Genomic DNA, 115,343 nt, shown 5'->3' on the forward strand with positions numbered 1-115,343 from the left:
CGCTCGACTACGCGACGAAGGCGAAGATCACGTTCGCCGTGGACGCCGTGACGAGCATGCTGCGCCTGGTCCAGGCGCTGAGGGGCGCCACGCGCCACCTCGGCACGATGAGCGGGGACGACTTCGACGAGCAGGCGTTCGAGGCCCGCCTCGAGAAGGAGAGCTTCCCGAGCGTGCGGCTCGTCTTTTATATCATGAAGACCGCGCAGCACCTCCTTGCGTGCAACGACGAGGGGGCGGCCCTTGCCGCGGAGGCGTCGGAGCGCAACATCGCGGGGGGTAGCGGGTCGCTGTTCGCGGCCGAGTGCCACTATTACTGTGCCCTCGCCCGGGCGGCCCGCTTCTCCGGGGCCCCGGCCGAGGAGCAGGCCAGGCTCCGGCGGTCGCTCGCCGGCCACGAGGAGCAGCTGCGCGTCTGGGCCGAGAGTTGCCCCGACAACTTCGCCGGCAAACACGCGCTCGTAGCGGCGGAGCGCGCGCGCGTCGACGGCAGGCACGACGAGGCCGCGGCGCTCTACGATAGGGCGATCGTGGCCTTCCGCGAGTCCCGGTTCATCCACCAGGAGGCGCTCGCGAGCGAGCTCGCCGCCCGGTTCTACCTGGATCGCGGCTACAGCGGCCTGCCGGGGCTCTACCTGCGGGAGGCGGTGGCGTCGTACTCGCGCTGGGGCGCGAGCGAGAAGGTGAGGCAGCTCGAGCAGCGGCATGCGCTCGTCCTGAACCAGGAGCAGCGCCGCGCGACGAGCCGCGGCGTCATGACGATGGCGGCGGAGGCCATCGACGCGCAGACCGCGGTGAAGGTCTCGCGGTCGCTCTCGAGCGACATGACGCCGAAGGAGATGATGGAGTCGCTCATGCGGCTCGTCGTCGAGCACGAGGGGGCGGAGCGGTGCTGTCTCCTGCTCACCGGGGACGGCCTGCGGCTCGCCGCCGAGGCCGTGGTGGACCGCGACGGCATCAGCATCCGCGTGTACGAGCGGAGCACGGCGCCGCTCGCGACCCGCGTCCCGGCGTCGATCGTCAACTATGTCGAGCGGACGCGGGAGCGGGTGGTGCTCAGCGACGTCGGGGCGAGCGGCGCCTTCGCCGGGGACGAGTACCTCGTGCGCGAGCGGCCGAAGTCGGTGCTGTGCATGCCGCTCATGAAGAACCCCGGCGAGGTGGGCGGCCTCCTCTACCTGGAGAACCGGCTGGTCCACGGCGCGTTCATCCTGCGCCGGCTGCCGCTCCTCGAGTTCCTGGCCGCGCTGTCGCTGCAGAACACCGTGCTCCGCGGCGAGCTGGAGCAGGAGGCGCTGAAGGTCCAGCGGACCGAGGAGGCGCTGCGCCGGAGCGAGAGGGCGCTCCGGGATCTGGCGGAGTCGAGCGACGTCCCCACGTGAGGCGCGGGCCGCGCCGCCGCACCGGCGTGGTGTGGCGGCGCGGCGTTCAGGCGCTCTCAGGCGCTCTCGAGCACGTGGCCCACGCTGTCGAGGAACGGCCTGTCCGACACGGAGAGGTGGAGCTGCACGAACCGCCAGTGATCCCCGTGGCGCTCCACCGTGCAGGTCAGTCGGAGCGCGGGCAGGTCGAAGCGCACGCCGCCCATGGTGGCGTGGATACCGAAGCCGGCCGTCCCGGCGCAGGCGGCCGCTCCCCCCGCCAGCAGACGCACCTGGACATCGCCGGTGATCCTGCACACGAGGTCCTTCAGGATCTCGCTCTGCCGCCGGAACGAGGCCTCGATCTCGGCCCAGCGCGTGAAGTGCAGCTTGTCGTGTGTGCCGTAGAAGATCAGGGCATCGTCACGTACGAACATGTCGCATAACGCGTCCACGTCGCCTCGCTCGAAGGCGCGCGCGAACTCGACGAGCATCTGGCGAACCGAATCTTCTGGACTTGCCGGCTTTCTCTCCGTGGACTCCATGCGCTCCGCTGCTCCCGTACCGATCCGAGCCTGATCTCGGCCGAGCATACAGCACCCACATGCGGAACGATGGAGCCATCGCTCATCTCGCGCTCCGGCGCGATCCTGTTGAAGCGGTCGGAACCGAACGTCCCTGAGCGTCAAAGGGTATGGCCGCCCCGCCTACCTGCGCAGGAGGCGCCCCTGCCGGGTCTTGCTCGTCAGCGCGCCGTCCTGCGCCACCACCTCGCCGGTGATCAAGACGGCGCGGATCCCCGTCGGCGGCGCGTCGGCCCGCCGCGGCGTCGTGTTGTCCGCCACCGTGGCCGGATCGAACACGACGAGATCCGCCCAGTGCCCGGGCAAGATGCGCCCCACGTCGCGGAGCCCGATCCGCTCGGCGGGCAGCGAGGTCATCCGGCGCACGGCCTCCTCGAGCCGGAACAGGCCGACGTCGCGGCTGTAGTGGCCGAGCACCCGCGGGAACGTGCCAAATGACGCCGGGTTGTGCTGGCCGCGCCGGGTGAGGATCGCGTCGGTCTCGAACGCGCAGAGCGGGTGCGAGAGCACGGCCCGGAGCGGCTCGTCGTGCGCATCGACGCCCGAGTACGTGTTCAGGAGGACGCGCGCCTTGCCGTCGCTCACGCGGGCGACATGCACGTAGGCGTCGAACTCGCTCCCGCCGAGGCGCCCCGCGATCGCCTCGAAATCGAGCCCCTCCAGCGCCGCGAGCTCCGGCGCTCCGCCCCAGAGCAGCCGGATGTCGGCATACGAGAGCCCGAGGAGCCGCCGGAACATCGCGAACTCCCGCCGGAGCCGGCGGAGGACGGCCGGGTCCCCGATGCGGGCCCGGAAGTCGTCGAGCACCCAGGCGGGGAAGAGGGCGTTCACCGTGGTGTTGCCGACCGTGTAGGGGAACGCGTCGAAGGCGGCGTCGACCCCTCTGTCCACGGCCCGCTCGATCGCGCGGAGCACCCAGGGCACCGTGGGCCACGTCCGCCGGCCGATGAAGATCTGGTGCGAGAGCTGGATCTTCGCGCCGCTCTCCTCGGCCAGGCCGAGCAGCTCGCGGACGGAGCGGAGGTTGTGCGGCGGGCCGAGGAGCAGCGGCCTGTAGAACGGCGATATCCACGTGTAGGCCCGGCCGTGGACCGTGAACACGCCCCCTTCGTCGGCCACCGCCCGGAGCAGCGTCAGGAGCTCGTGCCTTCGCGCGAAGACCCCGGGCGTGTAGGCGAGCCCGGCCGAGAGCCCGAACGCGCCCTCGCGGAGCGACGCGCGCGCCAGCGCGCAGAGCGCGTCCATCTGCTCCGGGCTCGGGGGAGCGGCGCTGTTGCCCATGACCGCCTGGCGGAGCGTGCCGTGGCCGACCAGGAGCGCCGCATTGACGAGCAGCCCGCCGGCCTCGAGGGCCGCCAGCAGCTCGCCCATCGAGCGCCACCGGTAGGCGAGCGCTCCGTCCTTCAGGATCTCCGCGGAGTGCTCCACCAGCGGAATCGACGCCTCGGTGACCGGGGCAGGGGAATGACCGCAATTGCCCGCCACCACGGTCGTGATGCCCTGGGCGACCATCGGCGCGAGGACATCCTCGTGGTCGGGCAGCGCGAGGAGCCAGTCGACGTGCGAGTGGATGTCGATGAAGCCGGGCGCGACGGCGAGCCCGCTGGCGTCGAGCGTCCGCCCTCCCGCGAGCGCGCCCGGCCCGGCGATCGCGGCGACCTTGCCCTTCTGGATCCCGAGGTCCGCCACGTAGCGAGGCTGGCCGCTGCCATCGAGGATCGTTCCCTGCGAGATGACGAGATCGAAGTCCATCTGCACGCCTCCTGGAGGAGCTCTGTCGCAAACCACGCGGAGCCGTGGGAAGCCCGGCGCGGGGCATGGCCGCGCTGCGGATCATGAGCTCCGTGCGGGCCGTGCGCTCTCCGATCCGGGCTCCGCGGATTTCGCGCCCCGGCGGACGCGCCCTTCGAGCCGCTGCCCTGCCAGCACGAGTCCGTCTGTTCGCCCCGCGCGCCCCGCATGAGCCCGCCGGTGTGCAGCCCGAGCCCAGCGATCTGCCCCGACCGGGCCCAGGCCGCGCCTCGCAGTGCAGTTCGCTCCGCTCGACCCCGCGAGATCGCCTGGCCCCGCGATTGTATCCGCCGCTGTCGCAGTCCTGCGGCGGGTCGACTCGACCCGCGAGGGACCGGGGGAGTCCATGGATCGAACAGCGAGCGCGCCTCGATGCGGGCGTCTCTCTCTGCGCCCGCTCGCCGAGCGGCCGCGGTGCAGCATCGTCATTCCCTGTTACAACGAGGAGCGCTACATCGAGGACGTCCTCCGCTGCGCCCTCGAGCAGCGTTATCCTCCAGAGCTCCTCGAGATCTTCGTTGTCGACGGCGGCTCGACCGACAGGACACGGGAGCTCGCCGGCCGCGTCGCGGCGGAGGATCCACGGGTGACGCTCCTCCACAACCCCGACCGGATCCAGGCCGCCGCGATGAACATCGGCATTCGCCGGGCGCGAGGTGAGGTGATCGTCCGGATGGACGCCCACGCCGACTACGCCGGCGACTACGTGGCTGCGTCGGTCGCGGCGCTCCGGAGGACCGGCGCCCTCAACGCGGGCGGCGCGGCGCGGCCGCGCCACCGGAACGGCTTTCAGCGGGCGCTCTGCATCGCGCTCTCGAGCCCCCTCGGCGTGGGCGGCTCGGCGTACCGGGACCCGTCGCGCGAGGGGTTCGTCGAGTCGGTGTTCAACGGGGCTTTCCGGCGCGAGGCGTTCGAGATCGCCGGCCTCTACGACCCGGCCGCCATCACCAACGAGGACGCCGAGCTGAACCAGCGCATCATCGAGGCTGGCGGCGCGGTCTACCTGTCCCGGGAGATCGTCGCCTATTACTACCCGCGGTCGTCGTTCGCCGCGCTCTTCCGGCAGTATTTCGCGTATGGCAAGGGGCGCGCGCGCACGCTGCTGTGCCGCCGCAGGTTCCTGTCGCTCCGGCCGGCGCTGCCGTTCTTCATGGTGACGGCCTTCGCGCTGCTCGCGCTCGCTTCTGCGCTCGCGCCGGCGGTCCTCCCGGCGCTGGCGCTCGCCTCGCTCGCCTATGCCGCGCTCGTGATCGCGGAGTCGCTCCGGCTCGCGCGGCGCGCCTCGCCGCGCGATTTCCCCCTGCTCTGCGCCATCTTCCCCGCGGTGCACGCCGCGCACGGGCTCGGGTTCTGGGCCGGCCTGCTCCGCGGCGCGCGGGACGGCGCTGGCCGGCGCGAGGCCGAGCGCCTTCCGGCGCCGTGAGCGCGAGCAGCGCTTGATCCCCGGGTTCAGCGGCTCGGACGCGCCTCGAACGGCGGCGCGGCGCGTTGATCGCCCGCGTTCGCTTTGGTATGTTTGCGCCGTGAGCGTACGCGGGACGTCGTTTGCCTCGTTCTCCTCGGTCGCGGCCGAGCTCATCGAGCTGTCCCGCTTTTGCCATGAGCGCGGCTGGACGCCGGCCACGAGCGGCAATTTCTCCGCCCGGCTCGGCGACGACACCCTCGCGATCACGGCGTCCGGGCGGCCCAAGGGCGCGCTCGGCGTGTCGGACATCGTCGTCGTGAATGCGGACGGCCGCCTGACCGGGCCCTCGCCGGCCCGCCCGTCGGCCGAGACGGCGCTGCACTGCCAGCTTTACCGGCACTCCAGCGAGATCGGCGCCGTCGCGCACACCCACTCGCGGGCGGCGACGGTGCTGTCGCGCCGGTGCGCGCAGGAGGGGTACGTGACCCTCTCGGGCTACGAGGTGGCGAAGGCGCTCTCCGGGATGACGACGCACTCCGCCACGGTGCTGCTCCCGGTCTTCGTCAACACGCAGGACATCCGGAAGCTGGCGGAGGACGTCGATGCGTTCATGTCGGCGCATCCGCCCGTGTATGGCTACCTCATCGCAGGTCACGGCCTGTACACATGGGGCTCGGACATCCCGAGCACCATCCGCCACATCGAGGCGATCGAGTTCATGCTGGACTGCGCGCTGCTGGAAGGAGGGCTATCATGAGCCGATTGCGGGTTTACCGGGAGAGCGACCCGACGAGGGCCGACGAATACACGACGCTCGAGGACATCACCCGCGTCGCCGCAGAGGCGCAGATCCGCTTCGAGCGCTGGTCCGCCGAGCGCCCGCTGCCGCCGGGCACGGCGCAGGAGCGGGTGCTCGAGGCGTACGCGGGGCCGGTGAAGCAGCTCTCCGAGGCGTGCGGGTTCGTGACGGCGGATGTCGTGTCGGTGTCGCCGGGCACCCCCAACCACGCCGAGCTCAGGCGGAAGTTCCTGGACGAGCACATTCACACCGAGGACGAGGCGCGCTTCTTCGTCGAGGGGCGAGGGCTGTTCTGCATTCATCACGGCGAGCGCGTGCTCTCGTTCCTCGTCGAGAAGGGCGATCTCATCAGCGTACCGGCCGGGACGCGGCACTGGTTCGACATGGGGCCTGAGCCCTCGTTCACCTGCATCCGGTGGTTCTCCGACCCGAGGGGGTGGGTCGCCGAGCACACCGGGTCGGACATCGCGTCGCGCTTCCCGCGGCTCGAGGCGTGAGCGTGGCGCCGCTCCCTGCCCGCGCGGTGCTCGTCGACATCGAGGGGACGACGACCGACGTGCGCTTCGTGCACGACACGCTGTTCTCCGTGGCGCGCCGGGATCTGGCCGCGTACGTCGCGGCGCACGCCGGGAGCCCGGAGGTCGAGGCCGCCCGGCGCGCGGTCGCGCGCGAGCGGGGCGAGAGCGAGCACGCCGTGGGCGACGGCGATCTCGCGGCGGCGCTGCTCGCGTGGATCGACCAGGATCGCAAGGAGACGACGCTGAAGGCGCTCCAGGGCAAGATCTGGCGCAGCGCCTACGAGTCGGGGGGGCTCCGGAGCCACATCTACGCAGACGTGGAGCCGGCGCTGCGGAGATGGCGAGACCTCGGGGTGACGCTCGCCGTGTTCAGCTCCGGGTCCGTCGAGGCGCAGCAGCTCCTCTTCCGGCACACGACGGCCGGCGATCTCACCGGCCTGTTCACGGCGTTCTTCGATACGACGACCGGGCCGAAGCGAGAGGCGGGCGCTTACCAGCGGATCGCGGAGGCGCTCGGGCTGCAGCCGGGAGAGGTGCTGTTCCTGTCCGACATCGTGGCCGAGCTCGACGCCGCGGCGGCCGCCGGCATGCGCACGGTGCAGCTGCTCAGGCCGGGGACGGCGCGGGACGCGGAGAGCCGCCACGCCGTCGCGGAGCGCTTCGACGACATCGCGCCGTAGCTCGCCAGGCGGCGGCTCGTTCCGCTTGGCGCGCGAGTGACCGCGCTGACATCCTTGGCGCGCATGCTTCACGGCAGACTGCTCGCCGGCCGGTTCGAGGTGGTCGAGCTCGCGGGAACGGGCGGGATGGGCGCTGTCTACCGGACCGTGGACCGCGCGAGCGGCGATGTCGTCGCCGTGAAGCTGCTCGGCGATCTCGACGCGCAGGCGGCGGCGCGCTTCGGTCACGAGGCGCGGGCGCTCGCCACGCTCGATCACCCGCACGTCGTGCGTTACGTGACGCACGGGGTGGCGCCCACCGGGGAGCCTTATCTGGCGATGGAGTGGCTCTCCGGGGAGAGCCTCTCGGCCCGGCTGTCGCGTCGACCGCTGGACGTGGAGGAGAGCGTCGCGCTCGTGCGCGCGGTGGCGGACGCGCTCGGCGCGGCGCACGCGCGCGGGATCGTCCACCGCGACATCAAGCCGAGCAACCTGTTCCTCCCGGGCGGGGCCGCCGACCGGGTGAAGGTGCTCGACTTCGGCATTGCCCAGCTCTCGGGCGCCTCGGCGCGGCTGACGCGGACAGGGGCCCTCGTGGGCACCATCGGCTACATGGCCCCCGAGCAGGCCAGCGGGGAGCGCGCGCAGCTCGACGCGCGCGCGGACGTCTTCTCGCTCGGGTGCGTGCTCTTCGAGTGCCTGACGGGTCGTCCGGCGTTTCACGGGCGGCACTTCATGACCATCCTGACCAAGCTCCTCCAGGAGGAGCCGCCGCGGGCGAGCGCGCTGCGGCCCGAGGTGCCGCAGGCGCTCGACGAGCTTCTTGCGCAGATGCTGGCCAAGCGCCCGGAGGGGCGCCCGGCCGACGGCGCGGCCGTGGTGCGCTGCCTCGACGCGCTCGGCGCCTCGACGGCGGGCGGCGCTCGCTCCAGCCTGGCCGCCGTCGAGCTCGTGACCGCCGCGGAGGTGTGGCTCTGCTCGGTCGTGGCCGTCGGGCCGGCGGACGTCAGCGCGCCGGCATCGACGGAGATCGTGCCCGCCGGTCGAGCGCAGCGGAGCGCGGTCGCCGCCGTCCGGCGCGAGACCTCGCCCCTCGGCGCGGTCGTGCAGGAGCTGGCCAGCGGCGCGGTCGTGGCGATCCTGGCGGCGGGGGCGGGCGCGGGCAGCGCCACCGACCAGGCGGCGCTCGCGGCCCGCTGCGCGCTGCGGATCGGCGCGTCGGTCCCCGGAGCCAGCGTCGTGCTGGTGACGGGGCGCGGCGAGTCGACGGGACGATCGCTGCTCGGCGAGGTCCTGGACAGGGCGGCCCTGCTGCTCGACGACGCGGCCGCCCGGGGCCGCCCGGGCCGCCTCCGCGTCGCTGTCGACGCCGTGACGCGGGCCCTGCTCGACGCGCGCTTCGAGGTCGCGGAGCAGGACGGGCTCTCCTGGGTGGAGGCGGAGCGCGAGGTCGCCGACGGCGCGCGCAGGCTGCTGGGCAAGCCGAGCCCCTATGTCGGTCGCGCTCGGGAGCTGCGCAGCCTGCTCGATCTCGTCGAGGAGAGCTTCACCGAGCCGCGCGCCGCGGTGGCGCTCGTGACCGCGGCCGCGGGGGTGGGCAAATCGCGCCTGCGTCACGAGCTGGTCCAGGCGCTGCGGCCGCGCCATCCCGAGCTCGTGCTGGGCGTCGGCAGCGGGGACTCCATCGGCGCGGGCTCCGCGTTCGCGATGCTCGCCGGGTCGCTCCGGGGCGCGCTCGGGATCGCGGCCGGCGAGGCCCCCGAGGCGCAGCGGGAGAAGCTCGCGCGGGCCGTGGGCCAGCTGTTCGCGGGGGAGCAGCAGCAGCGCGTGGCCTGCTTCCTCGGCGAGCTGCTCGGCGTTCCTCTCGCCGACGGCGGGCCGCTGCTGCGGGCCGCGCGGCAGGACCCGGCGCACATGGCCGACCGGATCCAGGAGGCCTACCTGGACTACGCGCGCGCCGTGACGAGCGCGCGGCCCATGCTCGTCGTCCTCGAGGATCTGCACTGGGGAGATGCGCCTTCGGTGAAAATCTTCGATCACGCGCTGCGGGCCCTCGGCGAGCGCCCCTATGTGGTGCTCGCGTTCGCGAGGCCCGAGGTCCACGAGCTCTTTCCCCGGCTCTGGATCGAGCGAGGGCTCACGCAGATCCGGCTGCGCGAGCTGTCCGCGCGGGCCGCCGAGCAGCTCGTGCGCGGCGCGCTGGGCGCGTCGGTCGCGCCAGGGACCGTGGCGGCGATCGTCGATCGGGCGGCGGGAAACGCCTTCTACCTGGAGGAGCTCGTCCGGGCCGTGGCCGAGGGGCGCGGCGGTGCGTTGCCGGAGACGGTGCTGGGCATGGTCGAGGCGCGCCTCGCGGCGCTCGATCCCGAGGTGCGGCGGCTGCTCCGGGCGGCGAGCGTCTTCGGGGATGTGTCGTGGATCGGCGGCGTGAGCGCGCTCGTCGGCGCGCGCACCCCGGCGTCGGGGGCGAGCGACGCGGACGCCTGGGCGGAGCTGTTCGATCGCGAGATCCTCGAGCGCCGCCCGAGCTCGCGCCTCGCGGGGCAGGAGGAGATCGCGTTCCGTCACGCGCTCCTGCGGGAGGGGGCTTACGCGATGCTCACCGAGCGCGACCGGGCGGTCGGGCACAGGCTCGCCGGGGAGTGGCTGCTCTCGGCCGGCGAGCAGGATCCGATGGTGCTGGCCGAGCACTTCGCGCGGGGCGGGGATGGGCCGCGCGCGGGGGGGTTCTACCTGCGCGCCGCCACGCTGGCGCTCCACGGGGCGGACGTGCAGGCGGCGCTCGCGCGGGTGGAGAAGGGGATCGCTTGCGGGGCCGAGGGCGAGCGGCTGGCCGAGCTCCACCTGCTCCGGATGAACGCCCTCATCTGGACCGACGACGCCGCGCGCGCCCACGCGAGCGCGCTCCAGGCGCTCGAGCTCGCCGCGCCCGGGAGCCTCGCCTCCTGGCGTGCCCTGAGCGGCGCGATGTACTGCGTCGCGCTCTGCGACGACCGGCGGGCCGTGGAGGTGCTGATCCCGCGCCTCCTGGCCGAGGAGCTCCCCGTCGACGTCCTGAGCCCGGAGCTCGCGACCCGGATCGTCTTCAGCCTGCTCTGGGACGGGAGGACGGCGCTGGCGGAGCGGATCGTGCGCCGGCTCGAGCACGTCATCGCGCCGGCCGTCGAGGGCGATCTCCATGCGGCCCTCTGGATCGAGCTCACCCGCGGCTTCTGGCGCTGCCATGCGGCGCGGGACCTGTGGGGAGCGCTCCAGGCGAACCTCGCCGCGGCGCGGCGCGCCGAGTCCCTCGGCAGCGGGCTGTTCGTCGCCTGGGCGTGGATGCTGGTGGCGATCGATTACACGAGGCTCGGCGACATGGCCGCCGCCGATGGGTGCCTCGATCGCGTGCTCGCGACCGAGGGCCTGCTCGACTACGTGTTCACGACCTCGGTGACGTGCCGGATCGTCTCGCTCCTCGAGCGGCGCAGGCTCACCGAGGCGGTGGAGATGTCCAGCAGCCTGCTCCAGCACATGCTCGCGCGCGGCCATCGCAGCCGGAGCGTGATCCCGCGGCAGCTCCTCGCCGAGGGGCGGCTGCTCCTCGGCGATCTCGCCCGGGCGGAGGAGGAGCTCTGCGCGGCGGGGGATCCGGCGGTGATGGCGCCCTTCGCCGGGGCCGTGCATCTCTCGTTGTTCGCCGAGATCCGGCTGCGGCAAGGGCGGACGGAGGAGGCCTGCGCGATGGCCGGCGAGGCGCTCGCGCTCCAGCGGCAGGCTGGCACGGTCTTCCTGCTGCGGCAGGAGGTGATCCCTGCGCTGTACGCCGAGGCGCTGCACGCGAAGGGCGACGCGGAGGCGGCGCGCGCGGTCGTCCGAGAGGAGCGCGGCGCGCTGCTCGCTCGCGCGGCCAGGATCGAGGAGCCTGCGTTCCGGAGGAGCTTTCTCGAGAACGTGTCCGCGAACGCGCGGACTCTGGCGCTCGCGCGGGTGTTGCTCGGGGAGTAAGGCTCGGACGGCTGCAGCGGAGCCAGCGGTGGAGGGCGTGCTGCGCGGGGGGGCGGCGGGGCTGTCCCACAAACTCGCGCCTTTTGGGGGGCTATTGCCTTGTGTGCGGGAGGCGAGATCGGGGGGCGAGCGGCTGCGCTGCGGGCCGGCGCTCGGGGTTTGTGGGGGCCTGCCCCGCCGCCCCCCCGCGCAGCACGCCCTCCACCGCTGGCTCTTTCCAGGGGGGCCGCCAGATCGAGGTGCTGTAGAGTGACGCGCGACTGGCCGCGTGAAGAGGGATCGGGTCATGAAGGAGCTGGAGAATTTGAGACCGCCTGCGGCGCTCGAGGAGATCGAGCGGACCACCGCGGAGATCGGGTTTGCCATGGCGAGTGACAGGCAGACGGGCTCGATGCTGCGTACGCTCGCCGCCGCCAAGTCGGGCGCTTTCCTCGAGCTCGGGACCGGCACGGGCATTTCTACGTGCTGGATCCTCGATGGCATGAATGCCAGCTCCACGCTCGTCTCCGTGGAGCACGACGAGAAGGTCCAGGACGTGGCGCGGCAGCACCTCGGAGGCGACCCCCGCCTCACGCTCAAGAACATGGATGGCGAAGCCTTCTTGCGGTCGGTCCGGGGGCAGCAATTCGAGCTCGTTTTTGCCGATACATGGCCGGGCAAGTACTACGCCCTCGACGAGGCGCTGAGCCTGATCAAGCCCGGCGGGCTCTACGTCATCGACGACATGCTCCCTCAGCCCAACTGGCCTGATGACCACGCTCCCAAGGTGGCAGAGCTGATCGCCGCTCTCGAGCGACGCCAGGATCTCGTGCTGACCAAGCTCTGCTGGTCGTCAGGGCTCATCATCGCGACCAAGATCGGTCGCGCCTAGAGAACGGCCGCGCCCGCATGGTCGAGGAGCTGCCGGCAGGTCCAGCGACGGCTGTCACAGCAATCCTGCGCCGGCCCAGAGCCCGGGCTCGTACGCCACGAGCGCGTCCACGTCGTCCGAGGCGAGCACGAGGAAGCTCAGCGGCGAGAAGCCGAGGAACAGGTGCGAGGTGATCGGGAACTGGATCCCCCACCCGAAGCGAGCGCCGAAGGCGCCCACGCTCTCGAAGTAGGGAGAGTCGAAGAAGATGCGGTGGTAGCCCGGCGTGATCCCGACCGACATCTCGACGTGCGACCCGACCCCCATCACGAGCCGGAGCGGCACGCCGACCGCGAGCTGGTTGACGTCGGTGGTCGAGACGGTCCGGAGCTCGACGCCGACCTCGAAGCGGCGCGCCTCGCTCAGACGGAGGCGCGCGAGGACGTCGAGATCCACGGACATCCCGTCCTTCACCGCGAAGCGCCCCGGCACGAAGTAGCCGGAGATCCCGAGCGAGAGCGCCATCCGCCGCGCGTTGGCCTCGGCCTGATGACCCGTCGCGGGCTGCTCCGCGGCGGGCTCCGGCGACGTATCCGGGGTGCGCCTCTGCGGCTGCGCGGCAGCCGCCGGCGAGGGAGGGGGGGCCGCGGGGTATCCGCCCGCCGGCGGCGGGTAGGGGTAGGCCGGGGGAGGGCTTCCCACGGGCGGCGGGTAAGGGTACGGCGCGGGGTATCCGCCCGCCGCGGGCGGCGGGTAGGGGTAGGGCACGGGGTACCCGCCCGCGGGCGGCGGGTAGGGGTAGGGCGCGGGGTATCCGCCCGCGGGCGGCGGGTAGGGGTAGGGCGCGGGGTATCCGCCCGCGGGCGGCGGGTAGGGGTAGGGCGCGGGATACCCGCCCGCGGGCGGCGGCGCGTACGGTTGGGCCGCGGCCTCGCCCGCGGCGAGGCTCAGGGAGGCGAGCGCCACCAGCGCGGGCGCCACAGCGGCGGCGCGCCGCGCGCCGCGAGCCCGGCGCGCGACGGCCGCCGCGAGCCCCAGCAGGAGCGCCAGCGAGACGAGCTGGCCGGTGCTGAGGCCCCCATACACGCCGCGCCCGGCGTCCCCGCGGAGGAGCTCGATGAAGAACCGGCCCGCCGCGTAGAGCGCGAGCCATGTCCCGAACGCGCGCCCGTCCCGGTGCCCCCGGACGAGCCAGAGGGCGGCGATCGCGCTCGCCATTGCCCCGAGCGCCGCCTCGTAGAGCTGCGTGGGGTGCACGGGCAGGCTCGGCGCGCCGAGGGGCACCCAGCCGGCCGCCGCGTGGTCCGCCGCCGCGGGGCTGCCGGCAGGGAACCGGACGCCCAGCGCGCCCCCGGTGACGCGGCCGTAGTCGCACCCCGCGAGGAAGCACCCGGTGCGCACGCAGGCGTAGGTGATCCCGAGCCCGGGCACGAGCCGGTCGAGGAACGGGAGCACCGCCGCGCCGCGGCGGTAGAGGACCAGGCCGGCCACGGCGACGCCCGCGATGAGGCCCCCGTAGGCGGCGCGGCCGGCGTGGAGCACCGGACCCCACGAGCCCCCCGCGAGCGCCTCGGGCGCGGCGCGCAGCGCCTCGAAGACGTAGCCGCCCAGGAGCGCCGCAACGTAGCCCGAGAGGAGCGCCCGGCCCTCCACGGCCACGTCGCCCCGATCCCTGCGCACGAGCCAGAAGAACGCCGCCGCCCCGAGGAGCCCCGCGACCGCGACCATCACGGTGTAGGTCGGCGCGAGCCACGGCGGCAGGCCGTGGCGCTCCAGCCAGAGCATCACCGTCCGGTTCACGGCCGCCTCCGGATGTGCAGCAGCATGTAACCCGCGGGCAGCAGCAGCCAGAACGCGGCGCCGAGCGGCACGGGCGCGCCCGGGCGGCCTCCTCCGGGATCGCGCCGGCCGGCGCTCAGCTTGCAGCTCGAGTTGCTGCCGGTGGATGGATCGCCGTCCTTGCAGTTCTGGTTGCAGTCGCGGCAGTTCTGGTTGCAATCGCTGCAGTTCTGGTTGCAATCGCTGCAGTTCTGGTTGCAACCCGAGACGTCCTCGTTGCAGCTGTCGCAGCCGCCGCCGCAGCTGCCGCAGTCGTCCCCGCCCGACGTGCCGCTCGGCGCGCTCGGGGTGACGGCCGGGGCCGTCGGGCTGCCGTACTGGAGGCAGCGGTCGAGCAGGGCCATGCAGCCCTCGTCCCCGGCGAACGCCAGCGCGCCGTCGCGCCCCGCGATCGGCAGCGCGGCGCACGCGCCGCTGCCCGCGGACAGGACGCACTCCTTGACCCCGTCGATGCTCAGCAGCGCGAGGACGCAGAGCGCCTCGGCGTTCAGCGCTCCGGCGTTGACCCAGGAGCACTCTGCCTGCGCGTCCGCGAACGTCGGGTCAGTGCGGTCGTGCTCGCACTGCCCGGCCACGGCGCAGGTGCACACGTCCCGCACCTCGGCGGCGCACTCCGCGACGGACGAGGGGAGGTGATAGGGGTTGAAGCGCACGGATCGCGGCTCGCTCCGGGGCCACGCGGGCATCGCGGCGCCGTCCGAGGGGGTGGGGAGCGCGGGCGCGTCCTTGGGCGAGAGGGCGCTCAGCGCGACGAGCCACGCGGCGTTGACGTACACCGTGCGATCCTGGGCGACGACGCCTGCGGGCAGGCCGGTGACGCGGACGAGGGCCTGCGCGTCCGCGCGCCGCGCGAGCTCCGCCAGGATCTCGCCCGCCCGGCCGCCGAGCGCCGCGTCCTCCAGCGGAGCGGTCTCCGGCGACGCCGGCGGGCCCGCGAGGGCCGGCGCGGATCGATCGAGCGGCGCCTCGGGGCCGCGCCCCCCCGCGACGGGCGTGACCGAGCGGAGCACGAACCCATCCTCGGACGGCTCGAGCGCGCCGAGGACGATCGCGTCCTTTCCCACCTCGCCCCGCGCCGCGTCCGCGTTGCGGACCAGCGCGGGGACGCTCGCGATCTCCGCGCCGTCGATCGCCGTCTCGTCCCCCTGCTCGCCGTGCGCCTCCTCCAGCCGCACCGCCACGTCGTGCAGGACCTCTTCCGGCAAGGCGGCGAGGACCTCCGGCGCGGCGCTCAGCGCGTCGCGCAGCGGCAGGTCGTCGTACGGCGGTGTCTCCGCGCCGCACGCGCCGAGCGCCGGGAGCGCCAGCAGCGCGACAGCACGGAAGTTCGCTCTCTCGATGAAGGCCTTGGTTCGCATGCCCCTCCCTCGAACCCCGTCAGGCGCGCGACGCCCGACACGGTGCGCCCTGCTCGATCGAGCGAGCCCGCATCAGGCAGGCGAGGCGCCTGCGACCACGGTACCAAAAGATCTCCCCGCGAAGATCGCCGTGATCCAGGGGTGACCGATGGAGCCTTGTGTGCGAGCCGGTGCTCGGCGTTCCCGCCATCGCGTCCGTCCCGCAAGAAGAGGGGCTCTCCGCGCTCGACCCGCCGACGCGACCGGCCGCGCTCGGCCCGCCGGTTCACTCACCTTGCCGGTGGCCGCAGCGGTCAACGACAACCTGGGGCAGGTCGCCTTTCCTGGACCGAACGCCGAGCCCGCCCTGGCGGTTCAAAAGACCCCACCTTCAGCCAAAGTACCCCACCACCGAGGTATCCGCTGGGCTGGATGCGGCCGGCGGCGTGTAGCCCACGGGCCAGCGGGTGGTGACACCGTGAATGGCACCGTCGAGCAACGCGCCTTCCAGCGCCGCCTGACTGAGGTCCGCCCCCGTCAGGCGCGCGCCTCGCAGGTCGGCGTTCGTGAGGCAGGCCCCCTCCAGCCGCGCGCCGGTGAGGTTCGCGGAGGTCAACGCCGCGCCGGTCAGGTCTGCGTGGAATAGATCCGCGCCGGTCAGGTCTGCGCCGGTCAGGTCCGCGTCGTTGAGCCGCACCCAGCAGAGCGCTGCGCGCCGCAGGTTGGCGCCGCGCAGGTTGCTGCGCCGCAGATAGGTGGTCCGCACGGAGTGGAGCTGCGGCGGACTCTCCGGATCTCGCGATGCGCCGTAGAGGAAAGCGGGTGTAATCACGACTAGCCCCACGAGCACCACGAGCGCCGACGACCCCGCGCTGCTGTCGTTCGTTGGGATATTGCTATCCACCATCAGTATTACATACGTCGGAATAGCCACGAACATCGCGACGAGGAGTCCATTCGAGAGCCGCTTTCTGAGCCCGCCCGCCGGTCCGTCGTACGCTTGAAGGTAGTCTATGGCTTTCGAGAGGAACGAGGTCAGACCCGCGATGGCGAGCCCCAGCACCACCAGGGGACCGTGGATGAGCAGATCTCGCGCAGTCCACGTGTGCCCGCGGACGAGGCGCTGCGCGACATACTCGACCAGGAAAATGACGGGCAAAAGAAGGACCAGGGCGGCGTGCGCGTAGAACGCGCCGCGGTGCTCGGCCTTGCGGCGCTGCTCGGCCGTGCACGCATCGAGGCGGAGGCCCCCCTGAACGGCAAGGCGCGCGAGCCGCCTCGCCGGGAGCACCAGCGCGATAGCGCTCTCCACGAGGAGCGGCCCCTCATAGTTGAAGGAAGCGCCGCCGCTCGCGCCACGCACGTATTCCGCCATCATACCCGACAGCCGGATAAAGAGGGCAGCGCCGAGGATTTCCAGGACCATCGCGCCAAGCGTTGCGCCCACGTCACGGGTGGACGGCCAGCGCCGGAGTTCCCTGCCCGAGAGGTCGGCGCCCTCCAGCCTCGCACCGCTCAGGGAAGCTCCGTCTAGCATCAGCCGCTCGAGACGCAAGCCGGACAGGTCGGCTCCGTCGAGTACATCGGCGAGCCGAGTCAGCCTCCCTCGGACGCTGTCCAGTGAGCGCGCGGCGGTCCGCCTGAAGATCCCTGCGGCGAGCCCATCCCACTCCCGTCGGAGCACCGCGCGCCCGGGATGGTAGTAGCGGACGAGGCGGAGAAAACACTCTTCCTGCCGAAAGTCGTAGGTGGTGAGACCGGCGGAGAGCGACGGTGAGATGCGCATCAGCAGCGGCGCGAGCGCCGGGATCTCCCACGTGGGCGGGATCCACCCGAAGTCCTCCCGGCCGTGCACCTCGCGCAGATAGTCCCGGAGCAGCCGGTGCATCCGGTACCGCGGGCTCGGCGTCTCGCCCTGCGACGAATCGCCGTGGACCCGCTCCAGGAGCCCGCGCGCGCAGAGCGCCTCGGCCAGCTCCAGAGCGCGCTCCGCGCTCGGCGCCCCCGAGGTGTACCGGGCAGCATTCAGCGAAAACGAGATGGGGGACTGGGAGGCGGCAGCGATGAGGAAGGGGCGGAGCGGGCCCCGTGGCAGCCGTTCGATGGAGAGTCGGAAGCAATCTTGCAAGGACGTCGGGATGTGCGAGAGGCGGAGCGTCGCCGCGCGCTTGCTCTTCGAGCGAGGCGTGGAGCGCAACACGCAGAGCGCCTCGTCCCCGGTGAGCGAAGGGCGCGCCCTCATCGACTCGGCGAGGAGCTTGATCGCGAGCGCGTGATCCTCGATGTAGTCGAGGATCGGGTCGATGCCGGCGAGCCTCGGATCGCCGGCTCCGAGCGTGAAGGCGAGCTGTTCCTTGCTCGCGCTCCGCGCGAGCCCCCTCAGATCGAGGAACGTCGCGCCCTCGCGTGCGGCAATGTCGATCGAACGGGTCGTGAAGAGGATCGGCACCGCCGGGAAGGCATCCAGGATGAGGCTCAGCACCTCTTCGGTGTCGAGGTTGTCGAGCACGAGCAAGCAGCGGCCGAGCGCCGCGGACCTGGCCGCGATCTGCCCGCGCAGCTCCCCGAGCAGCGGCTCGAGGGCGCTTTCCTCGGTCGAACGGGCGCAGAGCTCAGCGCGCCACTTGCCCAGCGTCATGCGCAGGACCTCGCGGGGCGCCATGTCCGTCGCGCGCTCCCCTGCGTCGCGGTTGGTCCCCACGTCGCCCCAGAGGACACCGCCCGGGAAAGCGATGGCATGCAGCTCGACGAACCGCATCGCGAGCGCCGTCTTGCCGGAGCCGCCGATCCCGCGAATTCCCAGGAGCGGCGCGCGCGCCACGGCCGTGGTCGGAGCCCCCGCGGGGAGCTTCGCGAGGAGGTCCGCAAGGCGATCGAGCTCGTCGGTCCTGCCGAAGAACCGCTCCCGCAAGAGCGGTGGAGCCGGCAGAGGGTGGAGCGCGGTCGCCGGCTCCGGCGCGGGCGGCGGGCTCGGCGCGGCGTCGGCCTGAGGATCGATCAGGCGGAGATCCTCGGGCTTCACGCCCTCCCGGAGGATCAGGCGGGGCACGTCCGCGTGAGCCAGCGCCCTCAGATCGATCTCGTTGCAGCCGAGCTCGAACGCCGTCTGAACGCTCTCACCAAACCCGATGGCCTGGTAGAACGCCCCTGAGAAGGCGATCGTCGCTTCGCGGGCGAGCGCCGCGCTCATCCCGACGACGCAGTCGATGTGGCGCGCGATCAGGTAAGCCACGTCGGCAGAGGCGCCGGCGGCGAGGACGACGCAACGAACATGGCGCCTCAGGATGGAGAAGAGATTCGCGATTGCGTCGTTGTCCAGAGGAGCGCCGTGGCCTTGCCCGTCCTCGACCACGAGGCGTCCCGCGCTGTCCGTGCGACCGCTGAAATGGACCAGGGCGGGACGGTGGCGAAGCAGGCAGTCCTGGAGGTCGGTCGCGCGGACGGCCCACTCCTGCGCGAGCTGGATCCGATGCCCGTGCCCACCTGACCTCAGGCGGCGGCTGATCTCACGGATCTCCTCCTCCAGGCGGAAGCCTGGCTCGTCCTTCGCTTCGGCTCCGAGGAAGAGGATGGTGGCCAATTCTGCTGGTGCCCCTGCCCGTTACACGTCCACTCTATCGTATCCTTGCAAGGCGGTTCAACAAGCTGGAGGCATGGCCCCTCCGCCGCGCGGAGGGTCCGGAGGGGGCGACGGGCGCTACGGACGGCCGGGGTCATGTGGGGCAGCCAGCCGCACATCCTCTGACCGCACCCCATCGCGCACAACCAGCCGGGGCACGTCGCTCTGCGCGAGCCCCGTCAGGCCGATTTGATTGCATCCGAGCTCGAAGGCGCTCTTGACGTCCTCCCCGTAGCCGAGCGCCTGGTAGAACGCGCCCGCAAAGGCGATGGCCGAGCGATCGTCCACGGCGATCGTCATGCCGATCACGCATTCGATGTGCTCTGCGATCGCCCTCGCCTGCGTCTCGGAGAAGCATGCGTTGAGCAGCACGCAGCGGATATCGCGGCGCAGCACGCGAAACAACGTGGCGATGGCGCTGGTCTGGACAGGAACCGCGCGTCCCGCTTCATCCTCCAGGAGCAGCTCACCGGAAGAGTTCCCATGACCGCTGAAGTGAACGATGGTTGGGCGATGGCGAAGGAGGCATTCCTGCAGATCGCTCGCTCGCGTCGCCCATGCTTGCTCGAGGCGAAACGCCCCTCGGAGCTCGGACGCACGGAGGCGCTGCTCGATCTCCCGGACTTCATGATCGAGCGCGAGGCGCGTTGTCCCTGACGGGTTGGCGCTGAGAAAGAGGATGGTGGCGGCGCGGCTCATGAAGAGAGCATATTCCCGAAGCCGGGCCGGGTGCTACCGGCCAGCTCGGGGGCTCGGTGACGCCGGGGGGAGCTCGCGGTCTCCCGGAGCATGGTGGACTCCGGCGGGCTGCAGCTGCGGGCCGGAGCCGTCAGCGTGTCACGCTTGGCTCGCCGGCCCGACCTGGTGCCCCGCCGGCAGGGCCGAGCGGGGCGGTGACAGGCGCGCCGTCAGGTAGTGACGCATGGACATCGGCGCTCGGCCGAGCAGGCGCTCCAGGGTCGGATCCACCGCGGCGAACTCGCGCTCCCGGCTCGCCGCGAACATGCCGAGGAGCAGGTCCGCCCGGTGTTCGGGGACGCCGTGAGACACCATGTCTTCCCTGAACGCTCGATCGCTGACGGTCACCCGCGTGATCGAGCGCCCGATGAGCTCCGAGGCGATCGCCGCGACGCCCGCGAGGTCCAGGGCCGCGGCGGCGGTGAGCGGCGGTGTCAACCCGTCGAGGCGCGCCTCGTCGGTCAGCGCGATCGCCGCCGCGTCGGCCAGGTCGCCGTGCTCTGTCCACGAGACCGGGCCGTCTTCCGGCGCGACGAGCTTGCCCGTCTCGAGCGCCCGCTCGAGGAGCATGAGCGCGGACGCCGCATAGAACCCGTTGCGAAGCGAGGTGAACGCGCCCCCGGACCTTTGCAGCGAGGCCTCGGTGGCCGCGTGGTCGCGCATGGGCTCGAAGCGGGACGCCGGGTTCGAGCCCATGTGGCTCGTGTAGAGGACGCGCCGGGCGCCCGCCGCGCGCGCCGCTTCGAGCGCGGCTTCATGCTGGCGCACCGCGGCCTCACCTGTGCTGTTGATGGAGACGATCAGCACATGCGAGGCGCCCTCGAACGCGTGGCGCAGGCTCGCGGCGTCGTCGAAAACCCCCCGGCGTACGCGGACGCCGCGCTCGGCGAGCGCGCTGGCCTGCTCCGGGTCGCGGACGCTGACGCCGAGCCGAGCGGCGGGCACGCGCTGAAGGAGCCGCTCCATGATGGCTCGGCCGAGCTGACCGTTGGCTCCAGTGACGATGATCATGACAACCTCCTGCTGCGTTTGGCGCAGCGACCCTGCGCGGTCATCCCAGGGATCACGCGGGCGCGGCGCTCCGTGCCCCGCGTGGCCCGGTGACGATGGGCTGCTTCACGTCACCGAGCCTAGCGCCGGCCGCCGGAGCGCATTAGTGTGCCTGGAGGGAAGGGACTGTTGCCGTGGACGCACGAATCGATCTGGACCTGAACGACGCCGCGCTCCTCGTGCGCGTCGTCCGGACGCGCAGCTTCTCGGCCGCAGCCCGCGAGCGCGGCGTGCCGGTCTCCACGGTGAGCCGGCGCATCGCGCGGCTCGAGTCCGCGCTCGGTGTCCGGCTCCTCGAGCGAACCACCCGGCGGCTGGACCTGACCGAGGCCGGGCGCGCCTACTTCAGCCACGCCGAGCGGGCGATCGACGACCTCACGAGAGGCACGCATCACGTCCGCGAGCTCCAGAGCGAGCCGCGCGGACGCGTGCGGATCGTGGCGCCGATCGCCCTCGGCGCCGCGGTGTCGAGCGTCGTCTGCACCTATCTCGCGAAGCACCCGCGCGTGTCGGTCGACCTCGAGATCGATTCGCGGCGGGTCGACCTCCTCGCCGGGGGCTTCGACATCGCGATCGTCCCGGGCCACGTGGACGACACAACCGACTTCGTGGCGCGAGAGCTCTGGCGGGCGACGCGGAAGCTGCTGTATGCGAGCCCGCGTTACCTCGAGGCGCGCGGCGTTCCTCTCCGGGTCGAGGACCTCGCGCGTCACGATTGCATCGCGGTGCACGCGACGGACGGAATGGCCACGTGGACGCTCGGGCAGGGGCGCCGGAGGCGACGCATTGCCTTCGAGCCCCGCTTCTATGTGAGCGAGTCCTCCGCCGCCTACCGCGCGACGCTCGCGGGCGTGGGCATCGCGATGCTTCCGGAGGTGTTCTGCGCAGAGGACGTGGCCGCGAAGCGCCTCGTCCGCGTCCTCAAGGGCTACGAGGCCGAGGCCGGCGGCGTCAGCCTCCTCTATCGCGCGCATCGCGCCCTGACGGCCGCCGTCCGGACCTGCATCGACCACCTCCTCGGGGAGCTGCCGGCGACCGACCCGGCGCGCGGTGGGCGCAGCCGCCGCGAGTAGGGGGTCTTGGCCCGGAGGCAAATTTGCGAAACCGATGCTGGAGCCCGCCGTAACTGGACCTGACGGCTCGATCGCTCGCCTGGGCGAAGGAAGCCGCAAGGGAGGAATCCATGATCCGTTCCAGAGTCGGCCTGGTGTTCTCGCTCTCGACGCTCGCCCTCGGATTCTTGCAACAAGGCTGCGGAAGCCCCGACGTCGAGCCGCTCGATGAAGGCGTGTCGACGTCGGTGGCGCCCGCCGCGCGTACCGGGTTCATCGCCCTGACCCCCATCTCCGCGGACAGGACGCCGGTCCTCCATCACCTCGCCGGCGAGCTCCAGGCGACCTCGGCGCAGGGCGCTCTGGACTCGCTCCGCTCCGGCGACGCCGAGCGCAGCGACCTCCTTCGCCGAACGGGCGCGGTGATCGCCGACATGGACGAGCTCGGTGAGGCGGATCTCGCGACCTACCGGTCGCTGGTCGAGGCCGCGAGCGAGGCCGGGGTCCCGTTCGTCTTCGAGAATGTCCGCGACTCGGCGCGCATGGCCGCGGTGTTCGGCTACGGCGTCGCGGGCGACGTGGCGATCGTGGAGCCATCGCGCGGGGGAACGAAGTTCGATATCAAGCTCTACGGGAACATCGAGACGACGGCGGTGAAGTCCCCCTCCGCCACGATCAAGGTGAGCCACGAGGCCGCCTCCTTGCCCGTCGAGGAGCTTTCGGCGCGCGCGCAGGACCGTGAGCTCGCCGGACAGGCCAAAGAGGGCGCCACGCCCGCGGTCGGTCCGTCACGCGAGGATATCGCGACGCAGGTGGCGGCGCGCATCCGCACGCTCGCGACTGCGCCCGTCGTCCAGCCGTTCGCCCTCTCCGTCGCGAGCGGGGCCCCTCCAGGCACCTACCGCCGGTTCATCGTGAACGGCTCCTCGTGGTGGACCGTACCCGGCACCTCGCAAGTCGCGACCTTGGATCTGAGCTACGAGGTCGAGCTCGTCGCCTCCACCTCGCCCAACAACAAATTCATGGTCGTCACCGGCGTGGGCGCGGGCGCAAACCCGGGACCGCTGAACACGAACAGCAACTTCAACCGGGGCTATTACCAGCAGCAGCTGAACGTCAGCGTCGTGCCTGGCAGCACGGCGCTGAGCCCGTATGCCCACGTGCCCAACTCCCCGAACGGGCAAAGCTCGTTCACGCGCTCCGTCGGCTGCAGCGTCGGCGCCCAGGGGGGCACCGACGCGGCCAGCGCCAGCTTCTCGTGCAGCTTCCAGGACAGCGCCACCGTGTCCTTGTCCGACTTCACCGCGATCGATCAGAGCACGGGGCTGACATCGGCCTGGAGCTACCGGATGACCTCGGCGCAGGGCCATCCGTACTGGAACCCCGTCGACCTCGTCGACCCGTGGACCGGGGCGCTCTACACGCTGCCGTTCCTTGCGGTCTCGACCCTCCAGCCGACGTATCAAACCGTCTATTCCGCGCCGAGCTCGTTCAACGGCAAGGTGCCGCTCTCCGTCATGCACACCCAGGTGCTCCAGGGGATTTATGTCGACTGGAGATTCTTTTACGTAGAGGCGCATCCTCAAGGCTACTCTGTCTCCCCCAAGCTCGACACGACCGTGGACTTCGGGAGCGTGAGCAGCACCAACCCGGCGGTGACCTTCACCAACCAGAACAGCGGCCTCAACATGGACGTCTATTACTCGCAGACGACGCCGCTCTCGCCGATCATTCAATGGCCCGCGACCGGCAACCCCAACCAGAGCTTCGAGCTCATCCCGACGGGAGACCCCGACGGGAGCGTGTTCATCAAGCCGAGGCACAGCGGGCTCTGCTTCGACATCTATTACTCGAGCCTCGAGGACGGCGCCGAGCTCATTCAATACACCTGCACGGGCAACCCCAACCAGAAGTTCGTCCTGCGGCCGGTGGGCGCTTATCGGTCGATCATGAACGTGAACAGCCAGAAGTGCCTGAGCATCGAGGGTGCCAGCACCGCGGGCTACGCGCATGTCGTTCAGGAGCCCTGCAACACCGCGCTTCCGGAGCAGCTCTTCCTCCCGCGCTGAGGGTTGCGATAGCCTGGTCGGCAACGCCGTGTATGCGGCGAGGTCCAGCGGGCTCCCGCCGGCCACGGGAGGATCGAGGGCCGATCGGGAAGGCGAATCGCACCGACAGCGGCCCGGTCGACCTCGAGCACGGCCCCGGCGAGATCCGTCTCGGCCAAAATCCACCCGATGGTCGCACACCGTTCGAAGCGCTCCTTGCGCAGCGCGAGCGAATCCATGATGAATTTGATGTGCCTGTAAAGGGCGTGCACCTCGGCTCGGCATTGGCCGCTCGAGAGAGGATGGGTTCCAGCGCCAGCTCCGTGGCTTTCCGCTGGCTTTCCGCAAACAAACCCCTGCGTGACAGGGCGGCGAAATTTGCGAGTCCACGGTCAGCTCGGTCTTGACTTCGAAAAGGAAGGCGGCTGCAATGGTGAAGAGCGCGCTATCGCGCGTTCCATCCAACACCCGCCGGTCACCGGCGCCAAGGGGAGGGCACGTGTTGCGCGTGGGGTCTTGCATCGCGGGGGCAGGCCCAGGCCACGAGAATCGCACCGTCGGCGTCCGCCGAGACCCCGCCAAGAGGGAAAGGTGACATCCAAGCTGATCGAAGGTCCAGCTCCTGACCCTGGGCAAGGAGCCTGATGGCGACAGCGTCCGATTCGTGCCGGATGGTCCATCACCATTCGAAAGAGTGAAATAGGGGTTTGATGCAATCTCACAGGCGGGCACCGGCCGTGCTCAGCCGATGGATGCGGGAGGCGACATGCCGCTGAAGAGCTATGGCGTACTGAAGGGGACAGTGATCGATAGGCGTTTCGCGTCGGGAGCGAACCCGCACTATCAGATCCACATCGTGGACGACACGATAGATTATCGCATCGCGGTGAATGTGCAGTCGCAGGACGGCTCCCAGGTCGAATATGTCGTCAAGTCACATTTTGCGCACCCGCTGCTTCAAGATCTCCACGAGCTGAAGCCGGGCTTCCATCCGCTGGAGAGCAAGCCGGGCGGGGGCGGGCTCGACCTCATCCGGGGGAACCTCGTGGATCGTACGGAGTTCGTCCCGCTGCCATTCTCCGCCCCAGGCCCTGACAACGACCTCAACGAGAAGCTCGATCACTACGTGCAGCGGGCGATGGCGGACGAGACGGCGATTCTGTACGCCTTCGGGGAGCGCTGGGGCCCCGAGAACGGGAAGAAGGACAAGATCTTCGGCTTCCTGCCCGGCAACGGCATCCACGATATCCACATGAACCAGGGCAACGACGCCCGCTTCAAGAAGGATGATGGTGTCTGGCAGGACGGCGGCCTCCTCATCCACTTCCCGCGTGGGGACCAGTGGGTCGCGATCTTCCTGAAGTTTCAGACGCAGGCGTGGCACACCGACGACCAGACAGGGCACACGCTCGACATCCCGGTCTCCGGACCGCCGTCGGACGTGGCCGGTGGAGGCGGCGGGCTCCCCACGGTGGAGCAGCCCGACGGGATCGTGCGGATCGTCGCCGCCCTCGTGAACGACACGCGTACGCCCGAACGGGAGACCGTTACACTGGTGAATACGTCGAACCAGAAGATCAACCTCGCTGGCTGGTCGCTGGCCGACAAGGCCAAATCGAAGATGGCGCTCACCGGAGAGCTTCAGCCCGGTGGGCTGACGACGATCGTCGTCCAGGCTCCGATGGTCCTCTCCAACAAGGGCGGGCTCATCACGCTGCTCAACGCGGAAGGGCTGAAGGTCGACGGCGTGTCCTACACGAAGCAGCAAGTGAGCAATCCGGGTTGGACGATCGTGTTCTGATGCCACGCCGTCCTTCGCGCGCGGCGAGCGTTAACGAGACCGTTACCAGCCGTCCATCGGATTGACGCAACGGCGCGCGGAAGGTCGACGGCGCGCCGTTCAAGCGTTCTTCCGCCGCATCGCCTCTCCGGTGCGGTTGACATGCCGAGCAGCTCATCGTAGCCCTTGATCCGGGCGCGCATCGGTGCGAAAACTCGACCGCCTCGACTCGATATGGCTCGTTGCGCGCGGAGAGGCATCGGCCGAAGCGGCGCTCGGAAAGGTGTTCACGATGACAGGTCGAGTCGGACGGGTAGCGTCGATTTCCTCGCTGATTCTGGCCATGACCGCGCTGACCGCGTGCGGCGATGACGAGAGCGGCACAGGCGCATCGACGTCCAGCTCCTCCTCGAGCACCTCAAGCTCCTCCAGCTCCGCAAGCTCAGGCGGCGAGGGAGGAGGCGGCAGGGGAGGAGGCGACGAGGGGGGAGGCGGCGAGGGCGGAGGCGACCAGGGAGGAGGCGGCGAGGGAGGGGCGCCCGCGACGCCGAGCGGCGCCACGGCCGACCTCGCGCTGCTCGAGACCACCGATCTCCATACCAACATCCTCGGCTTCGATTACTTCAAGCTGGTCGCTGAGCCATCGATCGGCCTCGAGCGCACCGCGACCCTGATCAGCCAGGCGCGAGACGAGTTCGCGAACACGCTCCTGATCGATAACGGCGACACGATCCAGGGCACCGTCCTCGCCGACTATCAGGCGCTCGTCGCGCCGATCGCGTGCGGCGAGACGCTGGCCATGTACAAGGCGATGAACCACGTGGGGTTCGACGTCGGCGGGATCGGCAATCACGAGTTCAACTTCGGCCTCGCTTTTCTCTCGCAGGTGACCCACACCCCGTTCGACGTCGACGGGCTCGATCTCGCTGCATCGGCGGGCTGCGAGGGCCCTCGGTTCCCGCTTGTGAACTCCAACGTCTTCAGCCTGAAGACGAGCGAGACGCTCTTCCCGAAGACCGTCCTCGTCGAGAAGACCATCACCGCGACGGCGCCGGGCGGCGGCGCCATCGAGAGCACGGTCAAGGTCGGCTTCATCGACGTCACGCCGCCGACGATCCTGAGCTGGGACAAGAAATGGCTCGACGGCAAGGTCTTCACAAAGGGGGTGAAGGAGGTCGCGGCCCCGCTTGTGGACGAGCTCCGCGCCAGGGGGGCCGAGCTGGTCGTCGCCATCATCCACGGCGGCCTCGACGACTCGCCGTATACGCCCACCCTGGAGAACCAGGCGTGGCACCTCGCCCAGGTGCCCGGCATCGACGCGATGCTCATGGGCCACTCGCACCAGATCTTCCCCAACCCGAGCAGCACCGTGGCGCAGTTCAGCCTGCCGGAGGTCGACAAGGACGCGGGCACGGTCGCCGGCCTCCCCGCGGTCATGGCGAACTTCTGGGGCCAGCATCTCGGTGTCATCAAGCTGGGGCTCACCCACGACGGAGAGGGCTGGACGGTCGACAAGGCGAAGACGGTCGTCGAGGCCCGGCCGATCGCCACGACCTGCAAGGGCGGGCTCCCCGAGGCGTGTGATGCGATGGAGCGCTGGCGCACGGGGGCGTCCTGCGCGTTCGCGACGCTCTGCGACGCGCAGCCGGACAAGACGAAGGTCCTCGTCGCGGCCGACGCTTCCTTCGCCCCGCTGCTCGACGCCGAGCACCAGGCGACGGTCGCCTACGTCAAGACGCCCATCGGCACGAGCGATTTCGCGATGTCGTCGATGTTCGCCGACGTGGGGGACGCCAGCGCGATCCAGATCGTGAACCAGGCCCAGGCCGACTACGTCGCCCGCTACATCGAGGAGAACCTGCCGCAGTACGCGTCGCTGCCCGTGCTCTCGGTGAGCGCGCCCTTCAAGTCCGGCTTTCAGGGCGGCAACGACTACACCGACGTGCCGGCGGGGAGCATCGCGATCAACAACGCGGCCGATCTCTACCTGTACGCGAACACGGTCCAGGCGGTGAAGGTCACCGGCGCGGACATCCTCGACTGGCTGGAGAGGGCCGCGACGCGCTTCAATCAGATCGATCCGAGCAAGACGGAGGCGCAGCCGCTCATCAACAGCGCGATGCCCGGATACAACTTCGACATCTTCACGGACAGCAGGATCACGTACGAGATCGACGTGACGCAGCCGCTCCCGCCCACGGGGATGAAGGCCAGCGGCCGGATCAAGAACCTCCAGTGGAACGGCGAGCCCATGGATCTGGCCGCGGAGTTCATCGTGGCCACGAACAACTACCGCGCGAGCGGCGGCGGCAGCTTCCCTGGCCTCGACGGCTCGAAGACGATCTACGCCGCGCCGGACACGAACCGCGACGTGCTCATCCTGTACATCAAGAAGGTCGAGAACCTCACGCGGGCCCAGAACGGCTCTGCCCGCAGCTGGCGCTTCGCCCGGGTCACGACGGCGGGCCCCGTGACCTTCACCTCGGCGCAGAACGCGCTCCCGAAGGCGGAGGCCGCCGGGCTGACCAACCTCTCGCTCGTCGCGCAGGATGACGGCAGCGGCAAGATGCTCTCGGTTTACTCCATCGACCTGAGCCGGTGAGCGTCCCGCCTGCCGTGCGGCTCGCTGTGTTGGCCGGCGGCGCCCTCGTGCTGGGCGGCGCCGCCGCCCTGTCCCTTGGAGGGCTGCGCGAGGGCGATCGTCCCGAGGCGGACCGCCCCACGGCCGCCGCGGCGCCCTCGCCGCCGTCGCGCGCTGGGGCGCCGCCCCCGGGCGGCATGGAGGCGCGGGCGCTCGGCTTTCGCCTGCTCACGCTCGCGGATCCCGGGGAGGTCCTCGCCGGGATGGATGCACTCGCGCGGGCGGCCGAGCAGGGGGACGTCGAGGCGCAGGTCTCGCTCGGAAGGATCTACCTGAAGGGGCTTCCATCGGTCCCAAAGGACGCGGCGCGCGCCCGCGCCTGGCTGCTGCGAGCCGCCCCCTCGCAGCACCCGAGCGCCGCGTATTTCCTCGGCGTGATGAGCCAGAACGGAGATGGCGTGACGGCCGACCCCGCGGAGGCTGTGCGCTGGTTCGAGATCGCGGCGCGCGGAGGGTCGCCAGACGCGATGTTCCTGCTCGCCAATGCGTACCGCGCGGGCGCCGGCGTGCCGAGGAATGACAGAAGAGCCGTGGAGCTCTACGAGAGCGCTGGCGAGCGGGAGCACCCTGCGGCGCTCCAGGCGCTGGCGATGGCCTATCGCTATGGTGAGCTGGGGCTCGAGCCCGACGAGGCCGAGAGCCGCCGGTACACGATGGAGGCCGAGCACGCCATCCAGCACCAGCAGGCTCCTCCGTAGGCGGCAGGTCCTTGAGGAGGCGCCACCGTGGCAGTGCTGGGCGGAGACGCGCCGCGCGGCCGCCAGGCACCCCCGGGCCGTGGTCCAGCGGCCAGCGCTGCCGCTCGCGCCCCCGCTACCGCGCCGGGGTGATGGTCACCTTCAGCATCTGGTTCGACGCAGGATACAGATAGCCGTCATCGACGTTGCGCACCTGGTCCTTGGGATCGTCGGCGCCCATCTGCGGCCCGGCCTGGCGCGGCGCCTGGTCGGGGCCCACGCCGGGCCACTGGTTGGCCTCGGTGCCCGCGTCCCAGATCGTGACCTGGTCGGAGACATCGCCGCTCACCGGCTCGCCGCTCGCGTCGAACAGCGCGATCCCCGCATCGCTCGGCCCGAAGAACAGATCGTTCGATTGCCCCAGCATCGACGCGAAGCTCAGCCGCTCGCCGGGCCGCGCGGTCACCGTGAAGCTGAACTTCGCGCCGGGCAGCAGCGGCCCCGGCGTCGAGGCGTCGACGGGCGTGTTGTAGACCAGCACCGACGAGATCCCGCTCTCGCCCCCGACCTCGGCCTCCAGCGACCCCGCGAGCGTGGTCGGATTCCCGTCCTCGGCCAGCATTTCGAGGCCTTTGCCCCGGTCCGCCTCGCCCGTCCTGAACAGGGGCGCTCCGGACCCGTGCACCACCGCGACGCCCGGCGCCACCGGCGAGGTCAGCCCCGCGCGGGGAATGGCCCCCTCGTGCAGCATCATCGGGTTCCCGTCCTCGGCCTGCGCCTCCAGCCCGTTGTCGGGGTACGCCTGCCCGACCGTGAACAGCGGGTTGTCCATCGTGTGCACCACGAAGAGCCCCGGCGACAGCGGCACGGCGGCCGGCTCCCCGCCCTCGGGCATCAGCGTCCCCACCTCCGACATGTTGGTGATCCGGATCGTGAACTCATTGCCCGGCTCCGGCGTCACCGTCACCTGGATGACCTCCTCGACCGCCGGGTAGGTATAGTCATCCTGGACCAGCCGCACTGTGTTGTCCGGGTCCGGAGCGCCCGTGTTCGCGCCGCTCTGCCGGGGCGCCTGGTTCGGCCCCGCGCCCGGCTCCTCGTTGGCCTCGGTGCCCGCGTCCCACAGCATGACCTGGTCGGTCACGTCCCCGCTCACCGGCTTGCCCGACTCGTCGTAGAGCGCGATCCCGGCGCCGTCGGGCGCATAGAACAGATCGTTCGACTGCCCGAACATGGTCGTGAACGACAGCCTGTCGCCCGGCAGGGCGCCGACGCGGAATTCGAAGCTCTTCTCGGGGAAGAGCGGCCCGGGCATGCTCTCGCCCACGGGCGTGTTGAACACGCTGGCCACGCGGTAATCCCGCGCGGGCGTCACGTTCTCGAGGGTCACGTCGAAGCTCGTGGCCGCGTCCCCGCCGCCGGGCCCGCTCGCTCCTCCCCCGCCCGTGCCACCGGCGCCGGTGGTATCGCCGCCTTCGCCGTCGCCGCAAGCGGCGGCGAGGGTGAGGACGAGGGGCAGAGCCGACAGCGCGCGATTCCGAATCTTCATGAGCATCCTCCAGAAGCGGTGATTGAGACGACGCGACCTGGATCGCCTCCGCCGCGGCGAGCCGCGTGGCGCGATCGGTCCTCCGGCACACCCCTGAGATCGGAGCGACCGCGGGCCCGCATGGCGCCCGCCTCCACCAGCGATGGCTCGTGGCGCGTCGTTCGACGGTGCTACGCGACGGAGGGCGGGTCGGTTTCGCGGTTTTCGCGCGCGCCTGTTCGATCGTACTCGGGAGGAATTTTTCAGCGCTGCCGGCGGTCTCCGGCGCGCTCGCCCAGCGGAGCGGCGCCGGTGGGACGCGTTGGTGAACCGGTTCTCACCTGCATCGCAATCAGCCTGAGCGAGAGCAACGAGGCGAGCGGCATACCTGCCGCGACCGATCAGAGCTGCCCATACTCGCGAATTCGAACGCGCTTTTCTCCCTTGTCGGACTCCAGATCGACGACGATCCCGAGGCGCGAGTCGACGTAGGCCGCCCAGATGGTTCCATGCGTTGGAACGCTGGTCCAAGCGTTCATCTCCGTGATCGACAGGAGGTCATCCATGTTTCGATCGAAGATTCTTATGTCCCTGAATCGTAATCCACATGTGATGCCGAGCTGGACGTTGAGATTGAGGGAATACACGTCCCCGCCGAGGAAGAGATCGACGTGCGCGGTACGGACAAGGGTCCCCCGCGGCCTGAAGGTCGTGGTGAACATGGGAAGAACGGCTCCGATCAATTTGTAGAGTTGAAGGCTCGTGGCCGCGCTCGCCCGGAACGATCCGGCCTCGAACGTCGCATGGATTCCCAACTGCTTGTCTTCGATCGTCGACATGTTCTCCTTGCCCACTCCAGCGCCGATGAAATACCCGATGTTGAGCTCCTGGGTGGGACTCGCGGTCTGCCCGAAGCTCACCATGACCGTATGGACGGCCCCCGGAGCTGTTCCGCCGCCGTACGTGGCTCCGAGTCTCGCGAGATGGGGGAGCTTCGTCTGAACGACACCGTTGAGGTAGAGGCCGCCCCAATGGAATTTCTCTGGGGGCCGTGGCTCTTGCGCTGATGCCAGAGCGGCGAGGGAGAACACTGCAAGCCCTGATAGCGCGCGCAGGAATGGCTGCCCTGGCCTGCTCGAACGGCGGGCCGATGCCTCCCGCAAGTTGAACGGCGGCGTGAAATGTGTTCGATTCATTCGGCCTGAATGCGGGCTATGCACTCCGGGTTTTTTACAAGATCATTGATGTCGATGTCGCCGTATTCGTTTCTGAGCATATATGAATTCTCCATTGCGTCGATGCCCCGAATATCGCTCATGAGATCTGAGTGTGACCCATCCTCGAAGGTTTTTGCGATGGCGGCGCAGATTGAGTGCTGGTTCCGGGCCAGGTCTCGAATGCTCAAGACGGATTCGCAGTCAATTGTGCTGCTGCCGAGTATTGCCTTGTATGCGTCGAAATGTCTCCTGAAGTTCGTGCAGTTGGCGGACAGTGTGTGTACCTGCGTCGCCGCCGATGAGATGATGCATTGCTTCGGAAGCTCTGGCTCCGGTGAAGGAGTGGGCTTGTCTTCGTTGGTGTGGGGCTTTTCCTCTCTGGTCTGAAGATGGTGATCGCGACGCTGGAGGGTCTTTTCACAGCTGGCCAAGCGTTTCTGAGTGGCGCTCAGAGTCGACCGAAGCTCGGGATCGTCCTTGCTGGCGACGTCCTGGTGCGGGGGAGGTCGGTTGTCGCTATCTGCCGAGATTCTCCCCAGAATGTATCCCGCCGCGAGCGCGGCGAGCGCGATGGATCCCAGTCTAATCCAGGTTGTCGGCGTCGGTGAGGTTCCCATCTGTTGAATGTCGCGGGCGACAATGATCGCCTGGGAGGTGGTTGGTGTGGTGAAATGGGTCTCCAGGGTAATGTGATCTAGTAGTAGCAGGGGTCCTTCTTGGTTGGCGTTATTCCAACCATTTGAGGGGTGATGGTCAGACTGGGGTCGCTGCTGGGGGGAAGTGACTCGCGCCATTCGTCGCAGCTCTTTGTACCCAGGATGTCCAGGAATTGGTTCTGTCGTGGTGTCGTTCTCCCGCAGTAGATTGGTTGAGGGAATCCGGGCCCCTGTACACACAGTGCCACGCACTCAGGGGATGGATCCATGCACGTCGGTTTCGGCCTTTCGTCGAAGATCGTGCATCCTGCTTGGGATAGTACTGTCGCGGAAATGAACTGGGCGAGGCTGGGACGGATCGTCCTTGAACGATGAAGTGCTGCGGTCATGGGTTCTTGCTCTCAGGGGTATCTGGTGGTGGTTCACGTTTGCCTCGAGAACCAGGCACGAGGATACAGGAAAAGCCGTCGTTCTTTGATGTATTCGTGCGCATGGTCGCGCCCGGGCGTCGCGAGCGAGCGCGTCGAGCTCGCCGAGGCATGCGCAATGTCCAGGGCGTCGCGAGCAAGCGATGACACGCGCGGTCGGTCGCGGACGATCTCGCTTCGCTTGCAGGGGATCGACAAGGGCCAGAACGATGCGCGCGGTCCACGCCGCGAACGCTTGCTGGCAGCGCACCCATTCCCTGCCGCGCATCCGCCCCTCGGACGTCCGGGCCTACGCGGCCATGAAGCGGCGTCAGGCCGAGGGCCGCGGCACGCTCGCGGGGTCGATGATGGCGTTCTGGATGCGCGAGCCGGACGAGCCGATGGTCGGCTCGGGGCCGCCCGCAAGCGCCCTGGTCGCGGCCCTGCGCAACGAGGAGCGCGGAGAGCTCGCGGATCGGGTGGAGCTGCTGCTGCGCGCGAGGCGATGATCGCCTGTTCTTCTCGCGGGCCCTATGCCTGGCAGCAGAACGTCGACGGTTCGGCCGGCAGCAGCTCGCCGAGCGGCTCGCCGCCGCTCGGGGCGCAGCCGCCGGGGTCCACGGCGACGACCTCCGCCGACTTGCTGCCGAGGGCGATGCCGGGCGGCGTGACGCCGCAGAACGGCGCCATGGAGCTGACGAGGGTCGAGGCGACCTGCTCCGCGCATGCTCCGTCGCTGTAGACCGAGGCCATGATGGTGCAGGAAGCGCCCTTCAGCTCCCCGCAGCCGCACTCGGAGCAGCCGCGCCCGTCCTCGGCGCCGCCATAGAAGACGTGCCTGTCCAGGTAGGGCTCTTCGCACGTCACGTCGCCCTCGTGGAAGATGCACGTCAGGAAGCCGCCGGGCGGCGGGACTCCGGGCTGCTCCGGCGAGGGCATGCAGGCGAGCGCCCGGGTCAGCCAGGGATCGAGGAGCGCCGGCGGCGGGGGCTCGTCGACCCTCGGCGTGCAGGCGGCGGTGACCAGCACGGCGGGCGCGTCGCTCGAGATCGACTTCACACACGGCTGCCCGCCGCAGTCCTGGCTCGTGTGGATGGCGTTCTCGGCGGTGCAGGCGCCGTCCCAGCCGCCGGGCGCCGCGAAGGTGGTCTCGACGCTGCCGGGGTCGCCGGAACACGTCGTCGAGGCGTGCGCCGACCAGTCCAGCGGGAGCTGGCACGAGGCGGTGGACGCTTCCGGCGGATCGCACAGGCAGGCCGCGCAGGCGAGCGGCGCGGGCGCCAGGTCGGCGAACCCCTTGTAGCCGATGTTCGGCGCGGCGGCGGGGCAGTCCGGCGCCTGGTCCCGCGGGCCGTACCAGAGGAGCGCCGGGCCGAACCAGCCGAGCGGCGCCGGTGGGACGCGTTGGTGAGCCCGGTTCTCACCTGAATCGCGACCAGCCTGAGCGAGAGCAACAACGCGAACGGCGTTGCTGGCGCGAACGGTCAGAGCTGCCCATACTCACGGATCCGGTCGCGCGCTTCTCCCTTGTCGGGCTCCAGATCGACGACGATCCCGAGGCGCGATTCGACGTAGGCCACCCAGAGTGTTCCATGTGTTGGAACGCCGGTCCAAGCATTCATCTCCGTGATCGACAGGAGCCCATCGATGTCTCGATCGAAGATTCTTATGTCCCTGAACCGTAATCCGCACGTGAAGCCGAGCTGGACGTTCAGGTTGCGGGAATAGACGTCTCCGCCGATGAACAGATCGACGTGCGTGGTCCGGACAAGGGTTCCCTGCGGCCTCAAGGTCGTGGTGAACACGGGAAGAACGGCTCCGATCAATTGGTAGAATTCAAGGCTCGTAGCCGCGCTCGCCCGGAACTGTCCGGCCTCGAAAGTAGAATGTACCCCCAATTTCTTGTCTTCTATCGTCGACATGTTCTCCTTGCCCACCCCAACGCCGATGAAGTAGCCGATGTTGAGCTCCTGGGTGGGGCTCGCGGTCTGCCCGAAGCTCACGATGACTGTATGAACAGCCCCCGGGGCTGTTCCGCCGCCATACGTGGCTCCGAGTCTCGCGAGATGGGGGAGCTTTGTCTGAACGATGCCGTTGAGATGGAGGCCGTCCCAATAGAATTTCTCTGAGGGCCGCGGTTCTTGCGCTGATGCCAGAGCGGCGAAGGTGAATACTCCAAGCCCTGATAGCGCGCGCAACAGCGGCTGCCCTGGCCTGCTCGAACGGCAGGCGGCTGGCTCCCTCCGGATGAACAGCGGCGTAAAATGTGTTCGAGTCATTCGGCTCGCAAGCGAGCTATGCACTCTGGCTTCTTTACCAGTTCATTGATGTCGATGTCGCCGTACTCGCTCCTGGTTGCATAGGCGTCTTCCACCGCGTCGACGGCGAGAGGATCGCGCGTGGCGTCTCGAAAGTGAGCGTCCTCATTGGTTTTTATGATGCCGACGCAAAGTGAGTATTGCATCTGGGCCAGATCTCGAATGCTCAACACGGTGTCGCAGTCGAGCGTGTCGCTTCCTAGTATTTTCTTGTATGCGTCGAAATGCCACCTGAAGTTCCTGCAGTTTGCGCCCGTCGTGTTGAGTGACCGCGCTTGCGATGCGACGACGCATTGTTTCGGACAGTCTGGCTCAGGTGAAAGTGTGGGGTTGTCTTCGCTGGTGTGGGGCTTTTCGTCTCTCTTCTGAAGACCGGGGTCGCGACGCTGGAGCGTCTTTTCGCAGCTGGCCAATTTTTTTTGAGTGGCGATCAGAGTTGACTGGAGATCGGGGACGTCCTTGTTGACGGCTTCCTGGTGCGACTGGGGCTGGTTGACGCCCTCTCTCGAGATTGTTCTCAGATTGTATGCGGCCACCAGCGCGGCGACTGTGATGGTTCCTAGTGCAATCCATGTTGTCGGTGTCGGCGATGTTTCCATGCTTCGAATGTTGCGTGGTGGCGATGGTGGTGATTCTTATCTGAAGGTCGGTTATTGTATTTGAGATGGGTCTCCAGGGTGGCATAGGCTAGTAGTAGCAGGGGTCCTTCTTGATCGGTGTTATTCCAATGTCTTGAGGGGTGATTCTTAGAGCACCTAACAAAAGCTCGTTCACCCCGCTTGCTTGAGGGAAGCCGATGGTGCGGCAGAATACAGCGTGGGCAAGCTGTTGGTGCCGGACGAACTCTGGGAACGAATCGTACCTCTATTGCCGAAAACGGAGCCGAAGCCGCAGGGGGGCCGGCCGCGTACGCCTGATCGGATCGCGCTGACCGGTATCTTATTCGTGCTCAAGACCGGGATCCCTTGGGAGTATCTCCCGCAAGAGCTCGGCTGCAGCGGCATGACGTGCTGGCGCAGGTTGCGCGACTGGCAGCAGGCTGGCGTCTGGGATCGGCTCCACGAGGTCTTGCTCGATGAGCTCGGCGAAGCCGACAGGATCAACTGGGAGCGTGCTGCGCTGGATGCCTCGCTGGTTCCGGCAAAAAGGGGGGTGAAAAAACTGGCCCGAACCCCACGGATCGCGGCCGGCCGGGCACGAAATATCACATTCTGGTCGATCAGAATGGTATCCCGCTCGCCGTCGAGATGACGCCGGCGAACGTCCATGACTCGAGGATGTTCACTCCTATGGTGGACGCGGTGCCGCCGATCGCGCGTCCTTGCGGCCGACCGCGGCGCCGCCCCAAGAAACTGCATGCCGATAAGGCCTACGACGACCCGGCCCTTCGGTTGGCTTGTCATCTGCGCCACATCGTGCCCCGCATCGCTCGAAAGGGCATCGAGTCGTCGGAGAAACTCGGCCGTTACCGCTGGGTCGTCGAACGGACGATCGCTTGGCTCCGGCGCTTCCGCCGCTTGACCGTGCGGTATGAGCGCCGTGCCGACATTCACCGAGCGTTCCTCCTGCTCGCCGTATGCCTGATCTGCCTCAACCATATCCCGACGGGCTTTTGTTAGGCGCTCTTAGGCGGATGCCGCTGGCGGGCTGTAGTTCTTCGCGCCATTGAGGGCATGTCTTCATGCTTATTTCTCTTACGAATTGGTTCTGTAGCGGTGTCGTCCTCGCGCAACCGACCAGAAGTGCTTCTTGGTCTTCGTGTCCACACAGCGCTTGGCACCCGGGGGATGGATCCATGCACGTTTGTGCTGGTATTTCGTCGAAGATCGTGCGTCCGGCCTGGAATAGTGCCGTCGCGGAGATGAGCTGGGCGAGGCCGGTACGGATTGCCCTCGAACGACGACGTGCTGCGGTCATAGCCTTTTGCTCCCAGGAGGACATCTGGTGGTGGCTCGCGTTTGCCTGAAGAAGGCAGCAGGAGGATACAGGAAAGGCTGTCGTCCTTTGATGAATCCGTGCACATGATCGCGGCCGGGCGTCGCGAGCGAGTCGAGCTCGCCGAGGCACGCGCGCGATGTCCAGGACGTTGGGAGCAAGCGATGACTCGCGCGGCCGGTCACGGACAATCTCGCTTCGCTTTCAGGGGAGCGCGTGGGGCAATCGGTGCGCGCGGTCCACGCCGCGAACTCTCGTTGGCAGCGCACCCATTCCCTGGCGCGCTGCCGCCACGGACGTCCGGGCCGACGAGGCCATGAAGTGGCTTCGGGCCGAGGGCCGCGGCACGCCCGCGGGGTCGATGATGGCGTTCTGGATGCGTGAGCCGGTCGAGCCGATGGTCGGCTCGGGGCCGCCCGCAAGCGCCCTGGTCGCGGCCCTCCGCAACGAGGAGCGCGGAGAGCTCGCGGATCGGGTGGAGCTGCTGCTGCGCGCGAGGCGATGATCGCCTGTTCTTCTCGCGGGCCCTATGCCTGGCAGCAGAACGTCGACGGTTCGGCCGGCAGCAGCTCGCCGAGCGGCTCGCCGCCGCTCGGGGCGCAGCCGCCGGGGTCCACGGCGACGACCTCCGCCGACTTGCTGCCGAGGGCGATGCCGGGCGGCGTGACGCCGCAGAACGGCGCCATGGAGCTGACGAGGGTCGAGGCGACCTGCTCCCCGCATGCTCCGTCGCTGTAGACCGAGGCCATGATGGTGCAGGAAGCGCCCTCCAGCTCCCCGCAGCCGCACTCGGAGCAGCCGCGCCCGTCCTCGGCACCGCCATAGAAAACGTGCCTGTCCAGGTAGGGCTCTTCGCACCTCACGTCGCCCTCGTGGAAGATGCACGTCAGGAAGCCGCCGGGCGGCGGGACTCCGGGCTGCTCCGGCGAGGGCATGCAGGTGCTCCGGTCGCCCAGGCACTCGGTGTAGGCGCCGGGCACGCAGGCGAGCGCCCGGGTCAGCCAGGGATCGAGGAGCGCCGGCGGCGGGGGCTCGTCGACCCTCGGCGTGCAGGCGGCGGTGGCGGTGACCAGCACGGCAGGCGCGTCGATCGAGATCGACTTCACACACGGCTGCCCGCCGCAGTCCTGGCCCGCGGGGATGGCGTTCTCGGCGGTGCAGGCGCCGTCCCAGCCGCCGGGCGCCGCGAAGGTGGTCTCGACCCTGCCGGGGTCGCCGGAACACGTCGTCGAGGTGTGCGCCGACCAGTCCAGCGGGAGCTGGCACGAGGCGGTGGCCGCTTCCGGCGGATCGCACAGGCAGGAGGCGCAGGCGAGCGGCGCGGGCGCCAGGTCGGCGAACCCCTCGTAGCCGACGTTCGGCGCGGCGGCGGGGCATGCGGGTACCTGGTCCCGCGGGCCGAACCAGAGGAGCGCCGGTCCGAACCAGCCGAGCGGCGCCGGTGGGACGCAATCGCCGGCGCAGGCGGTCTCGTCGCCGCCGCCTGTCCCGCCGCTGCCGCCGGCCCCGCCGCCCCCACCTTCGCCGCCAACCCCGCCGCCGCCTTCCTCGGGCCACGGGCAACCTGGATTGCCGTACTCCTGCGGCTGACAGGGACCGATTACGGTCGGATCTCCGGGACAGCCAGGCAAGAAGAGAGAGCCCACGAGCAGGAGGAAGGGGGTTCGCATGCCGGACAAGATACGTAGAGATGGCCCGCGCTCACAATGGGCAGCCTTCACGAGACAGTCGATTGCACTGAGCATTGAGGATTCCTTCTGAGAATTTTTATCTCGATGGCGAAGAGAGCCGGGGCCTCCACGAAATCGTTCAGTACGTCGCCGTGACACCGAGTCCGAGCGCCGCGCCGACCGGAGGTGAGGACCATGTGATGGATCCAGCTGTCTCGCGCCGCTGGCTACGGCGCCGGATCACCGCCTCCGCAACGATCGCGTTGGCCTCGGCGTATCCATGCGCGCTCCACCTGTCCGAGAGGGCCCAGGCGCTGCCGAGCCGCGCCCCAACGCTGAACAGAGCGTCGTCGCGTACCGTCATGTCCCACGGATGCCGGGGTACGAACCGGACGAAGCCGACGGTCGCGACCCCGCAGCCGAACAGATGGCTGCCGCGCAGGCAGCCCACACCAGCCGCCGTGAGGGCTCTCGTGCTGATGATCATGTCTTTCACCTCCTCTCCCAGGGAGACGAGCCCTCGCCCCTCCACCGCGAGCGACCAGGCGGGCCGGCGAACGCCAAACGACAGCGTCATCCCGGCCGCGAGCCCCGGCGTGATCCCCAGGCCTAGGGTCGCGCCGAGCCCCGCTTCGAGCCGCAGCGGCTCCGTCGGGGTCGGGGCCGCCTCCGGCGGTGTTGGCGCCTTCGGATGTTCGGCCCGGCGCACTGGCTCGGGCGCGGCCCGGCGCGCCTGCGGAAGCGGCGGTGGAGGCGGCGCTGAGGGCTCGGGCGACGGCGAGGCCTCGGAGGGCGGTGGCGCCCGCTCGGGCGCGTTCAGGATCTGCGCCACGATCGCGAGGGCTGCGCCGGAGAGCAGCGCCTCGCAGCCGCGCCGGGTGCTGAACCCCTCCGCCCAGGCTGTCTCGCCCGCGCTCTCGCTCTCGCGCAGGGCCATTGAGGCCGTGAGCTCCGGCCCCGCCTGCGCGATGGTGACCGTGAGCACCCGCGGCGCGTCGTCCTGGAAGGGGTCGGCGCCGAGCCCGCGCGCCACCTCCGCGCGCAGGAACGCCTCGGCGGCGCAGGCTTCGGCGCCGGGGCCCCGCACGACCTCCAGCCGCATCGCAGGATGCGGCAGATCTGGCGCGGCGCGCGCCGCCGCGATGCACAGCAGGACCCTGGCGGCCGTGGCCGCCGCCACGGCGGCGCGCGCCGGGCGCCCCGCGCCCCGGATCGATCCGATAGCGCGCCGGGCCTGGCGCGCGCCGAGCCCGTGTCTGGCCCAGGTGCTGCTCATCGCGACGGCGCTCCTCCCGGCGCACGCTGCTCCGGAGGAGAGAGGCGCGCTTGGGCGATCGTGCGGAGCCGCTCCCGCACGTTCTTCAGCTGGCCCCCGGGGAACCGCTGCTCGTGCACGGCGATCTGCCGGAGCGCCCCGGCGGGGTCACCGGCAGTGAGGCGCTCTCGCGCCGCGGTGAGCAGCCGCAGCTCCTCCGCGAACGTGTCATCGCGCTCGCTGGCCCGTGGTGCCGCCCGCGGAGCAGCCGGGCACGGGCGGTGGGGCGCCTCGGGCGCGGGAGCGACGGGCCCCGGCTCCAGCGCCTGCAGCGGCGGGGTCGCTGCAAGGCAGGCGGCGCTCACGGGCGGCAGCTCGGGCAGCAGCGCCCCGAAACGGCGAGCCCACTGGGCCGGCGGTGACGCGATGGCGACCTGCACGGCGATCGTGCCGGCGACGCCCGCCGCGGTCGAGCCGAGGGCAAGGCCGACACGGGCGAGCATCCGCCGCTGGCTCGGGGCCGCCGGCGTCCCCGGCAGCGGCGCCGGGGGCACAGGCGGAGCAGGCGCAGGCGGCAGGGAGGCAGGAGGGATGGGCGGAGAAAGCGGCAGGGTAGCCGGCGGTGCAGCCAGAGAAGGAGGCAGCACGGACAGAGCGGTCTGAGACGGCGCCGGCGGTGCGCCCGGCGACGTCGAGGCGCCCGCGCCGTCCTCGCGTGCGAGGGAGCTGGACGCCAGCGGGAACAGGAGCCAGCACGCGCGCAGCGCCTGTCGCTGCTCCGGGCGCAACCGCGCGACGGCGGCGCGGTAGTCCTCGCGGGCGAGGCGCAGCCGGTTGCAGGCGGTGTTGTAGTTGATGCCGAGCTCGCGCGCGATCTCCACGATCGGCACCTCGAACGCCTCGTGCAGGACGAGGAGGATCCGCCTCTCCGGGGCGATCGTGCCGAGCACCGAGATCGCGAGCTCCAGCCGCTCTCGGTCAGCGATGCGCTGCTCGCTGCTCGGTGCGGGATCGACGGCCTGGCCGTGCGGCGTGGGGTGCAAGCCCGTCGGCACCTCGCGGCGGCGGTAAGCGCGGTCCAGGTAGCGGCTGACCTTCCGCCAGGCGATCCCGAACACCCACCGGGCCTCCGCGCTACCTTGCTGGCGCTTGCCATCCCGCTGCGGCGGATCACCCGCGGAGTCGGCCTCGTCCAGCGGCGCCGAGATAGAGGCTGGGTAGGCGGGATCGAACCGATCCAGGCTCTCGTACGCTGCGAGCAAGATCTCCTGGGACAGGTCGTCGATATCGGGCTCGGCGACCCCCAGGAGCCGGAGCGCACTGGGGAGGACGTCCAGTGCGGCAGCGTGAACGGAATTCCATGTCGCGTTGCGGGAGGTGTCGTCGGCGGGCGAAAGGAGGGTGCTCATATCCAGAATTGCGGCCGGATTTCCGGTTCCGTTTGAGAAAATGCACGGCGCGGTGCGTGGGGCGGCGACGGTGGTGACGCGCCTGGCCGCCGTGCCCGCAGCCGCCTGCGATCCGCTGAGCATCGCGCTGCTCGTGCACGCCTACGATCAGACACGCCGGGCGATCGCCTCTCTCCGCTGGAACGAGCGGGATGCCGACACGATCGCGCCGTCGCTCTACAAGCGCCGCGGTGGTCGCACGGCATCATCGAGCGACGCCGCCGCGGCGCCCCAGGACGCTGGCCCGCCCGGCCTGATGGCGCCCTCATCGCCCGGTGCCGCACCGCGCGGGGGGCGCCGGGCGCGGCGGTGTCCGGCGCTTCGCCCAGCGGCGCGCCGCCTATCCTCTGGTGGCCTGCGGCGTCCCGGTCCACGTCATCTCCGGGGCGCTCGCATCGCAGCCCGCTGTCGCGCCGGGTCGAGGGCCACCCCTCCGAGACGCGGCGCGACTGTCGCGAGCCGGCGCTACCTTTCTGGCATGCGCATGCGTTAGACCGGACCGCCTTCCAGACGCCGCGCCTGTTGCTCGAACCAGCGTGCGAACCCTTCGGCGGCTGCAACGAGCCCGGCTCGCGACACCTCCACGCCGCGGCCCATGTGCCCGGGTAGCTCGCGAGAGAGGATGCGAACCGAGCCGCCGGGTGGACAGAGGACGAATGCTTTGCATCCGTTGAACTGCTCGCCCCAGTTGGTCAGGAAATCGTGGGCGCTCCAGAACGTCCAGTCCCGGCGGCGCTCCTCCTCCGTTCGGGTATCGGGCACCTCGACGTCTCCATGATGGCTGTACAATAACCCGTCAAGGAAGTTCCAGGCAGCGATGTCGTCCAACCCGGCCAGCTTCTCGGACCACAGGCGGTCGAGGTTGGAGGGCAGCCAGCGAAAGGAGCGGTAAGCCGGGTACAGCGCACAGTGGGACTCCCCGAGGTCTCCGAGGGCCACCCCGCGGCACCAGACGCACATGCGTCCCCACACTGCGCTCGGGGGCTCCAGGTTGGGCTCCACGTCCGCTTCGATGGCGAAGTCCTGCCGATCCCCGAACAACATATCGACTCAGCCTCCTGCCGCCCCGCGCTCGCGCGGGGCGCGCTCGTCCGAGGATCTCGGTCAGCGATTGAGCCAGGCGCTGACAGGGGCGATGACGCGCTCGCTGAACGCGTCCTTGTCCAGCGCAGCGCCGAGATCGACGCGGAGATAGCGGTAGGTGCACGGGCGCCCGCCGGCGTCGAGCTCGTGATCATTTCCGTCGTAGATGGTGTCCTCCTGTCCGCTCAAGGACGACCAGATCTGGTTCCAGGGCAGGTTCCGAACGGAGGAGCGCATCAGGCTGATCTGCAGCTCGGAGCCCGCCGCGCGCGCGCCGCCGAAGCGCGTCGGATCCGGCTCATCACCCCCGCTGCGCGTGAAGCCCGTGTCCGACACCACGTCGACGACCACGCTCCGCGAGGTGCTGGCCGATGACTGCCAGACGAGCTGGAGGCGATACGCAGGCAGGAAATCCCAGGCCCAGTACTTGCGGCGAAAGAACTCGGTGGTCGATTTCGGGTGACGCGAGAACAGGGATGGATCCCAGCGCTCGAACGCGAGCCCGATGCCCGCGAGCGCATCGGACAGCTCTGCCAGCCGATCGAAGACGCGGCGCTGATACTGGTGGACGAGCCGATAGCTCTGCCTCACGAGCGCCATGTCCATGTCGCCGTCCCCCGCGGTCGTCTCGAGACTTCGAGGCGTCGCGGCGGCGGGCGGGGCGGGCGCCGCCTCAGGGAGGAGCCCGCGGTGTGCGACCCGGGTGACGGGAGGGACCATCATCTCGACCTCGTCGGCGAGGAACGGGAGGGGTACAGCGGGGGCGGGGGACGGGGCGGACGCCGCCTCGAGGCGCGCGGTGGGCCGGGGGGCGCCTGCCATGAGCGGCGGCGGCGTGGCGGGCTCCCGGTTCCCGGCGGAACCGAGGGCCTGGACGAGCGCCACCAGGGGATCACCGAACTCCTCGAACGTCAGGAACTCGATGCAGCTCAGGTCCTTCAGGCGCCGCTGGGTGTCGCGCAGCTCGCGCGCCCGAACGAGCATGTAGTGCGGCCCCGCGGCGCCGCCGAAGGCCTCGTGGACCCACGCGATCTGGTTGCCGAACATCGCGTCGTCGAGGCTGAAGCCGACGAACAGGAAGGTGCGCGCTGCAAGCAGGTGGCGCAGCGCCTGCAGCGCGCCGCGGTAGCGCACCTCGTCCTCCTGGCTCGGGTACAGCTCGCGGTAGCCGTCCGGCGTCAGGATCAGCCGCTGCGGCTGCTGGATGAAGCCGTGCAGGTGCCAGACGGTCGGGCGATCGATCTCGTCGCGCAGCATGGCGGACAGCTCCGCCGTCGCGTCGACGCTGATCTGCACGAGATCGTTGGGATCGTCGAGCGCGTAACGGAGGATCTGATCGTAGTTGGTCGTGATCACCAGCCTGCTCGGCAGCTGCCAGACGGCGCGCGCGAGCGACAGAGATCCGGTGTCGATGCGATTGCCCGGCGGATCCAGCACCTGGCGGAGGTAGCGGTACCAGCCCGCCCCCATGCCCTCGCGCGCGTACCGGGCCGCCTCGAAGTAGTCGGGCGCCCGCTTCTCCAGCAGCCCTTCCACGACGTTGGCCTCGGGCCGCTTGCCGTCCTCGCGGAGGCGCGCGGCTGCCCCGAGGAGCAGGTCTCCCCAGCTGGGGAACATCCGCTTCCCGTTCCGGTCCAGCGCGGCCATGGACACGCCGGCGCCGACGAAGGGCACGACGAACCTGTCGCGCAGCGCGTCCTCGAGCGTCTTGGGAATCGCGATCACGGGGCGCGATGTTGCCGGTTCCGGCCCCGCGCGACAAGCGGTGGGCGCATCGCTGCCGCGCGCGGCCGCTGCCGCGCACAGCAGCGGCTCAGCTCATCTCCAGGAACAGCCGATCCGGATCCTCCAGGTACCCGATGATCTCGTAAGCGAACGCCGCCCCCACGTGCCCATCGATGATCCGGTGGTCGAACGACAGCGACACCAGCATCACCTCGCCGATCACGATCTGCCCGTCGCGCACCACCGGCTTCTGCTTCATCTGGTGGATCCCGAGGATCGCGACCTCCGGGAAGTTCAGTATCGGCGTCGCGAACAGCCCCCCTTGCTGGCCGAGCGACGTGATCGTGAACGTCGAGCCGCCGAGATCCTCCGGCTTCACCCGCCCCGACTTCGTGTCCTCGCCGAGCCGCGCGATCTCCTGCGCGATCTCCAGCACGCTCCGCCGATCCGCGTCGCGCACCACCGGCACGATGAGCCCGGCCTCGGTCGCGGACGCGATGCCGATATGATAGCTCTTCTTGACGACGATCTCCTGCGTCGCCTCGTCGAAGGCGCTGTTCAACGTCGGGTGCTTCTTGAGCGCCGCGACGACGGCCTTCACGAAGAAGGGCAGGAAGGTCAGCTTCACGCCCGCCTTCTCGGCCAGCGGGCGCAGGCGCGCGCGGCGCTCCTTCAGCGCGGAGACGTCGCACTCCTCGACGAAGGTGAAGTGCGCCGCCGTGTGCTTCGACCGCGACATCGCCTCGAAGATCCGCTTGCGCACGCCCCGCAGCGGGACGCGCTCGTCGCCCGGCCCCGACGGCAACCCCCGGCCGCGCTCTCCCTCGGGCCGCGCCGCCCCGTGCCCCGGCTCCTCGTCCAGCTGGCCGGGCCCCGCCGCCGCCGGCCTCGGGGCCGCCTCGGGCAGCGCCGGGGCCGCCCGCCTGGGCGCCGCCTCGGGCAGCGCCGGGGCCGCGTCCTCGGGCGCCTCGAGCGCCCGCACGTCGTCCTTCGTCACGCGGCCCGCCGGGCCGGTCGGCGGCACGCGCCGCAGGTCGACCCCGAGGTCGCGCGCCAGCTTGCGCGTCGCGGGCGTCGCGAGCGGCTTCTCGTTGAAGTAGGCCGCCGCGCGCGACCCCGCGCCGATGCTGCCGTTCGCCCACGCCGACCGCGCCGGCGCCACCAGGTTCATCCCCGGGAGGTCTTCCCGGATGTCGCCGACCGCCGTCGCCGCGGGCTCCGCGGCCCCGGACTTCGCGGGCGGCTCCGCAGCCCCAGCCTTCGCGGCGGCCTGTCGCACCCCCGCCCCCGACGCGGGCGGCGCCGCCGCCTCAGGCCGGTCGTCGAGGTCGAACACGACGAGCACCGAGTGGACAGGGACGACCCCGCCCACCTTGCCCCGCGTCTCCACGATCCGGCCCGTGCGCGGCGACGTGATCGTCACCGTCGCCTTGTCGGTCATCACCTCGACCATCGGCTGGTCCTCGGCGACCATGTCGCCCGGCGACACCAGCCAGGTCACGATCTCGCCCTCGGTGACGCCCTCGCCGATGTCCGGAAGCCTGAACTCGTACTTGCCCATGCGTCAGTACCTCGCCGTCTCCAGGATCGCCGGAAGGATACGATGGGACAGAGGGAGATACTCGTTCTCGAGGGTGTACGGGAACGGGGTGTCGAAGCCCGTGACCCGGACCGGCGGCGCCTCCAGGTGGAGGAACGCCTTCTCGTTGACCAGCGCGACGAGCTCGCCCCCGAGGCCGCAGGTCTTCGGCGCCTCGTGCACAACGATGAACCGGCCCGTCCGCTTTACCGACTCGATCACCGTGTCGATGTCGAGCGGCCACAGCGTGCGCAGGTCGATCACCTCGCACTCGACGCCCTGGGCGGCCGCCTGGTTCGCCGCGTCGAGCGCCTCGTAGAGCATCGCGCCCCAGACAACGAGCGTCACGTGCCAGCCCGGCCGGACCACCTTCGCCTGGCCGAGCGGGACCGTGTACTCGCCCTCGGGGACGTCGCCCTTCGCGGCGCGGTAGATGCGCTTCGGCTCGAAGAACAGCACCGGATCCGGGTCTCGGATCGACGAGAGCAAGAGCCCCTTCGCGTCGGCCGGGTTCGACGGGCACACGACCTTCAGGCCCGCCACGTGGATGAACTGCGCCTCGGGCGACTGCGAGTGGTAGTGCCCGCCGCGGATGCCGCCGCCGAACGGCGTCCGGATGACCAGCTTGGACGGATACTCGCCCCCCGAGCGGTAGCGGTACTTCGCCAGCTCGGACACGATCTGGTCGTACGCGGGATAGATGAAATCGGCGAACTGGATCTCCGGGATGGGCACGAGCCCGTAGAGCGCCATCCCGATGGCCGTCCCCACGATCCCGTTCTCCGAGAGCGGCGTGTCGATCACCCGGTCGTCCCCGAACTCGTCGAACAGGCCCTGGGTCACGCGGAACACGCCGCCGACCTTGCCGACATCCTCGCCGAGCACGACGACCCGCGCGTCCCGCCGCATCTCGTGGCGTAGCGCGTCGTTGATCGCCTGGACCATGTTCATCTGAGGCATGCTCTTCGTCTCCGTCTCTCGGACAACAGGTGGGGGTACAACCTCACCGGCGCCCCGGCCCCCCGAGGCTCCCCGCCGATCGCGGGCAGCGGCGCCACCCCCGCCGCGCCGCCGTCCGGCGAGCCGCCACGCCGACGCCGCCGTCCGCGCAGCCTAGTGGCCGCCGTGGCCCTTGGGCCTCGGGCCCGCCTTGAGCTGCTCCCGCTGCTCCACGAGGTGCCAGGGCGGCTCCGCATAGACGTCTTCGAACATCGAGTCGAGCGGCGGCGGCGGGACCTTCTCCGAGGCCGCGATGCACGCCTTGACCTCCGCGTCGACCGCCGCCTCGATCTCGCGATCCTGCGCCTCCGTCCAGCCCTGGGTGCGCTCGACGTGCCGCCGGAGCCGCGCGATCGGGTCGAGCCGCCGCCACGGGTCGAGCCACGCGTCGGGGCGGTACGCCTTCGGGTCGTCGCTCGTCGAATGGCCCGACAGGCGGTACGTCATCGCCTCGATGAGCGTCGCGCCCTCGCCGCGCGAGGCGCGCGCGATCGCGTCGCGCATCACCTTCACGACGGCGAACACGTCGTTGCCGTCGACCCGCACCCCGGGGACGCCGTAGGCGACGCCCTTGCTCGCGAACGTGTTGCTCGACGTCTGGCGCTCGGTCGGCACGCTGATCGCCCAGCCGTTGTTCCGGCAGAGGAAGATGACCGGCACCTTGAACACGCCAGCGAAGTTCAGGCCGCTGTGGAAATCCGACGAGCTCGTCGCGCCGTCGCCGAAGTAGGCCAGCGTGACGAGCTCGTCGCGCTTCAGCTTGGCGGCCCACGCGAAGCCGACAGCCTGGGTGATCTGCGTGCCGATGGGCGAGCTCACCGAGCCGAAGTGGCCCTCGCGGTAGGTGTAGTGGTCCGGCATCTGCCGCCCCTTCACCGTGTCGTTCGCGTTGCCGAACATGTTGTCGATGTACCGCTGGAGCGGCAGCCCTCGCCAGAGCGCCGCGCCGAACTCGCGGTAGCACGGGAACACCCAGTCCTGGGGCCGCGTCGCGGATACGCTGCCGAGGACCGTCGCCTCCTCACCCAGCGAGCCGATGTGGAACCCGATGCGCCCCTGGCGCTGCAGCGCCACGAGCCGCTCGTCGAGCAGGCGCGTGCGCATCATGGCCTTGTAGAGGGCGATCACCTCCGATGGCTCGAGCTTCGGATCGTGCGCGGGGTCGAGCGAGCCGTCGTCGCGCAGGACCTTGATCACGTCGTCGGCACACGTATCGAGCGGGTGCCGCGCGACGGCAGCCTGCGGCTCGAGGCTTGCCCCGGAGACGTTCGGCGGGCGGTCGGTGGAGTACGTCGCGGTGCTCATCGGTTCGCGGGACACTAACCAAAGGCGCTGCCCGAGACCAGTGCCCAGACGCGGCGTACGCTCATTCGCTTTACGCGTGACGTTGACGTGACGTTGACTCGTCGCAGCGATCGCGCGGGGTTTGACTCGCCGCGGCGAGCTCGAACCCGCGCGCGCCCTGATGCGCGTCTCCCGCCGTACGCGGCGGCGCTGATGTCCACGCTAGACGTTCACGGGCTCGGCTGCCTGCGCGAGGGCCTCGTCGACGGCGGCCACGTCGAGCTTGAAGCCGCGCGCGAGCTGCTCGAGCACGCCGTGCTCCTGCGCGCTCACGCCGCCGGAGGCGTGCGCCATGGAGGCCGCCACGCGGAGCACCTCGCGCTGATGCTCTGTCCGCGCGATCGTGCGGGCGACCATGCTGATGCGCTTCTCCAGCCCGTCCTCGGCCAGCATCTCGCCGAGATCGGCGAGGAGCGCCTCGAGCTGCTTCTCGTGGACGAGGTTCTGGCAGGCGCCGGCGACGATCGCCTGGAAGCGCCCGCGCTCCTCGTCGTCGAAGTGGCCGTCGGCGTTCGCGACGAGGAACGCGGCCTCGATGATCGTCTCGAAGAGCGCCACCGCGGCGGGATCGAAGCCGGTGGGCATCGTGATGTCTTCGATGGGAGGGCGCGCGCTGTAGGCCCTCGCGGCCTGGGACAGGATCGACGCCACGCGAACGCGGGGCGCCTCCGAGCCGAGGCGCGAGGCGCCTGGAGCGATGCCGCCGGGGCGCCTGTTGATGGGAGCGGACATCGTGGTGTTGGACCCTCCTGCCGTCCAACACGCTCGGCCAAACGCCGGTAAGCGTCAAGGCGCTTGCGCCTCCCAACCCGCGCTCCCCGCGGTGAATGCGTTCAGTCTGCCATCCAGTCTGCCGAGCCCGTCCCAGAGCGGGTGAGCACCGCTCGGGGGCGGTCTAGCGGCGGACGAGGGAGGCGGCCGGGACGAGGCCCGCGGGGCTCGCCGACGCCGTCGCCGGGGCGACGGGCGGGCGGGGCTCGTCCGGGTCGAGCTCTGCGGTGAGGCGGGCGGCCTCGCGGCGCGCCACGGCGAGGCGCTCCTCGAGGAGCGCCTCGACGGCCGGGGCGCCGCCCGGGGAGGCGCCGGCGGGCTGCGCCGCGCCGCCTCGGTCCATCAGGCTGCGGACGAAGACCTCGGCCGCCTTGTAGCTCGACCGAACGAGCGGCGCGCTGGCGGCGTAGAGGAAGCCCATCTCGAGCGCCGCGCGCTCGAACGCGGCGAAGGTCTCGGGCTCGACGAAGCGCTGCACGGGCGCGTGCTTCGAGGAGGGGCGGAGGTACTGGCCGATCGTCACGATGTCGACCCCGGCCTCGCGCAGGTCGCGGAGCGCCTCCAGGACCTCGTCGTCGGTCTCGCCGATGCCGACCATGATCGAGCTCTTGGTGAGCCGCCGCGGCGCGGGCGCGCCGGCCTCCGCGGCGTCGGCGGCGAGGCGCCGCTGGCGCTCCTTCGCGCGCCGGAGCACGGCGAGCGACTGGTCGTAGCTCGACCGGACGTCGCGGATGACGCGCGTGATGCGGCGGACGACCTCCACGTTGTGGGCGAAGACGTCGGGCCCGGCGTCGACCACCATGTCGACGGCGCTCATGTGGCCCTGGAAGTCGCCGACCAGCGTCTCGATGAGCAGGTCGGGCCGGAGCGCGTGCAGGCGGCTCACCGTGCGGGCGACGTGCTCGGCGCCGCCGTCGAGCAGGTCGTCGCGGTTGACCATCGTCATCACGACGTACTGGAGCGAGAGCCGGGCGATGGCGCGGGCCACGTGCTCCGGCTCGCGCACGTCGACCGCGCCGCGCGGATCGCCCGTCGTGACCGCGCAGAAGCGGCAGCCGCGCGTGCACACGTCGCCGAGGAGCATCACCGTCGCGGTCCCCTCGCGCCAGCACTCGCCGACGTTCGGGCAGCGCGCCTCCTCGCAGACCGTGTGGAGATCGAGCTTGCGGAACGTCTCCTTGAGGTGGTGGTACGTGTCACCCCCGGGAGCGCGGACCTTGAGCCATTCAGGTTTGGGCGAGAACTGCGCCATCAGGGGTGTCCTTAGCCCATGCGGCGGGGGAGCGCGAGGGGGAGGGCGCGCGCCGGCGCCGCGGCCCTCGCGCGGCCGGCGCTAACCTGCCGGCGGCGCAGGCGGCACGGAGCGGCTGATCTCGCGCGTCGTCAGCTTGCCGCGCTCGGTGAAGACGGCCGTGACGAGCTCCGCGGGGGTGACGTCGAAGGCCGGGTGCCGGACGGGCACGCCGGGCGGGACGACGCGGCGGCCGCCGACGACGGCGAGCTCGTCGCGGCTCCGCGCCTCGATCGGGATCGACGCGCCGCTGTCGGTGGCGAGGTCGATCGTGCTCCACGGGGCGGCCACGTAGAACGGGATGCCGTGGTGGCGCGCGAGGCAGGCGAGGCCGTAGGTCCCGATCTTGTTCGCGACGTCGCCGTTCCGCGCGATGCGGTCGGCCCCGACGACGACGGCGCCGATCTCGCCCTTCTGCATGAACCACGCGGCCATCGAGTCGGAGATCACCTCGACGGGGATGCCGTCCCGCTGGAGCTCCCAGGCGGTGAGGCGGGCGCCCTGGAGGTACGGGCGGGTCTCGCACGCGAGCACGCGGAGCGCCTTGCCCTCCTCGATGGCGGCGCGGATCACGCCGAGCGCCGTGCCGTAGCCGCCGGTCGCGAGCGCGCCCGCGTTGCAGTGGGTGAGGACCGTGCCCGACTCCGGCAGGCGCGCGGCGCCCGCGCGGCCCATCTGGTGGCAGGCGGCGACGTCTTCCCGGTGGATCTCGCGGGCGAGCTCGGCGAGCTCCCGCGCGCGCTCCTCGCCGCGGCGCCCGGCGTTCTGCAGGGCCGCGGCGATCGCGCGCCGCACCGCCCACCCGAGGTTCACGGCGGTGGGCCGGGCCGAGGCGAGGTGCTCCCCCGCCGCCCGCATGGCGGCGACGTAGCTGGAGGCGCCCTCGTCGCGGGCGGCGCGCGCGGCGAGCGCCATCCCGTACGCGGCGGCGATGCCGATGGCCGGGGCGCCGCGGACCACCATGGTCCGGATGGCCTCGGCGACGCCGGCGGAGTCGGTCACGGTGAGGTAGCGCTCGCGCTCGGGCAGCTCGCGCTGCTCGAGGAGGAACACGCGGTCGTCGCCCTGCGCCAGCTCGACGGCCGAGTAGTCGGCGCCGGAGAGGGCCGCGGCCGGCTCCCAGGGCGGCGCCGGCCGCGCGCCCTCGCCTGGCCTCGGTGTCTGCTCTGCTTCGAAGCTCGTGCCCATTCAGCCCCTCCCGTTCGAGCGTGACGGCTCCCCTGGCGATCCGTCGTCCGGCCCCTGCGCCTCGGCGCTCGCGGCGAGCCGGCCGCGGATCTCCTCCGCGACGGTCGCGAAGTCCTCCGCCGCGTCGGCCTTGCGGCCCGCAAGGTAGGCGCGGAGCGCGTCGGCGGCGAGCAGCGCGAGGCTCGCGTTGATCCCGCGCGCCGTGAGCGCCTCGATCACGTCGCCGTTCTTGAGCAGCGTCTCCAGGTCGTCGAAGACCGCGGCGAGCTCTGGCCCGGGATCGATGCCGCCGCCGGCGGCGGGGCGCGTCTTCTTGTCGTCCTCGCGGGTCACGGGTCGCGCCTCATGATTTCGTGCTGGTCGCCTTGGGGATCGCGGTGAAGGGGAAGTGCGGCGGCTCCACGCCGGGCACGCACTGGTACTTCGAGAAGTCGGTGACGCCCTCCTCGCGGAGCAGGGCCTCGTCGATCCACGCCTTGCCCCGCCGCGCCGACGGCTCGCGCGAGAGCAGCGCGAGCGTCGCGTCGGCGAGGATATCCGCCTTGCGCCAGAGCTCCGGGCCGCCCAGGCCGAAGTTGATCGTGGCAAAGCTCTCGATCGCGGTCGCGGGCCAGAGGGCGTGGGCCGTGACGTTGTGCTCCGCGTACTCGCCGGCGATGGCGTCGGCGATCATCGTCATGCCGAATTTGGAGACCGCATAGGCCCCGTGGTGGGCGCAGGCCTCGGCGTCGACGGGGGGCGACATCATGATGATGTGGCCGTATTTCTGCGCGATCATCTGGGGGAGGACGGCCTGCGAGAGGGCGAACGACGCGCGCACGTTGATGCCCATGATGAGGTCGAACTTCTTCATGGGTGTGTCCACGACGTCGGCCCACCAGAGCGCGCCCGCGTTGTTGATGAGCGCGTCGATGCGCCCGAGGCGCTCGACGGCCGTGGCGACGGCGCCCCTGCAGGCCTCGTCGTCGCGGACATCGAGCTTGATGGGCAGCGCGCGGCGGCCGAGCTGCTCGATCTCGCGGGCGACGTCGTGGATCGTGCCCGGGAGGCGCGGGTTCTCGGCGACCTCCGTCTTCGCGGCGACGACGATATCGGCGCCTTCTCGCGCGCAGGCGAGGGCGACGGCCCGTCCGATCCCGCGGGAAGCTCCTGTGATGAAGACAACGCGGTCCTTGAGGCGCATGGTCGGCGGTCATAGCACAGGAGCCGCCGCGGGTGCGGCCTCGCGGTTCGCAGTCGAGCGGCCGTGCTGCGGGGTCGCCGCGCGGTCATCGGGGCGTCAGGCCGTCAGGCCGCCTTTCCACCTTTCCACGAGCGCGGCAGCCCGCATGCCGCGCGGAGGAGATGGCGCGCGCGTGCGGCAAGAGGCCACATCCACCGCCACCCCGCGCGTGGCGCAAGGACGAGCTCTGCCGCGGACGTGAGCGGACGAGGGCCCTCAGGCGAGCGGCGTGGCGGTGTGGCGAGGAGCGGGGGAGTCGCGCGGAATTTCATGGGCGTTCGATTGACCTGCTGCTGACATGCGGCCTGTGGCTCGCCGCGGCGCGCATCGACGCGCGATCCACGGCGGGCGGAGGCGGAGGCTCGCAGGGTGTCGTCGCGCCCACGGGCTTCTGATCGCGGTCTGTCGTCGGACACGGACACCCACCCTTCGGACCAGGGGAGATGTTGTGTCCTGATGGCTCCATGTCTCACACCGTCTTCGCGTGAAGAAATCCTGTGTCGTCGAGCTCCGGGAAGCTCGGTTTCATGGCCCTTGAAAAGATCCAGTGATCCGGCGGCAAATCATGCCTGTCAGAGTGTTTCGTATCTGGACATGCCAGCGGTCAGGTGACACCGTGTCGTGAGCGAATCGAAGGGAGGCGCTGCGCTGCGTGGGATCGCGCTGTGCGCTACTCCGCCCCCTGAACAACGCTGTACTGGGGTGGCCCGTCGAGGTGTCGTGTGCCCCGGCGTACGTGCTGGCGCGAGCCGCGACGCAGGGGCGGGCCGAGCTCGGACGGGCCCAGAGAACCAAGGAGCATGCATATGAGCGCTTTGCACAGGACGCTTGTCCTCGCCTTCATCGCTGGCTGTTCTGCCGTCGGCTGCCTCGCCTCGACCGAGGTCGGCGAGGAGCCGTCGGCGGAGCTGTCGGAGGACCAGTCCTCGCCGCTCGCGGGGGCGGTCTGCGATACCGCGTCGGAGGGCTCGGATGTGGAGCTCTCCTGTCCTGCCGGCGAGGTCATCACGGCGATCCAGTTCGCGAGTTATGGCAGGCCGCGCGGGGTCTGCGGCGGCTACTCGGCCACGGCGTGCAACGCGCCGACGTCGAAGGCCGTCGTGGAGCGCGCGTGCCTCGGAAAGGCGAGCTGCACCGTGCGGGCGAGCAACACGACCTTCTCCGGTGATCCGTGCAGGAGGACCGCGAAGCGGCTCTACGTGCAGGCGGCGTGCGGCCCCGCGACGCCGGGCAGCGGCGCGAGCGGCTCGACGAGCGGCACGGGCGGCACGGGCGGCGAGGGCGGCGCGGGCGGCTCGACGAGCAGCACCGGAGGCGCGGGCGGCTCGACGAGCAGCACCGGAGGCGCGGGCGGCTCGACGAGCAGCACCGGAGGCGCGGGCGGCTCGACGGGCGGTGAGGTCTGCGGCAATGGGGTTTGCGGCGCGGGCGAGGACTGCTCGAGCTGCTCGAGCGACTGCGGCGCATGCCAGATGTGCAGCGGCGCCGGGCCCAGCACGACTCCGCTCGACACCGAGGAGCAGGCGTTCCTCACCATCATCAACCAGTATCGCGCGCAGAACGGCCTCGGGGCGCTCTCGGCCTGCACCTCGATGAACCGCGCTGCACAGGGGCACAGCGAGGACATGCGCGATCAGAACTATTTCTCGCACACGAGCCTCGACGGCCGGTCGCCCTGGACCCGCATGTGCAACGCCTGTTACGAGCTCGGCTGCGGGGGCAACGCCATGGCCGAGAACATCGCCGCTGGCTACTCGGCAGCGCAGGCGACGTTCACCCAGTGGAAGAACTCGGACGGCCACAACAAGAACATGCTCGGCTCCGCCTTCAAGGTCATCGGCATCGGGCGTGCGACCGGAGGCGGGACGTACGGGTCCTACTGGACCACAGTGTTCGGCGGCAGCTCCGAGGCGAGCTGCAATTAGGCCAGGCACCCGCGGCGGCGGCCGCCTGCTCGCAGCAGCGTGTCACGCGTGAGGCGTTCTGCCATGGCAGAGCGGCGCGACCCGGGAGCCGAGATGGCCCGGGCCGCGCCGCGCTCCGCAGCGAGAGCAGCGGCCGAGTGGCGGCCCGGTGATTGCTTCAGACCGGGACGGTGGAACAGCAGACCTCCGCGAAAACACATGTCATCTATCTTCTCGGTCCCTACCGAATTCCCGGCTTCCACGGGGAGCGCAACGTGCGTGTCTACCTGCCCGACGAGGGGGCGCGTGAGGGGCGGCCATCGCCTGTGCTCTTCCTGTTCGATGGGCAGAACGTCTTTCACGACGACCCCTCCTACAGCGGAGGGTGGCACCTTCACGAGGCCGTCCATGATCTCGCCAATCGAGGTCTCGAAGCGCCGGTCCTGGTGGGGCTCGATCACGGCGGGCCCGAGCGGTTGACGGAGCTGTCGCCGTTCCCGGGCGACGGAAGCGAAGGGAAGCTCGACGATGTTCTGGGCTGGCTCACCTCCGAGATCGTGCCGGCCGTACAGGAGCGCTTCGCGGTGAGGCGCGACCCGGCCAGCACGGCGATCGGCGGCTCATCCATGGGGGGCCTCGCGGCGCTCTACGCTCATCGGCGTTGCCCCGAGGTGTTCGGGGCCGCGCTCTGCATGTCGCCATCGCTCTGGTTCGCCGAGCGCAAGATCTTCGACGTCCTCGCGTCTCTGGCCGTCCCCGCGAGCTCGAGGCTGTACGTCGACGCCGGCGCTCAGGAGGACGGGGGCTCGGTGCTGCGCGACGCCGCGCGGCTGGTCGAGCAACTTCGCCAGCAGGGCTACAGGGACGACAACCTGCTGTTCTGCCTGGACGAGGACGGGACTCACTCCGAGGACGCGTGGCGCCGGCGCGCGCCCGGGGCGCTGCAATTCCTGTTCACCGGGGCCGCCAGGGAGCAGCAGGGCGGCGCCGGAGCGCCGGAGGGGTCGCAGCAGGCCGCCTGATCTCCTGCGTTTCGGCGATCGTCGCGCCGGCGGCCCAGGCCCGACCGTCCCTACCGCCGCCCCTTGCTCCGCTTGCGCGTCCCCTGGACGATGCGCGCCGCGTAGCGCGGTATCGGGGCGGTCGCGCCGAGCGCCGCGGACAGGCGGTCGACCTCCGCATCCGAGAACGACGTCTTCCGGAGCGCGGCGATCGCGTCCGCCACGACGTCGCGCGACTCGGGGCGCTCCGCCCGGGTCTTCTCCTCGAGCCAGCGCACGACCTCGGGGAAGCGGCCGGCGAGGGCCGCGATCTGCGCGGGCATCCCCTGCCGGAGGACGCGCAGGCCCTGCAGCCGCTCGTCCGCGCGCGGGGAGCGATCCGACAGCACGAACGCCTCCTCGAGGCGCTCGACCACCACCGCGCCCGCCGAGAGCCTGGCGAGCAGCGTGCGCTCGGCGAGCGCCTCGAGCGCGACGTACGCCTGCAGGTAGCCGTCGGTCCAGGACGAGAGCTCGCCGACCACCGCGTCGCCGCGCGCCGCGATGACGGCGCGGAGCGCCGCCACCACCCCGTCGCGCACGACGCGCCGCGGGTCCTCGGCGAGCTCCTCGAGCGCCTCGAGCGGATCGAGCCCGCCCTTCCCGCGGCGCGCGCCGCCCGCGCGCAGCGCCTGCCCAGCTCCGCCCGCCGGCGCCGCGCGCTGCACCGCGAGCGACGCGAGCGCCTGCGCCGCCACGATGAGCGCGTACTCCTCGGTGGTCGCGCAGAGCGCCCGCACGAGATGCTCGGCCGGCGCGCCGCGGTCCGCGATCGCCGCGCCGACCGCCCGCGCGAGATCCAGGTTCACGCGCGGCAAGGGGGCGTTCGGTCCGAGGTCGGGGCCGGGGGCGCGCACCCCGCCGCGCCGGGCGGGCAGCCCGGAGCTGCGATCGAGCAGCGCGAGCAGCTCGGCCGGATCGCCGAGCTGCACGGCGCGCTCGATCGCCGCGTCGATCTTCGGGTTGCGCAGCGCGCCCGGGGGAGTCGCCCCGCGGCGTATATCCGAGGTGTCAGCCATTCAGAACCCCAGGGAAAGACCGACCTCCGGGGAGAGGACGGTGGTCACGGCAGGAAAGGTGAGGCTCGCGCGGAGCGCGAGGTTCAGTGAGAGGGCCTCGATCGGCGCATAGGCAACGCCCGCGCCGACCGACGCGAACCCCTGGCCCGCTTGCCGGGTCGCGGTGAGCGTCTGTCGCCGAGCCTCGACTCTGCCGCTCGCTCCCGGCCTCGTGCAAGGGCTCGTGGTGTCAGGGTCGGCCCCGCAAGCGGTCGCGTCCTCGAGGACCTCCACGTCGACCTCGGTGTCGACCTGCGCGACCCCGACCGCGGCGAGCACGAACGGGCGCGCGCCGAGCTGCTCGAAGGGCCGCGCGCCGAGGAAGTACTGCGCGCGCGCCTCGAGGTGCAGCGGCAGGAACGAGGCGCCGCCCTCCGTCGTGCCGCCGGCCGCGAAGCCGACGCGGCCGCCGACCGTGAGGTTGTCGAGGACCAGCCGATCGTAGGCGATCGTCACCCGCAACGTCGCGAGCGCGAAGCCGAGGTTCACGTCGTTCGCGACGTCCGGCGTCGGCGTGCCGTCGTACCGGGTCCCGTCGCCGCGCAGGCACACGAAATGGTCGCTCCGCTGCGACGCGACGGTGCACACGTCCCGGCCGGAGAGCAGCGCGACGTCGGGTGAGAAGGTGAGGGCCACCCAGCTCCTCCGGACATCCGGCGCAGCCTCCGCTGCGGCTCGCGTGACGCACGCGCCGCCGACACAGGCGAGCCCGCTGTCGCACTGCCGGTCGTCGAGGCACTGCCGCGGGCGCTCCTGCTCCGGGGCCGCGCATTCCGCCGGCGGAGCGTGGCCGGGCCAGCGAGGCGGCGCCGAGGTGATGCTCTCGCTGATCTGCGTGACCAGCGGGGCGTCGCGCGTGCCCGCGCTCGCGAGGATCGCGCCGTCCTCGTCGACGGCCGCGACGTGATAGAGGAGCTTTCCCGTCCTTCCCACCGCGGCGCAGGGCACGTTGATGCCGAACCCCTGGCCCCGCAGCTTCTTCATGACGAGAGAGCGGTACTCGCGCTCCCCGGGCGCCAGGTACCAGACGGTCACCTGCTTCACGCTGGGCAGCAGCTCGGCGGAGACCTCGCCATACAGCGGGACGGGCGTGCGGACGCGCTGCTCGGGCATCGGCGCGATCTGGAGCTGCGCTTCCGCCGCTCCGGCCGCCGCAGGCGCTCCGCCCGTCCCGGCCGCCGCGGGCGACCCGGTCGCCCCGGCGCCGGTGGCCGCGCGCGCCTGCTCGAACGCGGAGGAGACCTCCGCGGTCGTCAGATCTGGGTCCAGATTCGCCGAGGGATCGACGCGGAGCGCGTCCGCGAAGGCGCCCCGCGCGTCCTCCAGCCCCTTTCTGCTCTGAGCGAGCACGGTGCCCAGCGCGACCAGCAGCCTCGCCTTGACCGCGGGCGAGCAGCCCGACTCGCCGCAGGCGTCCAGCGCAGCCCGGAGCTTGCGCTCCGCGTCGGCGAACCGCGTCTCGAGGTAGTCGGTCCCCATCGCCTCTTTCAAGGCCGCCTCCGCCTGCGCGTTCCTCGGCGGAGCCTGCGCGGCCGCGGCGCCCGCAGCGAGCCACCCGGCGAGGCCCCCCGCGATCGCGAGGGACGCGCGCGGCGCGCAGGAAACAGGGCCGTTGCGTGCGGACATCGGCGCGCAACGTAGCCCACCGGTGTGTCCGCGAGCGCCAGAAAAGCTTGGGAACGGGAACCCCGCTCACCCGATCCTGGAACACGCCACGCGCAGGAGGGACAAATAATCCACAGGTTGTTCCCAGGTTGTGGAAACCCCGTGGGACCCTGGCAACTCCGCGGAGCTGCCCGTCCTGCGCCGATCGCGGGGCGGCAGCCCCTCCAAGCCCCGGCGCCAGCCGAAGCCAGCCCGGGCATGGACGCGCCGCCCACACCGATACAACTGATTTTTCTGCGATTTCTGGCGCTCCGTGACCCGGCGCGCCTCCCAACTTCCGGGCGCTAAACTCCCTCCTTCGGAACCAATCTGCAACCCAAAAATCACGTTCCCGAGCCCGGTTTGACAGTCCACATGCTTGTCCACAGATTGGCCACCTGATGGCCCCAGACGGCGCGCAGGTTTCGTGTCGGATGCGGGGCGCCGGGCGAGTTCTCGCTTGTCTTTCGCGTGGCGATCGACATGCGATTGACAAGCTCGCGATGACCTGGGTGGGGGAAACGGCGGGCGCCGGGGCCCGGCCGGAGCGCCCGGCGAGCGTCCATCCGACGGACGCGCGGACGCGCGGGCGCCGGGGCTCGGCCGGCCGGAGCGCCCGGCGAGCGGTCCTTCCGGCGGCCGTCCGGGCGAGGTGGCCACGCCGGGCGCGGCGTCGCTGGGCCGCGCGGCGCCGCGCCCGGCGTGCTAGCGGGTGCGCATGCGCGTTCCGGAGATCCCCGAAGAGATGGCGTCGCCCCTGCGCGCCGGCGACCCGCCGGCGCAGGTCGCAGGGCGCCCGCTGATCCGGAAGAGCGCGCGTGTCCCACGCTGGCGCGCGCGGCTCGCCGACCACGACGCGGCCTCGCTCGCTGAGCTGCTCCGCCGGGCCGGCGGCACGGCGTCGGCGGCGCGCTCGGTCGCCGGCAAGGTGGTGCGCCACGCCTTCGGCGCCGAGCCGGGCGCGCCGGCGCCTGCGCCGGCCTGGGACGCGCGCGCGCTCGCCGCCCTGGGCGTGGGGGCCTGGGCGCACGAGGCGCTGCTCGCGCTCGATCCGGCGCCGTCGCTCGAGATCGCCGAGCGGGCGCCGGCGCAGGACGACACGCTCCGGCTCGTCCTGCGCGCGCACGACGGCGCGCTCATCGAGTCGGTGCTCATCCCCGGGCCCGCCCGCACCACGCTCTGCGTCTCGAGCCAGGTCGGCTGCGCCCGGGCCTGCTCGTTCTGCGAGACGGGGCGCCTCGGGCTCGAGCGCCAGCTCGCCGCCGGCGAGATCGTCGATCAGGTCCGGATCGCCAGGGCGCTCGCGGCCGAGCGCGGCGGCGCGCCCCTCAGGAACCTCGTCTTCATGGGGATGGGGGAGCCGTTCGATAACCTCGGCGAGGTGCTGAAGGCCATCCGGCTGCTCACCGATCCGCGGGCCTTCCGGTTCGCGCCGTCGCACGTCACCGTGAGCACCGTCGGGGTGGCGGACAAGATCGAGCCGTTCTTCCGCGAGGCGCGGGCGGAGCTCGCCGTCAGCCTCAACGCCCCGGACGACGCCCGCAGGCAGGCGATCATGCCCGTGAACGCGCGCTTCTCGATGGCGGCGCTGAAGGAGGCGATCGCGCGGGCGTTGCCGCAGGGGCGGCGCGTGCTCTTCGAGTACGTGCTCTTCGATCAAGTCAACGACGCCCCGGAGGACGCGGATCTGCTCGCGGCCTACGTCGCCGGGCTCCGGTGCAGGGTGAACGTCATCCCCTGCAACCCCGGCCCGGATCCGGCGCTGCGCCCGCCGTCGCCCGCGCGGCTCGACGCCTTCGTGGCGCGGCTGTCCGGCCATGGCGTGACGACGCTTGTGCGACGGCCGCGGGGGCGCGACGTGGGCGGCGCCTGCGGTCAGCTCGCGGGGATGGCCCGCGTCAGGCAGCCAGAGCCAGCGTGAGGGCGGCGCCGCGGGCGAGCGGGGCCCCGACGCGGAGCGCCCCGTGGCCCGCGGCGAACGTGCGGGCGATCTTCCCCGAACGCTGGTTCATCCGGGCGAGCACCGCGCGCTTGCCCGTCTCGCCGGTGTGCCCGAGCGTCGCGAGCATGGAGAGCAGGTCGGTCCAGACCCGGTCGCGCCAGCACTTCAGCAGGTACATCACGACGCTCGAGACGGCGCGCTCCACGTCCCGGCTGAAGGTCGCGATCCGGGCGAGCGGGCAGCCATAACGAACGCGCAGGATCGCGAAGATCTCCGGCATCGCCGCCGCGAGAATTTCATTCACAAGGTCGTGGTCGTGACGGTAGCGGTCGAGAAGCCGGGCGTCCTGCGCCGCGCCGTGCTGGACGATGTTCCGGTAGAGCCCGAGGGCCAGGTCGTAGTTGATGTGCGCGTTGATGCCGAGCAGCCCGTGCACCGCCGCCGCCGCCCCGCCCGCGCTGGCGCACTGGAACGCGACGTCCCACGCCTCGACGCCCGTCGACCGCCCGTCGAGCGACGCCGCGAGCGCCGTCAGGTAGTACTCGCAGAAGATCCCCGCCAGGCGCGAGATCCACGCCGGCTCGAGGAACCGGCCGTCCGCGCCCTCGATCGCCTCTTTCACGCGGCGCGTGATCACGGCGTAGACGTCGGGGAACACCGCCCTCGGGTCGTTCCTCTCGCGCAGCCGCGCGGCGACCGTCTCCAGCGCGATCAGCGCCTCGGAGACGTTCGCCGGCGTCATCGTCACGCCCTGCAGGACGGGATGACGCGCAGTGGATGCCGCGGGACGGGACGCAGCCAATGACCGCGTCTGCTTGCTCCTCATCGCCAGGGGTTGATCCGAAGTAAGGGTCTTCATGGCTGCGCTGAGCGAGCGAATTCAAGGATCGTGCCCGTATGTCCGGTCCGCAGTCGTACACAGCCACAGGATGTACGAGCGCACGCAGCGCGGAGCTCGAGCGCGCGATCGTCGCCCGCATGCTCGTTCGCCTGCTCTCCCTTCATGTCGGATTTCCCGCGAATGCAGCGGAGCGCGCTCGCCCGTCGGCCCGGGGCGAGCGGGCGAGGTCTCGGTGGCGCCACGCGGCTATCGGCGGCGGGAACGTCGAGCGGCGGACGCGTCAGCGCCGTACCCGGCCGCGGTGACAGCGCAGGCCGGCGCACCAAAGTGCCCCATGAGGCAGATTGTTACGCGCAGACGGATCTCCTCCAGGCAAAACAAGGGATCCCCCGACGCCGCGCGTACCTTGGTGGCCTGGGTGCGGCGGTGTGTGCTGGGTCGCGCGGGCGTTTTCGGGTTTCGGCCGGCCGGGTGATGCGCCGTATCCTGGCGCGGAGCGCTCCGCGCCCGCGCGCAGCCATCAGCCATCGACGCCCGCCTGGCGGCCGCGAGGGCGGTTGCGCTCCTCCGCGGCTGCCCCTGCCGAGCACCATGAGCTTCCTCAAGATCGTCTGTTCCGAGCCCAGAAACGACCTCGCCTCCTTCCTCCAGTCGCTGCCGATCGAGCCCGCAAAGCCGGCCATCGCGCTCGTGATGGGCACCGCGGATCTCGCCTATCCGCTCGTGGCCGCGCGGACCTTCCTCGCGTCGGCGAGGGAGGTGGGCGCGTCGCACCTCCTCTGGGTGGCGCCGTACTTCCCTCCCTCGAGCCGGGTGGGGCAGCAGATCCGCGACGCTGAGGCGTCCGTGCGCGCCTCCGGCCAGGCGGTGACCACGGTCTGGCACGGACCGCTGCTGAGCGCGCTCAACCTGTGGCGCGAGGACATCCGGCTCCGTCGCACGCTGCCGCTGCCGCTGGGCGGCGGCGCGTTGCCCTGGGTGGCGCCCGCGGACGTGGCCCGCAGGGCGATCCGCGCGCTCGAGCAGCCCGGCGCGCCGGCGCCCGTCGTCTGCGGCCCCGCCGCGTGCTCCGGCGCCGAGGTGGCGGCCGCGCTCTCGCGCGGCCTCCGCGCCGGCCTGACGAGCGAGCGCTTCGCCTGGCGCCGGTTCGAGGAGATCGATCGCGACCACAACCGCAAGCTCAGCGAGGATGAGCTCCTGCCGTACCTCACCGGCCTCGGGATGGGGGCCGACGAGGCGAAGGCGCTGCTCCTGGCCGCGGACACGACCGGGGACGGGACCGTCGACTTCGAGGAGTTCACCGCCGGGCTGCGGGGGCGGCTCGACAACCTGGTCCAGCAGCTGCTGCGCGAGGACTCGTTCGAGCTCCGGTACGTGGACACGCCGGCCGATCAGGCCGTGGCGGCGCTCGTCCAGGCGGGCCTGCGGAAGGCGGCGGCCGAGGCGCTGATCGAGGGCTGGGCGAGCCTGGCCAGGGAGGGGATCCCCGCGGACGTCCGCGGGTCCGACGAGGCCTGGCTCGAGCTGCCGCCCGCGAGCGTCGACGCCTGGGCCGAGCGGCACGCGCTCGATTTCGTCAACGTCCATCTGCTGCCCGGGCAGGGGCTGCTCTCCCGGCGCGAGGGGGTCGTCGAGAGCGGCGCCGCGATGGGCGCGCTGGCCGGCAAGGAGGCCGCGATCTCGAAGATCGTGGACGGCGCCGGCCGCGTCCTGTCGCTCTCCCGGGCGCTCGACGGGAGCGGCGTCTCGGCGCGGTGGCTCGACGCGCCCACGGAGAGCCTCCGGTGGGTGCCGTGCGGGGATCGCGACAAGCGCCGCGCGCTGCTCCTGTCGAGCGGGCAGCTCACGGGGCTGCACGTCGAGGGGGAATGGAACGACCTCCCGTCGGCGATGCGGCTGCTCATGGCGCGCGGCCCGCTGCCCGGCTGGCAGCTCACGACGTTCCGGGAGCTCGGCGAGCTGAAGATCGACCAACCCGCGGCGCTGTTCGAGCCGAACGAGATCGTGTGCAACTGCGCCGGGGTCAAGCGCGGGCAGATCACGAGCCTCATCGAGGCCGGGTGCGCGACGCCCGCCGAGCTGTCGGAGCGGACGCGAGCGGGCCAGATCTGCGGCGGCTGCGCCCCGGCGGTCGCCGAGATGTTCGGCGGATCGAGCCTCCAGCAGGCCGAGGTGAAGGCCGCGCGGGAGCTCTCCCCCGGGATCTTCCAGATCACGCTCTCGCCGGTCGGCGGCGCGCCGGCGGCGTCGGTGCCCGGGCAGCACGTGCTCGTGCAGGGCTACCTCGATCGGCGCTGGGTGGCGCGCGCGTACACGCTCTCGGCGCCGGCGCGCGCCGGCGGCGACTACGAGATCACGGTGAAGCGCGAGGAGCTCGGTGTGTTCTCGCGGTGGCTGTGCGAGCGCGCCGCGGCCTCGCTGCTGCGCGCGTCGGCGCCGAAGGGCAGCTTCGTCCTTCCGGCGCCGCCCGTGGAGCGGGTGGTGTTCCTCGCGGGCGGCATCGGCGTCACGCCGGCGATGGCGATGCTGCGGGCGCTCGACGGCAGGGCCGGCCGCCCCGACGCGCGGGCCTTCCTCCTCGACTGGTCGGCGTCGCGCGCCCCGGATTTCGCCTATTTCGAGGAGGATCTGCGCGCGATCGCCGGCCGCACGCCCGGCGTCGCGTTCCGCTTGCGCGCGACGAAGGCGGAGGGGCGGCTGTCCAGGGAGCAGGTGGCCGAGCTGTATCCTTACCGGCCGGGATCGCAGGCGCTCGTGTGTGGTCCCGATGCCTTCATGCGCGACGCGCAGGAGCACCTGCGCGCGGTGGGCTGGCCGGCGGACGCCATCCAGCGGGAGCTGTTCAGCTCGAACGTCGACACCGCCGGCGAGGTCCGCCCGACGCCGCTCCGGCGCGCCGGCGCGGCGCGGGCGGCTGGCGGGGTGTGTCCGGTCGAGCACGGGTCGTTTCACGTGACCCCCACCGCGCCCGAGGCGGTGCCGACCGAGGCCGAGGCGTTCCTGCGCCAGTGCTACGCGGAGCTCGGGGTGCCCTCGGCGGTGGAAGAGCGCTGGCAGGAGGTGCGGGCGAGCCTGGAGAAGCACGGCACGTACACGCACCTGCCCGACGAGCTCGCCTATGGCGCCCGGCTCGCGTGGCGCAACAGCTCGCGCTGCATCGGGCGCTTCTTCTGGTCAACGCTCCACGTGCGCGATCTGCGCCACCTGAAGACGGAGGAGGAGATCTTCCAGGCGCTCGTCGAGCACCTCGATCTGGCGACCAACGGGGGCGACGTCCGGGCGACCATGACGGTGTTCAGGCCGGGTGAGCCGCGGATCCGCATCTGGAACGGTCAGCTGGTCCGCTATGCGGGCTACCGGCTCCCGGAGGGCGGCGTCCTCGGCGATCCGGGGAACGTGGAGCTGACGGACCAGGCGCTCGCGCTGGGCTGGCCGGGCGGGGAGCGGACGCGCTTCGATCTGCTGCCGCTGATCATCCAGATCGGCGACGGCCGGCCGAAGTGGTTCGAGCTGCCGCGGGAGAAGGTGCTCGAGGTGCCGATCGAGCACCCGCGGTATGCGTGGTTCGCCGAGCTCGGGCTGAAGTGGCACGCGCTGCCGGCGGTCTCCAACCTGGCCCTCGATCTCGGCGGGATCCAGTACACGGCGGCGCCGTTCAACGGCTTTTACATGGGCACCGAGATCGGCGCGCGCAACCTGAGCGACGTGACGCGGTACGACCAGCTGCCGCTCATCGCGGATCGCCTCGGGCTGGACCGGTCACGCAGCGACACGCTGTGGCAGGACGCCGCGCTGGTCGAGCTGAACGTCGCGGTGCTGCACTCGTTCCGGCAGGCCAAGGTGCGGATGATGGACCACCACACGCTCTCGGAGTACTTCAAGAAGTTCGAGCAGCAGGAGCGGCAGTGCGAGCGCCCGGTGTATGCGGACTGGACGTGGATCGTCCCGCCGATGTCGGCGTCGACCATGGCGGTGTTCCACACCAACATGGAGAACAAGATCCTGAAGCCGAACTACCTGTATCAGGACGATCCATGGAAGGAGCGGAAGGGGTAGCGGCGAAGGCGCATCCACGAGCGGACGCCGGGACCTCGTCTGGTACCCGCCGTACGTCGTGGCCGTCGAGGAAAGGCGGAGCCCGGCGGGGGCCCCGCTTCCTCGTCGCTGAGGGAGCCCACCTCGCGGAGGGCGCCCTGCGCGGCGCGCGGCAACGGCGCGCGGCAACGGCGCGCGGCAACGGCGCGCGGCAACGGCGCGCGTCAGCGGCCGCGGGAGCAGCGGAGCCGGCCGTTGTCGTTCTCGATGTCTCCTCTGCACCTCCTCCAGTCCACCATCCGTGTATTGTGGAAGTTGCCCCTCCGATCCTCGCAGCGGGCGAACAGCGTGCCTCGCTCCGTCCGGACGTTCCTGCACGTCTGGAGATAGGAGCCGCGTGGCGGACGACCCCTGTCCTGGGCTTGCGCCACATCGCTGCTGGACAGCACGGCGGACAGCGAGAGCGCGCCGAGGATCAGCGCGCCGAGCGTATTCTTCATGGTTCCCCCCTTGGCACACCGCCCCGCAGAGCGATGCAGTTGAGGATTTTTTAGGGCGCGCGCCCCGGAGGCGCAATCCTGCTGGAACTGGGGACTTGGGCCAGAGCGTGGGCCGTCGAGCCACAGAGATACGGCAGGCGCGGAGAGGAGCGGAGAGCCGGAGCGCTGGTCTTCCTGTTCTCTCGAAGCGCTGATTCTCTGTGTCGCCATGGATCGAGCGCTCTGCGTCTTCCAGCGGATGTCGGCCTACTCCTGCCCTGCCTCGCGGGCGACGCACGCAGATGGCGCGTCTATCGCGCTGGCACGTGATATGGGGAGGTGGCCAGAAGGGGCACGGAATGACGACATCGCGCAGATCCTGGTCGGGGCCTGGCCTCCGCGCGCAGCTCATGGCGCTCATGGACACGGTGTTCCCCGGTCTGGAGCAGGTCATCGAGCGGGCGCGCGCGCTCGGCGCCCCCTGGGAGGACGTGACCACGCCGTTCGTCGCCTCGGTGGAGGGCGCGCCGGTGAGCCAGGTCAGCGTGCTGTGCCTCGCCATGGTGCTGGACGGGCGACCGACGGACGTGGGCTGCATCCACGCGGTCTGCACGCATCCGGCGCACCGCCGGCGGGGGCACTACGCGTCTGCCATGCGGGCGGCGCTCGCGTTCTGCGACGAGCGGTATCCGGCGGCGTTGCTCTGCACGGCGCAGCCGGAGCTCTACGAGCCGTTCGGCTTCCGGGTCGTCGGCGAGCACAAGGTGGTCGCAGGGGCCGCGCCGCGGCTCGATCGGCGGCCGATGCGGCCTTTCCGGCTCGCCGACGAGGAGGATTGTGCGATCTTCCAGCGGCTCGCGTCGCGCCGCGCGCCTGCCTCGACGAAGCTGGGGGTCACCGATCCGGCCGCGGTGTTCGTGGTCAACGAGCTGCATCGGCCGCTGTTCTACGCCGAGGATCTCGACGCCATCGTCTCCCTGGAGATCGCCGGCAATGTCCTGTGCCTTTACGATGTCGTGGCCGCGGAGCTGCCGCCGCTCGACGAGATCCTCCGCCGGCTGCCGGCGCCGGTGCGGCGCGTGGAGCTCTTCGCGTGCCCGGATGCGCTCGGCATGGCGGGGACGGCGGAGCCGCACGTCTTCGTGGACGGCGACGATGCCATCGGCGGCGCGGGGGCGTCGCGGCTCATGGTGCGCGGGCCCTTTCCGGAAGGGACGCTGATGCTGCCACGGCCGTTCCGGTGCTGAGGAGCGCCGGCGGCGGCGCTCAGCGCAGGGCCTGCTGCGCGCTGGACGCGGTGAGCGCCTGCGCGTGCCACTGCTCCAGCGTCGTGAGCTCGGTGCACGCCTCGATGCGCGCCGCATCCTCCGGGGTGAGCGCGAGTTGCCGGTGCGCGAGCACGCGGCGCAGGGCCGCGCGCGCCTCGTCGAGCCGGCCTTCGAGGCGGCCTTCGTCGACCAGACGCTGCTTCATCTTGGGATTGGCCGTGAGCAGGACTTCCAGGATGCGGTCCTGGCGCGCGTCGATCTCGGGATCGCCGGTCCTGGCGAACCGCCACAGGAGCTCCTCACGGGCCGTCGTCGACATGGGCAGGTACTGTAGCATGGACAGCACCCATTCAAGCGGCCGGCGCGGCGCCACCCAGCGGGCGAACTCGTCGAGCGGCTGCCGCTCGAAGCACGATGAGAGGTCCAATTGTCGAACTGAAACGGAGCTGTTTTCGTAATGCGCCTGGTAGGTGCGTCGCTGCCGGTATCTCGCCTCCAAGGGCCTCGCAGAACTGTTGAGATCATGTTATGAAGACGGGCGTGCGAGTCTTCTTCACGATCGCGATGTCTATCACGTCGGCTGCCGTCGGCTTGAGCAGCGCCGGTTGCGCGGACGAACACGTCCCTGCGTCAGGAAGCCAATCCGGCGGCGGCGGTGGGGTGGGCGGCAACGGTCTCGGTGGCAACGGCCCCGATGGCGGCGGCGCGGAGGCGTCGTCCGCATCCAGCAGCGCAGAGGCGTCCAGCTCGGCCGGCGCCGGGGGAGGGGAGGAGGGGCAGCTCGACAGGTTCGGGATAGCGATGCTGCGGCCCACGCTGCCTTCCGGCAAAGCGTGGTTCTCGACCTGGGACAACGGCGTCGCGCGCACCTTTTCGGGGATCGACCCGGCCGACGCCTGGTTCGACGCCGACCACGGCGATGCGTCCTATGACACCGACGGCCAGGGCATTCTCAAGATCAGCGGCCGCGTCCCGCGGATGTACGTGCACGACCCCGCGCTCGCCGACCCGTGGCGCGACGTCGAGGTGACGATGTATTTCCTGCGGGCCGCCGACGACGGGACACCTTATGGCGGCCTCGTCGCCATGACGCGCACCAACCACGGCACGATCGGCGACGAGGACGTCAACAAATGCGACACGCGCGGGATCGCCGCCCGCATGCGCTACGACGGCAAGATCGATTTCGAGAAGGAGACGAATCACCCCGCCTCCTCGGCCATCCTCGGCAAGACGTACTGGGAAGGCGGCATGCCGGAGCAGGTATGGATCGGGTACAAGCAGCTCGTCTACGACCTGCCGAACGGCGATGTGAAGCAGGAGCTCTGGATCGACGAGACCGACGGCGCGAGCGGAGGCACCTGGGTGAAGATCCACGAGCACGTCGACCAGGGGACCGACTTCGGCGTGGGAGGCGAGCCCTGTCGGCCGGGCATCGATCCCGCAATGAAGCTCACGCGGGAGCCGACACGGGAGGGCTCGGAGACCGGCAAGCCCAACATCAGCGTCTACTTCCGGAGCGACGGGGTGGGCTCCGACGGGCTCCTGTACAAGAAGGGCAGCGTCCGCGAGATCGTGCCCTGACGGCGCCCGCGCACGAGCGGACGAGGGAGAGCGTGTACGACCGGTTCCTGCGGGAGCGCCGCGGTGGCTAGGATATGCTCGGCGGCGGATGCCCAGCTCGTCGCCGAATCCCACCGGAACCCCGCTCGGGCAGGGCGCCCGCCTCGGTCCCTTCCGGCTCGTCCGGCAGCTCGGCAGCGGCGGGTTCGCGCCGGTCTGGCTGGCCGAGGAGATCTACGAAGGCAGGAAGCTCCGCGACGTCGCCATCAAGCTCTTCTTCGTACCCGAGCAGCTCGCGGGCTCCCCCGACGCGACGGCCGCGTGGCGAGACACGATTCTCGACGAGGCGCAGGCGCTCTGCCGGGTCGAGCACCCGAACGTCGTGCGGTTCTATTCGTTCCAGCGCGACGACGCCCTCGGCGTTGTCGGCCTGGTGATGGAGTATGTGGCCGGCACGAGCCTCGATGAGCTCTCTCGCGAGGCAGGCCGCCTCCCCGAGCGCGCCGTCCTCGAAGCGGCGTCCGCCGTCGCCTGGGCGCTCTCCGCGGTGCACACCGCCGGGCTCGTCCATCGGGACGTCAAGCCCGCCAACGTCGTCCGCGGGTCGGGCGCCTACAAGCTGATCGATTTCGGGATCTCCGGGGGAAATGCGCGGAGCTGGGTCGAGCGGGGGCTCGCCGCCCCCACCGGGCCGCCGCCCACCGTGGCGGTCGACGGTTACTCGGGCACGGTGCTGGCCGAGGAGCCGGCGGGCGCGACCATGACCTTGAGCGTGCCCGCGGTCGCCGGCGGTGTCCGGGAGCTGGGCTCCGTGCTCGCGGGCACACCCGGCTACATCGCTCCGGAGTGTGCCGTCGGCCAGTCCGCCACGCCCGCCAGCGATCTCTACGCGCTCGGCGTCCTGATCTTCCGCCTGAGGACCGGCAGCCTCCCCGCCGAGCTCGAGCAGCGCAGCGGGGAGCCCGCGCACTGGCTCCTCGTGCCGCGGCGACCGGCTCCCCCGCTCGAGGCGCTCGTGCCCGATCCGACGACGGCGACCGGCCTCCTCTCTCGCCTCACGGCGACGCTGGTCGCCCTGGATCCTCAGAGCCGCCCCCGGCACGCCGATCAGGTCGCGCGCGAGCTCGATCGCATCCTCGCCGCGCTCGATCCGGAGCTCGCCCCGCCAGGGAGCAAGGAAGGGTCGCAGCCTCCACTTCGCGGGTCCGACCGGTTCTCGCGTCCGCCGCCGGAGGACCGCCCCGCGCGGCCGTCGCCGGAGAATCGCCCCGCGCGGCCGTCGCCGGAGGACCGCCCCGCGCGGCCGCCTCCTGACGACCGGCCGCCGCTCCTCGGGCGGCGAGCCGAGCTCGACGTGATCGCGCGCGCTGCGCAGGCCGCGCAGGAGGGCCGCGTGCGCGGGATCGTGGTGGGTGGCCACCAGGGGATCGGGCGCAGCCGGCTGCTCGATGCGGCGGTCGAGCGCACCGGATGGGACCTGCGCCACGTCGTCCGGCTCCGGTGCCTGCCCGAGCGGCGGAGCCCGTTCTATCCGCTGCGCCGCGCCGCCGAGGAGCTCGGCGAGAGCGACCTCCCCGAGCTCCGCGCGCTCCCCGCGGCGCTGGAGCGGGCGCTGTCGCCGGCGCTGCTCCCCTCCGCGGACGAGGTAGCGCACACGGTCGAGGCCATCGAGGACGCGCTGCTGCGGGCGAGCGCCCGCGAGCCGCTGCTGCTCCTCGTCGACGATCTGCAGTGGGCCGACGCGGCGACGCTGGAGCTGATCAAGCTGCTCCTGCGGCGCGCCGCCGCGGAGGCGCAGGGCCGGCTGCTCGTGATGGCGGCCGCGCGCAGCGAGCCGAGCCGGCCCGCGCCCCTGCGCGCCCTGCTGGGCGAGGTGCGCGCGCGGGTGTGTCCCGGGGTGACCTACCTCGGCCTCGCGCCGCTCGACCCCGAGGCCGCCGCCGAGCTCGCGCAGGCGGTGGGCCGCGGCCTGCATCCAGAGGCCACGCAGGGCGGGGCCGCGGCGCTCGTTGCCCCGCTTGCCCCGCTCGCGCCCGCGCTGGAGCGGGCCGTGGTCGCGACGTCCGGAGGCGTGCCCTTCTACATCGTGCACGCGCTCATGGCGTGGCACGAGGGCGGCGCCCTGGCGCTCCGCGACGGGAGCCTCTGCGCCGCGGACGACCGGGCCCTGCGGGGGGAGGTCCCCGGCGTGGCCGATCTGCTCGAGGCCCGGGTGGCGTCGTTCGCCGCCGACAGCGCAGCCGAGCGCAGCGCCCTGCGGACCCTCGCCGCGGTGGCGCTCTGCGGCGGCGGGCTCGGCGTCGACGTGCTCCTGCGCGTCGTGGGGGACGACGAGCGCGCCGAGGCGGCGCTCGAGGCGCTCGGCGGGGCGGGCGTGCTGACGGCCTCCGGCGACGCGCAGGAGTACAGCTTCCCGCAGGAGATGCTGCGGCAGGCGGCGCTCCACCTGACGCAGCGGCGGCCGTGGTTCCAGCGGCTGCACCGGGCGCTGCTCGACGCGCTCGCGGAGGGCGCGCAGGGGCGCGTGGACGCGGGGCTGCTCGGCGCGGGCTACGAGCGGCTCGGCGCGGTGGCCGAGGCGCGCCGCTGGCTCGGCCGCGCGATGGCCGAGGCGGCCGCCGCGGGGCTCTTCGAGGAGGCGGCGGCGTTCGCGGATCGGCTGGCCGCGCTCGCGGCGGATCCCGAGGCGCGCGCCGGCCTCGAGATCGACGCGGTCCGGGCGCTCATCCAGGGGCGGAAGCTCGAGGAGGCGAGCCGGCGGCTCGCGCGCCTCTCGGAGCACGCCGTCGTGGCGCGCGGCGGGCCGCTCGACGTGCGCCGGCGCATCCACCGGCTCGAGGTGGCGCGCGGGCTCAGCGAGGCGGGGGCCGACGATCCGGGGCTGCTCGCCGACGCGGACGCGCTCGGCGAGGCCGCGCTCCGCTGCGAGGCGCGGATGGCGCTCGCTGGGGTGGCCGCCGGGGATCGCGCGATGGAGCTCGCGGGCGAGGCGGTGGAGCTCGCGGCGGGCGCGGGACCCGCGGCCGAGCTCGCGGCCCGCGTGCTCCGGTGCGAGCTGAACTACGCGCAGAACCGCCGCGATCACGAGCTGCTGGAGCGCGATCTCCAGCGCGCGCTCGCCATCGCGGCGCCGCTGGCCTCGGCGTGGCACAGGGTCCACATCGGGGGCGATCTCGCGGTGCTCGAGGCCGAGCTCGGGCGGACCGGCGTGGCGATCGAGCGGCTGCGCAGGCTCGTCGCCGAGGCCGAGCAGCAGGGGATGCGGGGCCAGCTCCGGCTGCTCCTGCAGAACCTCTCGGCCTTCCTGATGCGCGAGGGGCGCGCCGCCGAGGCGGCGGAGGTCGCGCGGCGGACCGCGGAGCTCGCGGCGCAGGACGGGGACCCCGCGCTCCGCGCGGCGGCGCTCTCGCTCCTGGCGGCGGCGCTCACGCGGGCGGGCCGCCCCGCCGCCGCGCTGGAGAGCGCGGATCAGGCCGAGCAGCTCCAGCGGGCGCGGGGGGACCGATACCACGCGCTGACGCTGCTCCGGCGCGCCGAGATTCACTGGGAGCTGGAGCGGGTGGGGGACGCCCTCGAGGACGCGGTGGAGGCCCGGCGCGTGGCCGAGGAGCACGGCGACGACAGCATCGCCGCCGGCGCGCGCCTCTGGGCGGCGCTGCGCCGCGCGCAGCTCGGCAAGCTCGAGGCGGAGCGCCGGCGGCTCGTCGGGGAGGTGCGCGCGTCGAGCCCGCGTGTCATCGGCCTCCTGCGGGGCCTCCTGCCGGAGATGGCGGCGTGGCTCGACGAGGGGTGATCGCATCGTCGGCTCGGGCGCCACGGCCGGCGCGAGAAGTGAGGAGAGATTCGTCCGCCCGATCAGCGAGCAGGTCGTCGAACGGCTCGCGGGCAAGCCCCGCGTCGCTCTGCTGGAGGACTTCGCGATGGAGCTGCCGCGGCGGGTGATCGGCGAGCTGTTCGGCTTCCCGGCGGAGAAGCTCCATGAGACCGACGAGCGCGTCCGGACGATGCTCCGCGGCCTCATCCGGATGCACGACCCCGCCGCCGTGGCCGAGAGCCAGAAGGCATACGGGGAGACGCTCGGGTTGATCACGGAGGTCGTCGAGCACGAGAGCAGAGACACCAGCGACACATTGCTCGGCGAGATCCTCCGCACCCTGAAGGCAGAGCAGATGGACACGATCGAGGCGTGCCAGCAGATCGTGCTGAGCCTGATACTCGGCGGCTACGAGACGACCAGCTGGCTGGTCGCCAACACCATCCATGCCCTGCTCGCGCACCCGGACACGCTGGCGCGGGTCCGTCGAGATCCTTCGCTGCTGCCCGCCGCGATCGAGGAGGGGATGCGCTGGTGCCCGAGCTCCTTTGGCACGCTGCGAATGGTCGAGCGTGACGTCCAGCTCGACGAGCAGGCGCTGAGCGCGGGAACGGTCGTCTGCCTCGCAGGCATCGCCGGCAACTATGATGAGACCGCCTATCCCTCGCCCGAGGTCTATGACATCGATCGCAAGCCGCTGCCCGCGGCGAACGTATTTGGCGGCGGCGCCCACTTTTGCGTCGGCGCGCCGCTCGCGCGCATGGAGGCGCGGGTAGGCCTCCAGGCGCTGCTCGCGCGCTTCCCGGGCCTCCGGGCGGTCCCCGACGAGCGGCCGATCTTCATGTATGGCGCGAAGGAATCCGTCGCGCACGGGCCGGACAAGCTGCCTGTGCTCCTGCACTGAATCCGGCCTGGCGTCGATCGAACGACCCTGCACCGGCTCCTCGCGCGCGCACGCGCGTTCCTCGAGATGTCGATTGAGGACGTGGCCGAGCAGCAAGACGCGCCGGTCAGCACGGCTTACAGGTGGCGTTCCCGAGGCATCGCGGCGCTGACGCGGGCGCTCCGACCGCGGCGAGGGTGAGCGACGGGCGGCTCTCAACGCCTTGCCCCGCCGCCTGCCCACGGGCAGGCTTCCGTCATGGGTCAGCCCGCCGAGAAGCAGCGCCGCGCCACGTATGCCGACCTCGAGGCCGTCCCGCCGAACAAGGTGGCGGAGCTCGTCCGCGGCACCCTGCACGTGTTCCCCCGCCCGGCGCCGAAGCATGCATGGACGTCGTCGGGCTTGGGAGCCGAGCTCATCGGCCCCTTCCAGCGTGGGCGCGGCGGTCCGGGTGGCTGGATCATCCTGGACGAGCCCGAGATGCACTTCCCCGACCCGCACGCGCCTGGTGAGATCGACGCGCTCGTGCCGGACATCGCCGGCTGGCGCCGCGAGCGCATGCCCGAGCTGCCCGAGACGGCGTACTTCGCGCTCGCGCCGGACTGGATCTGCGAGGTCCTGAGCGCCTCCACCGAGGACGTCGACCGCGACGAGAAGATGCCGATCTACGCGCGCGAGGGCGTGCGGCACGCGTGGCTGGTCGACCCCATCCAGCGGACGCTGGAGGTGTACGTGCTCGGCGCGGAGCGTCGCTTTGGACCTGCGGTCGTTCACCGCGACGCCGCCCGCGTCCGCATCGAGCCATTCGACGCCGTCGAGCTCGATCTCGCGGTGCTCTGGGCGAGGTGACCGCGGAAGGCGTAGCGGCGGGCGCGCGTCAGCCGCCCGACTCGATCCAGCAGCCGTTCGCCTGCCCTCCCCACGCGCCCGAGAGGTGGAACTTGTCCGGCGGGTAGATGCCACCCGGGGGGCGCCCCGCGACGGTGATGCGGCGTTCGTGGTCATAACAAGACGAGCCGCTCAGGTAAAGATAGCGATCCTTGCCGCCGTTGATCGTCGTATTGAGCGTGACCTGCGTTCCACTCACGGTCTGCCAGCTTCCGCCGACGCGCCTTTCCATCTTCACCGTCAGGTCGTCGTTGCCGTCGCCCTGGCTGACGAAGCACGCCCCCGCGACGATGCGCGAGTATTTGCCCAGGTAGCCGCTGGCCGTCCAGCTCGGCAATGACGTTGTCATGCTCGGGAGGTGCTCGGAATCGTCCACGCCGCCGAACGAGAGCGCCTCATTGTCGAAGTAGCTCTGCCACGACGCCGCTGTGCAGCTCCCGGCGGTCACCTCCGGCCCCGCGTCGTAGACCACGGAGAGCATCCGTGTCCCGCCGGCGATCGAGACGTGCTGTTCGAAGAGCCGCGGCGCGACGTCGGCCGAGGCGTCGGCGCTCAGCAGGTACTCGAGCGGCGTGATCTCGGTCCCGTCTTCGTGGACGAGCGGCATGAGCTTGTCGTCCTCGGGTGAAGAGACGACGAGGACGCCGATCTGGGGCGCCGCGCTGCTCGGATCCTCGTCGATCAGCGATACCGTCCCGACACGCGGCACCACGAATCGATTCAGCACCTTGCTCTCGAGCCTCTCGACGGCCCGAGCGGGCTGGTCGCCGGCGCTCTCCTGGGGCGTTTCCCGCCCGAAACTGTGCGAGGCCTGGCTCGCGGACGCCTCCTCCGAGACCTGCCCCGTATCGCCCGCCTCGACCGCGCAGCCTGCCGCGAGCAGCGTAGCTGCGACGAAAACACCCAGAACGCGCCTATCGTTCAACATACCCGCCTCCATCTCTGGTGAGATCCCCTGCGCATTCCGAGCTGTGCATTGGCCGTGCCTGCGCGCGCACGGCGCGGATCGCCCGGATTTCAGCCCATCAGGAGCGAGCAACGTGGAACGGCGTCGTGACGCTGTCATGCAGGCGCGACGCCGGGTGTCATGCCCGTGCGACAGGGGCCCACCTGCGGCGCTCGCCGTCGTCGCGGTCTACGCGGACGGCGCGGACCTCCGGCTCGACGCCGTGATGTTGCCCTTCGTGTCCGGCGCCGATCCGATCGGCGAGGGGGATGCCGATCGCGAGCGCGCGGCGTGGACGCGCCGGCCGAACTCGATGGCGGCGAGCAGCCGCTGCGCATCGTGGAGCGCGAGCTTGGTCCGCTGCGCGAGCGCGTACGCGTCAGGCGCCCGAACTCCAGCTGGCCGTCCAGGCCAAGCACGCGCGAGGCCGCATCGAGCATGCCGATCACCAGGTCGACCAGCGTGAGGCCCCCCGGGGCGGTCGGTACGTCCATGAGCGTGGCGGCGGCGGGGCTGTCGGCGGCGCCGCTCATGGAGCCTTCTTGGTAGGGGCGATCCGCGGCGCCGCGAGGGGCGCGGGGAGCTCCGCCAGTGCCTTCGCGGAGGCGCTCTGCTCGGCGCGGATCATCGCGGCCACCTCCGCCGGCGGGGGAGGGAGCGGGCGACGAGGCGGCCGGCGAGGGGGATCCGCGTGGCCACCGTCGGCCTTGGGAGCGCAAGCGCTGCGGCGATCTCGTGCATCGTCGTCCGGTGTGGAGCCCGCGCGATCACGTGTTGATCTCCTTGACAAGGCGGGGCAACCGTCAGGTACGCTACCTTTCCACGATGAGTGGGGGCGGCACGACGGGGTGGGGTCGGGGCTCAAGGCGCTCCACGCTGAGGCGGCGGTCAGCGTCCGACATCGTGCACGGCTCGTTGCACTGCCGATTCGTGCACGTGGTAGAGAACCTGTCGGCCAGTCGCTGGATCGGTGGAAGGGCGAGAGGCGGGGAAGAGATATTGCCAGGCGAGGCTGGTGGCTGCTCCTGGCATTTTCCCTCGGAGGGCGTGGGGCAGGTCGACCTCGCCGCGACCCGCCGCGAGCTCCTTCTCGTGCCGCCGCGCCACGGAGTCGAGCTGTGCGTGCAGCTCGTCGCGCACTCGAGTGGGGAGCAAGGCCGACCGAGTGTGCTGCGCCTTCCCGCGGCGCACCATGATTTGCCATCGATCGAGGTCAACGTCTTTGACGCGAATCGAACGTGCTTCGAGGAGCCCGAGCCCGCTTCCGTAAAGGAGCTCGCCGATGAGCCGAAAAGGCAGGACGAGGTGTTCGAGCAAGGTGAGCGTCTCCTGCCGCGAGAGGACCGAGGGGAGGTGCTCCGGCCGGCGTGCGCGTTCGAGCGCTTCGAGCCGGGGTATCTGCAGGTCGAGAACCCGCTTGTAAAGGAAGAGGAGCGCGCACAGCGCTTGGTTCTGCGTGGATGCCGCGGTGCGGCGTTCGATCGCAAGCTCGTCAAGGAAGGTCGTGACCTCTTCCGCGCCCATCTGTCCTGGGTGTTTGCCGCTGTGGAAGCGGATGAATTGCCGGATCCAGTGGACAATTGCCTCTTCGGTGTGCGGAGAGTAATGCAGGCGTCGTATGGTGGCGCGTACGGCTTCGATGAGAGTCATGTGGATGGTCCTGCGTGCGTAGGGACGGTTCGTCGGACCCGCACTGGCCCTTATCGGCGCGAGGCGGGCGCGAGTTGCGGCGACCGGGGGATACGTCGACCGGGCTCTGGTCGCCCGGGGTACCCAGCCGTCGGCGCGAATCTTGCGCGACGACACGCCGTCGCCGTCCGAGACCTAGCAACGGGAATACATAGTTACGCAGCGGCGGCCTATCTGCGGGATCACGGAGATAGGCCATGACGGGTCGCGACTTATCCTCGGGAATATGGAGATAGGGTGCCACGTTTCGCGGCCTACATGGGGAAATACGTAGATATGTCGTGCATCACAGCTGATTGCGACGTTGGGCGAGCACTCGGGCGAGCTACGCAGGACCCGGTACCAACAGAGGAGGAGATTTGATGACCAGCAAGATGACCGACCAGATCGTTCGTGTCGTTGCGGCGGGCGGCGGTGTAATCGTCGATGCGGATAAGATGAGTGATCAGCTCGTAGCGATCGCAGGTGCAGCGGCACAGTCTGGTGGCGTAGTGATCGTCAAGGGTGCGAGCCGCAAGACTACTGATCAGCTGATGCGCATCGCGAACGCCGGGCAAGGTCGCGTAATTTTCGATCTTGCGAGCTAGGTTGCGACCAATGGCGGAGAGGTCGGTAGAGCACGAAGTTCGTTGCCCCTGCGGACAGGGGTCGATCATTATCGAGCGGATCGAGTACAACAAGATGTACGTGCCGGACGACATCGTGACGTCGATCGCATGCCGCGTGTGCGACGAGCGGTACTCGCTCCATCAGATGCGTCCCGGCATCGGAGGCCTCCGCCTCACCCTGAAGGCGGAAACCCGAGCGTGGCACCAGCGGCTTGATCGGCTTGACGAATTGCGTCAAGGCTTCAGGCGCGGGTACGTCGAACCCGTCGTGAACCGGTTGATCGCCATCGCGCGTGCCGCCGAAAAGGGCACCCGGGGGAAGCGGAAGGCTTGGCACGCAGCCCTCCAGCCGTGGGCGATGGCGCTGGGCCTTCCCGCGGCCGAGGAGATCACGCGCCTCGATACGTTCGTCTCCGAAAGGGTCGGAGAGAACAATGTCGCGGAGCTTGCGGCGGCGCTGGGACTGAACGCGGGATTGGCTGAGAAGCTCGAGGAGTTGCGCGCGGCTGAGCAGGCGGTTGGGAGTCGTCCTGAGGACGTGATTTGGCAAGGGGCGCCGGTGGGGTAGGCGGATGCGCTGGGTGTCACCGACGCGGTGCGCCGAGCCACGCAGGCTAGGAACGACTCCGGCACGGAGGGCAGACTGATGGCCGTGATTCCCAACCCTTTTCTCATCGTGGCGCAGCGCGAGGGCGAGGACCGTGTGACCTACGCCCTGGGAACCGCATTCGCCGCCGGCGACGCCTCCCTGCTCGTGGAATTGCTGCGGGCGCTCGGTGCGAACATGCCGGACGCGGTCGGTCCCCTCGAAGTCGAATTCCAAGTTGTCGGTCCCACGAGTAGACCAGACGCACGCTTCGAGATCCCGGATGGGACGGTCGTGCTGTTCGAGAATAAGATCGTTCCGAACACGCTTAATGAAGAGCAGATCAAACACCACCTCGACTCCTTCGGCGCGGTGCACTCCAGCGCCAGAAGGGTCATGCTGGCCATCACACCCGATATGTCGCCGCCGCAGTGGTGGACGCGCGTGGCGGGGACCTATCCGGACGTGCTGTTCGTTCACGGATCGTGGAAGGCGGTTGCGGATTGGTGCCGTATCGTCGCCACGAACGAGACGCGAAACGACGTGACGCGGTTGGTGTTGGACTGGGTGATCGAATACCTGAAACAGCGGAGCGAGCTTATGATTACCAAAGCGACCTTTGATCCCAAGCGGATGGCGCGCGTTGCATGTGAGGCCCGGTCCTGGCTGAAGGACTTGGAGGCCCAGCACGACGCGCAGGAGACCTTCTTCTCGAACGTGGCCTCCGCTTTGCGCACCGCTCTCGGATGTGGCAATGGCGAGCCCTGGATGAAGATCGCGAGCCGCTGGGGCGAAACCTGGACTCCGGTCTCGACCTATCTCGAGTTCTGGTGGCCCACCCCCAAGTTGCTAGGCATGCCCTCTGCGCACGTGTGGGCTGAGGCATATCTTGATGAACAGGACGGAAAAATCACTCTGCGCACCGGGCTGCTCTTCGAGGGCAAGGCCCAAGTTGCAGCCTGGCACGGACGCGCCCAGGAAGTGGCTTCACAGACCTTCGGCGATCGCTATTGGGACTACCGCCGAGGGGGCGCGTATGCCGAGGTTTGGGCAGGGCAACCGCTTGATCTGGAACGGCTCGCAGCAACCAATAATGCCGTGGTGGCCGATCTCGTTGCATGGATCACAGGAGTGCTGAGAGCAATGGAGATCCAAACCGCGACGGGCACAGCATGCTGAACCGGTGCGACCTTCCCCAGCACGCCGGAGCAGCCGCACCGCCCAACAAGGCGCTGCACCCGACGGTGCGCCGAGCCTCGCAAGCTCGGCACGGCGCCCCGCGGGTGACCGCCAGGTCGTTGAGCAGACCACAGACGCCTTCCAGCTGCGGAGCAGAAGCGTTCCTCGCTCCAGCGAAAGTGGAAGAGCCTGAAAAAACCTATGAAACTCGATTGACTCCGCAAGCATCCGCTTCTCTTCCTCTCTGAGGAACGCGTCCGCGTCCGCGCCTACTTTCGATCCCGAGACCAGCCGAACGAAGACGCTGTCGCGAACTGGCTCGCCGCAGAGAAGGATGAGATTCGCCTGTTCGTGAAAACCGCATTCATTCGGGTTGCGGAGCGTGATGGCCCTCTCACTGAGACTCTCAACTTCGAGGACAACTACGAGCCGATCTTCTGCTGGAACGACTTCGGGTACCTCGATACGCCTTTGCCGCCACTCGGAACGCGCTCACCACGCCGTTGCAGCCTGTGCGGGCGCACACGTCCGGAAGCGAAGTTCAAGACGGTGGCTCACGTGCTGCCCGAACTTTTGGGCGCTAAATCGGTCATCACGCTCGATGAATGCGACGACTGCAACCATGCCGCCGGCCGCGACTTTGAGACTGATCTTGGGAACATGCTACTACCAGATCGCGCTGTGGTCGGCATGCGAGGCAAGGATGGTGTTGTTCGTCTTGCTTTTGAGAAGGAAGGGACGTCGATTGGAAGGAGCCCAGATGGCCGCCTCGTAATTGAGACACGCGACGGGGGGAGAAACATCCTCGGGGGAATCACAAGCGAAGGTGTAGAGCGTCAGTAATAATGACCCCCGCGCGACAGTAAAACTGACCCCCCTCCCTCGCGCCAGAGCGGAGGAAACGGCATGGAAATCAGGGACTTGGACGTGGCACCTCTCGGTTCGGAGGTGCAGGAGATGATCGAGCCGGACGTTATCCGGCAGATTCGCGAGTTCACGGCCCGAGGGTGGGGGTCCAAACGGATCGCCGCGGAGCTCGGCGTGGCTCGCAACACGGTCCGCCGTTATTTGCGCGGTGGAGCCGCCGCCGAGGCGCAGGTGCGCCCTGGTCGTCGCTGCTTGGACGAGGATGGCCGCGCCGAGGCCAAGCAGCTCTTCACCGGCTTGGCGGAGGGCAACGCCGTGGTCGTCGCAGGCGAGCTTGTCAGCCGTGGCATCACGGTAAGCCCGAGGACCGTACAGCGCGTGGTGGCCGACCTTCGCCGCGGGCAAAGGGCTGCCGACGTGGCCAGCGTACGGTTCGAGACCGCCCCTGGTTATCAGATGCAGATCGACTTCGGTCAGAAGCAGGTCCGCATCGCCGGCACATTCGTGCGGGTGCACCTGCTGGTCGCCGTATTGAGTCACTCACGAAGGCTGTTCGTCAAGGCTTTTCTGAGCGAGCGACAGGACGATTGGCGCGAAGGCATCGCAGAAGCCTTCCGCCACTTCGGCGGCGTGCCTCGCACTGTACTCGGGGACAATGCGCGCTCGCTGGTGCTCGGCCGCGAGCGCGAAACAGGCACCGTGACGTTCCACCCGGCTTACCTCGCGTTCTGTCGCGATTGGGACGTCACCCCGCGCGCCTGCGGGCCCTACCGGGCGCGCACCAAGGGCAAGACCGAGTCGGGCGTCAAGTACGTCAAGCGCAACGGGCTGGCGGGGCGCGAGTTCGAGTCCTTCGCCGCGCTCGAAGCCCACCTGGTCCGGTGGATGGGCGAGGCCGACCAGCGCATCCACGGCACGACCCACGAGGCGCCGATGGTGCGCTTCGAGCGCGATGAGCGGCACGCGCTCCGGCCGTTGCCGTCACGGCCCCTGCCGGTGCGAGAGCAGCGGCTCCGACGACGCGTAGCCAACGACGCCCTCGTCGACGTCGACACCATCCGCTACAGCGTCCCGCACCGGCTTGTGCGCGACACCGTGGACGTCGTTGTCGGTGAGCGCGAGGTCCGCATCTATCGGGGAACGGAGTTGGTGGCGCGGCACGAGCGCTCCTTCGAGCCTCATGCTCGTGTCGTCGAGCCCCGCCACTTTGACGGGCTGTGGCGAAGGCCTGCCGCGCCGACGCCGCTAGATGCGCCCCTGAGCGCCCTGGAGGCCATGGGGCGCAGCCTGTCGGACTACGCGGCCGTGATCGGGGAGGTGGCCTCGTGAGCCGCGAGATCGTGCATGCGCGCGTTGTCGAGAGCCTGAGCCGGCTCAGGATGCGCTCCATCGCCGAGCGGCTCGATGCCCTGCTCTCCGAGGCGGCCAGAACCGAGCCGACCTACCTCGATTTCCTCGACAAGCTCCTCTGCGAGGAGATCGGGTCCAAGCAGCGCAAGCGGGTGGCGATGGGGATCCAGATCGCGCACTTTCCGGCGATCAAGACCCTCGAGGACTTCGACTTCAAGTTCCAGCCCTCGATCGACCAGAAGCTCGTCCGCGAACTCGCCACCGGGCGCTTCATCGCTGAGGCCGAGAACGTGCTGGTGTTCGGTCCTCCCGGGGTGGGCAAGACGCATCTGGCCATCGCGCTGGGGCGGGCCGCCGTCGAGGCGGGGCACTCGGTGCTCTTCACGAGTGCGACCGCGCTCCTGGCGACGCTGTCGAAGGCGGAAACCGAGGGGCAGCTCGCGGAGAAGCTCTTGTTCTACACGAAGCCGAAGCTTCTGGTGGTCGATGAACTGGGCTACTTGCCCTTCGAGAGGCAGAGCGCCCATCTCTTCTTCCAGCTCGTTGCCAGGAGGTACGAGAAGAGCAGCACCCTGATCACGACAAACCAGGTGGTGACGCAGTGGGGCACGGTCTTCGGGGACGAAGTCCTCGCCGCCGCCATCCTCGACCGTCTGCTCCACCACAGCCACACCCTGATGATCTCGGGAGACAGCTACAGGCTGAAACAGAAAAAGAAGGCGGGTCTGCTCGGCGGGAACACCGCGCCGATCAGGTGATCCATGGGCGCGGGAGGGGGGTCAGTTTTACTGTCGCAAGGGGGTCAAAAGTTACTGTCGCTTGACAGAAGGCGCCCATGTTGACGCAAAGCGATCTCGATTCAGACCACGACGAGTCACAAAAGCACTAGCGAAGATGACGTGGCAGGCCCTGCCTCCGGAGTACCGTGACCAGTTCTACGGTCTTCGCCAGTATGTGCGCGGTGAGGTCAACTGGCCTGATGCCAGATTCTATCGAGTGTACATTCCAGGCCTAGCCCGAATTGCGCTGGGCGTGTGGCGTCGCCTGCCTTCCGCGCCCATCGATATTCCTCCACTTGTGACGATGGCGGCAACGGCGAACAACCTGCTGCTGTGGATGAGCCCGGACCTACAGACCGGGACGCTGTTGCGGCCTTTCTTTCCGCCGATTCTTCGCGCCATGAGTGGCGATGCTCCAGCGATTCTTGAGGTACACGCGCCAAACGACGAGCACCTTCCAGCGCGTATGGTGCGCTTCAATTACGGCTTCCGTGCGGCATATCTGGTCCAGGTCGGCAAGCCTGCTCCCGTGCGAATCGAATACTTGGACGAGCAGGGCGATGGCTCGATTGCGTCCATTCTCACCACTCCACTCGCCGCAGAGACCGAAATGACAGGGTGTGTTCGCTATGAGATTCGTGGCGGCGACCTCATTGGAGTGATGATTGTTGACCGACTACTTGATGATCCGAAGATTACTGTCAACTATCGGCCTGATGTTCCGGATCGTTCTGGGATCTCGATTGAGCCGACTTTGCGACTAGCAGCAGTTCTGGCAAGCGGAGATCCGTTCCGAATCATCGACGTCGAATCCGGACGTGACCTCATTCCAGTCCTTTCGGGCCAATTTGTGCCACTCGATCTCGCCGTTCTCGCAGATGCCTTGCGCACGGCTGAGCGCCTTGCCGTACTTCGTAATCGTCTTGGGGTCGAACTTCCCTTCCCCGATAGTATTGATGATGATGAGCGCCTGATTCTCGGTGTTCTTGCTGAGGGATTGCGACACGGTCGAGTACGACAGAGCACGCCTGGTGCTCGACGTACCGTTGACCTGATTGGAGTCGTGGCAATAAGACTGGCCGAAGAGCTACAGGCCGGTCCCGGCGACTTCTCCGCCGAACATTTGACCGAGTGGATCTTCAAGGGGCATGTGGTCGATCCGGGTCCAGTACGCCTTGTCTTCGAGAACATCCGGATTGACGAGCCACTCGAACAATTGAGGGCGCGCGCGGCGAGTGTGGGTCCCACAGACACTGTTTCGGTTGAACTGTGTTTCGATTCCGTTCGTCATGAGTTCATGGATTTCCTGGAAGTGTCCTACGGAGATAACAGTAAGAGCGCCTAACAAAAGCCCGTCGGGATATGGTTGAGGCAGATCAGGCATACGGCGAGCAGGAGGAACGCTCGGTGAATGTCGGCACGGCGCTCATACCGCACGGTCAAGCGGCGGAAGCGCCGGAGCCAAGCGATCGTCCGTTCGACGACCCAGCGGTAACGGCCGAGTTTCTCCGACGACTCGATGCCCTTTCGAGCGATGCGGGGCACGATGTGGCGCAGATGACAAGCCAACCGAAGGGCCGGGTCGTCGTAGGCCTTATCGGCATGCAGTTTCTTGGGGCGGCGCCGCGGTCGGCCGCAAGGACGCGCGATCGGCGGCACCGCGTCCACCATAGGAGTGAACATCCTCGAGTCATGGACGTTCGCCGGCGTCATCTCGACGGCGAGCGGGATACCATTCTGATCGACCAGAATGTGATATTTCGTGCCCGGCCGGCCGCGATCCGTGGGGTTCGGGCCAGTTTTTTCACCCCCCTTTTTGCCGGAACCAGCGAGGCATCCAGCGCAGCACGCTCCCAGTTGATCCTGTCGGCTTCGCCGAGCTCATCGAGCAAGACCTCGTGGAGCCGATCCCAGACGCCAGCCTGCTGCCAGTCGCGCAACCTGCGCCAGCACGTCATGCCGCTGCAGCCGAGCTCTTGCGGGAGATACTCCCAAGGGATCCCGGTCTTGAGCACGAATAAGATACCGGTCAGCGCGATCCGATCAGGCGTACGCGGCCGGCCCCCCTGCGGCTTCGGCTCCGTTTTCGGCAATAGAGGTACGATTCGTTCCCAGAGTTCGTCCGGCACCAACAGCTTGCCCACGCTGTATTCTGCCGCACCATCGGCTTCCCTCAAGCAAGCGGGGTGAACGAGCTTTTGTTAGGTGCTCTAAGTGATATTACAAGGTATCAGCGAGCCGCGAGCAGACGCCGCCCAACCCGGCACTGGTGCTGACGGGCGCGTTGCGCCCGCAGCACACTGCCACATCAGCCAGGCGACGCGTGAGCGCGTCCCGTGGGTCGACCAGCTGGGCGTCGACCTGGCGGCATGCCCTATGTCTCAGGGAAGCTGTCGCCTCCTCAGCCTGGCAGTCACCGCTCGCTCACACCGGCGCGTCGGCGCGCTCACCACGAGAAGCGCAACGTGACCTCATCGGCGTCTGGCGCGTCGAACGACCAGCCCGTCTGGGTCGCGTCGACCTGCTTGCCGGTCACCTGCTCCAGCGCACGGCCGACGAAACCGAGGCTCAGCGGTCCGAGGTGCTCGAACCCTGCGACATCGGTCACGAGCAGCGTCACCTCGTTCCGATCGAGCTGCGAGGAGTCCACCCGCAGCGTCCCGCCGACCATATCCTGCGCCCAGAAGTCGGGGAACTTCCGGAGGAAGAGCCGAACGTTCATCACCCTGAGAAGCAACTTCATCAAGGTGTTCGCTTCCTTCTCGAAGACCGTCCGGCCGCACCTCACGACGTCCAGGTAGCTCTGCGATGGCTCGTTGTGGACCTGGACGATGCCGCGCAGCACCTCGACGTAGTAGGCGCGAGGGTACCACCCCGTGCTGGACATGGTGGCCAGCGCCCTCCTGAGCTCCTGAGAGAGCCCGTGACGAACCCGGCCGACCCCAGCCTCGTCACTCAGCACGTCCGAGTAGGCTGCTGCATTGAGAATCAGAGAGCCCCGGGTCATCGGTTCTTGCATACATGCACTCTCGTGGAAGATCTCGCTGACACAGAAGAAGAGAGCGACGGGTCGCCTCCGTCAAGGCGGCTCGAGCGCGCAGGTAAAGGAAGCCGGATCGCAGCGCGAGGAAATGTGGCGCGGCACACCGAGGCTGCGGGCCTCGCCGAGCGTGGAGAAAGTCCTCGGCAAGATCCTGGCGGAGCGCCGGCGGCTCGGCGGGGACGTGCGCGGTCGAGCCCGCGCGTCATCGGCCTGTTGCGAGGCCTCCTGCCGGAGATGGCGGCGTGGCTCGACGGGGGGTGATCACGTCACGGCTTGGGGGCCGTCGTGCCCGGGTTGTAGTGCACGATGATGCCGCGGTCCTTGTTGCATTTCTGGACCTTCTCGTCCCACACGCAGCCCTCCGGGCACGGCTGCACGCTGGGATCGCCCGTGGGACAGAGCTCGGCCTCGCCCTCTTTCGCGGCGGGCTGCTCGGGCGCCTGCGCGCCTCCGCAGGCAGAGAGCATCCAGGTCAGGACGGGGAGCACCAGAACGATCGCCGATCGACGCATGCAGACCTCCACGAGCCCGCGATGGGTGGGCTCCGGCGTCGACGTCTACCAATTCCCAGGCCTGCGGGGCCAGCGCTTCCGCGCGACCAGGACGAGCGCCGCGGCGAGCGCGGCGAGCGCGGGCGGAGCGCCCGGGCCACCCTCGCCGGCCGCGCAGGCGCACCCGCGCGGGCTCGCCGCCACGCGCGCGAAGGCCGGCGCGACCTGCTTGCCGTCGAGCGCGGCGCCCTCGCCCGAGGTGATGAAGCCGGCCCACGCGTGCGGGTGCGGGCGCTCACGCCGGATCTCGAGCTGCGCCGACCGCAGCGCCTCGCTGCGCCCTCCGCCGCGCGCGAGCGCCGCGTAGTACGACGTCATGAGATCCCGCGTCGCCATGTCGCCGACCTTCCACAGGCTCATCACCTGCGTCTCCGCCCCGGCGAGGAGCAGCGCGCGGCGGAGCCCGTAGACCCCGTCGCCGCGCGGCACCTCGCCGAGGCCGGTCTCGCAGGCCGAGAGCACAACGAGCTGGGTCCCGTGGAGGTCCAGCGAGGAGATCTCGAGCGCGGTCAGGATGCCGTCGTCCTCGTCCGAGCTGCTCCGCCGCGCGTTGGCGCCGGCCAGCGCCAGGCCCGAGCGCAGGAGCGGGTTCTCGCGAAACGCGTGGCCCTCGATCTCGGCGCCGCGGGGGCTCGCCGGATCCGCCGGAGAGCCCTGGTCCGGGAGGAAGAAGCCGTGCGTCGCGATGTGCAGCACGCGCGGCCGCTGCGCCCGCTTGAGGGCCTCCTCGGTGGCCGACGGGCCGGTCAGGACCGTCGCGCTGGCCAACGCGCTCCGCACCGCCTCCGCCTCGCGCTCCGTGCCCGGCAGGGGCGGGAAGCGCGCCCCGGCCAGCTCGGCGGAGCGCAGCCCGCGCGTGGCGTCGTCGTCCGGCGCGAGCTCCGAGGGGCTGCCGAACGCGGGATCGGCGATGACCAGCACGCCTCCACGTGGCGCTCCGGCCTGCGGCGCCATGGCGCCCGCGGCGCGCAGCAGATCTCGCCCGCTGGTCAGGTAGGTGAACGAGGCGCGCTCGATGAGATAGCCGCCCTCCTCGTCGACGAGCGCGGCGAACGGCACGAGGTTCAGCGCGCCGTCCGGGCTGAGGAGCAGCCAGCGCGCGGGGCCGAGGGCGCCCCGGATCGGCTGCATCACGAGCGCGTCGAGGCGGCGCGCGCGCTCCCGGGGGTCTCGCTCCGGGTTCGAGAGGTCCCGCGAGAGCTCCGCGGCCGCCGCGTCGATGGCGGCGGCGTCGCCGAGATCCACCCCCGTGACGTCCCCGCGCCGCCCGACGACATAGGCCGCGTAGCGCGGCTTGCCCCACGTGGGCCTCACCGGCGGCCCGAAGGGGTCGTGGGGACGGTACTGGACGATCTCGACGAGCGCCGCCCCGTCGGGGATCGCCGCCTGCACGCCCTCGACGGTGATCGGCGGCTCCTTCGCGTCCGCCGGGCGCGCGGCGCGCGTCCGCGCGGCGAGCTGGAACTCGAGCCGCTGGCGCTCGGCCTCGAGCTGCTGCACCTCGCGCTGGTGCTCCTCGGCGGGGAGGTCGATCGGGCCGCGCGTGATCGCGGTGGACAGCTTCGCGTCGAGCTGCGTGAGGGCGCCGAGGAGCGCCCGGCCCTCGGCGTCGAGGCTCCGCCGCAGCGACGCGAAGCTCTCGGCGATGGCGTCGAGCGCGAGCCCCTTGCGCCGGAGGATCGACCGCAGGGCGAGCCGCGCCGCGGCCTGGTCGCGCGGGGCACCCTGGAGGTGCAGCGAGAGGGTCGCGTCGGTGTCGCGCTGGACGAGCCCCATGTACAGGCGCTTCTGCCGCTCGGAGCCCCTCGCCAGGTTGGCCCGGGCGCTCCGGTCCTGGAGGCCGGCGGCCCGCTCGCGCGTCCGCACGGCGACGGCGGTCCGGCCCTGCGCCACGTACAGGTCCGCGAGGTGCCCCAGCGCGCGGACGATGGCCGGGTGATCCGGCGCGAAGACCCGCTCGCGGATCACCAGCGCCTGGAGGAGCAGCGCCTCCGCCCCGGGATCGCCTTTGCGGGTGAAGAGCACGCCGAGCTCCTCCAGCAGATCGGCGCGCACCGCGCTCTGCGCCGGGAGCGCGGGCTCGAGCCGCGGGCGCAGCGCGAGGAGGCGCCGCTCGGCCTCCTCGACCTGCCCGCGCCGCAAGGAGAGCTGCGCGGCGCGCAGATCCGGGATCGCGTAGGCCCACCCCGAGCCGCCGCTGGCCTCCCTGAGGATCACGCGCAGCCTGTCGAGCGCCTCCGCGAAGGAGCGCAGCGCGCGTCGCTCCAGGTACAGCCGCGCGAGCGAGTCGACGGCATAGAACTCGCTCCAGCCCTGGAGGAGCGGCTGGGCTCGCTTCAGGAGCTCCTCGGCGCTCTGGAGGTCCCCGAGGTCCAGGTAGACGTTGCCGAGCCGGGCATACAGCATCCCTTCGTCGTTGAAGGAGGGCTGCTCGCGCGTCAGCCCCCGCACCAGCAGCGCCTCGGCGCGCGCGTAGTCGCCGTAGCCGAGGTAGAAATGCGCGAGCTCGCTATCGAGCCCGGAGGTGCCCTCCAGCAGCGCAAAGTACCTGTCGGCGAGGGCGGCGCCCTCGGCCAGATCATCTCTCTCGACAGCCGCTCTCCAGCGCTCCTGGGCCGCGGTGAGGGCCCCGCTCGCCTGGTCGGCGGGGCTCGGCTGCGCGGCGATCGGCGCGGGCCGGGCCGCCGAGACGAGCGCCGCCGCGGCCACCGCGAGGAGCCGCGCGCGGCGGCGTGCGCCGCGCGACGTCGGCGACCCGGGCGAGGCGCGTTCTACCGAGCGGCGGGAGCGAGGATCGATGTCGTGGTCGGCGCGCTCGGGGCGGCGGGGTGGCATCGCGGAGCAGCGTAATCTGCCCCTGCGCGCCTCGTCGACCGTTCGGCTAGGCTCGCCGCCCTCGTCGCCCATGCTCCGCTCTCGACTGATGATCCTCGCCGCCGCGGTCCTCTGGTCCACCGGAGGGGCGGCCATCAAGCTGATCTCCCTCGACGGGTGGCAGGTCGCCTCGGCCCGCGCGTTCATCGCGGCGCTCGCGCTGGGCCTGGCCATGCCGGGCGCGCGCCGCCTCCCCTCGTGGCGCACGCTCGGCGTCGCGGCGATCTACGCCGCCGTCATGGTGCTGTTCGTGCAGGCCACCAAGCTGACGACGGCGGCGAACGCGATCTTCCTTCAGTCCACCTCGCCCGTGTACGTCCTTTTGCTCAGCCCCTGGCTGCTGGGCGAGCGGCCGTCGCGCGGCGAGAGGATCGCGGCCCCCATCTTCATCCTGGGCCTCGCGCTCTTCTTTTTAGATCAGCTCTCGGCGGGGCAGCTCCTCGGCAACGCCCTGGCGCTCCTCTCCGGGCTCGCGTTCGCGCTGTGCATCCTGAGGTTCCGCGCCGCTCCGGACGACAACCCCGCGATGCTCGTCTGGGGGAACGTCCTCGCGTGGCTCGGCGCGCTGCCGATGGCCCTGGGCGGCGCGGCCCGCCCGGGGCTCGTCGACCTCGGGCTCCTCGTGTTCCTCGGCGCGGTGCAGATCGGCGTGGCGACCGCCCTGTTCAGCCGCGGCATGCGCCACACGCCGGCCGTCGAGGCCTCGCTGCTGGTGCTCCTGGAGCCGGTGCTCAACCCGGTCTGGGCGCTCCTCCTCGTCGGGGAGCGCCCCGGGATCTGGTCGACCGTGGGCGGCGCCGTCCTCCTCGGCGCCACCGCCTGGCGGGTCCTGCTGGCGGCGCGCGCCACGCCGCAGCAAGCGCCGGCGCCGAGCAGAGGAGGATGAACGTCGAGGCGTGAACGCCGACGCGTGAACGTCGACGGGAGGGAGGAGGCTCGAGCCTGGCTGGATCAGGCCCGCCGCGGGGCGCGGCGAGCCGCTGGAACGGCGTCGCGGCCGCCTCGTGCGGCCGCGGCGCACCTCACTTCGCCTCGACCTTCACGTTGGCGTTCGCCTTGAAGCTCGCCTTCCCGCCCGCGCCGCCGCCGCTGTCGTCGTCCGCGGGCACGGTCGCCTTCAGCTCGAACGACGGCGGGGTGTTGGGATCGCACTCCGGCGGCGGCCCGAACCCGTCGGCGTTGAACTTCCACGCGAGCGACCCCGAGGCCGAGGGATCCTTCCGGATCGCCTTGATCTCCACCTCATGCTCCCCCGCGCGCGCCGGCGTGCAGTACGAGAGCAGGTAGAAGCGCTTCATGTGCGCCTCGATCTTCGCCGCGATCTTGTCGAACGACTCCTTGACCTTCGCCTGGTCCGCCGCGAGCTCGGTCCCGTCGCGCCCGATCTCGTCGAGGCGCGCCTTCTCGATCTCGGCGCCGACGCCGACGACGAAGATCTGGTAGTTCTCGTAGTCTTCCTTCTTGAGCTCGTTCAGCATGTCCTCGCGGCTCACGCGGTTCGCGCGATCGGTGCCGTCCGAGAAGACGACGAGCGTGCCGAACTTGAGGGGGCGCCGGTCCTTGTCGAGCTGCTTCTTGAGCTCCCGGATGCCCTCCACCACGCCGCCGTGGAGGTTCGTCGACGTGTCCTTCGGCTTGTAGCTGCGGAGCCCCTCGAGCCCGCCCTCGACCGAGCCCTGCGCCTCGGTGAACGGCACCACCGAGTGGATTTTTACCTCGCCGTCGAATGCGTAGACGCCGACCTTCTGGCTCTTGCCCACCCGATCGCTGAACGACTGCGCGGCGTCGACGAGGGCGTCGGCCTGACCCGACTCGGTGATGCTGCCGCTCATGTCGACGAGCAGCATCGTGTACATGACCGCCGCGACCTCGGGGTTCTGGATGGTCTGCTTGCTCTCGAACTTCGAGACGATCTCGCCGTCCTCGTAGATCTCGAAGTCCTCGGCCGTGAGGCCGCCCACCGGCTCGTCCTCGCCGGCATCGACGCTGAAGAACACCCAGACGTTGTTCGGCTTCTTCTGGGCGGAGTTGATCCGGGTCACCCGCAGCCCGCCGCCGCACGCCACGCTCGACAGAGCGAACAGGGCGGCGAGCAGGATCCGGAACGCTGGAGAACAAAGGAGGATTTTCACGCGCGCGATTAGCGCGCATCGGACGCCGCGATGTCAATTCGCTGCCGCAGGCGGCCCCCCTCCCGCGGCCGCCCCGCCGGGCGGGCGCGGCCGCGCCGGCGGGGGGAGGGCGGCACCCCACACCCCGATGCGCCGGCCGCGCCGCGCGCGGCGGCCCCGCGCGGCCTCGCCAGACGCGCGGCCCGCGCGGTCGCCTCGCCGATCGTGCAGGGAGGCGCTCGCGCTGGTTTACTCCGGGAGGGAGACCGCCGTACATAGCCCCGTGCGCGTCGAAAACCGCGCGCGTCGCCCCCGGGCGCTCAGCGAGTTGGTCTCCCCGGGCCGATTTCCGTTACCCTGTCGCCGCATGGCACGCATCCTGATCGTCGAGGACTCGCCGGCAATGCGAGCGTACATCCGCTCGACGCTGGAGGACCGCGTGCTGGGGCTCGCGGGCGACGTCGACATCGTGGAGGCCGTGAACGGCTTCGACGCGCTCCGGCTCCTGCCGCGCGGCGCGTTCGACCTCGTGATCACCGACATCAACATGCCCGACATCAACGGGCTCGAGGTGATCCGCTTCGTCCGGCAGAGCGACCGCTACCGGCACGTCGCGATCCTCATCATCTCCACGCAGGCGACCGAGCGAGACATCCAGCGCGGGCTCCGCCTCGGCGCCGACCGCTTCCTCCCGAAGCCGTTCACGCCGGAGGCCCTGCGCGACGCGGTGGTCGCGAGCCTCGAGGCGCGGGCCGAGGCGCCGCAGGCCGGCGCCTCCCCGTCCGCTGACGGCGCCCACGGCGCCGACGATCGCGCCTCCGCTGCCTCCCCGCGCGCGGAGGAGCCCGCGGCCCGCACCAAGCAGCCCGGCTCCGGCGAGGGAGGCGGCGGCTGATGGTCGACAGCGGCGATCGGGCGCGCGAAGAGTTCTTCTCGGAAGCGCAGGAGATCGTCGAGGGGCTCGGGCGCGACCTCCTCGCGCTCGACGAGGCGGTGCGGACCAACAAGGTCGACCCCGACGTCATCAACGACGTCTTCCGCGCCGTGCACACCCTGAAGGGGCTCGCCGGGCTCTTCGGCGCGACCCGGATGGCCACCCTCTCGCACGAGCTCGAGGAGCTGCTCGACAACCTCCGCCTCGGGCGCATCGAGGTCAGCGCGTCGGTCCTCGACCTCCTGTTCCGCAGCGTCGAGCTCTACGGGCGCATCCTCCAGAACGAGAAGGACGGGCGCGACGCGCCGATGCCCGAGGTCGACGACCTCCTGCGCCAGCTGCACCAGGACGCGGGCCCGAGCGCGGCCGGCCTCCCCGACGACAACTACGATCTCGATCCGGGGCTGCTCTCCGTGCTCACCGAGTACGAGGAGCACCGGCTGCGCACGAACATCGCGAGCGGGATGACCCTGTTCCGGCTCCGCGTGCAGTTCCACCTCGCCACGATCGATCAGGCCCTCGACGACCTGAAGATCACCGCGAAGCCGTACGGCGAGATCATCACCTACCTGCCGACCGGCGCGGGCGCGGACCAGGACTCGATCGAGCTCGACATCCTGATGGCCTCGCGCGCGCCGCTCGAGGAGCTCCAGCGCGCGCTGCACCAGGCCGGCGCCGCCGTCGAGGAGATCCCGCGGCGCAACAACAACGGCCACGGCCGGGTCGCCCCGCCGGGCATGCCGTCGATGTCCGCGGCGCTCCGGGGCGGCGCGCCGACCGGCGTGTCGCGGGCCGTCGACCTGACCGGCTCGATGTCGGCGGCGAGCCCGCCGTCGAGCGCGCGCGGCAACCGCAAGGGGGAGCTCAGCTCCATCCGCTCCGTCGCGCAGACGGTGCGGGTCGACATCCACAAGCTCGACCGGCTGATGAACATCGTCGGCGAGCTCGCCCTCGTCCGCTCCGCGCTCGGCCGCCTCGTCGAGCGGCTCCGCGCGGCGCCCACCGAGCGCGAGCTCTCCCTCGACCTCCACAGGCTGCAGCGCACGTTCGACAGGCACCTCGCCCAGATGCAGGCGGGCATCCTCGAGGTCCGGATGGTCCCGCTCGGGCAGGTCTTCGACAAGCTCGCGCGCGTCGTCCGCCAGATCAGCCGCGACGCCGACAAGCTCGTGAACCTCGTCATCACGGGCGCCGAGACCGAGGTCGACAAGCTCATCGTCGAGGAGCTCAGCGACCCGCTCATGCACATGATGCGCAACGCCATCGACCACGGCATCGAGTCGAAGAGCATGCGCGAGGCGGTGGGCAAGCCGGCGGTCGGCACGATCGCGCTGAACGCCTTCCAGAAGGGCAACCACGTCGTCATCGAGATCGAGGACGACGGCAAGGGCATCGACGTCGACAAGCTGCTCGACGCCGCCCTGCGCCGCGGCGTCATGACGCCGGAGGACGCGCGGACCACGAGCTACCGCGAGGTGCTGAACCTCATCTTCCAGCCGGGCATCTCGACCAAGACCGACGTCAGCGAGATCTCGGGGCGCGGCGTCGGGATGGACGTCGTGAAGACGAACATCAGCAAGCTCGGCGGCGTCATCGACGTGCACAGCGAGCCCGGCATCGGCACCAAGATGACGGTCACGCTGCCGATCACGCTCGCGATCATCAGCGCGCTCATCGTCCGGGTCGCCGACCGGCTGTTCGCGATCCCGCTGACCAACGTGCAGGAGGCGGTCGCGCTCGACGAGGCCACGGTGCGCCAGATCGACGGCCGCGAGATGATCACGCTGCGCAACAGCACGCTCCAGCTCTGCTACCTGGCGCGGCTCTTCGGCCTGAACGAGGAGGAGGAGCTCAGCGCGCGCATCGCCGGCCTGCTCGGCGGCGCGCGCGGCGGCTCGGCGGCGCGCGCCGCGGTGGGCGGCGGGCGCCGGGGCGACGGCGGCCGCGCGACGCTCGGGCTCCAGGGGGGCAGCAAGCGCAAGTACATCGTCGTCGCGTCGGTCGGCGCGCGCAGGCTGGGCCTCGTCGTGAGCACGCTCATCGGGCAGCAGGACGTCGTGATCAAGGCGCTCGGCCCGTCGCTCTCCTCGGTGCGCGGCTTCTCCGGCGCCACCGAGCTCGGCGACCAGCGCATCGCGCTCGTCCTCGACGCCCCCGCGCTCATCGAGGAGATCCTCCACGGTGGGGACCGGCAGCGCAGCGATCCGCGGAGCACCCATGGCTAACCTCACCCGAAGGCCCGCCCGGATACCGGTCTCGAAGCGGAACTCGCGCGCGCAGGCGAGCGGCCCGCGGACCGAGTACCTCGCGTTCACGCTCGCGGGCGACACCTACGCCGCGCCCGTCTCGCTCGTGCGCGAGATCCTGAAGCCGCCCCCGCTCACCCCGGTGCCGCGCGCGCCGGACTCGACGATGGGCATCGTCAGCGTGCGCGGGCAGCTCGTCACCGTCATCGATCTGCGGCGGCGGATGCGGCTGCACGAGAGCGCGGCGCAGCGGCGGGCGCGCATCCTGCTCGTCGACGCGGCGAACGGCGAGACGCTCGGCCTCTTCGTCGACGAGGTCCAGCAGGTCTACCGGCTCGCCGACGCCGAGATCGAGCACGCCGCGACGGCGCTCGGGGGGGACGTGGCGGGCTACATCGCCGGCATCGCCCGGCCCATGCACGGGGCGAGCGCGTCGGATGGCACCCAGGGCGAGGCGCAGCCGCGCGTCATCATCCTGCTCGACCTGCAGGCCATACTCGCGTCCTAACGGACGATTCGTCCGCGCCCGGGCGGCTCGTAGAGCCCGGGCGCTCGGAGGCTCAGATGCCGTTGACTGGAGAGCGCAGCCGTCCCGACCCGCAGAAGAGCCTCGTCGGCTTTGTGGTCGGCGACGTCCACTACGCGATCGACATCACGCGGGTCCGCGAAATCGTGAATCCGCTCGAGGTGACCACGCTGCCGCACACGCCCCCCGAGGTCGCCGGCGTCGCGAACCACCGCGGCGAGGTGGTGCCGGTCATCGAGCTCCGCGTGCGCTTCGGGCTGCCTCCGGTCGATCCGACCCGGAGCACCAAGTGGATCCTTGTCGACGTGGGGACGCATACGGTGGGGCTCGTGGTCGACGCGGTGACGGAGGTCTTCGGGACGAGCGGCGATTACCGGCCGACGCCGCCGGTGGGCGGCAGCAGCGATCTGCGCGGCATCACGGGGGTGACGACCCACGACGAGCGGATGATCTTCGTGCTCGACGTCGGGCGCTTCATCGAGCTCGCCCTCGCGCTCGCCGCGTCGGGCGCCCTCCTGGAGGCCCCGTGAGCCGCGCGTTCGACGATCTGGGTCCGTTCGAGGGCCCGCGCGCGGGCGACGCGGGCTCCTGGCCGGCCGAGCCCGAGTCCATCTCGCCCAGCGTGCGGAGCACGCCGATGCCGATAGCCGTCATCGCCGCGGCGCTCTCCGCGGACGACGCCGAGGAGCGCCGCCAAGCGGCCGCGCGGCTCGGCAGGGCCGACGTCGTCGAGGCGTTGCCGCTGCTGCTCCGCGCGCTCGGCGATCCCGACTGGCGCGTCCGCAAGGAGGCGACCTACGCCTGCCACCGGCTGATCCAGGCCGCGCCCGCCTCCGCGCCGGCGCAGGCCGCCGAGGGGGAGCGGCCGGCGTCACCCGGCGCCGGCGTGGAGCGCGAGCGACCGTCGGCCCCGCAGCTCCTCGTCGAGGCGCTCCTCGACGCGCTCCAGAAGAGCGAGGACGTCGGCCTGAGGAACGCGGCCATCGAGGTGCTCGGCTACTGCGGCCGCGACGCCACGCCGGCGCTCGTCGACGCGCTCGGCGCGCTCGCGGGGGACGAGCGCAAGCTCGTCGTCGACGCGCTCGGCCGCACGCGCGACCCGGCGGCGCTCGACCCGCTCTACGCCGCGCTCGCCGAGCAGGACGACAACCTGCGGCAGAGCGCGATCGAGGCGATCGCCGGGATGGGGCTCATCGCGCGCGAGCGGGTGACGGACATCCTGTACGAGCGGCTCTCCGATCGGGATCGCTTCGTGCGGCTGACCTCGCTGAACGGGCTGAACGGGCTCGAGGCGCCGGTGCCGTGGCGGGTGCTCTCGTCGCTCATCGACGACCCGATCCTGCGGCCGGCGGCGCTGGTCGCCGCGGCGCTCGCGGAGAGCCCGGAGGCGCCGCGGGCGCTCTGCGCGGCGCTCGCGACGGCGCGGGGCGGCGCGTTCGCGCAGCTCGTCCGGGCGCTCGCGCGGCTCGCCGAGGGGCCGCTCGCGTCGCACGCGGTGGACGCGCTCCGGGCGGCGCCGCCCGAGGTGGGCGCCCGCCTCGTGCAGGCCGCCTCCGCCGCGCCGGGCTCGGGCGGCGCGGAGCCCCCGTCGTGGCGCGGCGGAGGCGCGGATCCGGTGAGCGGGCGCGCCCAGGCGCTCTTGCTCGCGGCGATGGCGCGCGCCCCGGGCGCGGCCGACGCCGCGGTGCAGGCCATGATCGAGCCCGCGCTCGTCGAGACGGCGCAGCGTGCGCTGGGGCTGCTCGGCGCGGAGGCGCTGCCCGCGGTGCTGTCCTACCTCGAGCGCCACATCGATCCCGACCCGGATCTCTGGGAGGGCGTCGACGACGCGACGGCCGCGCTCCTCGACGGCGCCGTGGCGATCGCGGAGCAGGGCGGGCGCGAGGGCACGCTCTCGGGCGAGCGGCCCGCGATCGACGCGACGCTCGCCGAGCTGCTCGGCGCGGTGCGGCGGTCGGTCCGGAGCCCCTCGACGCTCGTGGCGACCAGCGCGCTCTACGGGCTCGCGAAGATCGGGGCCGCTGTCGACTTCCCGCTCATCGTGTCGCAGACGCGCGCGATCTCGCTGCCGGTGGCGCGCGCGGCGGAGAGCGCGCTCGCGGGGCTCACGGAGCGCTACCCCGGGACGGCGCGCGAGCTCGCGCGCGGGCTCGCGCTGACGGAGGAGACCCACCTCGCGGCGGCGATCGTGATCGAGGCGCTCGGCGACGCGGAGCCGGAGGAGATCGCGTTCCTCACGAGCGCCGCGTCGGCGGGGGACGTGCGCGCGCGCCGCGCGGCCGTGACCGCGATCGCGGCGGCGGCGGGCGTCTCTGCGCTCGACGTGCTGAGCGTCTCCCTGGCCGACGAGGAGCGCGAGGTCCGGCTCGCCGCGGCGCGCGCGCTGGGCCGGCTGTACGCGTCGCTCCCGGACCGCGCGAGCGACGAGCGGGCGCGCGCGCGCGAGCTGCTCGGGCTGGTGCGCGCGTCGGGGGAGCCCGATCTCATCGCGGCCGCGGCGCAGGGGGGCGCGCCGTTCCGCTCGGATCCTCCCTGGGGCGACGCCGCGGAGCGGCTGAGCGCGCCCGGGGCGATCGACGGCGGTGAGGCCCCGGCGTCCCCCTCGGGGATGACCGGCGGGCCGCCGTCGGGGAAGGTGCTGTGAACCGGCGGCGGGACGACGAGATCCGCCTCTTGCCTGACGAGTTCCAGAGGCTGCGTGACCTGTTCAACAAGCACTGTGGGCTCCAGTTCGGGCCCGAGGCGCGCACGTCGATGGAGCGCCGGCTGCGCGAGCGGGTGGTCGAGCTCGGGCTCTCGTCGTTCGCGCAGTACTACGAGTACCTGCGCTTCCACAGCCGCGGGCGCGCCGAGCTCGACGAGGCGCTCGAGCTCATCACGGTCAACGAGACGTATTTCTTCCGCGAGGACTACCAGCTGCGCGCGCTCATGACCGAGCTCGTGCCCATGATCGTCAAGGCGGGGGGCGCCAGGGGCCGGCTGTCCATCTGGAGCGCGGGCTGCTCGACGGGCGAGGAGGTCTACTCGATCGCGATCGCCGCGCGGGAGTCGGGCGCCGCGGAGCGCCGCGAGGTCCGCATCTTCGGCAGCGACATCTCCCGCCGCTGCGTGATCGCGGCGCGCAGGGGGGTGTACGGCGCCTCGTCGTTCCGCGTGACGCCGCCCGAGCTCAAGCGGCGCTACTTCGTGGAGCGGCCGGACGGGTTCCACGTGGCGGACGAGCTGCGGACGCTCTGCCAGTTCGGCCACCTGAACCTGCTCGACTCGTCGCGCGCGGCGGTGGTCGGGCGCGTGGACGTCATCTTTTGCCGCAACGTCCTTATTTATCTGGACGAGGAGTCGCGGCGCCGCGTGATCGACATCTTCTACGAGCGCCTCTCGTCCGGCGGGTTCCTCCTGCTGGGCCACTCCGAGTCGCTCCTGAACGTCACGACCGCGTTCGAGCTCGTGCACCTTCGGGAGGATCTCGTGTACCGCAAGCCGGCGGCCACGCTGCGTCTCGGGATCCCGGAGATCTCGCCCGATCGGGGCGGCCCGGAGCGGGGCGGCGGGGAGGAGGGCGGATGAGGCGCCGACGAAGTCGAGGCTGCGCAGGCGACGGTTGGTCCCATGGCGCTCCGGGTGGGGTAGAATGAACCTCCGGCGGAAGGTTTTGCGCTCATGACATTCGCTCCCCTGCGCGTGCTCGTCGTCGACGACTCCGCGTACAACCGGCGCAACATCGCCGAAATCTTGAGCGGAAGCGACGAGATCGAGGTCGTGGGCAAGGCCGGTGACGGCGACGACGCGCTCCGTCAAGCCGCGCAGCTCCGGCCGGACGCGATCACGCTGGATCTCGAGATGCCGCGCATGGACGGCTTCACCTTCCTCCGCATCCTGATGGCGAGGCAGCCGACGCCCGTCATCATCGTCTCGAGCTACAGCCACAAGGAGAACGTCTTCAAGGCGCTCGAGCTGGGCGCCGTCGACTTCGTGGCGAAGCCGGACCGGCAGTTCACGGCGGACGCGCAGATCCGGCGGGAGATCATCCAGAAGGTCCTGCTGGTGCGCTACCTCCGCCCCCGGTCTCCGATGCCCGCCGCGCCGGCCCCGGCGCGGCCGGCGCAGCCTGCGTCGCCGCGCGCGGTGCAGGAGTCGTCGCGGCTCGGCGTCTCGCTGCGCCACCTCGTCGCGGTCGGCTCGTCGACGGGCGGGCCCACGGCGCTCCTCGAGATCTTCAACCGGATCCCGGATCGTTTCCCCGGCGCGATCTTCATCGCGCAGCACATGCCGGACAAGTTCACCCGCACGTTCGCGGAGCGGCTCGATCGGAAGGGCGGCCTCCGGGTGGTCGAGGCGCAGAACGGCGAGCAGGTGGTGGCCCGCAAGGCCTATGTGTGCCCGGGTAGGATGTGCATGGAGATCGCGGTGACGCCGGGCAGCGGGGTCGGGTTGAGCGGCGACATCCGGATCCGGGTGGGGGCGCCGGCGCCTGGGGATCGGTACGTTCCGAGCGCGGACCGGCTGTTCCGGAGCGTGGCGCAGGTGGGCGGCAGCCGCGCGGTGGGCATCATCCTGACGGGGATGGGCGACGACGGGGTGAACGGCGCGCGGGCGGTCCGCGCGGCCGGGGGCACGGTGGTGGCCGAGAGCGAGGACTCGGCGGTGGTCTACGGCATGCCCGGGGCTGCGGTGCGGGCCGGCGTCGTGAACGAGAGCCTGCCGTTCACAGCGATCGGCGACTTCATCGCGTTGCTGTCCTGAGGTGAGCTGGGTTCCAGCGGGCAGCCAAAGTTGACCCCTCGGGCGCATCGTGAGACAGGTCGGTCCCTGACATGCGGATCCGACGCGCCGCACGCAGGCTTGTATGTCTTGGCTGGTTGGCCGCCCTTTCGGGCGTCGCTTTCGACGGCCTTGCGGAGCCTCCTTCGGAGGTAGCGGCGCCTGCGGCCGGTGCGAAGGCGGAGCCGGCAAAGGCGGAGCCCGCGAAGGCCGACGCGAAGAAGGCGGAGCCGGCGAAGGCAGAGCCGGCAAAGGCCGACGCGGCGAAGGCGGAGCCGGCGAAGGTCGACGAGGCGAAAGCGGCGCCCGCGAAGGCGGAGCCTGCGAAGGCCGACGCGAAGAAGGACGGGCCGGCCGAGGGCAAGGCGGAGAAGCCGGCGCCGGTCAGGGTGGCGGCCGTGTCGGGCGGGAAGGGCGGTGCGAAGAGCGCGGCCAAGGCGCCGGCGAAGGCCGCCGCGCGATCGAAGCCGTCGAAGAAGGGCGCGGCGAAGAACACGCGCAAGCCGGGGGAGCCGGGCGCGCCGGACGAGGCGGCGCGGCGGGTCATCGCCGGCACAGCGACGCCGGCGGGGGCGAGCACCGGCGAGTCGCCCGAGCTCCGCACGCTGCGCGCGATCGACCTGGCGCTGTTTCCCGGCGCGGCCCCGAGCGCCGGGCCCGCGTGGCCTGTCGACGGCACGCTCCTGCTCGGCGCGGGCGAGCCGCGCCTCGAGGTCTCCGGCCTGCCGCCCGCGGGCCTGCCCGCCCCGCTGGCGGAAGCGGAGGAGACCCGCGACATCTCCTGGCTGCGTCAGCTCGAGCTGCCCGAGATCCCTGTCCGCTGGGACGGCCGGGTGGTGCGCTACCTCGAGTACTACAAGGACGACCCGCGCGGCCGCTCCGCCGTGGTCACGTGGATCAAGAAGAGCGGCCGCTACGGCGCCGCCATCCGCCGCGTCCTCCGCGAGCAGGGGCTGCCGGAAGATCTCCTCTGGCTCTCGCTCGTCGAGAGCGGCTTCGACCCGACCATCCACTCCCCGGCCGGCGCGGCAGGCCTCTGGCAGTTCATGCCGGAGGGCGCGCGCATCTATGGCCTCACCGTCGACCGCTGGGTCGACGAGCGCCTGGATCCAGAGCGATCCACCTTGGCGGCGGCGCGGTACCTCTCGGATCTGCGGCGGCGTTTCGGCGGCTGGGAGCTCGCGTTCGCGGCGTACAACATGGGGTACGGGGGGCTGCTCGCGTCGATCCGGAAGTACAACACGAACGACTTCTGGGAGCTGTCGCGGCTCGAGGCGGGGATGCCGCTCGAGACGGCGCTCTATGTGCCGAAGATCCTCGCGATCGCGATCGTGGCGCGGAACCCGGCGGTGTTCGGCTGCGACGACGTGGAGCTCGATCCGGCGGTGACGTTCGACAAGATCTCGCTGGGCTCCGGGGTGTCGCTGCAGGCGGTGGCGGCGGCCTCGGGCGCGGCGGCGCCGGAGATCGAGGCGCTCAACCCGCAGCTCGTGGCGAAGCGCACGCCGCCGTCGCCGGTGGACGCGAAGGAGCAGGCGCGCTGGGAGGTCCGGGTGCCCGCGGGCGCGGGGGCGCGCGCGGCGAAGTCGATGCCGAAGCTCCTGGAGCGCGAGCCGAAGCTCGAGCGCTACCTGGTTCGCTGGGGCGAGTCGCTCGACGACATCGCGACGTTCCGGGGGACGACGCGGTGGACGCTGCAGACGTTGAACGGCCTGCGGGCGGGCGAGCCGGTGCGTCCCGGGGCGCTGCTGTTCGTCCCGGCGGCGGAGGGCGTCGGGGCGGCGGCGGCCGAGCACCTGCTCGCGAGCGGCGCGCCGCTCTCGTCGGAGGGGAAGCCGGTCGTGGTGGTCCCGGCGCAGCGCTTCTCCTACGAGGGGCGCCGGCGGGTGTTCTATCGGGTGGTCGCGGGCGACGCGCTGCGGGATCTGGCGGCGGTGCTCTCGGTGACGCCCGACGAGATCTGCCGCTGGAACACGCTGGCGCCTGGGGCGTCGCTCCATGAGGGGATGACGCTCCAGCTGTTCGTCCCGAGGTCGCAGCGCCACGACGGCGTGTTCCTGCTCGACGAGGGCGGCGCGCGCGTCATCGAGGTCGGCTCGGAGGAGTTCTTCGCGCACTTCGAGGGGCTGAAGGGGCGGAAGCGCATCGAGATCGCGGTGCGAGAGGGGGATTCGTTCAGCAAGATCGCGAGCCGGTACGGCCTCAGCGTCGGCAGCCTGGAGCGGATCAACCAGCGCTCGCGGCGGAGCCCGCTGATGCCCGGGGATCGGCTGGTGGTGTACGTGCCGACCTCGCGACCGGACGACCCGGCGCCGGTCGAGCCGCGCGAGGATGAGGTCCGCGTGGCGTCGGCTCAGGCCGCGGGCGCGGTGGACGACGGCGACAAGGCGGCGGCCGAGCCGGTGAAGCCGGCGGTGCTGCTGACGCCGGTGGCGCCCGTCGAGGCGGGCGCGGGCGAGGGGAAGCCCGGCGGCGCGGGGGCGGCGGGCGCGGGCGACCTGGCCGGAGCGAGGCCGGAGGAGAAGAAGGCCGCCGAGGGCGAGAAGAAGCCGGCGGCGGGCGGAGGGGACGACAAGAAGCCCGCGGCGCGTGGCGCCGCCGAGCCGCAGCCGGCGGGGCGCGCCAAGGGGGCGCAGGACAAGGAGAAGCCCGCGTCTGGCGCTGGCACCGCGCTGTGAGGTCCGGGTGAGCTCGGGCTTCCAGGGGGCGAGACCCCCCGCGTCGTGGTCTCAGGTCTTGCCAGAGGGCGTCGCCCCGGTTTCGTCTCGCCCGTGGACGCCGGCGGGCGGGCTCGTCGCCTCCACGGCGGTGAACGGTTCGATGATCTTGTAGACGTGCGACGCCCCCTTGGGCACCGTCCAGGAATCGCCCGGCTCGAGGCGCACCATCTGCCCCTCGATGAGCAGCTCGGCCCGCCCAGCGATGACGAACCCCACGGTCTCGTAATCCCGCGTGGTCGGCTGTTTGGCGTCGCCTGGCGGCTCGCGTTCCCAGAGCCGCATCGAGACCTGGATCCCGGAGGCCAGGTATTTTTGTCCCATCTGGCCTGTCGGAGAGCGGCCGGAGGAGACCTTCATGACGGTTGTGTCGCTCATGTGCGCCTCGCTTTCCTCCTCGGAGTGATCCGTCGGATTGGGCGACGAGCGTGGGTCCGGTCCTGGATGGATCGAATCGGGCTTCTCCCTCTTTCCTCGTCGGTTTTCTTCGTGCGTTCGTCCTTGCAGGGAACGTATCGCGCCAGGGAGATCTGCTGTAGGATGCCCGCACAGGAGGCTGTCCCGTGGACCTGGGGACCGGATGTCATGTCGCACGGGCGCGGGGGGGTGACGGATCGCGCGGCGCGAGCGCTGGGCGGCGGGGGCGTCGCGGGTGCGCCGTGGCTCGCCTCGCTCTGCCGGTCGCGTCCGTCCGTGCGCGCTCCGTGACGGCGGGGCGCGCCGCGCTTCCGGAAAGCCGATGATGCCCTCGCCGAAGAGCTCGACATTGCTCGCGTCCGGTGTGCTGATCGACAGGAAGTACCGGCTCCTGCGCCAGATCGGCGAGGGGGCGATGGGCGTGGTCTGGGCGGCGGTGAACGTGGCGACGGCCCGCGAGGTGGCGCTGAAGCTGATCCACCGGCCGGAGACCGAGTTCCGGCTGCGGCTGCAGCGCGAGGCGCGCAACTGCGGGGCGCTGCGGCACCGGAACGTCATCGACATCTACGACATGGGGGAGACCGAGGCCGGGGAGCCGTTCCTGGTGATGCAGCTGCTCACGGGGGAGACCGTGGCCGAGCTGCTCGCGCGGCGGCGCCGGCTCGACCCGCCCGTGGCGGCGTCGATCGGGCGAGACGTGGCGAGGGGGCTCGCGGCGGCGCACGCGATGCACATCATCCACCGCGATCTGAAGCCGGCGAACATCTTCCTGCACCGCGAGCCGGACATGGACGAGCCGGTGGTGAAGGTGCTCGATTTCGGGGTCGCCAAGAACCTCTCGGTCAACGACGGCCTGCACACGGTGCAGGGCGGCGCGGTCGGGTCGCCGCTCTACATGAGCCCGGAGCAGGTGAGGGCCGAGCCGAACGTCGATCACCGGGCCGACATCTGGGCGCTCGGCGTCGTGCTGTTCGAGATGCTGACGGGCATGCGCCCGTTCCAGGGGGACGCGCAGGCGGTGTTCATGGGGATCTTGACCGGCGAGATCCCCACCGTGTCCAAGTATCTGAGGCGGGTGGACCAGGGGCTCGTCGACCTGATCGCCCGCTGCATGCGCAGGGATCGCGCGGACCGGATCGGCTCTGCGGCGGAGGTCGCCGCGCTGCTCGATCGGTACGCGGAGCGCGGCGCGGGTCCGGGCAGGGACGCGGCGCTGCGGCAGTCGTCGCCGGACGGGCGGGGGGCGCCCCCGGACGAGGACGTGGACGGCGGCTGGGAGGAGTCGCAAGGCGGCACGGTGGCGCTCGCGGCGCAACCTGGGTTGGCGCTCGCGGCGCAACCTGCGTCGGTGGCGCAACCCGGGTCGGCGCTCGCGGCGCCGCCTGCGTCGGTGGCGCAACCCGCGTCGGTGGGGAACCGGTCGGGGAGCGTCGAGGGGGGCGCGGGAGCGCTGCCGCTGGCGCTGCTCGGTGGGGGGCCGCGGGCCCCGGTTCCGGTGCAAGAGTCGCCAGAGGCGCACAGGTCGCTGGGGCCGGGGCAGGGGGCTGCGGGGCCAGCGTCGGGCATGAGCCGCGTGGTGGATGGGGGGCCAGCGTCGGGCGCCGGCCATGCGGCGGGCGCGGTTCCTCGGCGTCCGGGCAGCTCGGGCCAGCACCTGGCCGCGGCGTCCGTGGTGCGCGCGCTGCGGGAAGAGGACGTGGCGACCTTGCCCCTCACGCGGCGGAACGCGGATGCGGCAGGGGCCGCGGGGCCGCGCGCCGGGTCGGGGGCCTATCCGGCGGCGGGGCCTGCCGCCGCTGCGCCTCGGCCGCCGTCGGCGTCGGTGGCGGCGTTTGCAGCGCCGGAGCCGTCCCAGGCGAGCGCGGCGCCAGCCGCTCCGGTGCAGCCTGCGCCCGTGGCGGCGCCGCAGCAGGGCTCCTGGGCGATGACGGTGCGCATGAACGCGCCGCCGATGCCCGAGCCAGGGGCGGGGCCGGGTGGCCTCGGCCCTGCTGGCGCGCTGCCGCCCGGAGGCCTCGCGGCGCCGTCGAACTGGAGCTCGGCAGCGGCCGCGAGGCTCGGCCCGGAAGCGGGCGCGAGCGCCTCGGACTCCAGGTCGGGCGCGTCCACGGCGACGGGCGCGCCGCGCCAGGCCGGGAGCTCGTCGACGACCCCGCTCGTCTCGAACCACCCGTCGGTCCATCAGGTCGGGGCGCACCAGGCCCAGGACGCTCAGGAGCGGGCCCCGCACGGCGGCGAACCGAGGCGCAAGCGTACGGCCGCGACGCTCGCGATCGTGGCTGCTGCGCTGTCGCTGATCGTCGTGGGGATGCTCATCTCGCTGAGGTCGCCGGAGACGTCGTCGGCCGCGCCGGAAGTGTCCGGGAGCGCGATGCCGTCGCTGGACCGCGCCGGAGGAGACACGGTCGCCCCGCCGGAGCGCGGGGGAGCCCCGCCGCGGACCGAGGAGCTCCCGGCGCAGGACCCCTCGGCGCCACCCGCGGAGGCGCCGCCGGGCTCCTCGGCGCTGGCGCCGCCGGGCTCCTCGGCGCTGGCGCCGCCGGGCTCCTCGGCGCTGGCGCCGCCCGTGCCCTCGGCGCCGAGCGCCCTTCCGACGAGCAGCGCGGCCGGCGCGTCGGCGCCGGGCGGCGGCGCGGGCACGGCGCCGGGGACGGCGAGCGGCGCGAAGCCGGGCAGCTCGACGCTCGGGGCGCCTCCCGCGACATCGCAGCCCGCGAAGGCTGCTCCTGCGCCATCCGCGGCCTCGTGCGCTCATCTCCGGTTCTTGGCGAAGAAGCAGTGCGAGGCGAAGCTCAAGAAATAGACTCGGCCTCTCCGCGGCTCGGGCCGCCCCTCCCGAGATGACGTCACGGTAGCGCCGCGATTCCTGGGCAGCGACGACGTGGCCGCGATGACGTGCGATGAGCGCGTGCCCACACCGGAAGCGCCGGAGCCGGCTTCGCGCTCTGCGAGCCCGGCCAGCAGCTTTTCTTGACGGTGCGCTGCCTCACCTGCGACACTTCTTCGAAGCACCGTCGACCTGCTGCCACGTCCGTCCTCCAGCGAGACCACCCCATGCAGTCCCCTTCGGCTCTTGCCGCGCCGCCGCCAGGTGCGCTCATTGGCGGCAAATACCGCCTTCTTCGGCGGATCGGCGAAGGGGCGATGGGCGTCGTCTGGGCAGCGCACAACGAGGCTACCTCCCGGGAGGTCGCGCTCAAGCTGCTGGTGCGGCCCGACCCGGAGCTCCGCGTCCGGCTGCTGCGGGAGGCGCGCGCCTGCGGCGCCGTGAGCCACCGGAACATCGTCGATATCTACGATGTTGCCGAGACGGAGAACGGCGATCCGTTCCTCGTCATGCCCCTGCTCTCCGGCGAGACGCTCTCGTCCTTGCTCAAGCGCAAGCGCAAGCTGGAGATCCACGATGCCTCGCGCATCGCTCGGGACATCGCGCGTGGCCTCTCCGCCGCGCACGAGCGGGGCATCATCCACCGCGACCTGAAGCCGTCCAACATCTTTCTCCACACCGAGCCTGGCGAGGGCGATGCCATCGTCAAGATACTCGACTTCGGCGTGAGCAAGTTCCTCGCGGGTCCTCAACAGGTGAAGACCGCGACAGGCATCCTCATCGGCTCGCCGGCGTACATGAGCCCGGAGCAGGTGCGGGCGCAGAGCGATATCGATACTCGCGCTGACCTCTGGGCGCTCGGCGTGGTGATGTTCGAGATGCTCACGAGCAGGCGGCCCATCGAGGGCAAGGCGCATGAGCTCCTGAGAAACGTGCTGCACGGCGACATCCCGGCGGTGTCCCAGTTCGTCTGGCAGATCGATCCCGGCCTCGATGCCCTCGTGACGCAGTGTCTCCAGCGCGATCGCGAGAAGCGACCGCGCTCGGCGGCCGATGTCGCGGCGGCGCTCGAGCCGTTCGTCACGCCGTCGGCGCCGCAGCGCGTGCCCTCGAGGTCGGGGTCGTCGCCGGAGCTGCGGCACGAGATCCCGCAGCAGCTCGGGCGAGGGTCGTGGGGTGGGGCCGCTCCCGGGCGGTCGCCGACGCCGGCGACCGGGACGCCGCTCCCGGCGTCGATGGCGCATCTGCAGTCCCCGCAGGGACACCCTCCTGGGCGGTCGCCGACGCCGGCGACCGGGACGCCGCTCCCGGCGTCGATGGCGCATCTGCAGGCCCCGCAGGTACACCCGATCACGCCGGTGTCGGGGCCGCGCGGGGCGGTCGCGTCGCTGCAGCAGCCGGCGGCGGGCGCGTGGCCGGGGCAGCCGGCGGCGGGCGCGTGGCCGGAGCAGCCGGCGGCGGGCGGGGCGGCGACACCGGGGCATCGGGAGCGGATGGCGAGCAATCCTCTGCTGGGGGACCGCGGGACCCTCAAGATGTCACCGGAGCAGGCGGCCGCCTATCGATCAGCGGCCAGCGCGTCCAGCGCGTCGCTCGCGCGTCCGGCCGCTCCCCTCGGAAAGGCGCTGTCGTTCGGCGGCACGGTGCCGCTCGATCCGCTCCCCGAGCCGAAGAGGCCGCCGCCTGCGCCCGCCCGCTCGCCTGTCGTGTGGATCGCGATGGCCGTGGTCGCGGCGGCGCTCCTCCTGGGGATCGGGATGGCCGCGGGGTATCTCTTGCGGCGCAGCGAGGTGGAGCGCCCGAGGGACCCCGGCGGAGAGCGTGCTACCTTCCGCGTCGCCCTCTCGTTTGCGCTAGGTAAAGCGACCTCGCCCGCCGCGGCGACGCGCCTCGACCCACCCTGCTGAGCTCGATGTCCACCTCTTTCACGCAGATCGCTGCCGGACTGGTGATCGCCGAGAAGTACAAGCTGGTGCGGCGACTGGGAGAGGGGTCCATGGGCGTCGTGTGGGCGGCGCTCAACCTGTCCACGTCGCGCGAGGTGGCGTTGAAGCTGATTCACCGCCCGGATGCCGAGCTCCGCCGGCGGCTGCAGCGCGAAGGGCGCAACGGCGGGGCGCTGCGGCACCGCAACGTCATCGACATGTATGACATGGGGGAGACCGAGTTCGGCGAGCCCTTCCTGGTGATGCAGCTGCTCACCGGAGAGACGCTCGCGGAGCTGCTCGTGCGCAGGCGGCGGCTCGACGCGGACGTGGCGGCGTCGATCGGGCGAGACGTGGCGAGGGGGCTCGCGGCGGTGCACGCGCTGCACATCGTCCACCGCGATCTGAAGCCGGCGAACATCTTCCTGCACCGCGAGGCCGACGCGGACGAGCCCGTGGTGAAGGTGCTCGATTTCGGGGTCGCGAAGAACCTCGCCGTGAACGACGGCATCCGCACGGCGACGGGCGGGGCGGTGGGATCGCCGCTCTACATGAGCCCGGAGCAGGTGAGGGCCGAGCCGAACGTCGACCACCGGGCCGACATCTGGTCGCTCGGCGTGGTGCTGTTCGAGATGCTGACGGGCATGCGCCCGTTCCAGGGGGACGCGAGGGCGGTCTTCACCGGCATCCTGACGGGCGAGATACCGAAGATCTCCCGGTACGTGCGGCGGGTGGACCCGGGGCTCGTGGAGCTCGTGGCGCGGTGCATGGCGCGCCACCGGGACGAGCGGATCGGGTCGGCCGCGGAGATCGCGGACCTCCTCGATGGGTACACGGCGGCGGGCGCGAGGGCGGGCGTCGCCGTCGGGGGCGGGGGCGGTGCGCAGGTGGCGGCGATGGCGGCGCCCGCGTTTCCCGGCGCCGCGCCGGCAGGAGCGCCGGTGTCGCCGATGGCGAGCGGGGCGCCGGTGTCGCCGATGGCGAGCGGGGCGCCGGTGTCGCCGATGGCGAGCGGGGCGCCGGTGTCGCCGATGGCGAGCGGGGCGCCGGTGTCGCCGATGGCGAGCGGGGCGCCGGTGTCGCCGATGGCGAGCGGGGCGCCGGTGTCGCCGATGGCGAGCGGGGCGCCGGAGCGGGAGTGGAACGCCGAGCTGACCCAGAGGCTCGAGCCGGAGGCCATGGCGAGCGCCGAGGCGGCGCTGGGCGCGTCGCCCGCATGGGGCCACGGTGAGCCGGGGAAATCGACGACCGCGCCGCTCGTGCCGGGCCCGGAGGCAGGCCGAGGCCCGCAGCCGTCGCCCTGGGCAGCGCGCGCAACGCCGGTGCCTCTGCAGGCGCCGCGGACGCCGCCGCGGCGGCAGGCAGGCTGGAAGCGCCTTCCAGGTCCGGCCATCGCGGCGCTCGCCGCCGGCGCGGCTGGCCTGGTGGGCGCAGCGCTCTTCGTCGCGTTGCGCTCGCCAGCGCCCGCGGAGAGCGCAGCCGGGATCGAGGCGCTGCCGGAGGCCGGGATCGAGAGCGCTGCGAGCGCGGCAAGGCCGCCGGACCCGCCGCCCCCGCCTGCGACCGCTGCGCCTCAGGCTTCGGTGGCGGCTGAGCCGCCCAGCGTGGATGAGCCGGCAGATGCCGGCGGGGCGAACAGCGCGCTGGACGCGGGGCCGGCGGGCACGGAGCCGGCGTTGGTGGAGCGGAGCCAGCCGGCGGTGGAGGCGCCGACTCCAGCGGCGGCGGTGTCGGCTGTCGCGGCGTCGCCACCTGCTGCGGCGCCTGCGCCGGCGCGGTCGGTCGTCGCGGCGCAGCCCAGGAGTCAGCCTCCGGCGCAGCCTGCGCCGGCAGCGTCGCGGCCTGCACAGCCACCGGCGGTCCGGCGGCAACCTGTGGATCCGTGCGCGGGCAAGACAGGGTTCATGCGGACGAACTGCCTGCGGGACCAGGCGAAGAAGAAGGACCCCTACGCTCCCTGAGCGGTGTTGAGCGCGGGGGAGCCAGGCATCCGAGGAACTGAAGGCGCATTTCGCCTTCGGCAGGACAGCAGACCCGAGCTTGGCGATCCCTGGCTATTGGCCGGCCATCTTAGGCTTTGAAAAAGCGGTCGTAGGCTTCGGACGATCGGTTCGAACGTTCGAAGATCGGTGGAAGGCTTCAGAAATCGGTCGGAGGCTTCGAACGACCGGCGCGAGGCGTCCAACCATCGTGGCCCCGCAGCCAGAAGTCGAGGCGGGGTAGCGGACGGAAGTATCGATGGCGCGCATCTCTGGAAGCAGGGCGGCTTTCGGTCGAACGATGTGCGATGTCCCTGCGAGGCCGTCGAACGTCTGTCGGAGCAGACCGAGGCGGAGATGCCGGCGGGGCATCACGGCTCTGGCGCAGGCGGTGGAGACGCGAAGTCCAGGAGCGGGAGCGCCAGCCCCGGGGCGCCATGGTGAGCGACGTCGCTACCTGCGCCGCCGGGGCCACCGTTGCCGAGTTCGCACATGACGCCGTCGAGCGACGGGATATTGTCCGGTGTGCCCAGGAAGGCGATGCCGAGGGAATGGCCGCCCTGGCCGCCGCCACCCTTGCCGCCGGTGCCGCCCTTGCCTCCATCCCCACCGTTACACGCATCACTCACGAAAGCAGCGCTCGAACCCAACCCTCCTGACCCGCCGTTCCCACCCAACCCGCCGATCTGGCCGGCGTTGCCGTTGCCGCCTCGGCCGCCATCGCCGGCGATCAGGTGAACCTCATGGAACGTGAGTCTTGCGTCGAGGCTCACCAGAGCGATGCTCGACCCTCCAGGAGAGCCGCCTTTGCCGCCTGCACCGCCGCAGCCGCCTGCACCGCCGTTGCCGCCGCTGGCGCCGCCGTTGCCGCCGTTACCAGCGATCTCAGAGCATTCGGTGCTCCCGCGGGAGCCTGCGCCACCCCCGCCGCCCTGGGCGGTCTTCCCGCGTTGGCCATCACCGCCGGGTTTACCGCCGTAGCCGGTGCTGGAGAGCTGGCCGATGCCGCGTGCGCCTGCGCCAGGTGTGCCAAGGTCGCCGTCGCTACCCCTCGTGCCCGCGCTGCACGTCGTGGTTGAACTATTGTATCCCCCGGCGTTGTCGTTGTTCTTCTCGTCTGGATAACCTATGTCGCCGGAGGTCCCGCGATCAGCCCTGCCATTTCCTCCCCGGCCGCCGCGCGAGTCGTCGGTGGTATCCAGGTTGGTGCCGCAGTCGTTCGTCTCCAGCGGTGGTGCTGTCACCGTAGTCGCGGAGCAAGCGGGATTGCCGTCGCTGCCGTCGGGTGCCTGTTCGCGCGGCGAAGGAGGTACGGCCCCCGAGGCCCCGGGGGCTGCATCCCCTGCCTCGAGTACACACCGGACCAGGTCGACCTTGCTGCGATCGGCGATCGCTGCGATGGCGGAGGTCCCCGCGTCCTCAGCGATCGGCGGAGCGATGATATGGAGATCCTCCAGGTGTACCGTCCCGCCGACGACGCGCATCGTCAGCGGCACAGCCCCGGGCGTCGCGCTCAGTGTGGTCTTCAGTTCATCCCCCCACCGCCAGTTCGCGGCGCAATCGAGTGCGCCAAAGACAGTCACGCTCGAAGTCACCGTGAGCGTTTCCTGGAACTCCTCGGCGCACGCGTACACGCGCCGCGCGCTCTCGTCCTCGATCTGCGCGGCGAGCGCGATGGCCTCGGCGAGCGTCTTCACGGGTGCCTCGGGCGTCCCTTTCCCGCCGTCGCTCGCCGTGGCCGACACGAACACGCCGCAGCGCGCGTCGGCGGTCCAGCCCTGCTCGCTGGGCACGCACACCAGGGGCGGCGGCCCTCCCCCAGCACCCCCTGAGCCCGCGGCACCCCCGGTTCCAGCGGCGCCGCCCGCCCCTGCTCCGCCGGTTCCAGCGGCGCCGCCCGCCCCGGCGCCATCGCCTGCCTCGCCACCCCGCCCGCCTTCGTCTCCACATCGATGCAGCTCGCTGCAGTCGGGGCCGAGGCAGCTCGTTGTCTGGCTCGCCACCGCGAACGACGCCAGGACCAGCGTCGAGGCCCCGCGTGCAGCCAGCCGTATCCTCCGCTTGATGGGTCGGTTCATGGGTTCCTCGACTCAGAAGGCGCCGCCGGCGACGAGCCCGCCGCCGCCCGGGAGGACGAGCGGAGCGAGGCGCACCCGGTGCTCCGGCTCGCTCGGCGCCGCAGCGAGCCAGACGTAGCCGAGCGTCCCGATCGCGCTGGCGCCTGCGCCGATGAAGCTCCACAGGGCCAGGTTGCTGAAGAGATATTGATCGTCGACCAGCGACCTCAGCTCGCCGCACTCCTGCGTCTGGCTGGAGCCAGCGGGGTACCTGCAGTCGACGGCTCCTCCATCCATGGCATCGACAACGCGCCACTGTCGCTTCGCGTCGCTAGATTTGCCGTTGGCGACGAGCGTGAACACGACGCCCGCGACCACCCCCGCGCCCGTCGCGGCCCCGCCGCCGACGAGCGCGGCGCCGCGAACATCCATCCCTGCGTCTTCGCGCGCGTGGCGCGAGGTGGCTGGCGTCGCGAGCGCCGGCGCGGGGGGCGGCGCCAGATCGAGGGCAACGCGCTCTCTCCCCCCCTCGCTCAGCCGGACCGTCTTCGTCACCGGGAGCTGGCCCCGCACGGTCGCGGTCACCGTGTGCTCGCCGGGGTCGCACTCCACCGGCCCGGTCTGGACGACGCGCTCGCCGTCCAGCGTCAGCTCCACTGCGCCCGGCGCCACGCCCGCGATCGCGATCTCCAGGGTCGGGATGCGGGATGCGAGCGCGGTGAGCTCGATCCGGGCGTCCGCCTGGGCCTGCTGGAACTCCTGCGGAGCGCCGGCGACGAGCGGCTCGTCCACGACACGCTGGTAGAGCGAGCGCGCCTCGAGCAGACGGCCGAGCCGCTCGCAGGAGCGCGCCGCGAAGAGCAGGAACGGCGGCGCGTGGACCTGTGCGTCCGCCTCGCGGAAGGCTGCGAGCGCCTCCTCGTAGCGGCCGGCGTTGAAGTGCTCCCAGGCCTTGTCGGCGAGGGCTCGGGCCGCCGCCTTGGTCTGCGCGGTCGACGGGGCCGGCTGGGAGATCGCGGTGGCCGGCACGGCCGGGAGCGCGAGCACGAGGAGCAGACCCAGGGGGAGTCGTCGGCGGGATCTCATGGCGGAGAGGTGCATGGGAGCCGTGGGCGGTCGAGTTGAGTTTCAGCGTGTTGCCGAGGGCGGCCGGATCTGTGGGAGGGCGAGGGCAGACCGACGCGGAGATGCCGGCGGGGTATCACGGCCCTGGCGCTGGCGGTGAAGCCCCGAAATCCAGGAGCGGGAGCGCTAGCCCCGCGTCGCCGTCGTGCGCGACGTCGCTGCCTTCGCCGCCGTCGCCGGCCGCGCCGAACTCGATTGTGACGCCGTCGAGCGACGGGATGGTGTCCGGCGTACCCAGGAAGGCGATGCCGAGGGAATGGCCGCCCTGACCGCCGCCGCCGTTGCCGCCATTGCCGCCGTTGCCTCCCCGCCCGCCCCCACAGGCATCACGAACGGAATTGTTGGGACCGAAATTCTGACCCTCCCCGCCCGCCCCGCCGTCTCCTCCCAACCCGCCGTTCTGGCCGGCGGCGCCGTCGCCGCCCCTGCCGCCATCGCCGGCGATGAGGCGGACCTCATGGAACGTGAGTCTTGCGTTGAGGCTCAGCAGCGCAATGCTCGACCCCCCTGGAGCGCCGCCCTTGCCGCCTGCACCGCCGCAGCCGCCTGCACCGCCGTTACCGCCGCTCGCGCCGCCATCGTTGGTCCCAGGGCATTCGGTACTCCCGCGGGAGCCTCCGCCGCCCCCGCCGCCCTGGGCGGTCTTCCCGCGTTGGCCATTACCGCCGGGGGTACCGGCGTAGCCGGTGCTGGAGAGCTGGCCGACGCCGCGTGCCCCTGCGCCAGCTATGCCAAGGTCGCCGTCGCTGCCCCTCCTGCCCGCGCTGCATGTCGCGGTTGAGCTATTGTATCCCCCGGCGTTGTCGTTGTTCTTCTCGTCTGGATAGCCTATGTCACCGGAGGTCGCGCGGTTATCGAAACCATTTCCTCCCCGACCGCCGCGCGAGTCGTCGGTGGTATCCAGGGTGGTGCCGCAATCGTTCGTCTCCGGCGGTGGTGTTGCCACCGTAGTCGCGGAGCAAGCGGGATTGCCGTCGCTGCCGTCGGGCGCCTGTTCGCGAGGAGGGGGAGGTGCGTCCCCCGACTTCCCGGAGGATGCATTCTCTGCCTGGAGCACACAGCGGACCAGGTCGACCTTGGAGTGATCGGCGATCGCTGCGATGACGGAGGTCCCCGTGTCCTTCTCGGTGATCGACGGAGCGAGGATATGGAGATCCTCCAAGTGTACCGTGCCGCCGACGACGCGCATCGTCAGCGGCACGGCTCCGGGCGTCGCGCTCAGCGTGGTCTTCGGTTGATCCCCCCACCGCCAGTTCGCGGCGCAATCGAGCGCGCCAAAGACGGTCACCCCCACCGTCACGGTGAGCGCTTCCTCGAACTCCTCGGCGCACGCGTACACGCGTCGCGCGCTCTCGTCCTCGATCTGCGCGGCGTGCGCGATGGCCTCGGCGAGCGTCTTCACCGGCGCGTCGGGCGTCCCGTTCCCGCCGTCGCTCGCCGTGGCCGACACGAACACGCCGCAGCGCGCGTCGGCGGTCCAGCCCTGCTCGCTGGGCACGCACACCAGGGGCGGCGGCCCTCCCCCGGCACCTCCGCTCCCCCCAGCACCTCCGCTCCCGCCCGCGCCCGCGCCCCCGCTCCCCGCGGCGCCCCCGGTCCCTCCGGCGCCCCCGCCTCCCGCTCCCCCTGCGTCACCCCCGTTCTCGCTGCAGAACATGGGCTTGTGTTTGCAATCGTCGTGGTTCGAGTACGGGAAGCAGCCAGCCAGATCGAGGCCGGCGGCCGTCGTTCCGAGGACGAGCAGCGCGGCGGTACGGGCAGTCCGAGGCATCAGCCATTCTCCATCGTCTTGAGTTCAGATCCCGGTCGTCAGAACGCCCCGCTTACCGAGAGACCCACGTCGTTGATTCCCACCCTGGGCGTCACCTGCACGCGCGCCTCGGGGCCGCTCACGAAGGCATAGAGCAGCGTTCCGAGGCCGACCGTGCCGGCCCCGGCGAAGCTCCAGAACGCCACGTTGCTGTAGAGCGCGCTCTCGTCGACCGCTTGGCTTTGCTTTGAACACGCCGCTGGTGCGGGCCGGGCGATGCACGCGTTCCGACCTCCGGCGAGCAGCGCGGTCTTCTGCGTCTCGGCATCTCCGGCCCTGTTGTTCGCGAGCACCGTGAAGAGCACGCCCGCCGCGGCGCCAACGCCGGTCACGACCCCACCCGTGACGAGCACCGCCGTCCTCCCGCCGCCCCGCCGCACCTCGGGAGCCGGCAAGCCGCTCTGTTCCGCGCCGGCGCGCGTCGCGTCGAGCGCCGGGGTGCGCTGCAGATCCAGGACCACCGCCTCCGTCCCGCCCGCGGTCGCTTCGACCGAGCGCGTCTGCAGGACATACCCGTCGAGCTTCGCTCCGACCTCATGCCGGCCTGGATCGAGGAACACGGTATCCGCAAGCGGCGCTCGCCCGACGCTCGCCCCGTCGACCGTCACCTCGGCGCCGTCCGGCGCGACGCGGACCGTGACCGCCGCGACCTGCGCCCGCGCCTCCTGCAGCGACGCCTCCGCGCGCTGCCGCTCCTGGACCTTCGTCGCGGGGGCCTCGCGGAGGTAGCGCGTGAGGTACTCGGCCGCGTCGCGGGGCTTGCCCACCCGGAGGCAGGCCACGCCCAGGTTCGAGGCGATCTGGTAGTGCGGCTTGAGCCCCCACGCCGCGAGGAACGCCGCGTGCGCGTCGGCCCACTTTCCCGCGTTGGCCGCCTTCACCCCGTCTTCGAAGAGCTGGCGCGCCCTGTCCGTCAGCGCGTCGCTCTCCTGCGCCTCGGTCCGAGGGGGCGCCGGCTGTGCTCCGGCGGCAGGTGCCAGCAAGGCGACGGCGATGCTCAAGGTCCACAGCAGCGGGCGGTTCGTCGTCATAAGGAGTCCAGCGGTGCTCCAGGGAGCTGCGGTTCGGAAGACGCGTACAGCCGTACTTTACCCACCCTGGAGCGCGAACCGTACCTCTTCCGCGCCGTGACGGAAGCTTTTGTCCACCCGTTCCACGCAGGGCGTGATGGTGCAGCGGCTCCGCCGCACGCCGCGCTGCCGCCCTGCTGCGCGGCGACGGCCTCGGCCCAGGGGCTTCCCGGAGGGAGAAGCGTGCTCTCGGAGCGCCGGAGACCGCTGTTCCCCTCCCTTTGACTTCCCTCAGATCCCCCAGCGCGGCTTCGCTGGCTTCGACGTCTGCGGCGGGTTGGGGGTTGTCGGCGGCGACGTTCTCCGAGGGGATATGCTGTGGGGGGCGGGGCCGCTCGGGGACTGTGTCCCGGCGGCTGGCGCAACAGGGCCGCGATCGTCGCTCGGCGCGCCCGTGCGACCCGCTGCCGGCGCGCCGGCGCGAACGGCCGCCGGTTCGCTGGGCGGCGTGGGGTCCTGCGCTGATGGCTCTAAGGCGGTGTCCGAACCCGCATCCGTCGCCGGCGCAGACGGCACGACGAGAGGTGCAGCGGTCGACGTCTCTGCAGCAAGGCGACTCGCAGGGGGCGCGGACGGGGCGTCGCGGGTGGTGATCTCCGGGCCGGAGGCCGCGAGCTCGGCGGTCGCCGGGGCGTC

Annotated in this window: 86 protein-coding genes and 2 pseudogenes (2 of these 88 only partly in view); 44 read left to right on the plus strand and 44 right to left on the minus strand. The window is 71.1% G+C overall.

What is annotated here, in order from left to right:
* On the plus strand, positions 1 to 1,382 hold the final stretch of the coding sequence (locus WME97_RS08175; protein WP_437550894.1) for an ATP-binding protein. 2,809 nt of this gene lie to the left of the window's left edge; only the last 1,382 of its 4,191 coding nucleotides appear in the window; its start codon lies off the left edge, out of view; its stop codon occupies positions 1,380 to 1,382.
* Between the two features lie 56 nt (positions 1,383 to 1,438).
* Here WME97_RS08175 and WME97_RS08180 read toward each other — a convergent pair whose 3' ends face one another.
* Both WME97_RS08180 and WME97_RS08185 read right to left on the minus strand, forming a co-directional pair.
* The gene (locus tag WME97_RS08180) at positions 1,439 to 1,855 is read right to left on the minus strand and encodes a nuclear transport factor 2 family protein (protein WP_061614382.1); all 417 of its coding nucleotides are present in this window, start codon (positions 1,853 to 1,855) and stop codon (positions 1,439 to 1,441) included.
* Positions 1,856 to 2,068: 213 nt separating this feature from the next.
* Positions 2,069 to 3,697 (minus strand): N-acyl-D-amino-acid deacylase family protein, encoded by a 1,629-nt coding sequence (locus WME97_RS08185; RefSeq protein WP_437550896.1) that lies wholly within the window; start codon positions 3,695 to 3,697, stop codon positions 2,069 to 2,071.
* 385 nt (positions 3,698 to 4,082) lie between these two features.
* Between WME97_RS08185 and WME97_RS08190 the strand changes: the two genes are divergently transcribed.
* From WME97_RS08190 to WME97_RS08215, 6 genes are all read left to right on the plus strand, one after another.
* Entirely contained in the window at positions 4,083 to 5,159 is a 1,077-nt protein-coding gene (locus WME97_RS08190) for a glycosyltransferase family 2 protein (protein WP_437550898.1), read from the plus strand.
* A gap of 100 nt (positions 5,160 to 5,259) precedes the next feature.
* Positions 5,260 to 5,898: a methylthioribulose 1-phosphate dehydratase gene (locus WME97_RS08195; protein WP_437550900.1), complete on the plus strand. Its 639-nt coding sequence runs from the start codon at positions 5,260 to 5,262 to the stop codon at positions 5,896 to 5,898.
* Positions 5,895 to 6,437 carry a 1,2-dihydroxy-3-keto-5-methylthiopentene dioxygenase gene (locus WME97_RS08200; RefSeq protein ID WP_437550902.1) on the plus strand — a complete coding sequence of 181 codons (543 nt, stop codon included), beginning with the start codon at positions 5,895 to 5,897 and terminating at the stop codon, positions 6,435 to 6,437. The genes WME97_RS08195 and WME97_RS08200 overlap by 4 nt, the downstream gene beginning before the upstream one ends.
* A 2-nt stretch (positions 6,438 to 6,439) precedes the next feature.
* The gene (gene mtnC / locus WME97_RS08205; protein ID WP_437550904.1) at positions 6,440 to 7,138 is read left to right on the plus strand and encodes an acireductone synthase; all 699 of its coding nucleotides are present in this window, start codon (positions 6,440 to 6,442) and stop codon (positions 7,136 to 7,138) included.
* A gap of 63 nt (positions 7,139 to 7,201) precedes the next feature.
* Positions 7,202 to 11,104 carry a protein kinase domain-containing protein gene (locus WME97_RS08210; RefSeq protein ID WP_437550906.1) on the plus strand — a complete coding sequence of 1,301 codons (3,903 nt, stop codon included), beginning with the start codon at positions 7,202 to 7,204 and terminating at the stop codon, positions 11,102 to 11,104.
* A gap of 286 nt (positions 11,105 to 11,390) precedes the next feature.
* On the plus strand, positions 11,391 to 11,975 hold the full coding sequence (locus WME97_RS08215) for an O-methyltransferase (protein WP_437550908.1): 585 nt from the start codon (positions 11,391 to 11,393) through the stop codon (positions 11,973 to 11,975).
* Between the two features lie 54 nt (positions 11,976 to 12,029).
* Here WME97_RS08215 and WME97_RS08220 read toward each other — a convergent pair whose 3' ends face one another.
* From WME97_RS08220 to WME97_RS08240, 5 genes are all read right to left on the minus strand, one after another.
* Positions 12,030 to 13,754, minus strand: coding sequence for a prolipoprotein diacylglyceryl transferase (locus WME97_RS08220; protein ID WP_437550910.1), 1,725 nt, complete (start codon positions 13,752 to 13,754; stop codon positions 12,030 to 12,032).
* Complete coding sequence (locus tag WME97_RS08225; RefSeq protein ID WP_437550912.1) at positions 13,751 to 15,151, minus strand: hypothetical protein; 1,401 nt, start codon at positions 15,149 to 15,151, stop codon at positions 13,751 to 13,753. Before WME97_RS08225 ends, WME97_RS08220 begins: the two co-directional genes overlap by 4 nt.
* Positions 15,152 to 15,521: 370 nt before the next feature.
* Positions 15,522 to 18,710: a pentapeptide repeat-containing protein gene (locus WME97_RS08230; RefSeq protein ID WP_437550914.1), complete on the minus strand. Its 3,189-nt coding sequence runs from the start codon at positions 18,708 to 18,710 to the stop codon at positions 15,522 to 15,524.
* A gap of 117 nt (positions 18,711 to 18,827) precedes the next feature.
* The gene (locus WME97_RS08235) at positions 18,828 to 19,448 is read right to left on the minus strand and encodes a CHAT domain-containing protein (RefSeq protein WP_437550916.1); all 621 of its coding nucleotides are present in this window, start codon (positions 19,446 to 19,448) and stop codon (positions 18,828 to 18,830) included.
* Between the two features lie 138 nt (positions 19,449 to 19,586).
* On the minus strand, positions 19,587 to 20,498 hold the full coding sequence (locus WME97_RS08240) for an NAD(P)H-binding protein (RefSeq protein ID WP_437550917.1): 912 nt from the start codon (positions 20,496 to 20,498) through the stop codon (positions 19,587 to 19,589).
* 173 nt (positions 20,499 to 20,671) lie between these two features.
* Between WME97_RS08240 and WME97_RS08245 the strand changes: the two genes are divergently transcribed.
* From WME97_RS08245 to WME97_RS08265, 5 genes are all read left to right on the plus strand, one after another.
* Complete coding sequence (locus tag WME97_RS08245) at positions 20,672 to 21,610, plus strand: LysR substrate-binding domain-containing protein (protein ID WP_437550919.1); 939 nt, start codon at positions 20,672 to 20,674, stop codon at positions 21,608 to 21,610.
* A 110-nt stretch (positions 21,611 to 21,720) separates the two neighbouring features.
* Positions 21,721 to 23,658: an RICIN domain-containing protein gene (locus WME97_RS08250; protein WP_437550921.1), complete on the plus strand. Its 1,938-nt coding sequence runs from the start codon at positions 21,721 to 21,723 to the stop codon at positions 23,656 to 23,658.
* A gap of 745 nt (positions 23,659 to 24,403) precedes the next feature.
* A complete protein-coding gene (locus WME97_RS08255; protein WP_437550922.1) occupies positions 24,404 to 25,438 on the plus strand; it encodes a DUF2278 family protein in 1,035 nt (344 codons plus the stop codon).
* Between the two features lie 322 nt (positions 25,439 to 25,760).
* Entirely contained in the window at positions 25,761 to 28,019 is a 2,259-nt protein-coding gene (locus WME97_RS08260; protein ID WP_437550924.1) for a 5'-nucleotidase C-terminal domain-containing protein, read from the plus strand.
* Positions 28,016 to 28,756 (plus strand): tetratricopeptide repeat protein, encoded by a 741-nt coding sequence (locus WME97_RS08265; RefSeq protein ID WP_437550926.1) that lies wholly within the window; start codon positions 28,016 to 28,018, stop codon positions 28,754 to 28,756. Before WME97_RS08260 ends, WME97_RS08265 begins: the two co-directional genes overlap by 4 nt.
* 115 nt (positions 28,757 to 28,871) lie before the next feature.
* Here the strand turns inward: WME97_RS08265 and WME97_RS08270 are convergent, their stop codons facing one another.
* The 3 genes from WME97_RS08270 to WME97_RS08280 all read right to left on the minus strand — a co-directional run bounded on the left by WME97_RS08270 (position 28,872) and on the right by WME97_RS08280 (position 32,274).
* The gene (locus WME97_RS08270; RefSeq protein ID WP_437550927.1) at positions 28,872 to 30,284 is read right to left on the minus strand and encodes a spondin domain-containing protein; all 1,413 of its coding nucleotides are present in this window, start codon (positions 30,282 to 30,284) and stop codon (positions 28,872 to 28,874) included.
* A gap of 380 nt (positions 30,285 to 30,664) precedes the next feature.
* Positions 30,665 to 31,354, minus strand: a complete 690-nt coding sequence (locus tag WME97_RS08275; RefSeq protein WP_437550929.1) for a hypothetical protein — start codon at positions 31,352 to 31,354, stop codon at positions 30,665 to 30,667.
* A 101-nt stretch (positions 31,355 to 31,455) separates the two neighbouring features.
* Positions 31,456 to 32,274, minus strand: coding sequence for a hypothetical protein (locus WME97_RS08280; RefSeq protein ID WP_437550931.1), 819 nt, complete (start codon positions 32,272 to 32,274; stop codon positions 31,456 to 31,458).
* 499 nt (positions 32,275 to 32,773) lie between these two features.
* Here WME97_RS08280 and WME97_RS08285 point away from each other — a divergent pair, with 499 nt between their 5' ends.
* Entirely contained in the window at positions 32,774 to 33,052 is a 279-nt protein-coding gene (locus WME97_RS08285) for a hypothetical protein (RefSeq protein ID WP_437550933.1), read from the plus strand.
* Positions 33,053 to 33,074: 22 nt separating this feature from the next.
* Here the strand turns inward: WME97_RS08285 and WME97_RS08290 are convergent, their stop codons facing one another.
* Positions 33,075 to 33,572 carry a hypothetical protein gene (locus WME97_RS08290; RefSeq protein WP_437550935.1) on the minus strand — a complete coding sequence of 166 codons (498 nt, stop codon included), beginning with the start codon at positions 33,570 to 33,572 and terminating at the stop codon, positions 33,075 to 33,077.
* Here WME97_RS08290 and WME97_RS08295 point away from each other — a divergent pair.
* Positions 33,562 to 33,846 carry a hypothetical protein gene (locus tag WME97_RS08295; RefSeq protein ID WP_437550937.1) on the plus strand — a complete coding sequence of 95 codons (285 nt, stop codon included), beginning with the start codon at positions 33,562 to 33,564 and terminating at the stop codon, positions 33,844 to 33,846. The two genes, WME97_RS08290 and WME97_RS08295, sit on opposite strands and share 11 nt — an antisense overlap.
* 181 nt (positions 33,847 to 34,027) lie before the next feature.
* Here the strand turns inward: WME97_RS08295 and WME97_RS08300 are convergent, their stop codons facing one another.
* Together WME97_RS08300 and WME97_RS08305 are read right to left on the minus strand one after the other, a co-directional pair.
* The gene (locus tag WME97_RS08300) at positions 34,028 to 34,546 is read right to left on the minus strand and encodes a hypothetical protein (RefSeq protein ID WP_437550939.1); all 519 of its coding nucleotides are present in this window, start codon (positions 34,544 to 34,546) and stop codon (positions 34,028 to 34,030) included.
* 272 nt (positions 34,547 to 34,818) lie between these two features.
* Positions 34,819 to 35,460 carry a hypothetical protein gene (locus WME97_RS08305; RefSeq protein ID WP_437550941.1) on the minus strand — a complete coding sequence of 214 codons (642 nt, stop codon included), beginning with the start codon at positions 35,458 to 35,460 and terminating at the stop codon, positions 34,819 to 34,821.
* Between the two features lie 232 nt (positions 35,461 to 35,692).
* Here WME97_RS08305 and WME97_RS08310 point away from each other — a divergent pair.
* Both WME97_RS08310 and WME97_RS08315 read left to right on the plus strand, forming a co-directional pair.
* Positions 35,693 to 36,480: pseudogene (locus tag WME97_RS08310) on the plus strand (IS5 family transposase).
* 632 nt (positions 36,481 to 37,112) lie between these two features.
* Positions 37,113 to 37,301, plus strand: a complete 189-nt coding sequence (locus tag WME97_RS08315; protein ID WP_437550942.1) for a hypothetical protein — start codon at positions 37,113 to 37,115, stop codon at positions 37,299 to 37,301.
* A 22-nt stretch (positions 37,302 to 37,323) separates the two neighbouring features.
* Here WME97_RS08315 and WME97_RS08320 read toward each other — a convergent pair whose 3' ends face one another.
* The 13 genes from WME97_RS08320 to WME97_RS08380 form a co-directional block, all read right to left on the minus strand.
* Complete coding sequence (locus WME97_RS08320; protein ID WP_437550944.1) at positions 37,324 to 38,466, minus strand: hypothetical protein; 1,143 nt, start codon at positions 38,464 to 38,466, stop codon at positions 37,324 to 37,326.
* Positions 38,467 to 38,605: 139 nt separating this feature from the next.
* Positions 38,606 to 39,742: a hypothetical protein gene (locus tag WME97_RS08325; RefSeq protein WP_437550946.1), complete on the minus strand. Its 1,137-nt coding sequence runs from the start codon at positions 39,740 to 39,742 to the stop codon at positions 38,606 to 38,608.
* Entirely contained in the window at positions 39,739 to 41,130 is a 1,392-nt protein-coding gene (locus WME97_RS08330) for a sigma factor-like helix-turn-helix DNA-binding protein (protein WP_437550948.1), read from the minus strand. Before WME97_RS08330 ends, WME97_RS08325 begins: the two co-directional genes overlap by 4 nt.
* Before the next feature lie 528 nt (positions 41,131 to 41,658).
* Positions 41,659 to 42,213, minus strand: coding sequence for a hypothetical protein (locus WME97_RS08335; protein ID WP_437550950.1), 555 nt, complete (start codon positions 42,211 to 42,213; stop codon positions 41,659 to 41,661).
* A gap of 60 nt (positions 42,214 to 42,273) precedes the next feature.
* Positions 42,274 to 43,977, minus strand: coding sequence for an SIR2 family NAD-dependent protein deacylase (locus tag WME97_RS08340; RefSeq protein ID WP_437550952.1), 1,704 nt, complete (start codon positions 43,975 to 43,977; stop codon positions 42,274 to 42,276).
* An 88-nt stretch (positions 43,978 to 44,065) separates the two neighbouring features.
* Positions 44,066 to 45,538, minus strand: coding sequence for a dihydrolipoamide acetyltransferase family protein (locus WME97_RS08345; protein ID WP_437550954.1), 1,473 nt, complete (start codon positions 45,536 to 45,538; stop codon positions 44,066 to 44,068).
* 3 nt (positions 45,539 to 45,541) lie between these two features.
* On the minus strand, positions 45,542 to 46,516 hold the full coding sequence (locus tag WME97_RS08350) for an alpha-ketoacid dehydrogenase subunit beta (protein WP_012234205.1): 975 nt from the start codon (positions 46,514 to 46,516) through the stop codon (positions 45,542 to 45,544).
* Positions 46,517 to 46,669: 153 nt separating this feature from the next.
* Complete coding sequence (locus WME97_RS08355; protein WP_437550956.1) at positions 46,670 to 47,860, minus strand: thiamine pyrophosphate-dependent dehydrogenase E1 component subunit alpha; 1,191 nt, start codon at positions 47,858 to 47,860, stop codon at positions 46,670 to 46,672.
* A 201-nt stretch (positions 47,861 to 48,061) separates the two neighbouring features.
* Positions 48,062 to 48,631 (minus strand): tellurite resistance TerB family protein, encoded by a 570-nt coding sequence (locus WME97_RS08360; RefSeq protein ID WP_437550958.1) that lies wholly within the window; start codon positions 48,629 to 48,631, stop codon positions 48,062 to 48,064.
* A 163-nt stretch (positions 48,632 to 48,794) separates the two neighbouring features.
* A complete protein-coding gene (lipA, locus tag WME97_RS08365) occupies positions 48,795 to 49,922 on the minus strand; it encodes a lipoyl synthase (RefSeq protein WP_437550960.1) in 1,128 nt (375 codons plus the stop codon).
* An 81-nt stretch (positions 49,923 to 50,003) separates the two neighbouring features.
* Positions 50,004 to 51,149: an S-methyl-5-thioribose-1-phosphate isomerase gene (gene mtnA / locus WME97_RS08370; RefSeq protein WP_437550962.1), complete on the minus strand. Its 1,146-nt coding sequence runs from the start codon at positions 51,147 to 51,149 to the stop codon at positions 50,004 to 50,006.
* The gene (locus tag WME97_RS08375; protein ID WP_437550964.1) at positions 51,150 to 51,482 is read right to left on the minus strand and encodes a hypothetical protein; all 333 of its coding nucleotides are present in this window, start codon (positions 51,480 to 51,482) and stop codon (positions 51,150 to 51,152) included. It abuts the gene before it with no gap.
* A 10-nt stretch (positions 51,483 to 51,492) separates the two neighbouring features.
* Entirely contained in the window at positions 51,493 to 52,332 is an 840-nt protein-coding gene (locus WME97_RS08380; protein WP_437550966.1) for an SDR family oxidoreductase, read from the minus strand.
* An 845-nt stretch (positions 52,333 to 53,177) separates the two neighbouring features.
* On the opposite strand from WME97_RS08380, the gene WME97_RS08385 reads away from it, so the two are divergent.
* Together WME97_RS08385 and WME97_RS08390 are read left to right on the plus strand one after the other, a co-directional pair.
* Positions 53,178 to 54,296 carry a CAP domain-containing protein gene (locus tag WME97_RS08385; protein WP_437550967.1) on the plus strand — a complete coding sequence of 373 codons (1,119 nt, stop codon included), beginning with the start codon at positions 53,178 to 53,180 and terminating at the stop codon, positions 54,294 to 54,296.
* A gap of 170 nt (positions 54,297 to 54,466) precedes the next feature.
* Positions 54,467 to 55,297, plus strand: a complete 831-nt coding sequence (locus WME97_RS08390; protein ID WP_437550969.1) for an alpha/beta hydrolase — start codon at positions 54,467 to 54,469, stop codon at positions 55,295 to 55,297.
* Positions 55,298 to 55,347: 50 nt separating this feature from the next.
* Here WME97_RS08390 and WME97_RS08395 read toward each other — a convergent pair whose 3' ends face one another.
* Together WME97_RS08395 and WME97_RS08400 are read right to left on the minus strand one after the other, a co-directional pair.
* Complete coding sequence (locus WME97_RS08395) at positions 55,348 to 56,334, minus strand: hypothetical protein (protein ID WP_437550971.1); 987 nt, start codon at positions 56,332 to 56,334, stop codon at positions 55,348 to 55,350.
* Positions 56,335 to 57,999: a hypothetical protein gene (locus WME97_RS08400; RefSeq protein ID WP_437550973.1), complete on the minus strand. Its 1,665-nt coding sequence runs from the start codon at positions 57,997 to 57,999 to the stop codon at positions 56,335 to 56,337.
* Positions 58,000 to 58,735: 736 nt separating this feature from the next.
* Here WME97_RS08400 and rlmN point away from each other — a divergent pair.
* Positions 58,736 to 59,938 (plus strand): 23S rRNA (adenine(2503)-C(2))-methyltransferase RlmN, encoded by a 1,203-nt coding sequence (gene rlmN, locus WME97_RS08405; RefSeq protein ID WP_437550975.1) that lies wholly within the window; start codon positions 58,736 to 58,738, stop codon positions 59,936 to 59,938.
* On the opposite strand, the gene WME97_RS08410 is transcribed toward rlmN, so the two are convergent.
* Positions 59,916 to 60,701 (minus strand): DUF5995 family protein, encoded by a 786-nt coding sequence (locus tag WME97_RS08410; protein WP_437550976.1) that lies wholly within the window; start codon positions 60,699 to 60,701, stop codon positions 59,916 to 59,918. The genes rlmN and WME97_RS08410 overlap by 23 nt on opposite strands.
* A gap of 690 nt (positions 60,702 to 61,391) precedes the next feature.
* Here WME97_RS08410 and WME97_RS08415 point away from each other — a divergent pair.
* Positions 61,392 to 64,856, plus strand: a complete 3,465-nt coding sequence (locus WME97_RS08415) for a nitric oxide synthase oxygenase (RefSeq protein ID WP_437550978.1) — start codon at positions 61,392 to 61,394, stop codon at positions 64,854 to 64,856.
* Between the two features lie 203 nt (positions 64,857 to 65,059).
* Here WME97_RS08415 and WME97_RS08420 read toward each other — a convergent pair whose 3' ends face one another.
* Positions 65,060 to 65,335, minus strand: a complete 276-nt coding sequence (locus WME97_RS08420) for a hypothetical protein (protein ID WP_437550980.1) — start codon at positions 65,333 to 65,335, stop codon at positions 65,060 to 65,062.
* Between the two features lie 338 nt (positions 65,336 to 65,673).
* Here WME97_RS08420 and WME97_RS08425 point away from each other — a divergent pair, with 338 nt between their 5' ends.
* Positions 65,674 to 66,561 (plus strand): GNAT family N-acetyltransferase, encoded by an 888-nt coding sequence (locus WME97_RS08425; RefSeq protein ID WP_437550982.1) that lies wholly within the window; start codon positions 65,674 to 65,676, stop codon positions 66,559 to 66,561.
* 19 nt (positions 66,562 to 66,580) lie between these two features.
* Here WME97_RS08425 and WME97_RS08430 read toward each other — a convergent pair whose 3' ends face one another.
* Complete coding sequence (locus WME97_RS08430) at positions 66,581 to 67,081, minus strand: hypothetical protein (RefSeq protein ID WP_437550984.1); 501 nt, start codon at positions 67,079 to 67,081, stop codon at positions 66,581 to 66,583.
* A 41-nt stretch (positions 67,082 to 67,122) separates the two neighbouring features.
* Here WME97_RS08430 and WME97_RS08435 point away from each other — a divergent pair, with 41 nt between their 5' ends.
* The 4 genes from WME97_RS08435 to WME97_RS08450 all read left to right on the plus strand — a co-directional run bounded on the left by WME97_RS08435 (position 67,123) and on the right by WME97_RS08450 (position 73,691).
* Positions 67,123 to 68,166, plus strand: coding sequence for a hypothetical protein (locus tag WME97_RS08435; protein ID WP_437550986.1), 1,044 nt, complete (start codon positions 67,123 to 67,125; stop codon positions 68,164 to 68,166).
* An 88-nt stretch (positions 68,167 to 68,254) separates the two neighbouring features.
* A complete protein-coding gene (locus WME97_RS08440; RefSeq protein WP_437550988.1) occupies positions 68,255 to 71,938 on the plus strand; it encodes a serine/threonine-protein kinase in 3,684 nt (1,227 codons plus the stop codon).
* A gap of 127 nt (positions 71,939 to 72,065) precedes the next feature.
* Positions 72,066 to 72,863 (plus strand): cytochrome P450, encoded by a 798-nt coding sequence (locus WME97_RS08445; protein ID WP_437550990.1) that lies wholly within the window; start codon positions 72,066 to 72,068, stop codon positions 72,861 to 72,863.
* 237 nt (positions 72,864 to 73,100) lie between these two features.
* Positions 73,101 to 73,691: a Uma2 family endonuclease gene (locus WME97_RS08450; protein ID WP_437550992.1), complete on the plus strand. Its 591-nt coding sequence runs from the start codon at positions 73,101 to 73,103 to the stop codon at positions 73,689 to 73,691.
* 28 nt (positions 73,692 to 73,719) lie between these two features.
* On the opposite strand, the gene WME97_RS08455 is transcribed toward WME97_RS08450, so the two are convergent.
* Both WME97_RS08455 and WME97_RS08460 read right to left on the minus strand, forming a co-directional pair.
* Positions 73,720 to 74,658: a hypothetical protein gene (locus WME97_RS08455; protein WP_437550994.1), complete on the minus strand. Its 939-nt coding sequence runs from the start codon at positions 74,656 to 74,658 to the stop codon at positions 73,720 to 73,722.
* 906 nt (positions 74,659 to 75,564) lie between these two features.
* The gene (locus tag WME97_RS08460) at positions 75,565 to 76,326 is read right to left on the minus strand and encodes a phage integrase N-terminal SAM-like domain-containing protein (protein WP_437550996.1); all 762 of its coding nucleotides are present in this window, start codon (positions 76,324 to 76,326) and stop codon (positions 75,565 to 75,567) included.
* 401 nt (positions 76,327 to 76,727) lie between these two features.
* Here WME97_RS08460 and WME97_RS08465 point away from each other — a divergent pair, with 401 nt between their 5' ends.
* The 7 genes from WME97_RS08465 to WME97_RS08495 all read left to right on the plus strand — a co-directional run bounded on the left by WME97_RS08465 (position 76,728) and on the right by WME97_RS08495 (position 83,079).
* On the plus strand, positions 76,728 to 76,952 hold the full coding sequence (locus tag WME97_RS08465) for a hypothetical protein (RefSeq protein ID WP_437550998.1): 225 nt from the start codon (positions 76,728 to 76,730) through the stop codon (positions 76,950 to 76,952).
* Positions 76,953 to 76,962: 10 nt separating this feature from the next.
* Entirely contained in the window at positions 76,963 to 77,541 is a 579-nt protein-coding gene (locus tag WME97_RS08470; protein ID WP_437551000.1) for a hypothetical protein, read from the plus strand.
* A 78-nt stretch (positions 77,542 to 77,619) separates the two neighbouring features.
* Positions 77,620 to 78,738 carry a hypothetical protein gene (locus tag WME97_RS08475; protein ID WP_437551002.1) on the plus strand — a complete coding sequence of 373 codons (1,119 nt, stop codon included), beginning with the start codon at positions 77,620 to 77,622 and terminating at the stop codon, positions 78,736 to 78,738.
* A gap of 351 nt (positions 78,739 to 79,089) precedes the next feature.
* Positions 79,090 to 79,581 carry an HNH endonuclease gene (locus tag WME97_RS08480; RefSeq protein ID WP_437551003.1) on the plus strand — a complete coding sequence of 164 codons (492 nt, stop codon included), beginning with the start codon at positions 79,090 to 79,092 and terminating at the stop codon, positions 79,579 to 79,581.
* A gap of 114 nt (positions 79,582 to 79,695) precedes the next feature.
* Complete coding sequence (gene istA, locus WME97_RS08485; RefSeq protein ID WP_437555340.1) at positions 79,696 to 80,934, plus strand: IS21 family transposase; 1,239 nt, start codon at positions 79,696 to 79,698, stop codon at positions 80,932 to 80,934.
* Positions 80,931 to 81,713: an IS21-like element helper ATPase IstB gene (istB, locus tag WME97_RS08490; protein ID WP_437544978.1), complete on the plus strand. Its 783-nt coding sequence runs from the start codon at positions 80,931 to 80,933 to the stop codon at positions 81,711 to 81,713. The genes istA and istB overlap by 4 nt, the downstream gene beginning before the upstream one ends.
* Positions 81,714 to 81,849: 136 nt before the next feature.
* Positions 81,850 to 83,079, plus strand: a complete 1,230-nt coding sequence (locus tag WME97_RS08495; RefSeq protein ID WP_437551005.1) for a hypothetical protein — start codon at positions 81,850 to 81,852, stop codon at positions 83,077 to 83,079.
* Here the strand turns inward: WME97_RS08495 and WME97_RS08500 are convergent.
* The 4 genes and pseudogenes from WME97_RS08500 to WME97_RS08515 form a co-directional block, all read right to left on the minus strand.
* Positions 83,076 to 83,878: pseudogene (locus WME97_RS08500) on the minus strand (IS5 family transposase). The gene WME97_RS08495 and the pseudogene WME97_RS08500 overlap by 4 nt on opposite strands.
* A 302-nt stretch (positions 83,879 to 84,180) precedes the next feature.
* The gene (locus tag WME97_RS08505) at positions 84,181 to 84,621 is read right to left on the minus strand and encodes a hypothetical protein (protein ID WP_437551007.1); all 441 of its coding nucleotides are present in this window, start codon (positions 84,619 to 84,621) and stop codon (positions 84,181 to 84,183) included.
* A gap of 422 nt (positions 84,622 to 85,043) precedes the next feature.
* Entirely contained in the window at positions 85,044 to 85,289 is a 246-nt protein-coding gene (locus tag WME97_RS08510) for a hypothetical protein (RefSeq protein ID WP_437551009.1), read from the minus strand.
* A gap of 45 nt (positions 85,290 to 85,334) precedes the next feature.
* A complete protein-coding gene (locus WME97_RS08515) occupies positions 85,335 to 88,163 on the minus strand; it encodes a CHAT domain-containing protein (RefSeq protein WP_437551011.1) in 2,829 nt (942 codons plus the stop codon).
* 88 nt (positions 88,164 to 88,251) lie between these two features.
* Here WME97_RS08515 and WME97_RS08520 point away from each other — a divergent pair, with 88 nt between their 5' ends.
* Entirely contained in the window at positions 88,252 to 89,088 is an 837-nt protein-coding gene (locus WME97_RS08520) for a DMT family transporter (RefSeq protein ID WP_437551013.1), read from the plus strand.
* Positions 89,089 to 89,224: 136 nt separating this feature from the next.
* On the opposite strand, the gene WME97_RS08525 is transcribed toward WME97_RS08520, so the two are convergent.
* Positions 89,225 to 90,334 (minus strand): VWA domain-containing protein, encoded by a 1,110-nt coding sequence (locus WME97_RS08525; protein ID WP_437551015.1) that lies wholly within the window; start codon positions 90,332 to 90,334, stop codon positions 89,225 to 89,227.
* A 346-nt stretch (positions 90,335 to 90,680) separates the two neighbouring features.
* On the opposite strand from WME97_RS08525, the gene WME97_RS08530 reads away from it, so the two are divergent.
* From WME97_RS08530 to WME97_RS08565, 8 genes are all read left to right on the plus strand, one after another.
* Positions 90,681 to 91,208, plus strand: coding sequence for a response regulator (locus WME97_RS08530; protein WP_437551017.1), 528 nt, complete (start codon positions 90,681 to 90,683; stop codon positions 91,206 to 91,208).
* Positions 91,208 to 93,472, plus strand: a complete 2,265-nt coding sequence (locus WME97_RS08535; RefSeq protein ID WP_437551019.1) for a chemotaxis protein CheA — start codon at positions 91,208 to 91,210, stop codon at positions 93,470 to 93,472. The genes WME97_RS08530 and WME97_RS08535 overlap by 1 nt, the downstream gene beginning before the upstream one ends.
* The gene (locus WME97_RS08540) at positions 93,465 to 94,001 is read left to right on the plus strand and encodes a chemotaxis protein CheW (protein WP_012234230.1); all 537 of its coding nucleotides are present in this window, start codon (positions 93,465 to 93,467) and stop codon (positions 93,999 to 94,001) included. The genes WME97_RS08535 and WME97_RS08540 overlap by 8 nt, the downstream gene beginning before the upstream one ends.
* A gap of 56 nt (positions 94,002 to 94,057) precedes the next feature.
* Positions 94,058 to 94,549 carry a chemotaxis protein CheW gene (locus WME97_RS08545; RefSeq protein WP_012234231.1) on the plus strand — a complete coding sequence of 164 codons (492 nt, stop codon included), beginning with the start codon at positions 94,058 to 94,060 and terminating at the stop codon, positions 94,547 to 94,549.
* Entirely contained in the window at positions 94,546 to 96,663 is a 2,118-nt protein-coding gene (locus tag WME97_RS08550) for a HEAT repeat domain-containing protein (protein WP_437551021.1), read from the plus strand. The genes WME97_RS08545 and WME97_RS08550 overlap by 4 nt, the downstream gene beginning before the upstream one ends.
* Positions 96,660 to 97,586 (plus strand): CheR family methyltransferase, encoded by a 927-nt coding sequence (locus WME97_RS08555; RefSeq protein WP_437551023.1) that lies wholly within the window; start codon positions 96,660 to 96,662, stop codon positions 97,584 to 97,586. Before WME97_RS08550 ends, WME97_RS08555 begins: the two co-directional genes overlap by 4 nt.
* A gap of 93 nt (positions 97,587 to 97,679) precedes the next feature.
* Positions 97,680 to 98,762, plus strand: coding sequence for a chemotaxis-specific protein-glutamate methyltransferase CheB (gene cheB / locus WME97_RS08560; protein ID WP_012234234.1), 1,083 nt, complete (start codon positions 97,680 to 97,682; stop codon positions 98,760 to 98,762).
* A gap of 116 nt (positions 98,763 to 98,878) precedes the next feature.
* A complete protein-coding gene (locus WME97_RS08565) occupies positions 98,879 to 101,458 on the plus strand; it encodes a transglycosylase SLT domain-containing protein (protein ID WP_437551025.1) in 2,580 nt (859 codons plus the stop codon).
* A 51-nt stretch (positions 101,459 to 101,509) separates the two neighbouring features.
* On the opposite strand, the gene WME97_RS08570 is transcribed toward WME97_RS08565, so the two are convergent.
* Positions 101,510 to 101,875 (minus strand): cupin domain-containing protein, encoded by a 366-nt coding sequence (locus WME97_RS08570; RefSeq protein ID WP_437551027.1) that lies wholly within the window; start codon positions 101,873 to 101,875, stop codon positions 101,510 to 101,512.
* Positions 101,876 to 102,236: 361 nt separating this feature from the next.
* Between WME97_RS08570 and WME97_RS08575 the strand changes: the two genes are divergently transcribed.
* The 3 genes from WME97_RS08575 (at position 102,237) to WME97_RS08585 (ending at position 108,627) form a co-directional block, all read left to right on the plus strand.
* The gene (locus tag WME97_RS08575; protein ID WP_437551029.1) at positions 102,237 to 104,717 is read left to right on the plus strand and encodes a protein kinase domain-containing protein; all 2,481 of its coding nucleotides are present in this window, start codon (positions 102,237 to 102,239) and stop codon (positions 104,715 to 104,717) included.
* Between the two features lie 251 nt (positions 104,718 to 104,968).
* Positions 104,969 to 106,648 (plus strand): protein kinase domain-containing protein, encoded by a 1,680-nt coding sequence (locus tag WME97_RS08580; RefSeq protein WP_437551031.1) that lies wholly within the window; start codon positions 104,969 to 104,971, stop codon positions 106,646 to 106,648.
* Positions 106,649 to 106,653: 5 nt separating this feature from the next.
* Entirely contained in the window at positions 106,654 to 108,627 is a 1,974-nt protein-coding gene (locus WME97_RS08585; protein ID WP_437551033.1) for a protein kinase domain-containing protein, read from the plus strand.
* A 389-nt stretch (positions 108,628 to 109,016) separates the two neighbouring features.
* Here the strand turns inward: WME97_RS08585 and WME97_RS08590 are convergent, their stop codons facing one another.
* The 5 genes from WME97_RS08590 to WME97_RS08610 all read right to left on the minus strand — a co-directional run.
* Positions 109,017 to 110,342 carry a hypothetical protein gene (locus WME97_RS08590; protein ID WP_437551035.1) on the minus strand — a complete coding sequence of 442 codons (1,326 nt, stop codon included), beginning with the start codon at positions 110,340 to 110,342 and terminating at the stop codon, positions 109,017 to 109,019.
* Between the two features lie 393 nt (positions 110,343 to 110,735).
* Entirely contained in the window at positions 110,736 to 111,788 is a 1,053-nt protein-coding gene (locus tag WME97_RS08595; protein WP_437551036.1) for a tetratricopeptide repeat protein, read from the minus strand.
* Between the two features lie 115 nt (positions 111,789 to 111,903).
* Positions 111,904 to 113,598, minus strand: coding sequence for a hypothetical protein (locus tag WME97_RS08600; RefSeq protein WP_437551038.1), 1,695 nt, complete (start codon positions 113,596 to 113,598; stop codon positions 111,904 to 111,906).
* Between the two features lie 38 nt (positions 113,599 to 113,636).
* Positions 113,637 to 114,668, minus strand: coding sequence for a PEGA domain-containing protein (locus WME97_RS08605; protein WP_437551040.1), 1,032 nt, complete (start codon positions 114,666 to 114,668; stop codon positions 113,637 to 113,639).
* Between the two features lie 270 nt (positions 114,669 to 114,938).
* On the minus strand, positions 114,939 to 115,343 hold the final stretch of the coding sequence (locus tag WME97_RS08610; RefSeq protein WP_437551041.1) for a protein kinase domain-containing protein. Its footprint extends 1,191 nt past the window's final position; the window shows 405 of its 1,596 coding nt (coding positions 1,192-1,596); its start codon lies off the right edge, out of view; it ends in the stop codon at positions 114,939 to 114,941.

It is taken from the genome of Sorangium sp. So ce367 (assembly GCF_051520455.1).
GTDB classification, from domain to species: domain Bacteria; phylum Myxococcota_A; class Polyangia; order Polyangiales; family Polyangiaceae; genus Sorangium; species Sorangium cellulosum_B.

Bases quoted from the DNA above. Each gene is read 5' to 3' on its own strand.
- WME97_RS08180 (WP_061614382.1), bottom strand. From the start codon at position 1,855: ATGCTCGTCGAGTTCGCGCGCGCCTTCGAGCGAGGCGACGTGGACGCG.
- WME97_RS08185 (WP_437550896.1), bottom strand. From the start codon at position 3,697: ATGGACTTCGATCTCGTCATCTCGCAGGGAACGATCCTCGATGGCAGC.
- WME97_RS08190 (WP_437550898.1), top strand. From the start codon at position 4,083: ATGGATCGAACAGCGAGCGCGCCTCGATGCGGGCGTCTCTCTCTGCGC.
- WME97_RS08200 (WP_437550902.1), top strand. From the start codon at position 5,895: ATGAGCCGATTGCGGGTTTACCGGGAGAGCGACCCGACGAGGGCCGAC.
- WME97_RS08210 (WP_437550906.1), top strand. From the start codon at position 7,202: ATGCTTCACGGCAGACTGCTCGCCGGCCGGTTCGAGGTGGTCGAGCTC.
- WME97_RS08215 (WP_437550908.1), top strand. From the start codon at position 11,391: ATGAAGGAGCTGGAGAATTTGAGACCGCCTGCGGCGCTCGAGGAGATC.
- WME97_RS08225 (WP_437550912.1), bottom strand. From the start codon at position 15,151: ATGCGAACCAAGGCCTTCATCGAGAGAGCGAACTTCCGTGCTGTCGCG.
- WME97_RS08235 (WP_437550916.1), bottom strand. From the start codon at position 19,448: ATGAGCCGCGCCGCCACCATCCTCTTTCTCAGCGCCAACCCGTCAGGG.
- WME97_RS08240 (WP_437550917.1), bottom strand. From the start codon at position 20,498: ATGATCATCGTCACTGGAGCCAACGGTCAGCTCGGCCGAGCCATCATG.
- WME97_RS08250 (WP_437550921.1), top strand. From the start codon at position 21,721: ATGATCCGTTCCAGAGTCGGCCTGGTGTTCTCGCTCTCGACGCTCGCC.
- WME97_RS08255 (WP_437550922.1), top strand. From the start codon at position 24,404: ATGCCGCTGAAGAGCTATGGCGTACTGAAGGGGACAGTGATCGATAGG.
- WME97_RS08260 (WP_437550924.1), top strand. From the start codon at position 25,761: ATGACCGCGCTGACCGCGTGCGGCGATGACGAGAGCGGCACAGGCGCA.
- WME97_RS08270 (WP_437550927.1), bottom strand. From the start codon at position 30,284: ATGAAGATTCGGAATCGCGCGCTGTCGGCTCTGCCCCTCGTCCTCACC.
- WME97_RS08280 (WP_437550931.1), bottom strand. From the start codon at position 32,274: ATGGCGCGAGTCACTTCCCCCCAGCAGCGACCCCAGTCTGACCATCAC.
- WME97_RS08285 (WP_437550933.1), top strand. From the start codon at position 32,774: ATGCGCGCGGTCCACGCCGCGAACGCTTGCTGGCAGCGCACCCATTCC.
- WME97_RS08305 (WP_437550941.1), bottom strand. From the start codon at position 35,460: ATGGAAACATCGCCGACACCGACAACATGGATTGCACTAGGAACCATC.
- WME97_RS08315 (WP_437550942.1), top strand. From the start codon at position 37,113: ATGAAGTGGCTTCGGGCCGAGGGCCGCGGCACGCCCGCGGGGTCGATG.
- WME97_RS08320 (WP_437550944.1), bottom strand. From the start codon at position 38,466: ATGCGAACCCCCTTCCTCCTGCTCGTGGGCTCTCTCTTCTTGCCTGGC.
- WME97_RS08325 (WP_437550946.1), bottom strand. From the start codon at position 39,742: ATGAGCAGCACCTGGGCCAGACACGGGCTCGGCGCGCGCCAGGCCCGG.
- WME97_RS08330 (WP_437550948.1), bottom strand. From the start codon at position 41,130: ATGAGCACCCTCCTTTCGCCCGCCGACGACACCTCCCGCAACGCGACA.
- WME97_RS08335 (WP_437550950.1), bottom strand. From the start codon at position 42,213: ATGTTGTTCGGGGATCGGCAGGACTTCGCCATCGAAGCGGACGTGGAG.
- WME97_RS08345 (WP_437550954.1), bottom strand. From the start codon at position 45,538: ATGGGCAAGTACGAGTTCAGGCTTCCGGACATCGGCGAGGGCGTCACC.
- WME97_RS08350 (WP_012234205.1), bottom strand. From the start codon at position 46,516: ATGCCTCAGATGAACATGGTCCAGGCGATCAACGACGCGCTACGCCAC.
- WME97_RS08355 (WP_437550956.1), bottom strand. From the start codon at position 47,860: ATGAGCACCGCGACGTACTCCACCGACCGCCCGCCGAACGTCTCCGGG.
- WME97_RS08360 (WP_437550958.1), bottom strand. From the start codon at position 48,631: ATGTCCGCTCCCATCAACAGGCGCCCCGGCGGCATCGCTCCAGGCGCC.
- lipA (WP_437550960.1), bottom strand. From the start codon at position 49,922: ATGGCGCAGTTCTCGCCCAAACCTGAATGGCTCAAGGTCCGCGCTCCC.
- mtnA (WP_437550962.1), bottom strand. From the start codon at position 51,149: ATGGGCACGAGCTTCGAAGCAGAGCAGACACCGAGGCCAGGCGAGGGC.
- WME97_RS08380 (WP_437550966.1), bottom strand. From the start codon at position 52,332: ATGCGCCTCAAGGACCGCGTTGTCTTCATCACAGGAGCTTCCCGCGGG.
- WME97_RS08385 (WP_437550967.1), top strand. From the start codon at position 53,178: ATGAGCGCTTTGCACAGGACGCTTGTCCTCGCCTTCATCGCTGGCTGT.
- WME97_RS08395 (WP_437550971.1), bottom strand. From the start codon at position 56,334: ATGGCTGACACCTCGGATATACGCCGCGGGGCGACTCCCCCGGGCGCG.
- WME97_RS08400 (WP_437550973.1), bottom strand. From the start codon at position 57,999: ATGTCCGCACGCAACGGCCCTGTTTCCTGCGCGCCGCGCGCGTCCCTC.
- rlmN (WP_437550975.1), top strand. From the start codon at position 58,736: ATGCGCGTTCCGGAGATCCCCGAAGAGATGGCGTCGCCCCTGCGCGCC.
- WME97_RS08410 (WP_437550976.1), bottom strand. From the start codon at position 60,701: ATGACGCCGGCGAACGTCTCCGAGGCGCTGATCGCGCTGGAGACGGTC.
- WME97_RS08415 (WP_437550978.1), top strand. From the start codon at position 61,392: ATGAGCTTCCTCAAGATCGTCTGTTCCGAGCCCAGAAACGACCTCGCC.
- WME97_RS08420 (WP_437550980.1), bottom strand. From the start codon at position 65,335: ATGAAGAATACGCTCGGCGCGCTGATCCTCGGCGCGCTCTCGCTGTCC.
- WME97_RS08425 (WP_437550982.1), top strand. From the start codon at position 65,674: ATGACGACATCGCGCAGATCCTGGTCGGGGCCTGGCCTCCGCGCGCAG.
- WME97_RS08440 (WP_437550988.1), top strand. From the start codon at position 68,255: ATGCCCAGCTCGTCGCCGAATCCCACCGGAACCCCGCTCGGGCAGGGC.
- WME97_RS08445 (WP_437550990.1), top strand. From the start codon at position 72,066: ATGGAGCTGCCGCGGCGGGTGATCGGCGAGCTGTTCGGCTTCCCGGCG.
- WME97_RS08450 (WP_437550992.1), top strand. From the start codon at position 73,101: ATGGGTCAGCCCGCCGAGAAGCAGCGCCGCGCCACGTATGCCGACCTC.
- WME97_RS08455 (WP_437550994.1), bottom strand. From the start codon at position 74,658: ATGTTGAACGATAGGCGCGTTCTGGGTGTTTTCGTCGCAGCTACGCTG.
- WME97_RS08460 (WP_437550996.1), bottom strand. From the start codon at position 76,326: ATGACTCTCATCGAAGCCGTACGCGCCACCATACGACGCCTGCATTAC.
- WME97_RS08465 (WP_437550998.1), top strand. From the start codon at position 76,728: ATGACCAGCAAGATGACCGACCAGATCGTTCGTGTCGTTGCGGCGGGC.
- WME97_RS08470 (WP_437551000.1), top strand. From the start codon at position 76,963: ATGGCGGAGAGGTCGGTAGAGCACGAAGTTCGTTGCCCCTGCGGACAG.
- WME97_RS08475 (WP_437551002.1), top strand. From the start codon at position 77,620: ATGGCCGTGATTCCCAACCCTTTTCTCATCGTGGCGCAGCGCGAGGGC.
- istA (WP_437555340.1), top strand. From the start codon at position 79,696: ATGATCGAGCCGGACGTTATCCGGCAGATTCGCGAGTTCACGGCCCGA.
- WME97_RS08495 (WP_437551005.1), top strand. From the start codon at position 81,850: ATGACGTGGCAGGCCCTGCCTCCGGAGTACCGTGACCAGTTCTACGGT.
- WME97_RS08505 (WP_437551007.1), bottom strand. From the start codon at position 84,621: ATGTCCAGCACGGGGTGGTACCCTCGCGCCTACTACGTCGAGGTGCTG.
- WME97_RS08510 (WP_437551009.1), bottom strand. From the start codon at position 85,289: ATGCGTCGATCGGCGATCGTTCTGGTGCTCCCCGTCCTGACCTGGATG.
- WME97_RS08515 (WP_437551011.1), bottom strand. From the start codon at position 88,163: ATGCCACCCCGCCGCCCCGAGCGCGCCGACCACGACATCGATCCTCGC.
- WME97_RS08520 (WP_437551013.1), top strand. From the start codon at position 88,252: ATGATCCTCGCCGCCGCGGTCCTCTGGTCCACCGGAGGGGCGGCCATC.
- WME97_RS08530 (WP_437551017.1), top strand. From the start codon at position 90,681: ATGGCACGCATCCTGATCGTCGAGGACTCGCCGGCAATGCGAGCGTAC.
- WME97_RS08535 (WP_437551019.1), top strand. From the start codon at position 91,208: ATGGTCGACAGCGGCGATCGGGCGCGCGAAGAGTTCTTCTCGGAAGCG.
- WME97_RS08540 (WP_012234230.1), top strand. From the start codon at position 93,465: ATGGCTAACCTCACCCGAAGGCCCGCCCGGATACCGGTCTCGAAGCGG.
- WME97_RS08545 (WP_012234231.1), top strand. From the start codon at position 94,058: ATGCCGTTGACTGGAGAGCGCAGCCGTCCCGACCCGCAGAAGAGCCTC.
- cheB (WP_012234234.1), top strand. From the start codon at position 97,680: ATGACATTCGCTCCCCTGCGCGTGCTCGTCGTCGACGACTCCGCGTAC.
- WME97_RS08570 (WP_437551027.1), bottom strand. From the start codon at position 101,875: ATGAGCGACACAACCGTCATGAAGGTCTCCTCCGGCCGCTCTCCGACA.
- WME97_RS08575 (WP_437551029.1), top strand. From the start codon at position 102,237: ATGATGCCCTCGCCGAAGAGCTCGACATTGCTCGCGTCCGGTGTGCTG.
- WME97_RS08580 (WP_437551031.1), top strand. From the start codon at position 104,969: ATGCAGTCCCCTTCGGCTCTTGCCGCGCCGCCGCCAGGTGCGCTCATT.
- WME97_RS08585 (WP_437551033.1), top strand. From the start codon at position 106,654: ATGTCCACCTCTTTCACGCAGATCGCTGCCGGACTGGTGATCGCCGAG.
- WME97_RS08595 (WP_437551036.1), bottom strand. From the start codon at position 111,788: ATGAGATCCCGCCGACGACTCCCCCTGGGTCTGCTCCTCGTGCTCGCG.
- WME97_RS08600 (WP_437551038.1), bottom strand. From the start codon at position 113,598: ATGCCTCGGACTGCCCGTACCGCCGCGCTGCTCGTCCTCGGAACGACG.
- WME97_RS08605 (WP_437551040.1), bottom strand. From the start codon at position 114,668: ATGACGACGAACCGCCCGCTGCTGTGGACCTTGAGCATCGCCGTCGCC.